Source organism: Nostoc sp. DedQUE12b (genome assembly GCF_034530835.1).
Taxonomy (GTDB): Bacteria; Cyanobacteriota; Cyanobacteriia; order Cyanobacteriales; family Nostocaceae; genus Nostoc.
The window spans coordinates 57,672-173,014 of record NZ_JAVRCI010000007.1 but is presented as its reverse complement, the minus strand read 5'-3'; the positions used below and the strand labels follow the sequence as shown (position 1 = coordinate 173,014).

General features: G+C 40.3%; 71 protein-coding genes and 1 tRNA gene (2 of these 72 cut by a window edge). 43 read left to right on the top strand and 29 right to left on the bottom strand.

Going from position 1 to position 115,343, the window contains the following annotated elements; translation table 11 throughout:
- The 5 genes from RMY16_RS05995 to RMY16_RS05975 all read right to left on the bottom strand — a co-directional run.
- A protein-coding gene (locus tag RMY16_RS05995; protein ID WP_194041464.1) for a phosphate ABC transporter permease crosses the window boundary here: on the bottom strand, positions 1 to 566 show its 5' portion. 121 nt of this gene lie to the left of the window's left edge; only the first 566 of its 687 coding nucleotides appear in the window; the start codon lies at positions 564 to 566; its stop codon lies beyond the left edge, outside the window.
- A 32-nt stretch (positions 567 to 598) separates the two neighbouring features.
- Complete coding sequence (gene dapB / locus RMY16_RS05990; RefSeq protein ID WP_194041462.1) at positions 599 to 1,435, bottom strand: 4-hydroxy-tetrahydrodipicolinate reductase; 837 nt, start codon at positions 1,433 to 1,435, stop codon at positions 599 to 601.
- 884 nt (positions 1,436 to 2,319) lie between these two features.
- Positions 2,320 to 2,937: a hypothetical protein gene (locus RMY16_RS05985; RefSeq protein WP_322735585.1), complete on the bottom strand. Its 618-nt coding sequence runs from the start codon at positions 2,935 to 2,937 to the stop codon at positions 2,320 to 2,322.
- Between the two features lie 14 nt (positions 2,938 to 2,951).
- Complete coding sequence (panB, locus tag RMY16_RS05980) at positions 2,952 to 3,722, bottom strand: 3-methyl-2-oxobutanoate hydroxymethyltransferase (RefSeq protein ID WP_322735584.1); 771 nt, start codon at positions 3,720 to 3,722, stop codon at positions 2,952 to 2,954.
- A 120-nt stretch (positions 3,723 to 3,842) separates the two neighbouring features.
- Positions 3,843 to 4,958 carry a ligand-binding sensor domain-containing protein gene (locus tag RMY16_RS05975; RefSeq protein WP_322735583.1) on the bottom strand — a complete coding sequence of 372 codons (1,116 nt, stop codon included), beginning with the start codon at positions 4,956 to 4,958 and terminating at the stop codon, positions 3,843 to 3,845.
- 907 nt (positions 4,959 to 5,865) lie between these two features.
- On the opposite strand from RMY16_RS05975, the gene RMY16_RS05970 reads away from it, so the two are divergent.
- The 5 genes from RMY16_RS05970 (at position 5,866) to RMY16_RS05950 (ending at position 9,830) form a co-directional block, all read left to right on the top strand.
- Positions 5,866 to 7,296 (top strand): form I ribulose bisphosphate carboxylase large subunit, encoded by a 1,431-nt coding sequence (locus RMY16_RS05970; protein ID WP_322683121.1) that lies wholly within the window; start codon positions 5,866 to 5,868, stop codon positions 7,294 to 7,296.
- A gap of 137 nt (positions 7,297 to 7,433) precedes the next feature.
- On the top strand, positions 7,434 to 7,844 hold the full coding sequence (gene rcbX / locus RMY16_RS05965; RefSeq protein WP_322659905.1) for a RuBisCO chaperone RbcX: 411 nt from the start codon (positions 7,434 to 7,436) through the stop codon (positions 7,842 to 7,844).
- A 45-nt stretch (positions 7,845 to 7,889) separates the two neighbouring features.
- Positions 7,890 to 8,228: a ribulose bisphosphate carboxylase small subunit gene (locus RMY16_RS05960; protein ID WP_322735582.1), complete on the top strand. Its 339-nt coding sequence runs from the start codon at positions 7,890 to 7,892 to the stop codon at positions 8,226 to 8,228.
- A gap of 322 nt (positions 8,229 to 8,550) precedes the next feature.
- Complete coding sequence (gene psbP, locus RMY16_RS05955) at positions 8,551 to 9,096, top strand: photosystem II reaction center PsbP (protein ID WP_292857689.1); 546 nt, start codon at positions 8,551 to 8,553, stop codon at positions 9,094 to 9,096.
- Between the two features lie 137 nt (positions 9,097 to 9,233).
- The gene (locus RMY16_RS05950; RefSeq protein WP_322735581.1) at positions 9,234 to 9,830 is read left to right on the top strand and encodes a nucleoside triphosphate pyrophosphatase; all 597 of its coding nucleotides are present in this window, start codon (positions 9,234 to 9,236) and stop codon (positions 9,828 to 9,830) included.
- Between the two features lie 73 nt (positions 9,831 to 9,903).
- Here the strand turns inward: RMY16_RS05950 and RMY16_RS05945 are convergent, their stop codons facing one another.
- Entirely contained in the window at positions 9,904 to 10,134 is a 231-nt protein-coding gene (locus RMY16_RS05945; protein WP_322735580.1) for a hypothetical protein, read from the bottom strand.
- A gap of 201 nt (positions 10,135 to 10,335) precedes the next feature.
- Between RMY16_RS05945 and RMY16_RS05940 the strand changes: the two genes are divergently transcribed.
- The 4 genes from RMY16_RS05940 to RMY16_RS05925 all read left to right on the top strand — a co-directional run bounded on the left by RMY16_RS05940 (position 10,336) and on the right by RMY16_RS05925 (position 15,551).
- Positions 10,336 to 11,073 carry a phycocyanobilin:ferredoxin oxidoreductase gene (locus RMY16_RS05940; RefSeq protein ID WP_322735579.1) on the top strand — a complete coding sequence of 246 codons (738 nt, stop codon included), beginning with the start codon at positions 10,336 to 10,338 and terminating at the stop codon, positions 11,071 to 11,073.
- An 894-nt stretch (positions 11,074 to 11,967) separates the two neighbouring features.
- The gene (locus RMY16_RS05935) at positions 11,968 to 13,392 is read left to right on the top strand and encodes an HlyD family efflux transporter periplasmic adaptor subunit (protein WP_322735578.1); all 1,425 of its coding nucleotides are present in this window, start codon (positions 11,968 to 11,970) and stop codon (positions 13,390 to 13,392) included.
- Between the two features lie 168 nt (positions 13,393 to 13,560).
- Positions 13,561 to 14,715 (top strand): ABC transporter permease DevC, encoded by a 1,155-nt coding sequence (gene devC, locus RMY16_RS05930; protein ID WP_322735577.1) that lies wholly within the window; start codon positions 13,561 to 13,563, stop codon positions 14,713 to 14,715.
- Positions 14,716 to 14,843: 128 nt separating this feature from the next.
- Complete coding sequence (locus RMY16_RS05925) at positions 14,844 to 15,551, top strand: DevA family ABC transporter ATP-binding protein (RefSeq protein WP_322660100.1); 708 nt, start codon at positions 14,844 to 14,846, stop codon at positions 15,549 to 15,551.
- Positions 15,552 to 15,700: 149 nt separating this feature from the next.
- Here the strand turns inward: RMY16_RS05925 and RMY16_RS05920 are convergent, their stop codons facing one another.
- Positions 15,701 to 16,927 (bottom strand): hypothetical protein, encoded by a 1,227-nt coding sequence (locus tag RMY16_RS05920; protein ID WP_322735576.1) that lies wholly within the window; start codon positions 16,925 to 16,927, stop codon positions 15,701 to 15,703.
- Between the two features lie 368 nt (positions 16,928 to 17,295).
- Here RMY16_RS05920 and RMY16_RS05915 point away from each other — a divergent pair, with 368 nt between their 5' ends.
- Together RMY16_RS05915 and RMY16_RS05910 are read left to right on the top strand one after the other, a co-directional pair.
- Positions 17,296 to 17,886 carry a chromophore lyase CpcT/CpeT gene (locus RMY16_RS05915; protein WP_322659922.1) on the top strand — a complete coding sequence of 197 codons (591 nt, stop codon included), beginning with the start codon at positions 17,296 to 17,298 and terminating at the stop codon, positions 17,884 to 17,886.
- Between the two features lie 233 nt (positions 17,887 to 18,119).
- Positions 18,120 to 18,190, top strand: a tRNA-Cys gene (locus RMY16_RS05910).
- 207 nt (positions 18,191 to 18,397) lie between these two features.
- Here RMY16_RS05910 and RMY16_RS05905 read toward each other — a convergent pair.
- The gene (locus tag RMY16_RS05905; protein WP_322735575.1) at positions 18,398 to 18,583 is read right to left on the bottom strand and encodes a hypothetical protein; all 186 of its coding nucleotides are present in this window, start codon (positions 18,581 to 18,583) and stop codon (positions 18,398 to 18,400) included.
- A gap of 137 nt (positions 18,584 to 18,720) precedes the next feature.
- On the opposite strand from RMY16_RS05905, the gene RMY16_RS05900 reads away from it, so the two are divergent.
- From RMY16_RS05900 to RMY16_RS05890, 3 genes are all read left to right on the top strand, one after another.
- The gene (locus RMY16_RS05900; RefSeq protein WP_322735574.1) at positions 18,721 to 19,581 is read left to right on the top strand and encodes a Tab2/Atab2 family RNA-binding protein; all 861 of its coding nucleotides are present in this window, start codon (positions 18,721 to 18,723) and stop codon (positions 19,579 to 19,581) included.
- A gap of 336 nt (positions 19,582 to 19,917) precedes the next feature.
- Positions 19,918 to 21,231 (top strand): TldD/PmbA family protein, encoded by a 1,314-nt coding sequence (locus RMY16_RS05895; RefSeq protein WP_322659927.1) that lies wholly within the window; start codon positions 19,918 to 19,920, stop codon positions 21,229 to 21,231.
- 252 nt (positions 21,232 to 21,483) lie between these two features.
- Positions 21,484 to 24,132, top strand: a complete 2,649-nt coding sequence (locus tag RMY16_RS05890; RefSeq protein ID WP_322735573.1) for a chloride channel protein — start codon at positions 21,484 to 21,486, stop codon at positions 24,130 to 24,132.
- Positions 24,133 to 24,156: 24 nt separating this feature from the next.
- Here the strand turns inward: RMY16_RS05890 and RMY16_RS05885 are convergent, their stop codons facing one another.
- From RMY16_RS05885 to RMY16_RS05870, 4 genes are all read right to left on the bottom strand, one after another.
- Entirely contained in the window at positions 24,157 to 24,348 is a 192-nt protein-coding gene (locus RMY16_RS05885) for a hypothetical protein (RefSeq protein ID WP_322730244.1), read from the bottom strand.
- Positions 24,349 to 24,377: 29 nt separating this feature from the next.
- Positions 24,378 to 25,523: a glycosyltransferase family 4 protein gene (locus RMY16_RS05880; RefSeq protein WP_322735572.1), complete on the bottom strand. Its 1,146-nt coding sequence runs from the start codon at positions 25,521 to 25,523 to the stop codon at positions 24,378 to 24,380.
- A gap of 14 nt (positions 25,524 to 25,537) precedes the next feature.
- Positions 25,538 to 26,782 (bottom strand): O-antigen ligase family protein, encoded by a 1,245-nt coding sequence (locus tag RMY16_RS05875; protein ID WP_322735571.1) that lies wholly within the window; start codon positions 26,780 to 26,782, stop codon positions 25,538 to 25,540.
- A 253-nt stretch (positions 26,783 to 27,035) separates the two neighbouring features.
- Positions 27,036 to 29,096, bottom strand: coding sequence for a serine/threonine-protein kinase (locus RMY16_RS05870; protein ID WP_322735570.1), 2,061 nt, complete (start codon positions 29,094 to 29,096; stop codon positions 27,036 to 27,038).
- 545 nt (positions 29,097 to 29,641) lie between these two features.
- Here RMY16_RS05870 and RMY16_RS05865 point away from each other — a divergent pair.
- The gene (locus tag RMY16_RS05865) at positions 29,642 to 30,886 is read left to right on the top strand and encodes a peptidase (RefSeq protein WP_322735569.1); all 1,245 of its coding nucleotides are present in this window, start codon (positions 29,642 to 29,644) and stop codon (positions 30,884 to 30,886) included.
- A 490-nt stretch (positions 30,887 to 31,376) separates the two neighbouring features.
- On the opposite strand, the gene RMY16_RS05860 is transcribed toward RMY16_RS05865, so the two are convergent.
- From RMY16_RS05860 to RMY16_RS05845, 4 genes are all read right to left on the bottom strand, one after another.
- Positions 31,377 to 32,564 carry a glycosyltransferase family protein gene (locus RMY16_RS05860; RefSeq protein WP_322735568.1) on the bottom strand — a complete coding sequence of 396 codons (1,188 nt, stop codon included), beginning with the start codon at positions 32,562 to 32,564 and terminating at the stop codon, positions 31,377 to 31,379.
- Positions 32,565 to 32,708: 144 nt separating this feature from the next.
- A complete protein-coding gene (locus RMY16_RS05855; protein WP_322735567.1) occupies positions 32,709 to 32,879 on the bottom strand; it encodes a hypothetical protein in 171 nt (56 codons plus the stop codon).
- A 43-nt stretch (positions 32,880 to 32,922) separates the two neighbouring features.
- Positions 32,923 to 33,405, bottom strand: coding sequence for a glycosyltransferase (locus tag RMY16_RS05850; RefSeq protein ID WP_322735566.1), 483 nt, complete (start codon positions 33,403 to 33,405; stop codon positions 32,923 to 32,925).
- A 98-nt stretch (positions 33,406 to 33,503) separates the two neighbouring features.
- Positions 33,504 to 33,839, bottom strand: a complete 336-nt coding sequence (locus RMY16_RS05845; protein WP_322735565.1) for a hypothetical protein — start codon at positions 33,837 to 33,839, stop codon at positions 33,504 to 33,506.
- A 362-nt stretch (positions 33,840 to 34,201) separates the two neighbouring features.
- Between RMY16_RS05845 and RMY16_RS05840 the strand changes: the two genes are divergently transcribed.
- Positions 34,202 to 34,825, top strand: a complete 624-nt coding sequence (locus RMY16_RS05840) for a 4Fe-4S single cluster domain-containing protein (RefSeq protein ID WP_322735564.1) — start codon at positions 34,202 to 34,204, stop codon at positions 34,823 to 34,825.
- A 68-nt stretch (positions 34,826 to 34,893) separates the two neighbouring features.
- Here RMY16_RS05840 and RMY16_RS05835 read toward each other — a convergent pair whose 3' ends face one another.
- Positions 34,894 to 35,094 (bottom strand): hypothetical protein, encoded by a 201-nt coding sequence (locus RMY16_RS05835; RefSeq protein ID WP_322735563.1) that lies wholly within the window; start codon positions 35,092 to 35,094, stop codon positions 34,894 to 34,896.
- A gap of 108 nt (positions 35,095 to 35,202) precedes the next feature.
- Between RMY16_RS05835 and RMY16_RS05830 the strand changes: the two genes are divergently transcribed.
- Positions 35,203 to 36,219 (top strand): iron ABC transporter permease, encoded by a 1,017-nt coding sequence (locus tag RMY16_RS05830; protein ID WP_322735562.1) that lies wholly within the window; start codon positions 35,203 to 35,205, stop codon positions 36,217 to 36,219.
- Positions 36,220 to 36,433: 214 nt separating this feature from the next.
- Entirely contained in the window at positions 36,434 to 37,831 is a 1,398-nt protein-coding gene (locus RMY16_RS05825) for an ATP-binding protein (protein ID WP_322735561.1), read from the top strand.
- 183 nt (positions 37,832 to 38,014) lie between these two features.
- On the opposite strand, the gene RMY16_RS05820 is transcribed toward RMY16_RS05825, so the two are convergent.
- Complete coding sequence (locus RMY16_RS05820) at positions 38,015 to 38,173, bottom strand: hypothetical protein (RefSeq protein ID WP_322735560.1); 159 nt, start codon at positions 38,171 to 38,173, stop codon at positions 38,015 to 38,017.
- Between the two features lie 258 nt (positions 38,174 to 38,431).
- Here RMY16_RS05820 and RMY16_RS05815 point away from each other — a divergent pair, with 258 nt between their 5' ends.
- A complete protein-coding gene (locus tag RMY16_RS05815; protein ID WP_322735559.1) occupies positions 38,432 to 38,647 on the top strand; it encodes a hypothetical protein in 216 nt (71 codons plus the stop codon).
- A gap of 19 nt (positions 38,648 to 38,666) precedes the next feature.
- On the opposite strand, the gene RMY16_RS05810 is transcribed toward RMY16_RS05815, so the two are convergent.
- From RMY16_RS05810 to RMY16_RS05795, 4 genes are all read right to left on the bottom strand, one after another.
- A complete protein-coding gene (locus tag RMY16_RS05810; protein ID WP_322735558.1) occupies positions 38,667 to 40,124 on the bottom strand; it encodes an alpha-amylase in 1,458 nt (485 codons plus the stop codon).
- Between the two features lie 284 nt (positions 40,125 to 40,408).
- A complete protein-coding gene (locus RMY16_RS05805; RefSeq protein WP_322735557.1) occupies positions 40,409 to 41,257 on the bottom strand; it encodes an alpha/beta hydrolase in 849 nt (282 codons plus the stop codon).
- A 395-nt stretch (positions 41,258 to 41,652) separates the two neighbouring features.
- Positions 41,653 to 42,474 carry an ABC transporter ATP-binding protein gene (locus tag RMY16_RS05800; protein ID WP_416211648.1) on the bottom strand — a complete coding sequence of 274 codons (822 nt, stop codon included), beginning with the start codon at positions 42,472 to 42,474 and terminating at the stop codon, positions 41,653 to 41,655.
- 1,001 nt (positions 42,475 to 43,475) lie between these two features.
- Complete coding sequence (locus RMY16_RS05795) at positions 43,476 to 43,703, bottom strand: MbtH family protein (RefSeq protein ID WP_322735556.1); 228 nt, start codon at positions 43,701 to 43,703, stop codon at positions 43,476 to 43,478.
- Between the two features lie 1,074 nt (positions 43,704 to 44,777).
- Between RMY16_RS05795 and RMY16_RS05790 the strand changes: the two genes are divergently transcribed.
- The 24 genes from RMY16_RS05790 (at position 44,778) to RMY16_RS05675 (ending at position 109,525) form a co-directional block, all read left to right on the top strand.
- Entirely contained in the window at positions 44,778 to 45,008 is a 231-nt protein-coding gene (locus RMY16_RS05790) for a hypothetical protein (protein WP_322735555.1), read from the top strand.
- Positions 45,009 to 45,232: 224 nt separating this feature from the next.
- Positions 45,233 to 46,093, top strand: coding sequence for an aspartyl/asparaginyl beta-hydroxylase domain-containing protein (locus tag RMY16_RS05785; RefSeq protein WP_322735554.1), 861 nt, complete (start codon positions 45,233 to 45,235; stop codon positions 46,091 to 46,093).
- A gap of 259 nt (positions 46,094 to 46,352) precedes the next feature.
- Positions 46,353 to 52,928, top strand: a complete 6,576-nt coding sequence (locus RMY16_RS05780; RefSeq protein WP_322735553.1) for a non-ribosomal peptide synthetase — start codon at positions 46,353 to 46,355, stop codon at positions 52,926 to 52,928.
- Between the two features lie 68 nt (positions 52,929 to 52,996).
- Entirely contained in the window at positions 52,997 to 58,870 is a 5,874-nt protein-coding gene (locus RMY16_RS05775) for a polyketide synthase (protein ID WP_322735552.1), read from the top strand.
- A 64-nt stretch (positions 58,871 to 58,934) separates the two neighbouring features.
- The gene (locus tag RMY16_RS05770; RefSeq protein WP_322735551.1) at positions 58,935 to 59,789 is read left to right on the top strand and encodes a 3-hydroxyacyl-CoA dehydrogenase family protein; all 855 of its coding nucleotides are present in this window, start codon (positions 58,935 to 58,937) and stop codon (positions 59,787 to 59,789) included.
- Between the two features lie 17 nt (positions 59,790 to 59,806).
- On the top strand, positions 59,807 to 60,058 hold the full coding sequence (locus tag RMY16_RS05765) for an acyl carrier protein (protein ID WP_322659974.1): 252 nt from the start codon (positions 59,807 to 59,809) through the stop codon (positions 60,056 to 60,058).
- Positions 60,055 to 61,239 carry an acyl-CoA dehydrogenase family protein gene (locus RMY16_RS05760; protein WP_322735550.1) on the top strand — a complete coding sequence of 395 codons (1,185 nt, stop codon included), beginning with the start codon at positions 60,055 to 60,057 and terminating at the stop codon, positions 61,237 to 61,239. The genes RMY16_RS05765 and RMY16_RS05760 overlap by 4 nt, the downstream gene beginning before the upstream one ends.
- 3 nt (positions 61,240 to 61,242) lie before the next feature.
- Entirely contained in the window at positions 61,243 to 62,313 is a 1,071-nt protein-coding gene (locus tag RMY16_RS05755; protein WP_322735549.1) for an HAD-IIIC family phosphatase, read from the top strand.
- A 36-nt stretch (positions 62,314 to 62,349) separates the two neighbouring features.
- Positions 62,350 to 67,140 carry a non-ribosomal peptide synthetase gene (locus RMY16_RS05750; RefSeq protein WP_322735548.1) on the top strand — a complete coding sequence of 1,597 codons (4,791 nt, stop codon included), beginning with the start codon at positions 62,350 to 62,352 and terminating at the stop codon, positions 67,138 to 67,140.
- A gap of 14 nt (positions 67,141 to 67,154) precedes the next feature.
- Positions 67,155 to 73,685, top strand: a complete 6,531-nt coding sequence (locus tag RMY16_RS05745) for a non-ribosomal peptide synthetase (RefSeq protein WP_322735547.1) — start codon at positions 67,155 to 67,157, stop codon at positions 73,683 to 73,685.
- A gap of 610 nt (positions 73,686 to 74,295) precedes the next feature.
- Positions 74,296 to 76,938 (top strand): TonB-dependent siderophore receptor, encoded by a 2,643-nt coding sequence (locus RMY16_RS05740; protein WP_322735546.1) that lies wholly within the window; start codon positions 74,296 to 74,298, stop codon positions 76,936 to 76,938.
- Between the two features lie 164 nt (positions 76,939 to 77,102).
- Positions 77,103 to 77,363 carry an ABC transporter substrate-binding protein gene (locus tag RMY16_RS05735; protein WP_322735545.1) on the top strand — a complete coding sequence of 87 codons (261 nt, stop codon included), beginning with the start codon at positions 77,103 to 77,105 and terminating at the stop codon, positions 77,361 to 77,363.
- A gap of 791 nt (positions 77,364 to 78,154) precedes the next feature.
- A complete protein-coding gene (locus tag RMY16_RS05730) occupies positions 78,155 to 84,229 on the top strand; it encodes a type I polyketide synthase (RefSeq protein WP_322735544.1) in 6,075 nt (2,024 codons plus the stop codon).
- A 17-nt stretch (positions 84,230 to 84,246) separates the two neighbouring features.
- Positions 84,247 to 87,546 (top strand): amino acid adenylation domain-containing protein, encoded by a 3,300-nt coding sequence (locus tag RMY16_RS05725; protein ID WP_322735543.1) that lies wholly within the window; start codon positions 84,247 to 84,249, stop codon positions 87,544 to 87,546.
- A 112-nt stretch (positions 87,547 to 87,658) separates the two neighbouring features.
- Positions 87,659 to 89,299 carry a pyridoxal-dependent aspartate 1-decarboxylase PanP gene (gene panP, locus RMY16_RS05720; protein WP_322735542.1) on the top strand — a complete coding sequence of 547 codons (1,641 nt, stop codon included), beginning with the start codon at positions 87,659 to 87,661 and terminating at the stop codon, positions 89,297 to 89,299.
- A 55-nt stretch (positions 89,300 to 89,354) separates the two neighbouring features.
- The gene (locus RMY16_RS05715) at positions 89,355 to 94,052 is read left to right on the top strand and encodes a type I polyketide synthase (protein WP_322735541.1); all 4,698 of its coding nucleotides are present in this window, start codon (positions 89,355 to 89,357) and stop codon (positions 94,050 to 94,052) included.
- Positions 94,045 to 98,652, top strand: coding sequence for a polyketide synthase (locus tag RMY16_RS05710; protein WP_322735540.1), 4,608 nt, complete (start codon positions 94,045 to 94,047; stop codon positions 98,650 to 98,652). Before RMY16_RS05715 ends, RMY16_RS05710 begins: the two co-directional genes overlap by 8 nt.
- A 44-nt stretch (positions 98,653 to 98,696) precedes the next feature.
- The gene (locus tag RMY16_RS05705; protein ID WP_322735539.1) at positions 98,697 to 99,452 is read left to right on the top strand and encodes a class I SAM-dependent methyltransferase; all 756 of its coding nucleotides are present in this window, start codon (positions 98,697 to 98,699) and stop codon (positions 99,450 to 99,452) included.
- Positions 99,453 to 99,603: 151 nt separating this feature from the next.
- Positions 99,604 to 103,716 (top strand): amino acid adenylation domain-containing protein, encoded by a 4,113-nt coding sequence (locus RMY16_RS05700; RefSeq protein WP_322735538.1) that lies wholly within the window; start codon positions 99,604 to 99,606, stop codon positions 103,714 to 103,716.
- On the top strand, positions 103,716 to 105,092 hold the full coding sequence (locus tag RMY16_RS05695) for a cytochrome P450 (RefSeq protein WP_322735537.1): 1,377 nt from the start codon (positions 103,716 to 103,718) through the stop codon (positions 105,090 to 105,092). Before RMY16_RS05700 ends, RMY16_RS05695 begins: the two co-directional genes overlap by 1 nt.
- A gap of 63 nt (positions 105,093 to 105,155) precedes the next feature.
- Positions 105,156 to 106,022, top strand: a complete 867-nt coding sequence (locus tag RMY16_RS05690; protein WP_322735536.1) for an SDR family NAD(P)-dependent oxidoreductase — start codon at positions 105,156 to 105,158, stop codon at positions 106,020 to 106,022.
- Positions 106,023 to 106,094: 72 nt separating this feature from the next.
- Entirely contained in the window at positions 106,095 to 107,120 is a 1,026-nt protein-coding gene (locus RMY16_RS05685; protein ID WP_322735535.1) for a sucrase ferredoxin, read from the top strand.
- Positions 107,121 to 107,124: 4 nt separating this feature from the next.
- Positions 107,125 to 108,489 carry an MATE family efflux transporter gene (locus RMY16_RS05680; RefSeq protein WP_322735534.1) on the top strand — a complete coding sequence of 455 codons (1,365 nt, stop codon included), beginning with the start codon at positions 107,125 to 107,127 and terminating at the stop codon, positions 108,487 to 108,489.
- A 151-nt stretch (positions 108,490 to 108,640) separates the two neighbouring features.
- Positions 108,641 to 109,525, top strand: a complete 885-nt coding sequence (locus tag RMY16_RS05675; RefSeq protein ID WP_322735533.1) for an oxidoreductase — start codon at positions 108,641 to 108,643, stop codon at positions 109,523 to 109,525.
- 476 nt (positions 109,526 to 110,001) lie between these two features.
- On the opposite strand, the gene RMY16_RS05670 is transcribed toward RMY16_RS05675, so the two are convergent.
- The 7 genes from RMY16_RS05670 to RMY16_RS05640 form a co-directional block, all read right to left on the bottom strand.
- Entirely contained in the window at positions 110,002 to 111,783 is a 1,782-nt protein-coding gene (locus RMY16_RS05670; protein ID WP_322660015.1) for an ABC transporter ATP-binding protein, read from the bottom strand.
- Between the two features lie 27 nt (positions 111,784 to 111,810).
- Positions 111,811 to 112,212, bottom strand: a complete 402-nt coding sequence (locus tag RMY16_RS05665; RefSeq protein ID WP_322735532.1) for a DUF1636 domain-containing protein — start codon at positions 112,210 to 112,212, stop codon at positions 111,811 to 111,813.
- A gap of 4 nt (positions 112,213 to 112,216) precedes the next feature.
- Positions 112,217 to 113,230: an iron-siderophore ABC transporter substrate-binding protein gene (locus RMY16_RS05660; RefSeq protein WP_322735531.1), complete on the bottom strand. Its 1,014-nt coding sequence runs from the start codon at positions 113,228 to 113,230 to the stop codon at positions 112,217 to 112,219.
- A 313-nt stretch (positions 113,231 to 113,543) separates the two neighbouring features.
- Positions 113,544 to 113,711 carry a helix-turn-helix domain-containing protein gene (locus RMY16_RS05655; protein ID WP_322735530.1) on the bottom strand — a complete coding sequence of 56 codons (168 nt, stop codon included), beginning with the start codon at positions 113,709 to 113,711 and terminating at the stop codon, positions 113,544 to 113,546.
- Between the two features lie 46 nt (positions 113,712 to 113,757).
- Complete coding sequence (locus RMY16_RS05650) at positions 113,758 to 113,934, bottom strand: hypothetical protein (RefSeq protein ID WP_322735529.1); 177 nt, start codon at positions 113,932 to 113,934, stop codon at positions 113,758 to 113,760.
- 141 nt (positions 113,935 to 114,075) lie between these two features.
- The gene (locus RMY16_RS05645; protein ID WP_322735528.1) at positions 114,076 to 115,128 is read right to left on the bottom strand and encodes an iron ABC transporter permease; all 1,053 of its coding nucleotides are present in this window, start codon (positions 115,126 to 115,128) and stop codon (positions 114,076 to 114,078) included.
- A protein-coding gene (locus RMY16_RS05640) for an iron ABC transporter permease (RefSeq protein ID WP_322735527.1) crosses the window boundary here: on the bottom strand, positions 115,125 to 115,343 show its final stretch. Its footprint extends 813 nt past the window's final position; the window shows 219 of its 1,032 coding nt (coding positions 814-1,032); its start codon lies off the right edge, out of view; it ends in the stop codon at positions 115,125 to 115,127. The genes RMY16_RS05645 and RMY16_RS05640 overlap by 4 nt, the downstream gene beginning before the upstream one ends.

Genomic DNA, 115,343 nt, shown 5'->3' with positions numbered 1-115,343 from the left:
CGATTGGGAAAGTATATATCGCTAAATTCTTCAATACTGCTCAAATCTGGACGATTTGACATCACTACCATTTCTGCAATTTGGCCGCGAGTAATAACTTTGTGGGCAGGACGTAATGGTGCTACAAACTCAATGGTAAATCCTGTGTCATCACCCACCTCTAAGTTTATCTGTTTTTCTCGGTTTTCTATAATCACCAATTCGCCTTTGTTGTTGACTGTTTCGGTTTTACCCATCAACTGGTCTGTAATCCACCAATCTAGGACTCGACCACGGAAAAAGCCGCCGTACTTGTAACGGCGGCATTGTAAATTCCGCATACTTGCTTGAAACACTGGATACCACAGCCAAAAAAAAGCGCTAATTACCCCTAGCACAAATACTATTGAAGCAAACTCAAGCTTGAAAATAACTGTTACAAGCAAAATAACAACTACCGCAACTACAGAAATTAACAGCCGTTGCAAAAAATTTGAGAACTTCCCCCAATAGTATTTGTACTGCAAACCAGTAGCAATTAAGGGGACAACTTGTTCAAATTTCTGGCGAGTCAGTGGTACTAACATGAGTGCTAAGTAATGAATGCCCAATTGTGTGTTTAAAGTATCTTTTCTAATCCATATACTAACGACTTTAGCGCTAAGACTTTGCGAATCGCTAGTAGCACTCCTGGCATATAACAAGCACGATCGCTCGTATCATGTCGTAAAGTATATATTTGTCCTGCTGCGCCAAAAATAACTTCCTGATGGGCAATCAATCCTGGCAAGCGCACGCTATGAATTCTAATCCCTTCATCTGCGATACTGCCCCTCGCCCCTGCTAATTTTTCCGTTTCTTCTACAAGAGCAGGGTTAAAAGTTTTACCCAACTCTCCTAGTAACTGCGCCGTTTGAATGGCAGTACCGCTGGGAGCATCAGCTTTTTGGTTGTGATGCAGTTCGATAATTTCTACATGGTCAAAATATTTGGAGGCGGCGATCGCGGCTTGTTGCAACAGTACCATGCCAATGGAAAAATTAGGAATAATTAGACAACCAGTGCTAGCTTTGTCGGCAAAGTCTGCCAAGTCTTGAATTTGTTCTGGACTTAACCCAGTGGTGCCAACTACAGGACGAATACCGTAAGCGATCGCACTGCGAATATTGTCATAAACTGAATCGGGATGGGTAAAGTCTACAATCACCCCTGGAGGAGACTGTCTATCTCCAGCCACATATCCCAACATCGGTTCTAATTGATTGGTAATTGGTACTTCCAGAGGTTCGCTTAAACCCGCTAACTCCCCAGCGTCTTTATCTTGATGTTCCAAACTGTAGTCAATTGCACCCACTAAGTTTAAGTCAGGCGCTTGCGCCACTGCCTTAACCACCTCACGGCCCATTTTGCCAGCAGCACCGTTGACAATAACCGGGATAGGAGCTTGATTCGTCATAGGTCGAGAAATACTTTTTGAGTCAACAAGGGAATTGTAAAGACTTTGGCGATCTAGTAGCTAGCTTCTCAAATCTCTGGCTTAATTCCACCTACCCTGAATTGTGCAGCTAATCGCTTAGTTTTTCTACTCCCCAAAACATCGGTTCTCGTTTTCATTGCACTATCCACCCAGTAACCCGTTTTATTTGCCGATCGTACTGTTTTGATAAGTATTCCTTATAAAATATATCAGCCTTTGTTTGTCAAGTCTAGTTGACCATTTGTAATATTATTGTTATATTTATTTACATAGCTTAGTAAAGCCCTAGAGTAAGCTGCATAGCTAAATTGCACCTTGTCTATTACCTATATAGTTTTGGTTGCATTGGGTGTTAACTAAGAAAAACAGACTTCGGTTTTGCAATATCCCATCGACATTTGGACTTCTCCCATTTACCTCGGCTATCAAGTCGGGGTTTTTTATTTTTTTCATTAGCTGCTTGTTTAGCATTTCTTTAGTAGTTATACCAATTCACGAAAATCCTGATACATATAGATTTATCGTAGGGGCATGGTAATCCCCATTGGTGTCAACTTCAGCTGGAAATAGCTTATCTGTTGGCTTACATCCCCGCCCGGAAATCAATTTTCCGGCTTTTAGCTTAACTCTACTTCAGTAGACTGGAGATTTTTGGCGATATTTAGTCATCTTCAGATGACTTTAGCGATGAGACGGGAATTTCAATTCCCGGCGGACAAGGGGTTTGGCGTTAAGTTGACATTAATGGGCAATGCCATGCCCTTACCAGCGTATTTGTATCATTATTAAAGTGAAATGGTATTACTGTTGATTTAGGTTGCAGTACTGCTTAAAGGATTTCCGAAAGACTCAATTAACATAGCTTAGGGCAATTTTTCCCAAAGTGAAATCCAAGTATTCAGTTCCTCGTTTGGAAGAAAATCTTTACTCTTAGATAAATATTTAATGATTGATAACCGATTCTTAATCAACCTTAATTTTCTGAAATCTTCCAGTTCGCTATCAAACTTTTTTTGAGTTTCTTCTGGATTATTGGCTGCTAAAGCTTTTCTCCAATCTGCTGCTTTAATTAATGCTTCTTCATAGGAAATGTGTAAATTATCAAAAAACCAATTAATAATCAGATGTATATCGAGAACTGGATTTCCTGGAATAGCACCAAATTTTAGGATCGTGTAAGCTCGTAATCCCATTAAAGAATGTAGATATCGTTCAGAAAAACTAGGATTATTTTCAGCTAAAAATTCGTAAACTGAAGTTGCTATCTCTGCCCAAGCAAGGCTTTCTGAATGAGATTCATTAGATTCTTCATTGGCTAGTTCTTGCGCTGTGAAAGTAGAGACTTCAGCTAAACCAAGCCAGTTAAATTTTTCTGGTACTTGCTGTTGCTTTGCCCAAACCATTCTCAACCAAGTTTGTACTTCTTCTGCATCTTGTTGAAGTAGAACTCTTAAAAAATTTGTTGCTTCAGTTTCAGTCATAGTTAATGATGAAATCAAGGAAACTTGCGCTCTCGCACTTCCTCGGCATAATCTTGCACAGCTTTGGTAATCGTCTCGCGTAAATTCGTGTAAACTTTGGCGAATGGTGGATGCTTTTGGGCCAGTCCCAGGACATCTGAGGTAACTAAAACTTGTCCATCGCAGTGAATTCCCGCACCGATACCAATTGTGGGAATACTTAATTTTTGTGAAATCTGCATTGCTAAATCTGCGGGTATATGTTCTAACACTAGAGAAAATACACCCGCTTGTTCGAGAGCGATCGCTTCTTGTAAAATCCTCTCACTGGCTTCTTGCGTTTTACCTTGTTGGCGCAAACCCAGTTGATGTATTGATTGCGGTGTCAAACCCACATGACCCATTACCGGAATTCCGGCTTCTACTAAACGAGCCACAGTTTGGGCGATCGCTGGATAGCCACCTTCTAACTTTACCGCTTGAGCGCCCGTTTCCTTTAGTACCCGCCCAGCTGAGTGCATCGCTTGTTGCAGACTTTCTTGATACGTCAAAAAAGGTAAATCTACTACTACTAATGCCCGTTTAACCCCACGGCGCACAGATTTGGCATGATAGATAATTTCATCTAAAGTAATTGGCAGTGTTGTTTCATACCCTAGAACTACTGCCATAGAATCACCCACGAGGATTAAGTCTACACCAGCTGCGTCGAGGAGTTGAGCGATCGCATAATCCCAGGCGGTCAACGCGACAATTGACCGTCCCTGTTGTTTCCATTGAATTAATTGCTGGGTAGTGATTGCCATTTTTTGAGTGCTGAGTGCTGAGTAGGGAGTGCTGAGTTAGAAGTTAAAAGTTAGGAGTGAGGAGTTTTGAATTTAAAAAATTTTTTAACTTATAATTCCTAACTCATAACTCTTAACTAATCATTTAACAGCGCGACTGAAAGCAATATGGGGTTTTGCACTGTCGGTTTTGGGCATTAACCAAGCTAGACCTTCACTAGTGCCAATCCATAATTTATTGCCGATATCAGGTGCAAGCGTAATAACCCGACTAGAAGGAAGTCCAGCAACTTCTCCGTCTAATACGGCACCTGTATTTGGATCTAATCGTAACAAACCATTATTAGTTCCGACCCAGACACTACCATCTTTAGCAAAACGTATCGCCGTTACATCACGCCCACGCAAGCGGGTTACAGACCGCAACACTGCACCAGTTTTTGGGTTAATAACTAGCAAATTATTCGGCATTCCTGCCCAAATTAACCCTTCTGGACTAATAGCTAAAGCTTGTACAGTTGTCCCTGGTAAATCGGCTATTCGCTTTATAATCGCAGCACTAGCAGTATTTACCCGCACCAATCCATCCAGAGTACCAACCCACAATTGACCTTCAGCATCTAAAGTCAAGGCATTAGCACTGACACCAGGCAGATTTTTTAATGTTGTCATAATCAAGCCTTGGTCGGGACTAATGAGAGCTAAACCGCTATCGGTTCCAGTCCATAAATAACCCCGTTTGTCAAGTAACAGTGACAGCACGCGTTTAGAAGGCAAAAATAAATTTTGGGCGGTGATTTCGTTAGTGCGGGGGTCAACTCGAACTAGTCCCTCATAACTTCCTACCCACAAACGTCCTACCTTGTCTTGGGCTAAAGCCCCAATGGCAACATTTGGTAAGCTCACACGAGAAATAATCTTCCCGGTTTTCGGATCGATCCGCGATAGTCCCCGCCAAGAACCTACCCAAAGATTACCTGTAACATCTCCCAATAAATTACCAACACGATAATCAGTTTTCGGTGAATTTTCTTCAACTCCCCGCTCATCAGGCAAAGATTGTACTCGCGGTGGCGGTGCGGAAGATGGGTAAGCGGGGGTTAGATCAGATGAATTAATGTCAGGGGTTTTTTGCGCCCATCCCATATTTGGCAAAGCTATCAACCCCAGCAAGATAGAAGTAATTAATAAACTAGTACGCTTAGTACGCTTGTAAAACAATACCACAGTGACATTTCCTTTGGAGACAGTACCCATAGCATTTACCTAAACTGGCTTTGGGTTAATTTCAGTGTTCCCCTTGCTGGGATTTTTTAAACATTGGGGATTGGGGACACAACTCTTGGAGAGGCTATGCCAACCACAAGCGGTAGTTGAATCTCGACTTACTTCGACGCCGCGGTAGTTGAGCGTAGTCGAAACTCAGTACAAGTCGCTCGATTACCGCGCGCTCGAAACTCAGTGTATTGGTGGGAACTGAGGATTTCTCCATCTCCCTAATCTTTTAAGTCCTTTACAGTTCTTAATGACATTTTGTAAACCTTTTGTAACAAAAAGTTTAAATCTTTATGTAATAACAAAATTAAATAGATAAGTTAAAAACTTTCAAAGAATAACTTATCGAATTCTTGATATATTGTGAAACAAGTTACAAATTACGTGGTGTGCAATTCTTTTATCTTTTGCTCACCACTCTGCTAAATCTCTGTCAAGTAAATTCTTTTCTGGTATCTTTTCCATCAAAGGGAAAGATATAAGGAGTGTAAAGGCGGGAATGTGTGCCAGCAAGGCCAATCCCCTGAATACCCTAATTTATGGGGGAATTATCTAAATCAAGCCGCAAAGCGCGGAAGTTTTGGTGAAATTGAGAAGGTTTAGTTGGGTGCGAAGAAGAAGTAAAAAAGAATTTTGATTTTTAGCAAGAGGAAACAGTAGAAGCGCTAGGTGGTGTACCCCTAGAAGGGGAAACACTGGTGAGGAGGGCTACCACCGCTATCCATTGTGTCAGCCGCAAAAAAACTGCTAACCTTTGCCAAAGGCAACTCCTAACATAAAATTTTTCTGATCTTCCCCTCGCTCAAGGGGGGCAAGAGCGGGGTGAGGGGAAGTTGCACAAAACGTGATTTGATAATTAAAAAGAGTGATTTCAGGGAAGGATAAAATTATGTCTTACGCTCAAACGAAGACTCAGAGCAAATCTGGGTATCAAGCCGGGGTTAAAGATTACAGACTAACTTATTACACACCGGATTACACACCAAAAGATACCGATCTTCTAGCTGCGTTCCGTATGACACCTCAGCCCGGTGTTCCTCCCGAAGAAGCAGGTGCGGCTGTTGCGGCTGAATCCTCCACAGGTACTTGGACAACTGTGTGGACAGATTTGCTCACCGACCTCGATCGCTACAAAGGTCGTTGCTATGATATCGAACCAGTTCCCGGTGAAGACAACCAATATATTGCCTACGTTGCCTATCCTTTGGACTTGTTTGAAGAAGGTTCTGTAACCAACGTATTGACCTCAATTGTCGGTAACGTATTTGGTTTCAAAGCTTTACGGGCGCTGCGTCTAGAAGACATCCGTTTCCCAGTAGCTTACATCAAGACCTTCCAAGGGCCTCCTCACGGTATCCAAGTTGAGCGCGACAAGTTAAACAAATACGGTCGTCCTTTACTGGGTTGTACCATTAAGCCCAAATTGGGTCTTTCTGCTAAGAACTACGGACGTGCTGTATACGAGTGCTTACGCGGTGGTTTGGACTTCACCAAAGACGACGAAAACATCAACTCCGCACCATTCCAAAGATGGCGCGATCGCTTCTTGTTCGTAGCTGAAGCTATCAACAAAGCTCAAGCAGAAACCGGTGAAATTAAAGGTCACTACCTAAACGTTACCGCTCCTACCTGTGAAGAAATGCTGAAGCGGGCTGAGTACGCTAAAGAACTTAAACAGCCCATCATCATGCATGATTACCTCACCGCAGGTTTCACCGCTAACACCACATTGGCTCGTTGGTGTCGTGATAATGGTATCTTGCTGCACATTCACCGTGCGATGCACGCTGTAATTGACCGTCAAAAGAACCACGGTATCCACTTCCGTGTATTGGCTAAAGCCCTACGTTTGTCTGGTGGCGACCACATCCACACTGGTACAGTAGTTGGTAAGTTGGAAGGTGAGCGCGGCATCACAATGGGCTTCGTTGACCTGTTGCGTGAAAACTACATTGAGCAAGACAAGTCTCGTGGTATCTACTTTACCCAAGACTGGGCTTCTCTACCTGGTGTAATGGCAGTTGCTTCTGGTGGTATCCACGTATGGCACATGCCCGCACTGGTAGAAATCTTTGGTGATGACTCCGTACTACAATTCGGTGGTGGTACTCTGGGACACCCTTGGGGTAACGCTCCTGGTGCAACCGCTAACCGCGTCGCCTTGGAAGCCGTTGTTCAAGCTCGTAACGAAGGCCGCAACTTGGCTCGTGAAGGTAACGATATCATCCGCGAAGCTGCCAAGTGGTCTCCTGAACTGGCTGTTGCTTGCGAACTGTGGAAAGAAATCAAGTTCGAGTTTGAAGCAATGGATACCGTCTGATCTGGGTTAACAGTTAAGAGTTAAGAGTTAGAAGTAGAGACGCGATTCATCGCGTCTGTACAAGAGTTAGGATTTGCTTTGCATTAATTCATAACTCGTAACTCATAACTCATAACTCTTCACGGCTGGGGTCAAGCATGAATCTTAAGCAAATTGCGAAGGACACAGCCAAAACTCTCCAAAGCTATCTGACTTATCAGGCTCTAAGGACAGTATTGGCACAGCTAGGCGAAACAAATCCGCCATTAGAACTTTGGCTGCGTAACTTTTCGTCTGGCAAAATTCAAAATGGTGAGTCATTAATTGAGCAATTGTTGCGGGAAAAACCAGATTTGGCTTTGCGAATCATGACTGTCAGAGAACATATTGCGGAAGAAATTGCAGAATTTTTACCGGAAATGGTGCGCACTGGCATTCAGCAAGCCAACATGGAGCAACGTCGCCAGCATTTAGAACGCATCACACAAGTAGTAGACACATCTAACCCCAGTCTGCAACCAGAACAGCAAACAACTTCAGATCAGAATTTGGATAACTTATCCAATTAGTTCGGTCAATCTACTAGTAAAAATCGCAACCCATTATCAAAAGCTATGCAAACTTTACCAAAAGAGCGTCGTTACGAAACCCTTTCTTATCTTCCCCCTCTGTCTGATGCTCAAATTGCTAAACAAGTTCAGTACATCTTGAATCAAGGTTACATTCCTGCGATCGAGTTTAACGAAACTTCTGAGCCAACAGAATTATATTGGACACTGTGGAAACTACCTTTGTTCGGTGCGAAATCTACTCAAGAAGTATTGAGCGAAGTTCAAGGATGCCGTTCTCAATTTAACGGCAGCTATATTCGTGTTGTGGGTTTTGACAACATCAAGCAGTGCCAAGTTCTTAGCTTTATTGTTCACAAACCCAACAAAGGCAATAGATACTAAGTCTAGTTAGTTGGAATTAATCATGGGATAGTTGAAGTAATTTGTCTATCCCTGTATAGGAGGGGTAGAATTATCTGCCTCTCCTTTTTTATAATTAGGCGTTACAGAACATAGAGCTTCATGATGATAAAACTCATTATGAAGCTCTATGTTTGCTTTCCACTATCAGCAAACTGGAAAGACTAATATGATTGGGAACTTTAAGCACTGATACCTCACCATCTAATGTATTTATTATCCGAAGCGTCCCGGTTGGTGGGAGAATAAAGACGAGAAATGATGCAAGCCTTGTGTTATCTCCAGCCCAAAGGAATCTGTAGAAATGTGGAAACGAATTGTATTAATTTTGCTATTGGTGTTGAGCTTTAGTCTGAGTAATTCGGATGTTGCGGCTGCGGCTGGACTCAAAAGCTTTGTAGATAGTAGTGATGGCTATCAGTTTTTATATCCTAACGGCTGGCTGCCAGTTAAAGTTGCCGATGGGCCAGATGTGGTTTTCCACGATTTGATTGAGGTGTCTGAAAATGTTTCGGTTGTGATTAGCCCAGTTCCTGAAGGCAAAACTTTGTCAGAATTGGGAACCCCAACAGAAGTAGGATACAAATTAGGAAAAGCGGCTCTCGCGCCTCCTGATTCTGGTCGTTCGGCTGAATTAGTCAATGCCGCACAGCGAGAAGTAGATGGTAAAACATACTACCTTTTAGAGTATGAGGTTAAACTCCCCAATCAACAGCAACGTCACAACATCGCCAGTGTCGCTGTTAGCCGTGGTAAACTTTTTACCTTCAACGCCTCAATTCCTGAAAAACGCTGGCAGAAAGTTAAACGAATGATAGATGAGGTTGTTAATTCTTTTTCTGTTTATTAATTGGGGAGTAGGGAGACATCAATTAAAAATTAAAAAAAGACTGCGGGAAAAGGGGAACAAGGGAAATAAGCCATACTTCGACTTCGCTCAGTACAAGTGCCCAGTACCCCATCCCCAATTACCAAGTTGGTCAGATCATGAAAATTCCACCTTTTGTACTTGCTTCAGCTTCTCCAGCCCGACGCCGCTTATTGCAAACTGTTGGTATTGAACCGATAGTTCAACCTAGTGACTTTGACGAATCGCAAATTGAACTAAGTGAACCAGGAGAATTGGTCAAAACTCTTGCCCAGTATAAAGCGGAAACTGTAGCCCCACAGTTTGAATCAGCTTTGATTATGGGTTGTGATTCAGTTTTGTCCATCAATGGTGAAATTTACGGCAAACCAGCAGACTTCTCTGAAGCGATCGCACGTTGGCAGATAATGCAAGGTAACTTTGGCGACTTGTACACAGGTCACGCCTTAATTGACCATGACCAAAACCGTACTTTAGTCAAGTCACAAATCACAAGAGTTTACTTTGCTCAAATGAGCGAAAAAGCAATTAAAGCTTATGTTGCCACTGGTGAACCACTCAAGTGTGCTGGGGCCTTTGCCATTGAAGGTTTTGGAAGTTTCTTCGTAGAAAAAATTGAAGGCTGTCACACCAATGTAATTGGACTCAGTTTACCCCTGCTGCGCCAGATGTTAAGTGAATTGGGATACGATGTCACTGATTTCTGGCAGCAATAGTCCCTTGTCTAAAGTTATTAACCAATGACAAATACTTCGGCTTCGCTCAGTACAAGTGACAAATGACAAATGACTAATAACTAAATTCCCTGATATTGAGTATTGCCTCTCCATGATCTGGAATCCAGGCTAGCCACTCATCTGCTGAAACCGGACACAATAAAAGTGCTTCGTCAAAACTAAAGGGGTTGGGAAGTTGCAAAAGCTTTACCCAAGTAGAAGCTCTGAACCTCTGTAAGCCTTCCAGATTATTGTGCCTTCTTGTTTGTATAGCAAAATCCGGTTTATAAGAATCTAGTTTCATAGCTTTCTATTAGCCTTCACAAATGGACTAATCTAAAATTATTTCTGTAACCTAGACTACAAAAAAAAGAATCCTTGTGAAAAGTATCTGTCTTATAAATTTACGTTGGCTGGGTGTAAGTGTTTGCTTATATTGCAGACCACAACAGGTATGACACGACAAGTTGTAGACTGGCCACTAGATCGCATTCCCAACTAGAATATGTCATTTACTTCTATGCCCTCGCTGCGCGAGCAACAACATCCCCTAATTCGTCAGCTAGCTGATTGTATTGAGGCAGCTTGGCATCAGCACCTGGATTTATCCCCTTACCATTTGCCTAATGAGTTGGGGTATGTGGAAGGTAGATTAGAAGGCGAAAAACTGACGATTGAAAACCGTTGCTATCAAACGCCCCAGTTTCGGAAAATGCACTTGGAACTGGCAAAAATCGGCAATATGCTGGATATTTTGCACTGTGTCATGTTTCCCCGCCCAGAATACAACCTGCCGATGTTTGGTTGTGATTTAGTTGGGGGTAGAGGTCAAATTAGTGCAGCGATCGCAGACCTTTCTCCAATTCACGTAGAGCGCACCTTACCAGAATCTTATACTTCTGCACTGACACAGCTAACGGTACTTAACTTTTCCCAACCCCGTGAATTACCAGAATGGGGAAATATTTTTTCAGATTTTTGTATCTTTGTGCGCCCCAGTTCCCCTGAAGAAGAAACAATGTTTCTCTTGCGGGTGCGAGAATTTTTAGATATTCATTGCATCCAAGCGATCGCCTCGCATCCTGTTTCAGTTGAACAAGTCAGCCAAAATCTCGCCGGACAACACAACTACTGCACCAAACAGCAGCAAAACGATAAAACCCGCCGCGTCCTAGAAAAAGCCTTTGGCCCAGCTTGGGCAGAAAATTACATGACCACAGTTTTATTCGATCTGCCAACTTAATCATCTCCTCTATCACCCTCATCTCCCCCATCTGTAGGCTCTGCTACGTTTTCAGCAAACGGATAAATGTAGAATTCATTCAACGAGAGTTTTATGGAGTTCCAAAACAGCAACAGGGAGAATAGTAAGGTCTTTGAAGCAAATATTACAAAATGGTTTGTTGTCTTGGTAGGTGCAAACAACTAGAGACAGCTAACTCATTGACCAGAAAGTTAAGGAAACTCTGATGTTAGGAATGTTCAAATTGACCCTTCTCTACGAGAGGCTGCACTTCGACTACGCTCATTGACCACGCCAACGACTTCGCTCAGGGTGAACGGATATTTTTTAGTTAGTTAATCGTTGATTGACTTAAGGAAGACTAACTTTTGTAGCAAGATTGTGTCTAACAAAGGCAACAGTCTATTTTTGATGTTTCTTTTCAATTTTGAAACTAACTCTCGCTGTCGTAAATGTAGCAGTAAAGTACCGCATCATACCAATTGAGAATTTTTTATAGAGATGCGATATATCGCGTCTCTATATCTAGATTCATACTGCTTGTGAATTCTGCTAACTCCCATTGCACTGATGTCTCAATATAGCGGTTATCAGTTGAGTGCAATACAGACCTAACCCCCAGCCCCTTCCCTATAAGGGAAGGGGAGTAAGATTCAAAGCCTCTCTCCTAAAAGGAGAGGTTTGGAGAGAGGTAAGAGTGTATTGCATACATAATATGCGGCTATAGAAAACACAATTTTGTAAAGCCATAGTGTTGAACGTTCATCACACAATGGATTTTTAAGCCATACCCAGCTTGAAACCACTGTTGTTTGTCCTAACAGCTGGCAGTTGATTAAAAACCTTTTTATTTTTACTTCCATCAGCACAATTCAGGTAAATGGGCAACATACTATGTCAAGGGTGACTGAAAAGCCGAAGCCAAGTGAACAGACACTAAATCATGAACAACCTAAGATTTGGTGGGGTATCGCTGTAGCCGTGCCAGTAGTAATCGCCGCTGGGATACTAGGTACGGCCAAAATCGAGCAGTTAAAAAAACTAGCTACATCCGCACCCGTAATGCCATCTACCAATAGCATTAGTGCTGTAGGGCGTTTGGAACCGCGAGGCGAAGTTGTTAAATTGTCCGCCCCATCATCAGGATTAGCGCCATCGTCACGAATTCAGCAACTTCTGGTGAAAGAGGGTGAACAGGTAAAGCAAGGTCAAATTGTGGCAATTTTGGACAACCGCGATACCCAAATAGCCGGACTACAAGAGGCAAAAGCGAAAGTCCAAGAAGCCCGTGCGAATTTAGCGCAAGTCAAGGCTGGCTCTCCCAGAGATATTCAAGCTCAAAGAGCAGTTATTGCTCGCCTACAAGCGCAGTTAATTGGCGAAAGGAATGCAGGGCAAGCAACGATCGCGCGGATTGCAGCTCAATTAAGTGGTGATAAACTTGTCCAACAAGCAACCGTTAATCGCCTAGAAGCTGAACTTAGTGGGCAAAGAGATGCTCTTAGAGCAACGGTTGTGCGTATTCAAGCCGAACAGCGCAATGCTCAAGTCGATGCCGGACGGTATGATTATTTATACAAAGAAGGTGCTATTTCTCAGCAAGAGCGAGATAGAAGACGCTTGAGTGCAATAACTGCTAATCAGCAGGTGGCTGAAAGCCAAGCTACCCTAAAACAGACATTGGCAACCTTGCGACAGCAACTTGCTGAGGCTAGAGCCAACCAAATACAAAATTTAGCAACTTTGCAACAGCAGTTAATCGAAGCTAAAGTTAACCGTGATAAAACTGTCGCAACTTTGCAAAGACAAATTGATGAAGAAAAAGCCAAACTAAGCAGAATTTTAGATGTTAGTCCTACCGATGTACAAGTAGCACAAGCCCAAGTTAGTAATGCGATCGCAAATGTCAGAAAAGCCGAAGCAGAACTAAGATTAAGCTACGTTCAAGCACCAATCGCTGGAGAAATTTTAAAGGTTTATACCAAATCGGGTGAAGCGATCGGCGCAAATGGCATTGCTGAAATTGGACAAACTAACCAAATGTTTGTAATTGCTGAAGTCGCCGAAGACAGCATTGGTAAAGTCCGTCTTGGCCAAAATGCTATTATCACCAGTGATAACGGTGCATTTGGCGGAGAATTAAAGGGAACTGTCACTGAAATTGGCAGAAAAATTGGTAAAAAAGATGTGCTGAATACAGATCCAGCAGCAGATGTGGATGCCAGAGTTGTAGAAGTTAAAATTGCTCTGTCTCCAGAAGATAGCCAGAAAGTTTCTGGTTTAACTTACGCCAAAGTTATTGTCGATATTAATAATTAATTAAGTTGTCGGTGAGCAGTAATCCTAATCCATAATTTGATATTTTGGATTAAAAATCTTGTTTAATAGTCTGTTTAATCAATTTTAAACATTCTATCAATCCGGTACGGGTGTCACCATCATGGGTTGAAAATTTAAAATCGCTACACTTGTTGAGACGCCTATAAAATGAATCAAAAAATACCTCTGTCGTGGCTACAACTGACAAGGGAAAAAACTCGTCTAGCTGTGGCTTTAGCAGGAATTGCTTTTGCCGATATTTTAATGTTTATGCAACTTGGCTTTCGGGATGCTCTGTATTATAGTAACGTTCGGTTCCATAACAGCTTGCAAGGCGATATTGTTTTAATTAATAGTCAATCTAACGCTATATTGGCCATGAGAAGCTTTTCTCAACGACGGTTATATAAAGCTTTAGAATTACCCGCAGTTCAATCAGTACATCCAATATATTTGGACTTTACAATCTGGAAAAATCCTGTAACAGGCCGTCCTCGGAGTATCCTAATCTTTGGAATGAACCCAGAAACTAACCTAGTTAACTTACCTGGAGTTCAGGAAAATTTAGATAAACTTAAACTACCTGATGTAGTTCTATTTGACCGTTCTTCTAGAGTAGAGTATGGGCCGATCGCTGCTAATTATGACCAAGGAAAGCCTGTGACCGCAGAAGTACGAAGGCGGCGAATTAAAGTAGAAGGACTCTTTACATTAGGTGCATCATTTGGTGCAGATGGTAATTTAATTACGAGTGATATCAACTTTCTGCGAATATTTAGCAATCGTCAAAAAGGATTAATTGATATTGGGTTAATTAGATTAAAGCCGGGAGCAGATGCTAATCTTGTTGCCCAACAATTAAGAAAGTATTTACCTAATGAAGTAAATGTTTTAACTAAAAAAGAATTTATTGATTTTGAGCGGAGTTACTGGGCAAATAGTACAGCTATTGGCTTTATTTTCACATTAGGGACTGTCATGGGTTTCATTGTGGGTACTGTGATTGTTTATCAAATTCTTTATACAGAAGTTGCAGATCACTTAGCCGAGTACGCTACCCTCAAAGCCATAGGTTACACACAAAACTATTTATTGACAGTCATTCTTCAAGAAGCTTTATTATTAGCAGTTTTAGGCTATTTCCCTGGAATAGTTTTTGCCTTATTTATGTATGACAGCGCCAGAAATGCAACACTATTACCAGTTTTTATGAGTTTTGAACGAGCGGCAATGGTATTGATTTTGACTATGCTGATGTGCATTGTTTCTGGTGCAATCGCAGTTAGAAAATTACGCTCTGCCGATCCAGCAGATATCTTTTAATTAATATTATATTAATTAAAAGATAGTAAAAATAAGTTTAGCTTATAATAAAAAATAAGCAAATTTAGTCTCTGAAAGCCACTACAGTTAAATTTTGAAACTACTAATTTATAACTAACAAAAATATGATGGAAAAAGAACCTGTAATCGCCATTAAAAATCTTAATCACTTCTATGGCAAAGGCGCACTGAGAAAACAGATATTATTTGATATCAATCTAGACATTTATCCAGGTGAAATTGTGATTATGACCGGGCCATCAGGTTCAGGTAAAACAACCTTACTGAGCTTAATTGGCGGTTTGCGGTCTGTACAAGAAGGAAGTTTAAAATTTTTAGGTGAAGAACTTATTGGCGTCAGTCAAAACAAATTAGTGCAGATGCGACGCAACATTGGTTATATTTTTCAAGCTCACAATTTGCTAGGGTTCTTGACAGCCAAGCAAAATGTGCAAATGGCGGTAGAATTGAACGATAATATTTCTCAAACAGAAGCAGTGGCTAAATCAAAAGCTATGCTGGGGTCTGTTGGTCTAGAAGAACGAGTTGATTACTACCCAGACAATCTTTCTGGTGGACAAAAACAAAGAATTGCGATCGCTCGCGCCTTAGTAAATCGTCCCCCGTTGGTGCTAGCAGACGAACCAACAGCAGCATTAGACAAACAATCAGGACGCGATGTTGTGGAAATAATGCAGAGTCTAGCCAAAAATCAGGGCACTACTATCTTATTGGTGACACACGACAACCGTATTTTAGACATAGCTGATCGCATCGTCGAAATGGAAGATGGTCTTTTAACCCGTAATTCCCCCAATACAGTTATTCAGTCATGATTTTAGTCATTTGTCATTTGTCCTTTGTGAATGACCAATACACTCTTGGAGAGGCTGCGCCAAGGACTATGCTACTTCGGCTGCGCTCAGTACAAGTCAGTACAAGTGACAAATGACCAATGACTATTAAGCGATCGCAGAAATTTCAGTTAATTTGCTTTCGACAGTTTTTTAATTTGTCCAGTAAAGTATGCTTCTTCATGTTTGAGTTGTTGCGCCAGTTTTAACCCTTGTTGAAAAGCTGTTAATGCTTGAGGAAATTCTTTGCGTTCTAGATACAATTGCCCTATTTGGTCATAAGCTTGCATCATTCCGTAAAAGTTGGCAGCTTGCGCCTGTATCTGCACCAGAATTTCGCTAGCCTGCAAAGCCTCTTCTGTTTGTCCTTGGGAACGATACAGCGCAATTAACTTCTGCAAAGCATCACCAGCTCGAACATACTGCTTTAATTGCCAAGCAGTAGTATAAGCTTCTTGATAATTATTAAAAGCTTCTAGCAATAAGTTAGGATCTTTCTTAGCTAGAGATTCGTAATCTGAAGCGATCGCTATCTTTAATTCTGGTATTTCCGTAAGCTTATTTTCATTGACATAAATTTCTGCTAGTTTGTTAAGTACATTCAATGACTGCTGTGGTTGGCTTGTCTGCTCGTAAATGTAAGCCAGTTGTTGCAGATATGTTACCTCGTTTACACGATCGCCAACAGATGTAGCTAAACTCAACAATTCCTCGTAGATTGGCGCAGCTTTGCGATAATCAAACCAACTCAAATGCAGTTCTCCAATTGTTTTGAGGGTTTCTAATAGCGCTGCTCGATCATTTTGTTGTCGCACTACTAGCAAAACTTGGTCGTAAGCTTCTATAGCCAGTTTAGACGATCGTACATTTTTGTAAGCTTCACCTAGCGATCGCCACAATTCTAGATCGATTGGGACGTTTTTTTTCTGAGATTGGGCTTGCTTTTGAATTGCTTGCAATCGTTCCGTTATATATTGTACTTCTTGTCCGTCGTTTAGCTTCCAAGCGATCGCCCCAACTCGTGATAATGCTTGCACCTCTGCTAATGAACCTAGAAAGCGCCGCAAACGCAGTTCTCGGTTCCAAATTTCAAACGCCGCAACCTGTTCACCTGCTTGCAGTTTCGCAGCCGCTTCTTGATTTAACGCATCCAACGCTGGTTCTAACTTTTGTCGTTCTTGGAGAGTTAAGGGTTGTTTATCCTTGGGCGAACGTGGTGACAGTGGATCGGGTGTGGTAATCTCTAGAGGGCTAGGAGGAAATTGATCAGGTGGTTTCGGCGGTTTAGTCTGTGCCAGTGTTAAGGAATTGCTAAAGAGTATAGTGGCAGTAGCGATCGCAATTAAGTGCCTGAGCATGAGTACTTTACTTTGCCTTGAGTGAGTTACATGAGATAATTAGCAATTATCCCCATGCCTATTATTGACTAACTATTCTCCAGCTTTTCTCCAGCTTTACAAGAAAAGCCTACGTGAGAGCTATGTGGCTTCAGCATACAGATAAAAGAAATTGTGCGGGTTTTGTATAAATAAATGCTTAATGAGTTCTAGTTATTATGTACAAGATGTCAGCAGTTTAACTTATAGTAAAGCAGCCTAATTTTCTTCAGTCACAGAATCTATCCTAGATATAATTTAAAAATTGCGATCGCAGCTAAGATTTTTGAGTCAGGGGAGTGTCAAAATAATCCTAGATAATTTTTAAGCAACTAGTTGATAGTTTTGTAATGACTCATTCTACTGATATCGCCACCTTAGCCCGCTGGATGGCAGCTGACTTTAGCAATCAAGAACAAGCTTTTGAAAATCCACCTTTTTATGCCCATATCCGCGTGTGTATCCGTCCCCTTCCCTTAGAGTTGTTCTCAGGGGTAAGTTTGTTTCTCGAACAAGCTTATGATTTTTTGCTCAATCAACCCTACCGAATGCGGGTAATGAAGCTGATTCCGGCAGAAAACCATATTGCTATTGAACACTACACCGTTAAAGAAGAAGAAAAATTTTACGGTGCATCTCGTGAACCCGAACGCCTCAAAGAGTTGTCTGTTGATCAATTGGAAAAAATGTCAGGCTGCAACATGATTGTAGAGTGGACAGGTAAGAGCTTCAAAGGCAGAGTTGAACCTGGTAAAGGCTGCATAGTGGTTCGTGACGGCAAAAATACTTATTTGGATAACGAATTTGAGATTGATGCTAAAGAATTTTTCAGCCTCGACAGGGGAAGGGATTTAGACACCGATGAACGTCTCTGGGGTTCTATCGCCGGCCCATTTCACTTTGTGCGTTGGAGTAATTTTGCTGATGAAGTAAAGGTGTAACAAGCCAGCAGTCAGGAAGTTACAACCTAAAACTCTCTTTAATCTGCTAAGAGTGGTCTGTGGTGTGGTCAACTTGTAATCGCCACTTTTTAGCGATCGCCCAAAGACTACCAAAAACATCCAGTTAACCTACTATCTCTACCTCAGAATCCTATGCTATCATGATTTAACTAGCGCCCTCTGGCTACTAAGATACCTTAGCAACATTAAAGTAGTTCAGAGAATGTTGCTGTGGCGGCATAGCCAAGTGGTAAGGCAGAGGTCTGCAAAACCTTCACCCCCGGTTCAAATCCGGGTGCCGCCTTTAAAGAAATATAAATTACAGAGACAGGAACATAGCCTGTCTCTTGTTTTTTGGGGTAAAACTGGGGTAATTTTGATCTGCCTATCAACTGCTTACTGCCTTGCCATTTTTAGCCCTATCATGTCGAAAGTAGTCACAAAAATCGCTAGATTTTGGCATGAACGAATCCAACAATTCCTCCACTTGTTCTATCAGTTCGGAGATAAGCTAATCGTCATTCATTTTTCCAGAATGATTCGCTTGTAGAATCATATCCAGCAGACCAATATAACCCCCTGTTGCTTCATCCAAAGTCTTCAAGATTTTCTTACTGGAGAGATTAGAAGCCACCGACAGTTGCAAAACTTTCTTCTCTGAGATATCCACAGTCCGCTTAAAATCTTCTCTTGACATCTTGCCAAAGCGATGACAAGCCCGAAAACGACACCCTTTGCCCCCGCCCCCTGCCTCTTTTCAATGCCCAATGCGCCCCAACACTCGTATGATCAACATATCAGGAAAACATAACAGCCAGATTTTTACCGCAAAACATGGGCAGTATTTGGGAAATCGATTTTTACTCCCGTCCGATTTTGGACGATAATCAAAAAAAAGTTTGGGAAGTCTTAGTCTGCGAAAGCCCTTTGGATATCGGCACAAAACCAGACTCTTTGTTTCGCTATGCTCAATATTGTCCCAGTACCCAGGTAAATTCGGGCTGGTTGCGGACAGCATTGCAGGAGGCTATTGAGCAAGCTGGAAAAGCACCAATTAAAATCCGCTTTTTCCGCCGCCAAATGAACAATATGATTACTAAAGCTTGCCAAGATTTAGGTATTCCCGCCCAGCCTAGCCGCCGCACTTTGGTTCTCAACCAATGGTTAGAACAGCGGATGGAAGAAGTGTATCCTCAAGAGGCAGGGTATCAAGGGGGGACTAATCCCTCAGTCCGCTTGGAGAAACCTTTGCCGCAACGTTTACCAGATGCTTTGGAAGGACAGCAGTGGGTATTTGTTACCTTAGATGCTGCGGATTTTGCTGATATGCCAGAGTGGGAAATTGGCTTTGGTGAGGCTTTCCCTTTAGAGTTGGCGAAAGTTTCACCTGAAGCCCGTATTCCTGGTATTTTGATTTTCTCATCGAGAGCGTTGCCCTTGGCTGGCTGGATGTCTGGTTTGGAGTTGGCTTTCCTAAAATTTGACGCCAGCCAAGAGGCGAGATTGCTTTTAGAAACTGGCGTAACTGAAAGTTGGATTGTGGCAAATATTAAAAAACCTCAAATCTTAGCAGAAGCCAAAGGTTTTGAAGCAGCCAAGCAAAAAGCTAATGGAGTACATTTTATCGGCGTACAGTCCGATCCCAAAGCTGAATCTTTTGCTGGTTTTTGGCTGTTGCAAGAGGTTAATCTGTGAAAATGGGCATGGGGAATGGAGCAGGGGAGAAGTTGCAGTAAGTTTTTCCCCTCCGCACCTCTGCCTCTCTGCCTCTTGTACCCACCGACAAATGACAAATGACAAATGACAAATGACTAGATCCGTTGAGACATGACAATGATTTGGGATAATTAACTGCGTCCATCAGTGTCGATCTGCGGTTTTAAATCGTAACTGTAAAGAAACATTGATGATTTTTGGATAGTTATCTGCGTTCATCACTGGAAAGTGCGTAGGCGTAGCCCGTCGTAGACATCGCACTTCTCTTGAGACAGCGTTGATATGCGGTTCAAAATCCACAATTCACTAAGGGTCATGGGTTCTGAAAATTTGTCACAAGATACACTAGCCGAACAGTTGCTGGAACTAGCTATAAAATCTGGAGCAGAAGCTGCTGAGGTGTATCAGTCGCGATCGCTTTCTCGCCCAGTGTTTTTTGAGGCAAACCGACTCAAACAGCTAGAAACTAACCAATCTGAAGGCACAGCGCTACGGCTTTGGCGAAACGGGCGTCCGGGACTGACGGTAGCTTACGGTTCTGTCTTAGCCGAAGTAATGGTGGAAAAAGCTCTGGCTCTGAGTCAACTAAATCAACCGGAAACTGTAGAATTAGGCTCTAACTTTCAGCCCTCCTACCCCGATTTAGGAGAAAGTTTACCGATAGAGGTTTTGGTGGACTGGGGCAAAGAAGCGATCGCACTCATCCGTGATGCCTATCCCGATGTTGTATGCAATGGTGACTGGGAATGTGATATTGAAACCACCAGACTAGTCAACACCAAAGGTTTAGATTGTCACTATACTGACACTACCCTCAGCTGCTATATATCAGCAGAATGGGTGCGTGGTGATGATTTTTTAAGTGTTGCTGATGGTCAAACCAAGCGCGGGGAACTCGATCCAGAGAGATTAGCTAATCAAATTTTACAACGGTTAATTTGGTCGAGTGAAAATATCTCACCTCCTACTGGTCGAGTCCCAATTTTATTCACTTCTAAAGCCGCCGATATGCTTTGGGGTACTGTACAAGCCGCTTTGAATGGCAAGCGAGTTTTAGAAGCAGCTTCACCTTGGGCAGAACGTTTGGGTAAGGAAGTAGTTGCACCTAGTCTCACCATCTACCAAGATCCAGAAGCTGGCCCTTACAGTTGCCCTTTTGATGATGAAGGCACTCCTACTCAATCTCTAGTATTTATCCAAAACGGAACCTTACAGCATTTCTATAGCGATCGCACCACCGGCTCCCAACTGGGTACAAACACCACTGGAAATGGTTTTCGCCCTGGTTTAGGTAGCTATCCTACCCCTGGTTTATTTAATTTTCTCATCCAGCCAGGTTCGGCATCGCTACCAGATTTGATTCAACAACTAGATGATGGCTTGATTGTCGATCAAATGTTGGGTGGTGGCGGCAGTATTTCTGGAGATTTTTCGATTAACGTCGATTTAGGCTACCGCGTCCAAAATGGTCAAGTAATTGGGCGCGTTAAAGATACGATGGTTGCAGGTAATGTTTACACAGCCCTAAAGCAATTGGTTACACTAGGCAACGATGTTGATTGGAATGGTTCTTGTTATACTCCGTCTCTGATAGTAGAAGGGCTATCCACCACGGGAAGAAGCAATTAAATAATTCGTAATTCGTAATTCGTAATTCGTAAGTGGGGACAGTGCTTGTGTAGTAGCAAATTATAGTTTGCCAACGACTTTTAAAATATCCTCTAAAGATTCCATTGAACAGCTTTTTTGTCAAGATTTGTAATAAAAAATTGTTTAACTGAGCGTTCGCAAGTGCTTCTCCTAGATAAGTCGTACCCTTACGGGGAAGCAAGCTACGCGTAGCGTTCCGCAGGAAAGTCCAAAATCTAAAATCCAAAAGGTATGAATCAGCGTTTTCGCACCTGGTGGCAGCCTAGAAGAGGTTTAGCGATCGCCGAAGCCTGTATTATCGGTCTGGTTGCTGCCCTCTCTGCGGTATTCCTGAAAGTAGGATCGGGATGGCTGGGGACATGGCGAGTGCATACTACCCACCTTTTGCCGGCATGGCTGGTACTACCTGCAATTGGTCTTGTTCTGGGATTTTTGGCTGGATGGTTGGTGGATAGATTAGCACCAGAGGCTTCTGGTAGCGGTATTCCGCAAGTCAAAGCTTCTCTTGCCAATGTGCCTGTGACATTATCTTGGCGGGTAGCAGGTGTGAAGTTATTCAGTGCCATCATCGCCATTGGTTCCGGCATGACTCTGGGACGGCAAGGCCCTACTGTCCAAGTGGGGGCTGGTTTGGCAGCAGGAATGAGTCGTTGGGTTCCCACTTCTCCAGATCATCGACGGCAGATGATTGCAGCTGGCGCGGGTGCGGGTTTGGCTGCTGCTTTCAATGCCCCGATCGCAGGTGTATTATTTATCGTTGAAGAGTTACTCCAAGATTTATCAGGATTGACTCTCGGAACTGCCATTATCGCCTCTTTTATTGGTGGTGTGATATCCCGACTTTTGGGTGGTGGCTCTCTTGACCTTAACTTGCAATTAGTAAAATCTTCCAGCCAATTTTCCATCCCAGAAATTCCCTTTTTCATCCTATTAGGTATTTTGGCAGGCTTGTTTGGTGCATTGTTTAATCACGGTTTAATATTTAGTATTAAATTTTATAAAAGATTACATATTAGCTTACCGTTGCAGGTAGCTTTAGCTGGATTTATCTCCGGTATTGTCGTGGCCATGCTCCCTCCATCCTTCCGTGATAATACGGGACTACGGGAGTCATTAATTACTGGAAGTTCCCATCCTAGCGTCGCCGCGATCGCCTTTGCAGCCCAGTTCATCCTCACACTGATTGCATTTGGTTCGGGAGCGCCGGGGGGATTATTCGCTCCCAGTCTGATTTTGGGTTCTTGTTTAGGACACATCATCGGTGTATCTGAGTTATATATCACCGGAGTTGGTTCTCCTACGACTTACGCCCTAGCGGGTATGGGTGGATTTTTTAGCGCCGTTTCCAAAGTGCCAATCACAGCAATTGTGATTGTCTTTGAAATGACTACAGATTTCAACCTGGTGCTACCTTTAATGATTGTTTCTGTCGCAGCTTACCTGGTTGCGGATAAGGTAGTGCCTGGTTCGCTTTATGAGAAACTTTTGGAGTTAAAAGGGATTACTCTTACCAAAGAAGTTGCGATGGAAGGGGCATTAACCAAGTTGACTGCAAAAGATGTGATGCAAGAACGGGTAGAAACTCTAGATGCAGAGATGAGCTTGGAAGAAGCAATGCAAGCTTTTGCTCGTTCCCATCATCGCGGTTTCCCTGTGGTAGAAGATAGCAAGTTAGTGGGGATTGTAACGCAATCAGATTTGTTAAAAATCCGCGAGAGTACAAACCACACATTTCGCGATCGCAATCTAGCCGATATTTTCTTAAAAGAAATTATGACATCTGTCCCCATGACAGTATCACCAATTCACACCCTCAGTAATGTACTATATTTACTCGATCGCTACCAAATCAGTCGCTTACCGGTGGTAGATAGGCGAAAACTGATTGGGATTATTACTCGTGCAGATATTATTCGGGCGGAAGCAGATCATCTCAATGGTGAAAATGCGACACCGAAACTGCGACCAGAACCTTCATACATAGTTTACCAGACGCGATCGCCCAGCACTGGTAGAGGTAGATTATTAGTACCCGTAGCAAATCCCGAAACAGCAGGTGTTTTATTACTGATGGCAGCAGCTATTGCCCGCGATCGCCATTATGAAATAGATTGCGTGCAAGTGATGCTGATACCCCGCCACAGTTCCCCATCAGAAACACAGGTAAGAACCGCAAAAAGTCGCCGCTTGCTACGACAGGCAGAAGTCTTAGCAAAAAAGTGGAAAATTCCCTTACACACACAGATTCGAGTTACCCACGATGTGGCGCAGGCAATTTTGGAGACAATCAACGAACAACACATCGACCTAATTTTAATGGGATGGAAAGGTAACACATCTACCCCTGGCCGCATTTTTGGCAACGTTGTTGACACCATAATTCGCCAAGCCACCTGCGAAGTCGTATTAGTAAAATTAGGCACTACTCCCCGCTCCCCACTCCCCACTCCCCACTCAGCACTCAGCACTCAGCACTCCTTTAACCGTTGGCTAGTTCCAGTGGCTGGTGGCCCCAATTCCCCACTGGCAATTAAATTGCTACCGGCTTTAATTACATTGGGAAACGATCCAAAAATTCGCTTGACACAGGTGTTTAAGCCATCTGAACTCAAGCCAGATATGTCAATTTCAGAACAAGCCATCCGCCATTTGATGCGTCGTCGCAAATTGTCGAGTACTGTAGTTGCTCTCCCCATACAAGCTAATTCAGTCGCTGAAGGTGTGATTAACCTAGTGGAAACCGAAGGTTACGACGTTGTAGTTTTGGGAGCTTCCCGCGAGGGATTGCTACAGCAAGCGATTCAAGGTAATATTCCCGAAGCGATCGCCTCTGGTGTAGAAAGTACAGTGATTTTGGTCAGGGGTGCAATTCAAAAGTAAAAAACATAGATTTTAGTGAGTTTTTTAATGATAAAATACACCAATAATCAGAGTAACAATTATTGGTATTAAGATTGGAATAGCAACTATAAGTCCCCACTTACCAAACTTAATTTCCTCACCCTCAGATTTTAGAAATGCAATCCAACCTACAACTCCCATCAAAACCCAAAGAAATCCAAAGGCAAGAAATATAACAAATACTGAGTCGTCCATTATTTTTACCAAATTTTATTAAATTGTAGCTAATTCCCACTAATTAACTTTGCTAAACTTTCCCGAAACTGGCTAAAATCAAAAGCTTCAATAGTTTTTTGTTGTAAGTATTCTGGTTGGTAAATTACTGGATTAGAGCAATCACCTTGCAGGATTTGAATTAGATTATCGGCAATTTCTTCAACGTTATCAGGATCGACCAAACATCCCAACTTCCCGTCAGCCAAGGGATCTATAGAACCATCTTGATTACCCGCCAAGACAGGTTTACCACAAGCTAAAGCTTCTAGAAAAACAATCCCAAATCCTTCTCCTTTACTAGGCAGAGCAAAAACATCGCAGAGATTGTAATGATCGCACAATTCTTTATCTGGAACAAATCCGGCAATTGTCACACAATCTTGTAGATTTAAGTTGGTAACTAAAGCTTTAATTCGAGGTATATCATCTCCTTTCCCTGCAAGAATAAAGTGAACACTAGGGAGATGCGATCGCACTTTAATTAAAGCATGAAGAATTTGGTCATAACCCTTATATTTTGCCGTGCTTCCTAGCCGCGTCACTGTTAAAATTACAGGCTGTTCATCTGTTAAATTATATCGCTTGAGTAAGTAGGTAGGTTTAGAATTTATTGGAAACTTACTAGCATCAAATGTATTAGGTAAAATAACTATTCTTTCTGAATCAATATTTGGATCTTGAAGCAAACGCTGGCGAGTGTAATTACTAACACTAATGATTTTATCTGCTTTTTCTAAAGCAAATTTTGTTGCTTTATTTTCGATATCCCAAACTTCTAAGCCATGAGCAACGACCCAGTAAGGAGTTCCAGTGAAAAATTTGAGAATGTAACAAACAATCCCATAGTTAACATGAGTGGAAATGACTATAACGGGATGTTGAAGAATAGCTAAAATAATTATTTTTGCGGCAAATAAAATTGGTTGCAATAATTTTGGTAAATCTCCAAAATAATGAAATCTTGTTGAACTTAAAAACTCCAATTTATCTGGCTGTTTTAAACCATACTTATCATATTTGAGAAATACATCATAATCAGCTTCAGGATATATATCTTGTAAAGCTTTCAGCAAAAATTTTGAGTAAACTTGAATACCCCCCTTGAAATCAAAGATATTCGGAAATATTAAGTAAAGACGAGGTTTAGCGCTCATAGTTTTTTGAGATTTTAAATAATTTCAGGTTTTAATTGCGTGACAACATCTTTTCGAGAATTGATAGCAGCTGCTATAAAATAAAACTCAAGAGTTGTAAAAGTGTAGTCTTCAGCAAAAAAATCTGGAATTTGAGACACTAAAAACATAATAATCGGAACAATAATTAAAGGATTAGCATATTTAACTTTCAATGCTATTCTCGCTAAAAAATTAGTAAATAGCAATAATCCAGGAATTCCTTGTTCTGCTGACACATTTAAAAATATATTATGTGCATGATAACTTTTCTTTCCCCAAACTTTCACTCCTATCTGGTCTGGAAAAACTCCTATACCTATACCAGTAAATGGTCTTTTAATAGTTTCATTAATAGCTGCCTGCCACATTTGAAACCTTGAAAAACCTGTTCCTACAAGAGTAGGAATTTTTTTTTGATTTGGATTTACTGAACTTGAATTTTCTAAAAATATATTAGTTAATGGAAATATTTTACTATCTGCCAAACCAATTCTTCGTGTGGAAACTGGTGCAGTTACAATGAATAAAAACAACAAGCTGATTAGATAAATCATTTTTCTAAAACTAATAATTTTATATAATAACAAAAGAAACATCCCAATCATAAAAATTACCCAACCATTCCCGCTGGCAGATAAAGCCAAGGGAATTATAAAAATTAATTCGCTTATATGTAATTCAATTTTAGAAATTTTATTCTGTTTTTCTAAAATCAGGCTTAAACATAATCCAATGGCGACTATGACCCCAAACTGATTAGGGTTTTGCATAATTGAACCAATCTCAGGATAAAAGCTGGGGAACTTTAATAATTTAAAAATCCAGTTATTAGGAAGTAAAACCTCTAAAAAACCCAAACCTGCAATTATCTGTAACAAGTACAATATGCAACGATAATAAAATGTTAAAGATGATGCGGTTATATTCTTAAAGGTTAATACTAAAAAAGCAAAAAATAATATATAATAAGTTGAGTATTTTAGACTATAAGTAATCGCAATATTTGGAAATTCGCTCATTAATGAGGAAAGCCACATCCACAAATACATGAGGCTTATAGATATCACAATTATTTTATGCTTCTTAACAACTTCTGGTATGGATTTTAAAGATAAACTAATGATTCCAAAACTAAATGCAGGAAGTAATAAATAATGAATACCAATATTTATTCCTGGAAATTTAATTCGCCCTAAAAGTGAAGAAAATAGTATGAGTAGAAAAAATATATTAATCATAACCTTTTATTTAAAAATATTTTTTGGCAGAATAACATCTATATAAACTAATTTTTGCCGATTTAGAGATAGATTTTGATATTTTTTTCCAGCTATAATCCTGAACACGTAGAGGATATTACCATAATATAGTATTCGCCAATATTATCTTTTGAAGCTATTTAATTTGATATTTTTGCACAGCTAAATGTTCTTTCTGAGGTATAACCCAAAAAAGTCACAATTTATTCCGAATGTATACTATCAGATATTTTTAATTAATCATTTGCCAAATTTTGAGAATGTTCTCACCACTTCCACCACCGGCAATAGTTTGTCCATCTGGGCTAATTGCAACGGCATAAATATATCCAGAACCTGTCTCCAAAGTGCGGATTTCCTTTCCTGTAACTGGGTTCCAAACTTTGATTGTCTTGTCACTACTGCCACTTACAAGGGTGATACCATTTGAACTTTCGCTTGGCAAAAAGGCGACAGAATTAACTTTATCATTATGCCCTTTTAAGGTGTGGATTAACTTTCCTGTTTTCAGATTCCACAATTTAATTGTTTTGTCTTTACTGCCACTGGCAAGAATGACGCCATCGGGAGCAAAAGCGACTGAAAGAATCGACTCTGGATTTCCCTCTAAGGTGCGGATTAACTTTCCTGTTCCTAGACTCCACAATTTAATTGTTTTATCCCAGCTACCACTGGCAAGGGTTTTACCATCAGGACTGAAAACTACAGATGCAACACCATTGGTATGTCCCTCTAAGGTGCGGATTAACTTTCCTGTCTCCAGATTCCATATTTTAATTTTCATATCCTTACTAGCACAGCCACTCGCAATGGTTTTGCCATCAGGACTGAAAGCTACGGAAGTAACTCCGTCGCTATTTCCCTCCAAGGTGCGGACTAACTTTCCTGTTTCCAGATTCCATAGTTTGATTGTCTTGTCCGCACTACCACTAGCGAGGATTTTGCTATCAGGACTGAAAGCTATAGTCCAAATCCAATTGGAATGTCCTTCTAAAGTGCGGATTTCCTGTCCACCTGTCAGATTCCATAGCTTGATTGTCTTATCATCACTGGCACTACCAAGGGTTGTACCATCAGGACTAAAAGCTACAGAATTCACGTCACTAGAATGCCCCTTGAAGGGTTTGGGTAGATAAGAATTTTCTGAGACGTTTTTTTGGGACTGAATAGGCTGAGAAATAGGTTCAGTAACCTCGCTGACTGTCTGGGGACGAGACTGAAAATACCAAACTCCCCCTAATCCCAAGACCAAAATGCTAGAACCTAACAGCAGTTGACTTTTCAGATTGTTATTTGATTTTGGTGAAACTGGCACCTTGTTTGCTGAGTTAGCTGCAAATGTTGGTGTAAGTATAGTTGGGGGCACTGATAACAATGGTGGTATTTGAAGTGTCAAGTCATTGATGACTTCATCAGCCGATTGATAGCGCTTTTGGATGTCTAGTTGCAACAGTTTATCCAAAACTTCACCCAACTCTAGAGATATAGAAATTCCGTCTCTACCTGAACTGGTTAAATGTTGCCGCCAAGATGCAACCCAACCATAACCCTGATGTATCCACAGTTGAGATGGGCGAACTCCAGTCAGGAGATGAAAACAAGTAGCCCCCAAACTGAATAAATCACTGGCTGGGTAAGCTTTTCCATCTTGCATCTGTTCAAGTGCAGTGTAACCGTGTGAGCCAATAACAGTGCCCATTCTAGTCTGCACTGTTGCTGTCAGCAGTTTGGAAGCTCCAAAATCAATGAGGATTAATTGCCCGTCACTTTGACGGCGAATAATATTCTGTGGCTTGATATCCCGATGAATTACTCCCCGCTGATGGATAAATTTCAGTACTGGCAGTAAATCTAGCAAAAGTTGGCGAATCTCCGTTTCGTTATAATTTGCCCGCGTTTCCGATTCTTTGAGCAAGTTTTGCCCATTGATAAACTGCTGCACCAAAAATAGATAGTTATTTTGCTCAAAATAAGCTAATAAAGTTGGAATTTGCGGATGTTCTGCCAGTTCTTGCAGTCGGCTCGCTTCTTGTTTAAATAATTCAACGGCCTTGGTTAGCGGCCCAGTTCCCTGAAGTTTTGGCGCGAATTGCTTAACAACACAGCATTCATTCAGTTTGTGTACATCTTTGGCTAGATAGGTTCTACCAAATCCGCCTTCGTCTGATAAAACCTGAGTGGGGCGATAGCGACCTCCTAGCAAGGGTATCAATTCCGCTCTACAACTGTGGCAATAGTTGTTTTTATCAGGATTTAAGGGTTTTTGGCAATCGGGATTCACACAACAGAGCATACTGGGAATCCATTTCAGTTGGGGTATATATTCATCTTAAGTCATGCAGTATAATCTCTGTTGTTAGTAAATATCACTGAGACAGCACACAAATCCCCAATTTCCTTACCTCATCAGGTATTGAACAATTTAGATAAATGGAAAAAATTGTGTTTGAGCGATGCCTTTTGACGAATTGATGGGCATCAGGTCTGCTTGTGTATTACATCTGTGTGAGCAATTTAGTCAGGTTTACAAAAATATCTGGGCAAAATTCCGAAAAGCAACAATTTAAGTTTGTAGCTCAGTATATACCTACGAGATTGAGATTTCCTCTAGTAGTCTAAATTGAAAATATAATTTTTCTGATTTGATTGTGACAAACATTTGGGTATGTAGGATATACGAATTCATTTGATTACAGGCCATGCCTTTAGCAAGCCGCTAAGGTATATACGCTAAATTCCCCTTTCAATTTAAATCACTGCTGCGGTTAAAACAGCAACTAGTATTAATTTTGTCTTTCAGGAAGAGACAAAATTATCAGCAAAATTAGGAGCGTAATTATGCTATTAGATAACACAAACTATCGTCGCAAATTAAGTCATATTTTAATTGGTTGCATGAGTAGTAGTTTGTTAATTACAAGTAATGTGCTGCCTATAAGTGCTTTGGTTAAATCTCACAGTTCTCAAGATTTCATAATTGCTAAATCACCAGATGAGAGACAACCAGAAGCAGTAAAAAAAGGAATTGAGCAAATTCCTGCTTCTCAGGCACCAATATCTCCAAGACGGATGATTTCTATTGAGTCACCAATACAGCAGACTCCTCGTGCATCGTCTCATAGAGAAAGTTCTCAGCGAAGAACTTCCAGGGTTTCAGATAATAGCTCTGCTCCTAGAGCATCTAGACGTAGGACTTCTAACTCAAATTCTAATCGTTCCAATGGTGGTAGCTCTGCATCTAGATCGTCTAGAGCTAGAATTGCTAACTCAAACGCCAATCGTTCTAATGGTGGCTCTGGGAGAGTTCGCAAGCCAAGTTATAATGTAGCTACAACTAGGAACCAAAATCTCGATAATTCAGCGATTTATTCACCTGTAACACCAACTTACAAAGAGATTAACTTTGTAGATGTTGCATTAGGTATTCTGAGTAAAGGTGACTTTCAATCTGAAGGTAGATATTTTCATTTCTATGAGTTTGAGGGCAGAGAAAATCAATTAGTTCAAATTAGATTGATTGGCAGTAATGATACACGTAGATCGAATAACTTGAGTTTAAAACCCTTGTTGTTTCTGCACGATCCTGATAACAATATTATTGTCAAAAAAGGTGCTTTGGATAAAAGCAGTGGTGGCGATGATGCATTCATTTTTGCGCGACTGCCTAAGAATGGCATTTATAAGATTGCTGTTACTAGTCAAGATCCTGGAGATACAGGGCGCTATAGTTTGGCTCTCAGGAATGATAGAGCTAGCTATACTTTAGATGAATCAGACCAACTAACTGCCAAAAGTTCAACCCTGAAACAAAATGGAGGCGCTTACAATGTTTCTAATTTTCAAGGTAGAAAAAATCAGCTGATAAGTATTCGTGTTGATAGCGTTGATGAAGAGTTTTCTCCTTATGTAGCTTTGCTAAATTCTCAAGGACAGACGATCGCGATCGATAAAGACAAAGACAAAAGTGGTGTTTACAGTGCTTTAATTGACCGAGCTAGATTGCCTGAAGATGATACATACTATATAGTTATTACTTCCAAAAATCCACAGGAACGCGGTAAATATAGATTGACTATTTTCTGAAGTAATTACCAATTCTGGTGTCGAGACTATTGTAAGAGTCTGTCCTAGCGAATGGAATTCGTCGCTATACAAACAAAACCCACCTGCGTGGGTTTCAAATTCTTCGAGTCCGCGTAGGCGGCCTACCCTCTGGGTTCCCCAATGGGGTACGTTTGTGTAGCCGCGATTGCTAATTACCTGGTATATTTGCTCCCTTCTCATTAAATTTCAACTGCATATACATCATTCTCATAGGAAGTTCTCGCAGATTTCAAGGCATACACTGCACTGTAACGTCCACTTAAGTCCAGTAATTCTTTATGCGTACCTTGTTCTAAAATCTGTCCGTCTTCGATGTAGAGAATTAAATCAACTTGTTCAACGGCTCTAAGATTATGAGAAACTACAAAGGTAGTGCATTTTTGGCCCTTCTAATGGGTCATAAAGTCGCAACAGCAAACTTAGTTCTAAACCAGCTGCTAGTTTTTGCGCCTTGGCACTTTCTTTTAAACTAGGCAATTTTTTGCTTGACTGCTAAAGCTTTTAAAATGTTTGCAGTTTTTTCAACTCCCCCAGAATCAAAGCTAATTTTATTAGGCTGCTCTTTGAGATAATTAATAATATTAATAGCCAGGTAATCAGGTTGCAAATAATTATGATTTATAAATTTTACAACTCCTAACTTGCTTAACTTTTCGGCTCTTATTGTTTGTTCTCGATCCTGATTACCTGTAAAGGGAAGAATCATCGCTCGTACACCTGTGGTTAAAATATTCATTATGGTGTTATAGCCAGACATATTTATCGAAAGGTCTGCTTTTTTCATGTAATTTAGCAAGTAAGGAGTATAGCGTCGAACATAGATGTTTTTACTAAATTTTGCCATTTCTTGCAATTCCTTAAACTTTGAATTGGGGATGAATGGCCCAGTAAAAACCTGAATATGATGTGGCAATACTTTCTCTAAAAAAGGAGCTGTATTAACTACACATTCAAGCAACTCATGACCAAACCTACCACCTCCTACACTGGCTAAAATCAGGGGTTTGTCTGATTTAATAATTTCCCGATCTTCATCAGTTAAAACAGGGTTTGTTGGTGGCTCTTGCACTACATATCCGGTGTAATCTACTTGACATTTAAGGTCATTGACTCTCGAAAACGTTGCTTCTAGTGGGACTAATTCTGGGTCGCTGTGAACCAACAGTATATCGAAATATTTGTTAATTAAGTTACATACTTTTTCTTCGTGTTTTACTTGTTTTTCAGGTTTAACAACTACAATATCTCGCAAGCTAGAAACTATTTTAGTCAATCCTTTATTTGATTTGGCTAATTCTAATAATGGAATTAATTCAAAAGAAAAACGTCTTCTTCCAAAAGGAAATAACTCAACGATCAAAATATCAGGCTGGAATTGCTGAAAGATTTCCAGAAGTCGATTTTTTCTGATTTCTTTGGCTTCATTAAGGCTTAGGGCATCATCTACTACTTGTAGTTCAGCAAATTCTGGGTCAGTTTTAATTGCAGGCAGATTGATAACTTCCACACCAGCAGGAATTTCAAATCCTTGAATTATTTCACCACCATTAATAAAACAAATTTGGAAGTCTTTGGTTAAACCTCGGACAATTTCGCGGCTGCGAACCAGATGCCCCATACCTAAAATATGTTGGCAGTAAAACATAATACGTTTCATGAAAATTTTACCTCTGTCAGTTTGGATGGTTGGAATAAGGCAAACGAAAGATAAAATAAATATTTTTATTACTTTTTACTTAAACAATTTTGACAATCATCGCTAATTCCGGTAATTGTACAGCTGAGTTATAGCAAAATGGAATCACACTCTTTTTTTTGCTAGTAAGGTAGAGATGTATTGGCTAATTTTGGGCAAACCATTGAGATTAATTGTCGGTTGGGAAACCTGCGGAGTTTGGAGTTGTTGTAACAGCGATCGCAGTAATATATCTGGAATCAGATCATTTGGATGAATCGCTGCTAAAACCCCCAAATTTGCTAAATGTTCTGCACGAATGCACTGTTCTCGTTATGGCTTAATTCTTGGTACTACTACTGCTGGCTTGCTTACCCACTGAGAGAATCTCCCAAGTTGTATTGTAGCCACTCATTGCGACTACGGCATCTGCGACGGCGATGTAACTCATTAAATCATCGGTAAATTCGTCTATCTGCACTTGGGGATATACAGCAGCTTTCAGTTTCAGCGCAGCTTGGTGTTCTAGGGGCATTTCTGGGCTACATATAATTAAACTTCGTAATTTATGGGACGCTGGTAACAATACCAAACTCGATAAATATGTGTCAATTAACCTGTAACCATCTTCCCCACCACCCAGCGTAACTAAAATGAGTTGTTTTTCTGGATTTAATCGCAACTTACTACGGATGAAATTTTGACTTTTACGCCCTAGTTGTTTGCGGATGTAGCTACAAAACTGTACCTTCTGGGCAACCCTTGGCGGTAGTTGATATTCTTGGCGAATGTCGAAAATTTCGGGATTACCAACAACAAGCACGCGCTCGTAAAATTTTTATATTGCTTCGTAGTAACTATGCTTTTGCCATTCTGGGATTGTCACATCTGGATGATCCAAAATGTCGCGTAGCAAGAGAATTAAAGAAGTTTCCGGTAAGTTTTTTTGAGATATTCGATAGCTGCTTTTAATTCATTACGGATATTGTAAGGCTTTTTATCTACTAGAAATATATCAGGTTTAAAATTAGCGATCGCAGATAAAATTAACTCTAAGCGTAATTTCACTGTTTCATTAATTCCTGTCTCTAGATACTTGACAGGCATTTCACCTGATGAGTCCCGATTTAAGCAGGGTAATTTAATATAATCTCGTCTTTTCGGGAGACGAAAGTTGTGCAGCATCGGCGAACCAGGAACAACTAAAATAGAAAGTTTTGGAATCGAATCAAGTAAGTGAGTGCAGATTGCCAGCATTCTGCGAATATTACCAAGACCGAAGCCATTGTGGAATATACCATCAGTCTCATAGTTAAATGTCTCTAAGTTATTCAGTGAATGGATGCCATATTAACTTAAGTAGCTTCCCAAAGTTATATGAGTCTTTTATGAAACTTTGATGAGAAAATTCTCATTCTTATGTTTGTAGCAATTGTGTCATAAATTTGATAAAAATCCTACAAGATTCAGTCTAGTAAGTTAAAGCGGACTTTTCCAAAACGCCAAAAATTTTTGAGAGATTGCTTATCAATTAAATCCTAGTTATATAACTATTGTCACGATTATATAAGTGGAGATTCGCTATATTTAATAGTTAACGGCTAAAAGGAGTTAAAGAGATGGAAATTAAGCCAACTGACCCATCGCTAGCACTCATAGAAATTCCCCCAGGCTATCTCAATATTATGGGTTACGTCGATCAATCAGAAGTTAATGGCCCTGGTTGTCGTGCAGTCGTCTGGGTACAAGGTTGTCTGCGTGAGTGTCCTGGCTGCTTTAATACTAACTCCTGGTCTTTTGAACCTAACCAATTGATTGCTGTTGATGCTCTTGCCGAAAATATTCTCAGCAATCCCCGCAACACGGGTGTAACATTTTCTGGAGGAGAACCCTTTTGGCAAGCAACGGCACTAGCGTCTTTAGCCCGGAAGGTAAAAGCTGCTGGTTTAAATGTCATGTCTTTTTCTGGGTTCACTCTTAAGCAGTTACAGTCCCAATCTGCACCGCCAGGTTCCCAAGCATTGTTAGAACAACTCGATATTTTGATTGACGGGCCTTTTTTACAATCTCTGGCAATTAATTCTCCAAATTCTCCAGTCTCTTCTAGCAATCAACGGGTTCGGGTGTTAAACCCAGCTTTCCAAGACCAGATTACTTGGGCTAGCGACCAGATAGAAATCCACATCCTCAAAGATGGTGGTCGCATTGTCACTGGCTATCAAGGTGGACTAGAACTAACGTAAGGGCAGGGGAGCAGGGGAGCAGGGGAGCAGAGGAGCAGAGGAGCAGGGAAAGAAAAGGGAGTTAAAACTTAAAAATTGAGCTTTTGAGGGTCAACGTTGAGCTTCTGAGGGTCAAAGTTCACCTTCTGAGGGTCAACTTTCACCTTCTGAGGGTCAACTTTCACCTTCTGAGGGTCAACATTGAGCTTCTGAGGGTCAACATTGAGCTTCCGAGGGTCAACATTGAGCTTCCGAGGGTCAACATTGAGCTTCCGAGGGTCAACTTCCATCTTCTGAGGGTCAAATTTTTAGATTTCTCTTCCCTTATCGAGAAGCTATCTTTAAAGTGCAGCTTTGTTTGGGACAGATTATATTAAAAAAAAATACATATCATAAATTTGACTAGACCATTTCAGAAAATTTTTACTGAACACCGCGTATTTTGGGCTGTTTTACTTTTTGGTACAGCACTGGTGGTAACGCTAGCGCTGTCGCTTTCTCAAGGAGCAGTACCTTTAAATATGTCGGAATTTTGGCAAGCCATTCTCCACAAAGGCGATCCGGTTAAACAGACAATTCTTTGGGATTTACGTCTCCCACGCATTACTGCTGCGATTATTGTCGGCGCAGCTTTGGGAATGTCAGGAGCGTTGCTGCAAGGAATGTTACGTAATAGTCTCGCCGATCCATTTATTTTGGGTATTTCAGCAGGTGCGGGACTACTTGTAATTCTGATGATTGTGTGCCAAATATTCCCGATCGCAATTCCTTTAGCAGCATGGATAGGAGCAATTTTAACTGCCGCGATCGTTATTTTACTCGGTCGTTCAGGTTCGGGAATTTCTGTTGAGCGGTTGATTTTAGGCGGAGTAGCGGTAAGTTCTTTATTTGGTGCTGTACAAAGTACATTGCTGCTTTTAGCTGAAGATGGGCAAATTCAAGTTGCGCTCAGTTTCCTTGTTGGTAGTCTTAATGGACGGGGTTGGCAAGAAATTGCTACGACTGGCCCTTACATTATTGTTGCATTGATTGGGGGATGCTTGCTGGCGCGATCGCTAAACATACTGGCTTTGGGAGATGATTTAGCTGTGAGTTTAGGGCTTTCGTTGACGCGATCGCGCCTGTTAATTGGTGGTGTCGCCACTCTATTAGCCGCAAGTGCAGTCAGCATCAGTGGCTTGGTTGGATTTGTTGGGCTTGTTGTCCCTCACGGTGTCCGCCTCCTTGTTGGTACAGATCATCGTTTTGTTTTACCACTTTCCGCCCTTGCCGGTGCATGGTTACTCACTTTTGCAGATTTACTCTCTAGACTAGGAGCAGTAGAACTACCAGTAGGTTCCGTCACTGCCTTGCTGGGTTCACCCCTGTTTATCTGGTTACTTTATCGTCGTTCTGCTGGTTTTAATAAATTTTGAGCAACCAGACCGCCATTCATCCCCACCGTATATACGGATCGGGTTTTTTGCGCATTCTGATAAACTCATACAAAGCCTTCTTCAACTATTTAAGCCAAAATTCTCCATAGAGAAACCCAGATAGATCTATAACCTTAGTTTCTTATCCCCCCTGCTCCCCTGCTCCCCTGCTCCCATGCCCCCCTGCCCCCTGCCCTCTCAAGGAGGTTAATTGATGTTGTGTGTTGAGGAATTAATCAACTTAGACCCATTTCAACAGCTACCGGAAGAGCGATTGCAGTGGGTTTGCGATCGCGCTCAAACAGTTGAACTTTCCCCCGGAGAAGTGTTGTCCCATGAGGGAGACCCTGTATGTCGCTTATTTATCTTAGTCAAAGGTAAAATTAACATGACCCGCCGCAGTGAAGGAGCGGAAATCCCCATCGGGCAGCACGAAGCCCCATCCTTTTTTGGTGAAATTCCAGTACTCACAGATGAACCTGCACCTGTGACAATGCGGGCATTTTCAAATTGCCACCTCTATGAAATGAAGGGAGAAGACTTCCGCAAACTGCTGCATGAGTGTCGTGATTTTGAGCGGATGGTCTTCCGAATTATGCAACGTCGTGTCCGGGGGCTAGAGTCTTTCATTCGTGGGCGGGAAAAGATGGCAGCTTTAGGAACACTTGCCGCCGGTCTAGCTCATGAACTCAACAACCCAGCCGCAGCCCTGGTTCGGACTTTAGGAGAAATGCCAGCCGCCATCTTAGAGTTACAACGAATGAACTTAGTTTATGGGCAACGCAATGTTGACGAAGCCCATACTCAGCACTGGTTGAGAGTACGCGATCAAGGCTATGATGCGATTTTGAAGAATCGCCTAGATCCGGTAACACTAAGCGATCGCGAAGACATATTGCTGGAATGGTTAGAAGACTATGGTGTAAACCAAGCCTGGAAATTAGCAGAACCTTTAGCGGAGGGTGGTGTTGAGGTTGAAACCCTAGAACAACTCATGGAACGTTGGCGCAACGACGCCACAGAATTGCGAGAAATGGGATTGCACTGGCTAGCGCTTTCCTTTGAAGTCATGTCGATGATTAAACATGGTTTGCGAGGATCTGAGAGGATTTCCGAACTTGTGCAAGCGATGAAGTCTTATTCTTACCTCGATCAAGGCACTCAGCAAGAAGTAGATATACATCAAGGCTTGGAAGATACCTTGCGATTGTTTGCTCATAAACTTAAGTGCGGTGTCCAAGTGCAACGCAATTATGATCGAAGTCTTCCAAAAATCCTCGCCTATGGCAGCGAACTGAATCAGGTGTGGACAAACTTAATTGACAACGCCATTGATGCAATGGATGGTAAGGGATTGCTAGAAATTACAACACATCATTGCGATCGCTATGCCCATATTGACATCATCGATTCTGGCAGTGGAATTCCACCTGAAATTAAAACCCGCATTTTTGAACCTTTCTTCACCACCAAATCAGTGGGGCATGGTTCAGGACTTGGTTTAGAAGCCGTTCGCCGGATTGTAGAAAATCGCCATCACGGTATGCTTTCATTTGAGTCGCAGTCAGGCAGAACTTGTTTCACCATTTGCCTACCCTTATCAAATCAATGAATCAATAAGCAATGGGATTAAAAATGAAATAGGAACCACTGGTTCCCAAAATCTAGCAGCAAATGAATATTTTCGTCAGACTTCTAGTTTCTTATTAGCTCCTACACTAGAATTCGTTTTGTAGTTATAAAGAAAATATTGGGGTAGAAGAGCTTTTTGGAGGTAAGGGTTGGGGATTAAGTGCTACCAATCAAAAGAAAATAACAAAAATCTACCATTACTAGGTGGTGGCAGTGGTAAAGTCGGTGAACCACCATTAATAGATTGAGCTTCAGTGCCTGTCAGTTCGCTCTCTTGAAGATAGATATCTTGAATGACTATTTTTTTTGAGGTTTGCATCATAAGTTTAAGCTAAAATTTATATTCAGCTACCAAATAAATTGAGAAAAGTTGCCTTGAGTTATTTCATGACAACCTTCTAATTTCCTCGCAGAAATTTATGCATGGATTAATTAGGGATTACTCCTGCTCAATTAATATCTGATAATTTTTGTGTTTTAGGCTGTTGTTCCGAGTTAATTAATTCAGTCTTAGCGGGTTTTTTTATTGTTTTAGGAGGTTGTGGTTTATTATTCTCGCTCATCTTAATTTATCTCCTTAATGGCTTTAATTATTTGGCTGGTTTCAGATTTTTTGCTTGGAGTTAGTCAAGCAAAAAATTTAGTGAACGCAGCCAGTTTGCGTTCTGATGATTATGACTTCAAGCTATGTCATCGCCATTCCGTAATCCTGTTGAAAATTTTGCTGCCTTCTATGTTGAATGCTATTGTCAAAGAAGTAGATAGGGGAAAAATTCCTTACCATCTACCTCTTTAACCTTAGTTTTCTACTCAAACTATTTTTGCAGCCAGACCGATATTGAACCACCAGGACATGGGAAATTTCCCCATCCGTCGTTATTGGTGTAAATGATATCGTTTATATGTCCCGTGGCATCGTAAAATGCCTGATTGGGTCGGAACACATTCATCCACTTGTTCCCTGGTGAGCTATTGGTCAGCACTACAGCCATTGCACCCGGATGTTCCCTATTACCCAAGCGCGTCCAACCGATAGTATTGGGATGGTCAAAATAATCATGCTGGTCGCCAAAACCGTATTCTCTACGCGCCTTCAAGAACTTGTCAATCAAAAAACGGTGGGAGTAAAGGGTAGTATCGCGTCCTTTATCTTGATATTGTGCCCCGTAATAATCTGCATAGAAAACACAAGGATAGCCTTCGCGGCGCAATAAGATTAGTGCATAGGCTAAGGGCTTAAACCAAGGTTCAACAGGCGACTCTAGGGATTGACAAGGTTGGGTATCATGGTTTTCGACAAAGGTAACAGCTAGAGCAGGTTGTTCTTTTACTAAGGTTCTATCAAAAATCGATCGCAAATCGAAATTACTACCCTGGCGACTAGCTTGGTGAAATTTGAAATGTAGAGGCACATCAAATAACGACAAACCCCCATCACTAGAGGCAATATAAGCGTGTAAGGCATTGATATCTTGAGACCAGTACTCGCCAACGCTAAACAGTTCCCGCCCACCAAAATGAACTCGCAGGTGATTTAACCAATCACGGAAAAAAGTAGAGCGGATATGTTTAACAGCGTCAATGCGAAAGCCATCTACACCTGTGGTGTCAACAAACCAACGTCCCCAATACATCAACTCACCCCGCACGAGGTTATTACCTGTATCCAGGTCGTTGGCCATTAAATAATCGTAGTTGCCGTGTTCGTGGCTAACTTCCGTCTCAAAATATTTATCTTTAAGGCGGTAGAGCTTGTCTGCATTTTTGGTATCTGCGTTATATGATAATGAATCAAAGCACCACCAATACCATTTCATACTGGAGTATTTATCTCCACGTCCAGAAAAATTGAACTTTGTATAAGCTCCAATTTCGTACCAATCGCTGACTGGGCGGTTGCGGTCATTCCAATCCATTTCTTGGGCCGAGATGCGTTCTATTTCATCCCCACCATCTTTGTGGTTGAAAACCACATCGGCATAGATTTGAATACCTGCACGTTGTGCCGTTTTGATAGCTCTCAAGTATTGCTCGCGTGTTCCATATTTTGTCCGAACAGTATTTTTTTGATCGAACTCACCTAGATCAAACAAATCATAGACTGCGTATCCAACATCCCATGTTCCACCACTGCCCTTATAAGCTGGCGGCAGCCATAAGGCAGTGAAGCCTGAATCAGCTAGCTCATTGGCTGTTTTATCCAGCTTGTCCCATAACGTACCATCATTGGAGATGTACCAATGGTAATACTGCATTATTACGCCATTAGTCATGCGATCGCCTTTGTAGAATCTTTGATTTTACAGATTTCGGTCAGAAATCTCTGATGCTAGGATATGTTACTTTTGTCACACATCATAACTTCATCCGAATTTATTTAGGTTTCAATGACGACTTCACAAAGGACAAATGGCAAAGGTGTTAAACCTAAACCGCCAGGATTCACTATTTGAGCAAATTCTTAGAAAAGCCGATTTGACCTCCTCCTTTGCTAGCTGGTGATATCGGAGGTTATCGCGTGTAGTACTACTGTTCGCACAGAGGTAGCTCTGAGCAATTACGAATTACTGGGACGGGATAATTGCTGATTTGCCTTGACAAGGTTAGTAAACTCCTGCAAAGTTTGACGATACTTTTCTTCAGCTATCGAGAATAAATCGTTATGATTTGCCTCTTCAACCCACAAATAAAGTTTTGGAGATTTTGCAGCATTAAACAACTTTTCTCCATGAGTAAAAGGAATTATGTTATCTGCTTTTCCATGAATCACCAATATCGGACATTTGACTTTTTTGATATTCTTCAGATTGGGAAACTTATCAAAAGGTAAAATCCGAAAAGGTACTACTACTTGAAAAGCGGAAATAAACGAACTTTCAATAATTAAACCAGCTACTGGTTTCTGCATTGCTAAATTTACCGCAGAACCACCGCCAACCGAACGCCCTAAAACTATAATTTTTTCAGATGGAATTTTTAAATTGTGTGTCAAATAATTGTAAGCGCTATTGATGTCTTCGTATGCATGACTTTCTGTCGCTTTTCCTTGACTTGTACCATAACCGCGATAATCAAAAGCAAAGACACTAAAACCCCATGCGTATAATTTTTCTAGGATCTGTTTGATATCTCCTAAATCTTCGGAATTACCATGAGAATAAAGAATAGTATATTTAGCTTGATTGTTCAACAAATATGTAGCTGAGATACTTGTATTTTCCCCACTCCTTAACTTCAGAATTGTTGGGTCATCCCGATAGCTAGAAGGTTGAGACAGAAAAATCATGCTATCTGCCCGAAAATATACAAATGCAGCAAAAAATAGATAGATAAAGATTAAAGATTTAACCAGCCGTTGCCAAGTCAAATCACCAATTAGCAGTTTTATAATTTGCTGTTTATCCATTAGTTTTTATTTATCGGGTAAAACTTTATTTCCAGGTTTCCCAATTTCTAATGTTTTATAACTACAACTAATACAACTTCATCAAACTTTATGCTTTTGTCACAAATGAGTATCTGGAATGAAGCAACTGAGTAATTTACTGACACCAGTCAACTAAGACGGGGACTAGGGAGTGGTGTAGTCAATTACTTGAAAACTGCTGTAATATTTTGGATCTATTCACAATCTAGATAAAGGCGATCGCTCTCCACTGTATTAGATATCTGCAATAAATATAGCAATTTAATTTCAGAAGAGAGCATTGCATATTTGCAAGATGTTTTTTCATCACTGCTAGTAAAAAAACTTATTCCCTACTCTGCAAGACCAGAAGGAAGAAATGTTTTTATTTATTTCTATTTTCTCCCCTTTCTTCCCACTGGTATACACATCGGTGTACCTGAAACTGGGTCTGGGATAATCCGACATTCCAATCCAAACACCTCCCTTACCATCTTCTCAGTGATCACCAAATTAGGTTCGCCAACAGCAAAAACTTCACCTTCTTTCACCGCTACCAAATAATCAGCATAACGACAGGCGTGATTCAAATCATGTAACACCATCACAATCGTTCGTCGCTGGTTTTGGTTCAAATCATACAATAAATCTAAAACTTCTATTTGGTGCGCCAAATCTAAAAAAGTAGTTGGTTCATCTAACAATAAAATATCCGTATCTTGAGCTAATGCCATTGCAATCCAAGCACGTTGTCGCTGTCCGCCCGAAAGAGTATCTAACTCACGTTCTGCCAGGTATTTAATCCCAGTAATTTCTAACGCTAGTTCTACTAATCTTTCATCTTCTTTTGTCCACTGCTGCAACCAGCTTTGATAAGGAAACCTTCCACAAGCTACCAAATCTCGAACGGTTAATCCTTCTGGTGCAACTGGCCCTTGGGTAAGAATTCCTAACTTTTTAGCAACATCTTTTGTTGATAGCTTAAATACATCTGTTGTATCTAAATAAATTGTGCCAACACGAGGTTTTAATAATCTTGCTAAACCCCGTAATAAAGTTGATTTTCCACAACCATTTGCACCAACTAAAGCAGTTATTTTTCCTGGTGGTATATCTAAATCTAAATGCTTAATAATATTTATATTATCATAACCCAAAGTCAAATTTTTTGCTGACATTTGGGAATGCATATTATCGTGCAATAATGATATTGACATAATTCAACTTAAGATAATCTTTGATAATTTTGTAAGTATGTAATATCATATCCGCTTAATTACTTAATTAAACCAAAAGAACCCCACCCCGCTAAATCAGCACTTTGTTTCCCCTTCCCGCAGGTAGATAGGAGATTAAGGGGAGCCAGCGAGGTCATGGCATGAGCAACTGACGCATAGGGTGCAAGTACTATGGGAATCATCACTAATTTCCCGGACATGATATAATATCACACTATTTGCTTTTATTAATGCTACACCTAAACTAGATTTTTTCTCTACCTACTGAATATTAAGTATACTGAATTAGGTCTTAATTTTTCAATTTTTAATTAATAAATAAAATATGGAGCAGCAATCACAGCAGTAAAAATTCCGCAAGTAATTTAGATAGGAGCAAAAATAATTCTGCCGAAAAAATTAGATGAAACCACAATTATTGCTCCTGTGATTCCAGCTATTGGAATCAAAACTTGATGATTTTCACCTACTAATCCAAGTCTGGAATGTGGTTTTAAAAATTGCTAATACTTTCTTAAATACTGCTTGCTGTTTTGCCAAATTGCTTGATCTTAACTTACCTAATGATTCAAAATATATAGGATGCTTCCCAAGAATAAAATGATTTAAGGAGTGTTAACTAGGTATTCAAATAAGTCATCAATTATTGTATTGATTAATAAGATATCAATTTCATCCCAGCGCAACCTGTCTAAAAAATAAACTTGATTTTGTTAAACCGCTTTAAGTTGTCGACACAAAGGTTTTTGTTGGAGCTTTTATAAAGTCTCTTTACCCGGATTTCTAACTTGTGAGAAAAAATCATTAACTTGAGCAAAATTTTAGAGTATTTAATTGATACATTCCACCTTGCATTGTCCCAGAGCCTTAACAGTTGTAGTGCTTATAGTGCATAGCTTAGAGCTTTTATTAATCTCTTGGGTTAGTCTTGGTAGCCGCTTATACTTATTTTGACTACCCCGACTTATTGAGCCGATACGTTATGATTTACCTCCAGCAGCTTCTTCCATTTTCTTGCGAAGACTAAGTGGTCTCATATCAGTCCAAACTTCTTTGATGTAATCTAGACATTCTTGTTTCAAACCACTTTTGCCAGCATCTTTCCAGCCGAGTGCGTTTTCTCGGTCAGCAGGACAAATGGAATACTGTTCTTCATGATTGACTACAACTTTGTAAATTGCTGTGTCTTCTTTGTTGTCTTGGTACATAATTTATCTCCTGCTATTTAATTAGCTATGCTTTGGTGTTGCACCACTAGTTAGGAATATTACTTAAGTCAAAGTATGCATAATTTTGGTATTAGAAACTAAAGAAGAATCCGGGTTTGTGCCGATGTTTGGGAAACTGGCAATCATCAGTGGTTGCTATGGCGCAAAGCACCTGCAATATGCGCATAACAAGGTTAATCCAAAAGTTAGACTATAAGCTGCTTTTAGAGAATTGTATTTTTCATCTCAAGTAAAGGACTAGTAAGACTTTTGGAAACTTTTTGAACTACTGAATTTATTTAATAATAAAGATTATCATTAATTGGGTAACAAATCAAGCTACTCTCTTGACTTAACTCTTGGACTTCAACAGCAGTAACGGTAATTGTTACTGAAGCTAGATTTTTTTGTTGAGCAGTATCTTTATTTGCAGAGTGTTCTGATGCTTCTGAATCGCTAGAGCCGTAGAGGTGGCTCTTTGGCGCTAAATAGGTGAGCGTTTGCGGTAGATCCCACTATTGAGCGTTGTCGTCAGGCGAGCGCACGCTCCCAATTAACAACTGAGCCATTAGTTAGACTATCTTTAGACTACGGAATTTCATCGTCAGCTAAAATCAGGTTGTTGAAAGTGATGGGCTTTTTCCATGCGTTGACATCTATCAAAAGATATAGAATATTTAGTAATAGTCTCAAACGGCACATATTTTCAATATTGATAATTATTCGCTATTAATACAGGATTGCCAAAAGCCACAATCCCTAGTAATGTAAGAAAGTCTAAATGAAAATAACTAGCAATACAGAAGCTTGCATGGCTGACTTACTAATTTCGCCCTGTCTTACCTAAAGCAACATTCAGGTCTATTCAAGAGTTTCCCAATAAAATTAAATAATCCTGTAAAGGCAGTACTTTGAGTCAGAAAAAGGTATGTATGTTTAAGGTTTGCTCTATTTAGGCGGATTTTTAAACTAAGATACCTACACAACTGACTCCAACCCTTGTTCAGCCAGGAGGAAGTGTGGATTAATTTTGCTACTATTGTTTGCCTGTATCTGATTAACTAAGGCATAATAATGAATCAAATTGTCAATAAATTCCCAGAAATTCCCTCTCAATGTGCGACTATCCTGGATATTCTGCGCGATCGCAGCTGTAATATACTGCATAAACAAGCTTTGACTCTCCTTGAAGATAGAGAAACTCAGGAATTAACACTGACTTCCGATGAATTGGAAAACTTCTGCACAATAAATTCTCTTGCCAATTTAATTGAACGTAAAACTACTATTCTCGTGCAGTATTAAAACAGAATTTTCCATTCATCTTGAGGAGTATCTTAAACGATACTCAAGCATTTGTTTACTAATTTCAGTAGCATTAAAAGTCAAAATACGGAATTTATGCGCATTTTTCACAAGTTAAGCGTTCGCAGTCGTAAAACATGGTTAAGGATAATCCTTAATTTTTCAAAAAAATAAAATGTTTTTATCACTAGATAAAAGCAAAGTCGTAATGGAGGAAAATAAAAATGACTAATTTGCAAGAAAATCAAGAATATAAGGAATCTTTCCACAATGAGAAAATATTGCCTGATTCGGATAATATAAAGATAAAAATATTTTTTTTGCTCCTTAAATTATTAATTTTTTTGTTTCCTAAAGGTAATGTTCAGAGATTTGAAAGGTCTCTAAAATTTTATTTGGGTCTGACAAATATTAATGATTCTAATCAACAACAAAAACCAACATTGTTTTTATATCTTGGCCTTCCTTCTAAACCTTGGTATGAGCCTGATGATTACGAAGTTTTCACAATAGTGACAAATACACTTGAAGAAGGTGCTAAAGATATAAAAAGTGAGTTATTAATGAATATCCATAATAAAAATAATTTCACTCCAGTCATTGATCCAAGTGATGCTTCAATGTATCAGCATTTAACTGACATTGAGCTACCTCCATCTCACAAAAAAGATGACTGGTCACTATTTAGATTGTGGTTAGATGGTAAATTTACTCAAGAAGCTAAATATTTATTTCCAAAAACTGTAAATATTTTGTCTAAGTTGAAATCCTTTATAGATCCTTTTGAAGATGTTTACTTTCTTGTTTTAAAACCAGGAGTTGTCTTACCTCCACACCATGATACTTCAAATACTTATATTACCTGTCAGTTGGGATTAATAATTCCAGAAAATTGTGGAATTAGAGTTGGAAGTGAAACGCGGAGTTGGACTGAAGGAAAAACTTTATTTTTTGACCAGAGTTTTGAGCATGAAGCCTGGAATAAAAGTCAGAAAGAACGAGTAGTTCTGTTAGTGCATTTACGTCACCCAGAATTGTCAAAGTTGGAAAATTTTTTATATGAGTTTGTTTATAAGTTATTATAACTTTGACTTCCTAATTTCGCCCTATCTTCTCTAGAGCAATTTAGGTCTGTTTAAGAGTTTTTCCAACCAATTGAATTAAATAATTCTGTAAAGACATCACCTTGAGCAGGAAAAAGGTATGTGTGTTTAAGCTTTGCTGTATTAAGTGGATTTTGAAACTAAGATACCCACAGCTGACTTAAACGATTGTTCAGCCAGGAGTGAGTGTGAGATTAATTTTGCCACTATTTGCCTGCATCTGATTAACTAAAGCGTAATAATGAATCAAATTCTCAATAAATTCCCCGAAATTCCCTCTCAATGTGCGACTATCGTTGATATTCTGCGCGATCGCAGCTGCAATATACCCGGCACACAAGCTTTTACTTTCCTTGAAGATGGAGAAACTCAGGAATTAACACTGACTTACCATGAATTGGATCGGCGTAGTCGGGCTGTAGCAGCTCAACTCCAAGCTCTTGGTTTGAGTGGAGAACGTGCCATATTACTGTATCCTCCTGGATTGGATTATCTAATCGCATTTTTTGGTTGTCTATATGCTGGGGTAGTGGCGATTCCAGCTTATCCGCCTTCCAATCAACGTAAAACGCCCAGAATACAGGCTATTAGCATAGATGCACAGGCAAGTATTGCTCTCACCACAACAGCAATGCTCCCCACATTACAATCAATACTCACACTCCTAACAAAACAGGGAAATTTTCACTGGCTGACAACAGACAACATCGCACAGGGTATAGAAGATTCTTGGCAACAACCTGCAATAAATGCCGATACCCTAGCCTTTCTACAATACACATCGGGTTCTACAGGGACACCAAAGGGAGTCATGCTTAGTCATGGCAATCTGCTGCACAATGCCGCCGTAACCTACCAACTGATGGAACATTCACCCAGCAGTAAGTTTGTATCCTGGCTGCCTGTTTACCATGATATGGGGTTGATTGGCGGGATTTTACAACCTTTATACGGTGGTTTTCCTTGCATCTTAATGTCGCCAGCATCTTTTTTACAACGACCTTATCGCTGGTTACAGGCTATATCTCACTACAAAGGCACTACCAGTGGTGGTCCCAACTTTGCTTATGAACTATGTGTTCAAAGGATTACTCAAGAGCAAAAAGAAACTCTTGACTTAAGTAGTTGGAGTGTTGCGTTTAACGGTGCCGAACCAGTCCGACGAGATACTCTTGAGCAGTTTGCAACTACCTTTGCTGAGTGTGGCTTTCGTGCAGAAGCATTCTATCCTTGTTATGGTATGGCGGAAGCAACTTTAATAGTTTCTGGCGGGATCAAAACAGCTTTAGCTCAAGTAAAAACTGTAGACAAATCTGCACTTTCACAGAACCAGATAGTTGAAAAAACTAGCCAAAGTCAAGATATTCAAAGCTTTGTCAGTTGTGGTGAAACTATTCCTCAACAGCAGATTGTTATTGTTAATCCTGAAACATTAACACGTTGTTCATCAGATGAAGTTGGCGAAATCTGGATATCTGGACTGAGTGTTGGTAAGGGTTATTGGAATCGAACACAAGAAACAGAGCAAACATTCCATGCCTATCTGAAAGACACAAAAGAAGGGCCGTTTTTACGGACTAGTGACTTAGGCTTTTTGGACAATGATGAGCTTTTCATTACAGGTAGGGCAAAAGATTTAATTATTATTCGCGGTCGTAATCTTTACCCGCAAGATATCGAATTAAGCGCAGAACGCAGCCATCCATCCTTACGTTTCGGTGCTAATGCAGCATTTACAGTAGAGATTAACAACGAAGAAAGGCTAGTAGTTGTACAAGAATTAGAGTTTCGCGCCAAGCCAAATTTAGCAGAAGTAGCTAGTGCAATTCGGCAAGCGATCGCCCAAGAACATGAAGTACAAGTTTATGCTGTGGTTTTAATTAAACCAGGTAGTATACCCAAAACTTCTAGCGGTAAGATTCAACGTCGTGCAACTCGTACTCAGTTTGAAAATGGCGAACTGAGTGTAATTGAAAGTGACATTCTCAAGATTAGTGATATTATTGCCAGAAAGGAAACTCAATTACAGCGTTCTGAACTTTTGGCGCTTTCCCCAAGAGAATGTCAACCGATTCTAGAATCATATCTGATTGAACTTTTGGCGGGAGTACTTTCAATTGCAACAGATGATATTAATCCACAAGAAGCATTAAGCACTCTGGGACTTGATTCCTTAAAAGTATTTGAGTTGAAAAACCGGATTGAGGTTGATTTAGAAGTAGAAGTATCCGTAGCAGACTTTTTTGAAGGGATGAGTACGCGATCGCTCATCACCAAAATACTGGCTCAAATGACAAAAGAAGCTTTCATCCCCTCAAAGTCTCTTAGCCAAGTTCAGCCAGCCGAAGTATATCCCCTATCTTTTGCCCAGCAGCGATTATGGTTCCTTGACCGATTAGAACCAGGCAATCCAGCTTACAATATTTCCTTAGCTGTGAATCTCCAAGGTGAGCTTGAGGTTACTCTACTAGAACGAAGCCTAAATGAAATTATCCGGCGGCATGAGACTTTAAGAACCACATTTACAACAGTCAATGGACAGCCAGTACAAATTATTGCTTCTTCCCTAAAATTATCTTTATCAGTAATAAATATAGAATCACAGAGTGATGTCACAGTCCAACAATTCTTGACTCAAGAAAGTCAACGACCTTTTGAGCTAACCCAAGGGCCATTGTTACGTGCTAAACTTTTGCGCCTAGCACAGCAAGAGCATATTCTTTTGCTAGAGATGCACCACATCATCTCTGATGGCTGGTCTACTGAAGTCTTTTTACAAGAGATTGGATTACTTTACAAAGCATTTTTAACCAGAAATACTTCACCTTTAACAGAAATCTCGATCCAATACAAAGACTTTGCACATTGGCAGCGGCAATGGCTACAAGGGGAAATCCTGCAAAGTCAACTCTCTTATTGGAAGCAACAACTTGAGGGTATACCAGTGGCATTAAAATTACCTACTGACCGGCCACGACCGACGGTGCAAACTTCACACGGCGCTCAACAATCTATCGAGTTGTCCGAAGCAGTCATTAAGCAACTGAAGGCGATCGCTCGTCAAGAAGGTGTAACTGTATTCATGTTGCTATTAGCAGCATTTCAGACTTTTCTTTATCGTTATACCGGACAAGATGATATTGCTGTCGGAACACCCGTCGCCAACCGTAATCGTGATGAAGTTAAAGGGTTAATTGGCTTTTTTGTCAATACCTTAGTGCTACGTACAGATATGAGCGGCAACCCGACTTTTGATGAGTTGCTGACGCGCGTAAAAAAGGTAGCTTTAGGGGCTTACACACACCAGGATTTGCCCTTTGACCAACTGGTAGAAGCAGTGCAACCAGAGCGGGATACAAGTCGGACACCGCTGTTTCAAGTGATGTTCAATGTCCAAGATTACTCGCAGTTACCAGAAATGCCTGGTTTGGCTTTGAGCTTGTTAAAAATAGAAACAGAAACAGCGCAGTTTGATTTGAGCTTGTCTATTGAAATTACAGAGCAAGAAGTGGCGGCATCCTTCTATTACAATACTGACCTATTTGATACTGCCACCATCAACCGAATGCTGAGGCATTTCCAGAATTTGCTCTCAGGCATTGTTGCTAATTCTCAAGCTCGGCTATCTGACTTACCACTATTGAGCGCGGCAGATTGTCAGGAGTTACTACAACTTAGTAGGAATCAATCTCCAATTCCAAATTCCTCCGAACAATTCATTCATCAACTGTTTGAGGCACAAGTAGAGCGGACACCAGATGCGATCGCGGTGGTATTTCAAAACCAGCATTTAACTTACAGAGAATTGAACCAACGTGCTAATCAAGTAGCACATCATCTGCGATCGCTAGGAGTTGGGCCAGAGGTGCTAGTTGGTATCTGTATACAGCGCTCTTTAGAAATGGCGATCGGACTCTTGGCGATTCTCAAAGCCGGAGGAGCCTATGTACCTCTAGATCCTGCTTATCCAAAAGAACGCCTCGCTCTGATCTTAAGAGATTCTCAGGTGTCAGTCCTTCTTACCCAGCAATCACTGGTAGCTACTCTACCTGCACTTGATTCACAAGTCGTGTGCCTTGATACAAACAAGAGCGTTATAGCCGAAGAAAGTCAGGAAAATCTTATTAATCAGACCCAACCAGAAAACCTTGTCTATATTATTTACACTTCTGGCTCCACAGGAACTCCCAAGGGCGTGACTATTCAGCATCGCTCTTTGGCGAGTTATGCCGAAATTGCCTGTTTAGAATACGGACTAGAAGCAAGCGATAGAGTGCTGCAATTTGCTTCCATCAGCTTTGATGCTGCTGCGGAAGAAATCTTTCCCTGTCTGATCTGCGGTGCTACTCTTATACTGCGTACAGATGAGATGTTAAGTTCGACGCCTCAATTTTTACAGCATTGTCGTGATTGGGGGATAACAGTCCTAGATTTGCCTACCGCCTTTTGGCATCAAGTTACAGCTGAATTAGCAACAGCCAATTTGGTACTTCCCGATTCTCTGCGATTAGCGATCATTGGTGGCGAAAGAGCCAATAGAAAACACCTCACTACTTGGCAGCAGCAGGTTGGTCAACGAGTACGCCTTGTCAACACTTACGGGCCTACAGAAACAACAATTGTAGCTACACTGTGTGACTTATCAGTATCGACAGCGGACGAAGTGCCGATTGGCAAAGCTATTCCCCAAGTCCAAACTTACGTCCTCGATCCTGATCTACAACTCGTCCCTGTAGGCACTCCTGGCGAATTGTACATTGGAGGTGTCGGTGTTGCTAGGGGCTACTTCAAGCGATCAGACTTAACAGCAGCAAAGTTTATTCCTAACCCTTACAGTTCAAAACCTGGTGAGCGTCTTTATCAGACAGGCGACTTAGTTCGCTACCTTCCTGATGGCAACCTGGAATTTCTCGGACGCATCGATCATCAAGTTAAAATTCGGGGTTTCCGGATTGAATTAGGCGAAATAGAAGCTTTACTCAATCAACACCCAGGCGTTCAAGAAGCGGTGGTCGTTGCTCACAATGACGACTTAGATCATCAGCGCTTGATTGCTTATGTTGTCGGACAGTATCAACTGGAAACGGTAGAAACGTTAGACACTCAGCAAACCTTGCAGTGGCAAACGGTCTTTGATAGCCTCTACAAAAAGTTTGATGCCACTCAAAACTCCGGCTTCTATATCAAAGGTTGGGAAAGTAGCTACACAGGGGCATCGATCGCAGACGAAGAAGTGCGCGAATGGATGGAGCAAACCATCGGGCGCATTTTAGCTTTGCAACCCAACCGGGTTTTAGAAATAGGTTGTGGGGGTAGCGGCCTAATGCTTTTGAACATTGCCCCTCATTGCCAGCAGTACTGGGCAACAGATCCCTCAGAAAATGCCCTGCAAATTCTCCAACAGCAGTTGGATACTTTAGAGCAGCCATTAGCAGGAGTTACACTCAGCCAGAGAAGCGCTTTAGATTTTGAAGATGTGCCAGAGAATAGCTTTGATGCGGTGTTAATTGTCTCTGTGGCTCAGTACTTCCCAAGCATTGACTATTTGCTCCAGGTTCTGGAAAAGGCAGTCAATGTTGTAGAACCAGGTGGCTTCATTTTTCTAGGAGATGTTCGCAGTCTGCCCTTATTAGAAGCATTCCATGCCTCAGTTCAACTTTATCGGGCAGCAGATACTCTTTCGAGAGAAACATTACAACAGCGCGTGCAGAAACAGTTGTTTGAGGAAAAACAATTAGTTATTGATCCTGCTTTCTTTACTGCTCTCAAACAGCATCTACCTAAAATTAGTCATGTTGATATATTGCTAGAGCGTGGTTCTTGCCAAAATGAATTAACCAAATTCCGTTACGATGTCGTTCTCCATCTGGACGATAAAGCAGTTCCGACGATGGAGATCCCCTGGCTGGATTGGAACAAACAAGAGGTAAGCCTCTGTTATGTCCGCCAAATGCTCGAAGAAACTGCACCCCAATTTTTAGGTCTTAGCGGTGTGCCGAATGCCCGTGCGATCGCAGATATTCAGCTCGTACAGTGGTTGAAAAATAGTGAAACGCCAGAAACTGTCGGTGAGATGAAGCAGGTTTTAAGCTCCTTTGAAGATCAAGGGGTAGAACCGGAAGTATTCTGGGCATTAGAAAAAGACTTTCCTTACTTAGTCCAAATTACTTGGTCAGGTAATGGTGCAGGCGATCGCTATGACGTGATCTTTAAACGCTCTACACCCAATCCTGCTCGGTGTTTCTGTTTACCTGCTGCTGTGCCTCCTTTGTCTCGTCCTTGGCAAGATTACGCTAATACTCCTTGGCAAGGAAGTTTAGCACGTGAACGAGTACCTCAACTCCGAGATTTCCTCAGAGAAAAATTACCTGAATACATGGTGCCAACGGCTTTTATATTCTTAGACGCACTCCCTTTAACCCCCAATGGCAAAGTCAATCGTCGCGCCTTACCCTTGCCAGAAAGTTACTCTACCCAAAACCAGCTTTATGTTGCTCCCAAAACAGAGCTACAGCAGACAATTGCTAATACGTGGCAAACAGTACTCGGTATCGAGAAAGTTAGTATTAACGATAACTTTTTTGATTTGGGCGGTCATTCTTTGCTGATCTCTCAGGTCAACGCGCAACTACGAGAAAAATTACAACGTGATATCTCAGTAGTAGAAATGTTTCAATATCCTAGTATTAGTTTGTTAGCTAAACATCTGAGTCAAGAACAGCAAGAACAACATTCCTTTAAAGAGATTCATAACCGTTCTGAAAAACAGAAATTGGCTCTCAACAGACAAAAGCAAACTCGTAATCCACGCAAATAAGTAGAGTTGTAGCGGCTAGCCGTTTGCTCTAAAAAAATGTGTAATTTAATGAGGTAATATAGATAGTAATGAATAGTTATGACTCAATACAAGCGATCGCAATTATTGGCATATCAGGACGTTTCCCCGGCGCTAATGATATTAAAGCTTTTTGGAAAAATTTAAGTTCTGGAGTAGAATCAATATCTACTTTTACAGATGTCGAATTAATTGACGCTGGAATTGATCCAGAATTACTGCATAATCCTAGTTATGTGAAAAGCCTTGCTATATTAAAAAATATAGATTTATTTGATGCTTCATTCTTCGGCTTTAATCCTAGAGAAGCAGAAATTACAGATCCCCAGCATCGCTTATTTTTGGAGTGTGCATGGGAAGCATTAGAAAATGCTGGCTATGATTCCCAACGTTGTGAAAGTCGGGTTGGAGTTTATGCTGGTGCTAGTGCAAATAATTATTTATCATTGGATTTAAAGAGCGATGCCTGCGGCAGGCTGCGCCAACGCAATGGATTAGCTAGCATTTTCCAAAGGGGAATTGGTAACGATAAAGATTTCCTAGCGACTCGCGTTTCCTATAAATTAAATCTTACTGGCCCAAGTCTGACAATACAAACCGCTTGTTCTACTTCCTTAGTTGCAACTTCTCTCGCTTGCCAAAGTCTATTAAATTACCAATGCGATATGGCTTTAGCAGGTGGAGTATCTATTAATATTCTCCAAAAAACTGGGTATTTGTATGAAGAAGGCGGTGTTCTATCACCTGACGGGCACTGTCGCGCCTTTGATGCCAAAGCCAAGGGAACAATTATTGGCAATGGCGTAGGAATTGTAGTTTTAAAGCGGTTATCTGAGGCGATCGCCGATGGTGATCATATCTATGCTGTGATTAAAGGTAGCGCCATTAATAACGATGGTTCTGGTAAAATCGGTTACACAGCACCAAGCGTTAACGGACAAGCAGATGTAGTCGCAGAAGCACTGGCTTTGGCTGGAGTGGAACCTGAAACCATTAGTTATATAGAAGCTCACGGTTCGGGCACTGTCTTAGGCGATCCCATTGAAATTTCTGCTTTAACTAACGTTTTTCGTGAAAGTACCGATAAAAAAGGCTTCTGTGCCATTGGTTCAGTCAAAACAAATATTGGTCATTTAGACGCAGCCGCAGGTGTTACAAGCTTAATTAAGGCAACTCTGGCTCTCAAACATCAGCAAATACCCCCCAGCTTAAACTTTGAACAACCCAATCCTGACATTGATTTTGCCAACAGTCCTTTTTACGTCAACACCAAGCTGAGAGAATGGAAAACTACTCATACCCCTCGCCGTGCTGGTGTGAGTTCTTTGGGTATAGGTGGAACTAATGCTCACGTAATTTTGGAAGAAGCCCCGACACTTCCAGAATCTAGCCCTTCTCGTCCGTGGCAATTATTAGTACTTTCAGCCAAAACAGACTCAGCATTAAAAAGTGCTACTGTCAATCTGATAGATTACTTAAAACAGCATCCTGATTTAAAGTTCGCGGATGTTGCTTACACCTTACAGTGTGGACGACAAGCTTTTGAGCATCGGCAGACAGTTGTTTGTCAAGATATTGCAGATGCGATCGCTGCACTTGAAGATCCAAAGCGCTTACTTACCAGTGTTCAAGAAACTGAAGAACATCCTCTAGCCTTTATGTTTCCAGGGCTTGGTACTCAATATGTCAACATGGCTGGTGAACTTTACCACGTTGAACCGACATTTCGGCAACAAATTGACTACTGTTGTGAATTTCTCAAACCGCTTCTTGGTCAAGATTTGCGAGATGTCATATATCCCAGTAGAAACAGTGAGAATGACACTCAGCAAAAACAAAACACTGTTGCTGCTGGGTTAGATTTGCGAAAAATGTTAGGTCGTGGGGCAGAACAAGCAGATGTAGCTACTGAAAAACTCAATCAAACTTATCTCACTCAGCCAGCTATTTTTGTGATTGAGTACGCCTTGGCTCAGTTGTGGATGTCATGGGGAATTCGTCCGGCGGCAATGATTGGCTACAGCATTGGTGAATATGTCGCGGCTACGCTAGCAGGGGTGTTGTCTATTGAAGACGCTCTGACTCTCGTCGCCAAAAGAGCGCAAATGATTCAGGAATTACCAATTGGGGCAATGTTGGCTGTCCCCCTTTCAGAAGAAGAGGTGCGTCCGCTATTAAATGAGAATCTTTCATTGTCAGCAATCAATGGTTCGCAACAGTGCGTGATTGCTGGAGCCATAGATGCTGTAGATGAATTAGAAAGCAAGTTAACTCAAAGGGGATTAGCCTGTCGGCGTTTGCAAACTTCCCATGCCTTTCATTCAAAAATGATGGATGCGATCGCACAACCCTTCACTGACTTGGTAAAAACTGTCAGCCTCCAGCCACCCAAAATTCCATATTTATCTAATGTCACGGGAACTTGGATTACAGCAGCCGAAGCTACAGATCCCACATACTGGACAAGGCATCTATGCCAAACCGTGCGTTTTGCAGATGGAGTTCAACAATTGTGGAAAAAACAAAATCCGATTCTGTTAGAGGTGGGATCGGGACAGACATTGAGCAGTTTAGCTTTACAGTGTTTGGATAACGGCTCCTCTACAGATCGAGTTGTACTACCCTCACTCCGGCATTCCTACGAGCGACAGTCAGATTTGGCTTTCTTGCTTAAGACATTAGGTCAGTTGTGGCTCTCAGGAGTCCAAATTGATTGGTCAGGCTTTTATGCTGCGGAGCGCCGTCACCGCCTTCCCTTACCAACTTATCCCTTTGAGCGCCAACGTTACTGGATTGAAGCACAAAAACCATCACCCTCACCCAGACAATTCCACCCAAAACCAACAGCATCAGAGCTTTGGAAATCTCTGGTAGACGCTGCTCAGATGCAAGCGATTCAAGGCAGCTTAGAATTTGACGATCAAGCTTATCGAGCCAACGAACAATGGTTAGATCGTTTATGTACTGCTTACATGAGCCTTGCCCTGAAGCATTTAGGTGCATTTAGCGATCTAGCCAAAAAGTATTCTATTGAGGAATTATTTGAGCAATGTTCTATCATTCCTAAATACCGTGAATTGTTGTGTAGATGGCTGAAAGTACTGGTAGAGGAAGGTCAGTTACAGCAAGAGGAAGGCCTATTTACAAACTTTTTGCCATCGTCAACAGACGAGATCGACACTCTTCTAGAAGAAGTCAGAGTCAGATGGGCAGATACACCTCAAAATATAAACCTGATCCAGCTCTTTGGTGAAAATCTGGTAGCTGTGCTGACTGGTCAAAAAGAACCGTTGGAATTGTCTGTTGCTACATTAGTCCAGCAAGGAGAAATTTCTCGACAATACTTACCCTCTGAGGTTTACTTCAGAGGCATTATGCGGGCAATGGTGGAAAAGCTGGCAATGACTTTACCACCAGACGTAAACCTCAGAATTTTAGAAATCGGTGGTGGAACTGGGATTGCTACGGCGGAATTACTACCTGTGTTCTCATCCCAGCCAACAAACTATACTTTTACCGATGTGGGCGGTTTTTTTATCAAAGAAGCCAAAAATAAGTTTAGTGCCTATCCTTTTGTCCAATATGGCTTACTAGACATTGAGCGATCGCCGCAAAAGCAAGGGTACAATAGCCACAGTTTTGACGTAGTGGTAGCTGTCAATGTATTGCACACAATCCGCAACATCAAAGAAACTCTTCAGTATGTTCACTCTTTATTAGCTCCAGGAGGCTTCTTACTGCTCTGGGAGATCACTCAACCTAAACGAGAGTTTGACATGATTGATGGTCTGCTTATGAATCCCATAGAAGATGAAAAAGGCAGCCGCAATATGGGTAATCCATTTTTATCAAAACAGCAGTGGCAGGAAGCATTAAATTCCTGTGGTTTTGTTGAGGTGGCGGCTTTATCTGAATTTGAAGCCTTTGGGGAACATGTCTTTATTGCTCAGGCTTCTTGGTCAGCAGCATTATCAGCACCAGCAGCATTTACAGCTTTAGTCGATCAAAAAGATGTTGACAAGATGCCTCAAGTCTTGTCAGATAAAAAGCGGGACATTGCTGACTGGTTTTATATTCCATCCTGGAAACGCTCAATGCCGCCCCAGCCTTTGAAATTGACTCAGGAAAGTTGTTGGTTAGTCTTTATCGATGAATGCGGCTTGGGTTCCCAAGTAGTGAAGCGACTCAAACTTGAGAACCAGAATGTTATTACTGTCAAGATGGGAGAGCAATTTCATAGTGAGAACAAATCTTCTATAGATGGACTCGATCAACACGTATACACGATCAACCCTCAACAAAGGGATGACTACCACACCCTGCTTAAAGAACTTTGCAACCTGGACTTGACCCCAAAAACAATTGTTTATTTATGGAGCGTGACACCACCCGATCGCACAGAATTAGGACTTGAATCGTTAGACTCTCAAGATTTAGACTTTTACAGTCTGCTGTTTCTAGCTCAGGCAATTGGAGAACAAAATCTTGCAGATTCCCTTGAAATTGGCATTGTTTCAAATAATATGCAGGAATTAACAGGCGAAGAGGTGCTGTCTCCAGACAAAGCACTAGTTCTTGGGCCCTGTAAAACTATTCCGCTAGAGTACCCAAATATAAACTGTCGTAGTATTGATGTTGTTATTCCCGAACTAGAAAGTTGGCAAGGGGATAAACTAGTAGACCAGTTACTGACAGAACTCACTACTGAATCATCCGATCAGATTATCGCCTACCGTGGCAATCATCGGTGGGTACAGACTTTTGAACCAGTCCGACTGCATGAAACTGTTGAAGGAAAACCACGCTTAAGGGAAGGGGGAGTCTATCTGATTACAGGTGGATTAGGAGGCGTTGGTCTAGTGCTGGCTGAATATCTGGCACAGACCGTAAAAGCAAAACTGGTACTGACTGGGCGTTCAGCTTTTCCCGATCGCAACGAATGGTTACAATGGCTATCCACTCATGATGAATCCGACAGCATCAGCTGTAAAATCCGAAAATTACAAGCGATCGAGACGTTGGGTGCAGAGGTATTGATAGTCAGCGCCGATGTTACCAAGCTTGAACAAATGTCAGCAGCGATCGCTCAGGCAAATAATCGATTTGGTCAGATTCATGGCGTGATTCATGCCGCATTAGTTCTAGAGGGAGGTCTTATTCAACTAAAAACAAAACAAGCAGCAGCCAGTGGTCTTGCGCCGAAAGTAAAAGGAACACGAATCCTTGATATTCTCTTTAAAAATGCCAAACTAGATTTCTTCGTACTTTGTTCATCAAGTAGTGTATTTAAACCTGTAGTGGGTATGGTAGACTACATTGCTGCAAATGCCTTTATTGACACGTTTGCTCATTACAGTGTCTCTAAACATGGCAGATTTACCAGAGCCATTAACTGGGATAGATGGAGCGATATAGGGAGAGCAATAGGTGTTGACTTACTATATAAAGCGAAAACAGGAGAAGAAATTGCGCCAGGAATGACATCAGAAGAAGGCATTGAGGCATTTAGACGGATTCTGTTCAGTAGTACAGTGCCTCAAATAGTTGTATCAACGCAGGATTTACTAACTGAGGTTGAGCAGAAATTTTCCTTAGAAGTCCTAGAGAAGGCCAACATATCTAAATCGGTATACCAAAGACCCCAACTGAAAAATGCTTATGTTGCTCCTACCAATGAGAGCGAGTCTAGGATTGCTGATATCTATCAAGAATTACTAGGGATTGAGCAGGTAGGCATTCATGACAACTTCTTTGAGTTAGGAGGAGACTCCTTAATAGGAACTGTACTAATTTCTCAGCTTCGTAAAAACTTCCAGGTAGAACTATCTGTTCGTTCCCTCTTTGAAGCACCTTCTGTATCTGAATTGGCTGTAGTTATTGAAGAAACCATCATAGAGGAATTAGAAAAATTATCTGAAGCTTAAGCTAATTTTAATTTTGAAAAGCTTAACGTAAAACCAGAAAAAATATTCGCTTTCAGGATTATTTATGAACATTCAAACAGTAGGCGTAGTTGGAGCAGGAGTTATGGGAGTAGGGGTTGCACAAAACCTCGCTCAAACAGGTCATCAAGTCATTCTAGTAGATATTTCTGAAGATATCCTGGACAAGGCTAAACATGAAATCAGGAATAATATCCGCTTTCAGGGTTTTTTCAAAAAAAGTGACACTACAGAAACTCCAGATAGTGTCCTCAACCGAATTGAGTTTTCGACAAACTATAAATTTCTAGAAAAAGCAGATTTTGTAGTTGAAAATGTCACTGAAAAGTGGGATATTAAAAAGCAGGTGTACTCACTGCTAGATTCTATTTGTCCAGCAAATAGTGTATTTGCGGCTAACACATCAGCAATTCCTATCACCCGTATTGCTTCAGTCACTAAACGTGCCGATAGAGTTATCGGTATGCATTTTATGAATCCTGTCCCCATGAAGTCAATGGTGGAGATGATTCGCGGTTTTCATACTTCTGAGCAAACAATTGAAATAGGCAAAAAATTTCTGGCTCAGATTGGAAAAGAATGCATAATCGTCAATGATTCACCGGGTTTTGTTTCTAATCGCGTGTTGATGTTAACCATTAATGAAGCTGTTTTTCTGTTGCAAGACCAAGTTTCTACAGCAGAAGATATAGACAAAATATTTAAAACTTGCTTCGGGCACAAAATGGGGCCTTTAGAAACAGCAGATTTGATTGGACTAGATACCATTTTATTTTCCATTGAAGTTTTGTATGAAAGCTTTAATGATAGTAAGTACAGACCATGTACTTTACTGAAGAAAATGGTAGATGCCGGATTGCATGGTAGAAAAAGTGGGAAAGGATTTTACGTTTATCAATAAATAGGATTTGTGCAAAAATGAACGAAATAAAAACTAAAACCAAAGCATTCTTGTCACGATTTTTCGGTAATCATGACTTACAGCCAGACGAAGACATTTTTGCACTAGGTTTTGTAAATTCTATGTTTGCTATGCAACTTGTTTTGTTTGTAGAACAAGAGTTTCAAATTACTATTGAGAATGAAGACTTAGAGTTTGAAAATTTTAGAACTATCAATTCTATTAGTAACTTAGTTGAACGAAAAAATACTGTATTAGCGCCGAGATGAAACTAGAATTATCTGCTCAACAAAAAAATTATCAAGCTGAATTTAGAACATTTGTCAATGAGGAAATATGTCCTCATGCGAGTGAATGCGATCGCAATGAATTTACCCCGCCAGAAATCATTAAAAAATTAGCGGAACATGGCTTTTTAGGTGCCATATTACCCGAAGCATTTGGTGGTCAAGCAATGGACATGATCACCTATGGCATTCTCAACGAAGAAATTGGCCGGGGATGTTCTTCTGTACGGAGTTTGCTGACAGTTCATAACATGGTTGCTCATGCTTTATGTAAATGGGGTAGTAAGTCTCAAAAAGAATATTGGCTTCCCAAGTTAGCATCTGGTGAAATCATAGCCGCTTTTGCATTAAGTGAACCGAGTGTAGGTAGCGATGCTAAAAGTGTAGAAACAACAGCTACACATGCTGGAGATACTTATATCTTAAATGGGCAAAAGAAATGGATTACCTATGGACAAATAGCAGATGTATTCTTGGTATTTGCCAAATGTGAAGATAAACCCACCGCCTTTTTAGTTGAAAAAAATAGCCCAGGATTTTCAGTTAAACCAATGTCTGGCATTTTAGGTGTTAGAGCTTCAATGTCAGCAGAATTGCAGTTTAATAATTGTCAAATTCCTCAAGAAAATTTAGTGGGAAAATTAGGCTTTGGATTTTCTTACGTTGCTGCTACTGCGCTTGATTACGGTAGATATAGCGTGGCCTGGGGTTGTGTCGGTATTACCCAAGCTTGTCTAGAAGCTTGTATTAAGTATACAAGCGAGCGAAAACAGTTTGGTGTTTATCTCAAAGAGCATCAATTAATTCGGCAAATGATTACTCAGATGATAGCCAATGTGAAAGCAGCAAGATTGCTATGTTATCAAGCTGGTTATCTCAAAGATATTAACGATCCCAACTCTATTATAGAGACTTCAATTGCTAAATACTTTGCTTCCATAACAGCTACAAAAGTAGCAAATGATGCTGTTCAAATTCATGGTGGTAATGGGTGTAGTAGTGACTACCCGGTTGAAAGGTATCTACGAGATTCTAAAATTATGGAAATAATCGAAGGTAGCACTCAAATTCAAGAAATTACTATCGCTGATTCGGGTTATCAAGAGTATTTTTTCTCAACTGTACCTAATGTTATGGTCAAGAAATTGGCAGAGAGGATTTAAAATATGATTAGTAGTACAAGCCAACTTACAAATCTCCAACAAGAAGATAAAAAAATTATCAAATGTGTAGTTTGGGATCTAGATAATACATTATGGGATGGAGTTTTATTGGAGGATGATAAAGTTTGTTTGCGAGAAGGGATAGCAAATATTATTCATAGTTTGGATAGTCGCGGTATTTTACAATCTATCGCCAGTAAAAATGACGAGTTTACAGCTATAGCTAAACTAGAAGAATTGGGTTTAAAAGAGTATTTTTTATATCCCCAGATTCATTGGAATTCTAAAGTTAGTTCTTTGCAAGAAATTGCTAAGTCACTTAATATTGGTATTGATGCGATCGCCTTTATTGACGATCAGAGATTTGAACTAGAAGAAGTCGAGTTTTCTTTGCCAGATATTCTTTGTATCAACGCAGATAAAATAGCACATATTTTAGATATGCCAGTGATGAATCCCCGTTTTATTACGGAAGATTCTAGCATGAGAAGGTTGATGTATATTAGCGATATCAATCGCCAGCAAGCAGAAAAAGACTTTGTAGGAACAACAGAGGAATTTTTAGCTACTCTCAATATGAATTTCACTATATCTTCTGCAAAAGAAGAGGATTTGCAGCGAGCAGAAGAATTAACTCTCCGAACTAATCAATTAAACACAACTGGTTACACTTACTCTTATGACGAACTAAGTCATTTTTGTCAGTCGGAAAACCACAAACTGCTAATTGCAAGTCTAGAAGATAAATATGGAAGCTATGGTCAAATAGGACTAGTTCTGATTGAGCGCCAAACAAACCTATGGACAATAAAACTCTTATTGATGTCTTGTCGCGTCATGTCTAGAGGAGTCGGCACAATCATGTTGAACTATGTTATGAGTCTGGCGCAAAACAACAATGTCCGCCTTCTAGCAGAGTTTGTGCCAAATAATCGCAATCGGATGATGTACATTGCTTATAAATTTGCAAATTTTAAGGAAATTGAAAAGAGTGATAATTTAGTAATTTTTGAAAACGATTTAACTCGAATTCAATCAGTACCTTTATATGTGAAATTTCAGGCAATTGATTAAGTAAGTTATTTCTAAAAATTTTTAATTTCAATTTTTATGAATATCAAAAAAGATGATATATCTAAACGACGTTCTCAGCTTTCACCAGCTAAACAAGCAATTTTAGAAAAGCGTTTACGGGGTGAATCTGATACTCCACAAATAGTTATTCCTCAACGTTCTCAACAGAGTCCTGTTCCTCTCTCCTTTGCCCAACAAAGGTTATGGCTTTTCCAGCAGCTAGAACCCGAAAGTTCTGCTTATAACGAATTAGTAAATATACACCTAAAAGGTGTGTTGAATTTGGTGGCACTCAGGAAGAGTCTCAATGAGATTGTTAAACGGCATGAATCTCTGCGTACCACCTTTGAGTTGTGCGAGGGGCAACCAGTTCAAGTGATTAATTCGATGACTGTAGCCCTGCCACTGGTGAACTTAAGTGAACTACCGACAGCATTGCAATCATCTGAAGTTGAAAGATTGATTGCTGATATAGTCAAAAAACCCTTTGATTTAGCATCTGGCCCTTTACTGCGAGGGGCATTATTGCAGACAAGCGAAGAGGAACATCTACTTTTATTCGTCATCCACCATATTGTCTGTGATGGTTGGTCAGTACAAATTTTTACCCAGGAATTAACAGCATTATACGCAGCTTTTTCAGCCGGAAAACCCTCCCCACTCTCAGAATTGCCCATCCAATATGTAGACTTTTCTATTTGGCAGCGTGAGTGGCTGCAAGGTGAGCGAGAAAAAACTCAACTTTCCTATTGGAAGCAGCAACTTGCAAATGTTCCAAGCACTTTGTCCCTTCCTACAGAACGTCCTCGATCGCCAGTACAAAGCTTTAGAGGAGCGATCGCTTCTTTTCAGCTATCAGCACCCTTGACTAGTATGCTTAAGTCTTTAAGCAACCAGCAAGGTGTCACCCTGTTTATGACCCTATTAACGGCATTTCAGGCACAATTATACCGCTATACAAACCAAGAAGACATTTGCATTGGCTCCCCAATAGCTAACCGCAACTATCCTGATATTGAAGGATTAATTGGTTTTTTTGTCAATACCCTTGTACTGCGTACTGACCTTTCTGGGAACCCAAGTTTTCTAGAATTACTTGGTCGAGTGCGCGAAGTATGTGTGGGTGCTTATGCTCATAGTGATATACCTTTTGAGCGAGTAGTAGGAGAACTGCATCCTGAGCGGAATCTTAGTCATACACCCCTGTTTCAAGTCATGTTTGCTTTGCAGGAAGATAGCAAAAAAGATTTGGTACTGCCTGGTTTGACTCTGAAATGGCTTCACAACCACAGTGAAACAGCGAAGTTTGATTTAACGCTGTCTGTGGTGGATGCCAAGTCAGAACTTTGGGGGTTTTGGGAGTATAATACCGACCTGTTTGATGCTGCCACTATTGACCGAATGAGCGGGCATTTTACTAATTTGCTAGAAGGTATTGTTACCAATCCAGATCAGCGCTTATCAGATTTGCCATTGTTGACAATTGCAGAGCAGCAGACTCTATTAGTTAAATGGAATGATACCGCCACAAATTACTCTGAAGATAAATGCATTCATGAATTGTTTGAAGCGCAGGTAGAAAGAACACCGAACGACGTAGCGGTGGTTTTTGAAGATGAGCAATTAACCTATTCTGAACTTAACAAGAGAGCCAATCAGCTAGCTCACTACTTACGCACTTTGGGAGTAAAACCAGAAGTATTAGTAGGGATTTGCATAGAGCGATCGCTTTCGATGGTCATTGGACTGTTAGCCATCCTGAAAGCAGGTGGCGCATACATACCATTAGATCCAAGCTACCCCCAAGAACGCTTGGCTTTCATGTTACAAGACTCTCAACCAAAAGTCTTGTTAACACAACAGCAACTAGTAGAAAGTCTACCAACTCACACAGCTAAAGTAGTTTGCTTAGACAGCAACTGGGAAATCATTACCCAACACAGTAAAGAAAATCCAGTTTGTAATCTCACCTTAGATAACCTAGCTTACGTCATCTACACCTCCGGCTCTACAGGTCAACCCAAGGGGGCGATGAATAGTCATAGGGGAATCTGCAATCGCCTACTGTGGATGCAATCCACATACCAATTAACAGCAAGCGATCGGATTTTACAGAAAACACCATTCAGCTTTGATGTTTCAGTCTGGGAATTTTTCTGGCCATTAATCACAGGTGCGCGTTTAGTAGTCGCGCAACCAGAGGGACATCGAGACACGAACTACTTAGTGAATGTAATTAGAGAACAACAAATATCCACTATCCATTTTGTGCCTTCGATGCTTTCAGTGTTCCTAGAAGCAAAAGGATTGGAAAATTGTCAATGTCTCAAGCGGGTGATAGTCAGTGGCGAAGCCTTACCTCTTCAACTTCAACAACGCTTCTTTCATCGACTTGATGCCCAACTGCACAATCTCTATGGACCCACGGAAGCCGCCGTTGATGTCACCTTTTGGGCGTGCAGGCAGCAAAGCAGTCTGGAAGACAATAATATCAGCCAGCAAAAGACAGTTCCCATTGGTCGCCCAATTGATAATATCCAGATTTATCTGTTGGATAAGCATCTTAACCCTGTGGCTGTAGGCGTCACAGGAGAATTATATATCGGTGGTGTGGGAGTAGGTCGGGGGTATTTAAACCGCCCGCAATTGACTGCTGAGAAATTTATCCCTAACCCTTTCCAAACAGGCAGGAGAGCAGCACTTCGGCTACGCTCAGTGACCGAGGAGCAGGGGAGCAGGGGAGGGAAACAAGACCAATCCTCAAATTCCGAACGTTTGTATAAAACTGGCGATTTAGCCCGCTATTTACCCAATGGAGAAATTGAGTATATTGGTCGGATTGACTACCAGGTGAAGATTCGTGGCTTCCGCATTGAACTTGGAGAAATTGAAGCAGTCATTAGCCAACATCCAGCAGTGCGCGAAACTGTAGTTGTAGCGGATGCTCAACGAATAGTTGCCTATGTCGTCCCACACGCAGAAGAAACGCTGACGATTTCTCAATTGCGTAACTCCCTGGAGTCCAAGTTACCAAATTACATGGTGCCAGCAGCTTTTGTGATCTTAGATCAACTCCCTCTGACTCCTAATGGTAAGGTTGATCGTAAGTCATTGCCAGAGCCTGACCGTATCCGCCCAGAATTTGAAGAAAGCTATATTGCACCTCAGACAACTGTTGAAAAACAATTGGCTGCGATCTGGGCGCAAGTACTTGGCTTAGAAAAGGTAGGTATAAATGACAAATTCTTTGAATTGGGTGGAGATTCTATCCTCAGTCTTCAAGTCATATCCAAAGCAAACCTTGCAGGACTAAAGCTCACACCCAAACAATTGTTCCAGCACCAAACCATTGCCCAACTAGCAACAGTTGCTAGCACCAACATCTCAATTTCAGCCGAACAAGGTTTAGTAACTGGCTCATTCCCTTTAACACCCATCCAGCGCTGGTTCTTTGAGGAAAATTTTTCCAATTATCATCACTACAATCAGGCTATTCTACTAGAGGTACAACAAGCACTCAATCCAGTACTTCTGGAGCAAGTAATACATTATTTGCTACAACACCACGATATGTTGCGATCGCAATTTATCCAACAATCATCAAAATGGCAGGCAAAGATTGCGGAATTTGAGCAGGTAGCACCAATTACAGTCATCGATTTATCGACATTACCTCCAGAAAGCCAAAGTGCCGCCATTACTGCAACTTGCAGTGAACTCCAAGCCAGCCTTAACCTATTTTCTGGACAATTATTACGAGTCGCTTTATTTAATCTTGGTGTCAATCAGCACAGCCGCCTGTTTATCGTGATTCATCACCTGGTTGTAGATGGAGTCTCTTGGCGGATTTTATTGGAAGACTTGCAGACAGCTTATGCACAGCTAACTCGGGGTGAGGATATCAAATTATCACCAAAAACTACTTCTTTCAAACAATGGGCTGACCAACTGCAACAATATGCTCAATCAGCAGCAGTACAAGCAGAAATGGATTATTGGTTGCAAATACTGCGTCAACCCTGTTCCTCCCTACCTCTAGATTATCCAGGTGGAGATAATACAATCAGTTCTGTTGCTAATGTCACAGTTACCTTGAGTGCGCAAGAAACCCAAGCCCTGTTGCAAGATGTACCAGCCGCTTACCGGACTCAAATAAATGATGTGTTGCTTGTAGCACTCATACAAGCTTTTGCCAAATGGACTAGACAAACCACACTGTTATTGGACTTGGAGGGACATGGCAGGGAAGAAATCTTAACAGACGCAGACATCTCGCGGACAATAGGTTGGTTTACCAGCATATTTCCGATTGTGTTGAGTGTAGAAGAGACTAACAACCTTGGAGAATCGCTAAAGATAGTAAAAGAGCAACTGCGACAGATACCAAATCGGGGTATCGGCTACGGAGTGCTGTGCTACCTCAATGAAGATAGGAGAATGACTGAAGTATTGCGTTCTCGACCCAAAGCAGAAGTGATTTTTAATTACCTGGGTCAACTAGACCAAGTATTAAATACATCTTCAATGTTTAAATTTGCTAGTGAATCTGAGGGTAGTAACCAAAGCGATCGCAATCATCGGTCATACTTGCTAGAAATTGACGGCAGTATTATTTCAGGTCAGTTGAAATTGCAGTGGCGTTACAGTCAGAACTTGCATAAACAATCTACAGTGGAAACTCTAGCACAGAGGTTTATCGAGGCATTGCGCTCTATAATCGCCCACTGTCAATCTCCCGAAGGAGTTGGTTTTACGCCTTCTGACTTCCCTTTGGTGCAGTTAAACCAAATGGAACTCGATTTAGCTTTGCAACAAATTTCATTTTAAGGCAGAGAAACAAGATGAGCTTAAAAAATATTGAAGATGCTTATCCCTTATCTCCGATGCAACAGGGGATGCTGTTCCACAGTATTTATGCTCCCAACTCTGGTGTTTACGTAGAACAGAGATGCTTTGAGTTACATGGAGCATTCAACATTACTGCCTTTAGTCAAGCTTGGCAGCAAGTGATAACTCGTCATCCCGTGTTAAGAACCGCCTATGTGTGGGAAAACTTAGAAAAACCTCTTCAGGTAGTCTGTCGGGAGGTCAAATTCCCTTGGCAACAGCTAGATTGGTGGGAAATATCTCGAACTGAGCAACAACAACGCTTAGAAACCCTTTTGCAAGCAGAGCGCCAACATGGTTTCTTACTCTCTCAAGCCCCACTGATGCGCTTCACACTAATTCGCTTGGCAGAGCAAGTTTATCAGTTCTGTTGGAGCCACCACCATCTCTTACTTGACGGATGGTCGGGGTCTAATGTATACGAAGAAGTTATTGCTTACTACAGAGCTTTTTGTGAAGGTGAAAATCTTTACTTACCTGTACCCCGTCCCTATCGGGATTATATCGCTTGGTTGCAACAGCAGGATATTTTTCAAGCAGAAGCTTTTTGGCGCAAGACACTTTCAGGTTTGACATCTCCCACTCAACTGGGGATTAATCCACTGATTGGATACCAACCCAATCAAGAACAGGATTATAAGGAACAAGAATTGAAATTGTCTCCTACGACAACTGCTGCTCTTAATTCCTTTGTCAAACAGTATCAACTCACACTCAATACCTTGGTGCAGGCAGCTTGGGCACTGCTACTGAGCCGTTACAGCGGTGAAGAAGATATACTTTTTGGAGCTACAGTTTCTGGCCGTCCTCCTGCCTTAGCCAATGCAGAATCTATGATTGGGCTATTTATCAACACTTTGCCAGTCAGGGTGCAAGTAAGTCCCAAGCAAGAATTGCTCTCTTGGCTGCAACAACTGTTTGCTCAACAAGTTGAGGCGCGTCAGTATGAGTACGCGCCGTTAGTGGATATACAAAAGTGGAGCGAGATTTCGTCTAATCTGTCCTTATTTGACAGTATTGTGGTGTTTGAAAATTACCCTCTAGATGAAACATTGGCACAGCCGGATTTAAACTTCAAAATTCAAAATATACAGGTATTTGAAAAGACTAATTATCCGATAACTCTAAGTGTTATTCCAGGCAGAGAGTTGTTATTTAAAATTGCCTATCAAGAGAACGATCGCTTTGATGCTGAAAGCATCAAGCAGATGTTGGGACACCTGCAAACACTGCTGGAAGGCATGATTGCTAACCCGTATCAGCGCTTAGAAAAATTATCACTGTTAACTTCAGCAGAACAACAGCAATTAGGAGAGTGGAACAACACACAAACCGAATATCCGCAAGAAAGATGCATCCACGAGTTGTTTGAGGCACAAGTAAAAGAAACACCTGATGCAGTAGCAGTAGTATTTGAGAATGAGCAGTTGACTTATTGTGAACTCAACAAGAGAGCCAACCAGCTAGCCCACTACTTACGCACTCTGGGAGTAAAACCAGAGGTATTGGTGGGGATTTGCATAGAGCGATCGCTTTCGATGCTCATCGGACTATTAGCGATCCTCAAAGCTGGTGGTGCATACATCCCACTAGATCCAGCATATCCCAAAGAACGATTAGCTTTCATTCTAGAAGACGCTCAAGTGCCGTTATTGCTGACTCAAGCCTCGCTCTTGTCAGCAATGCCCCAACACCAAGCTCAAGTCATTTGCTTAGATACTGATTGGCAAGCAAATAGCTACAAAACAGCTTTAGCGATCGCCCAACAAAGCCAAGAAAATTTATTCTGTGAGCTAACTCCTGAAAACCTAGCTTACATTATCTATACCTCCGGTTCCACAGGCAAACCAAAAGGCGTACAAATTCCCCACAGCGCTTTGAGCAACTTCTTGTTTGCGATGAAGCAAAAGCCAGGGTTAACTGGGGAAGACACTTTACTAGCAGTCACTACTTATTCATTCGATATTGCCGCATTAGAACTATTCCTGCCAATCATAGTCGGTGGTCGGTTAGTAATTGTCAGTCGGGAAGTGGCCTCAGACGGAATGCAGTTGTCAGCAACACTGGCTAATTCAAAAGCTACAGTTATGCAAGCCACACCAGCGACATGGCAGTTACTTCTAGTTACAGGCTGGGGTGGCAATGATCAATTAAAAATCCTCTGTGGTGGCGAAGCCTTACCTGTACACATAGCCAATCAATTACGGCAACGATGTCACTCTCTATGGAATATGTATGGTCCCACCGAAACCACCATTTGGTCAGCAGTATCTCAAATAGAAACTGATCGCAAAGTTGTACCCATTGGTCATGCGATCGCTAACACGCAATTTTACATTTTAGACCAATACAGCCGATTAGTTCCTGTCGGTGTAGCAGGCGAATTGCATATAGGTGGCAAAGGATTGGCACGAGGCTATTTAAACCGCCCGGAACTGACCGCTGAGAAATTTATCCCTAACCCTTTCCAAACAGGCAGGAGAGCAGGGGAGCAGGGGAACAGGGGAGGGAAAGAAGACCAATCCTCAAATTCCGAACGTTTGTATAAAACTGGCGATTTAGCACGCTATTTACCCAATGGAGAGATTGAGTATATTGGTCGGATTGACTACCAGGTGAAGATTCGTGGCTTCCGCATTGAACTTGGAGAAATTGAAGCAGTCATTAGCCAACATCCAGCAGTGCGCGAAACTGTAGTTGTAGCGGATGCTCAACGAATAGTTGCCTATGTCGTCCCACACGCAGAAGAAACGCTGACGATTTCTCAATTGCGTAACTCCCTGGAGTCCAAGTTACCAAATTACATGGTGCCAGCAGCTTTTGTGATCTTAGATCAACTCCCTCTGACTCCTAATGGTAAGGTTGATCGTAAGTCATTGCCCGTGATTGGTCTGACACAGCTAGTACCTGAATCATCTTTTGTACCTCCTTCCACACCAATTGAGGAGATGCTAGTTAGTATTTGGCTTCGGGTACTTGGTATTGAGAAAATTAGCATTGATGATAACTTCTTTGAAGTAGGCGGACACTCCCTATTAGCAACCCGTCTAATTTCCCAGATCCGGCAGGTTTTTCAGGTAGAGCTTCCTTTACATTGCGTATTTGAAAAACCAACAATAGCTGGGCTGGCTAAAGACATTGAAAAAGCCACCAAGATAGGCTTAGGAATTGATACACCAGACATTGAGCGAATTTCACGTTCGCAAGAGTTACCCCTGTCTTTTGCCCAGCAGCGGTTATGGTTTCTTGCCAAGCTAGATCCAAACAGTTCCTTTTACAATATTCCTGCTGCTGTTCGGCTACAGGGGCAATTGAACATCAAAGCACTACAACAAAGTTTCAACGAAATTCTCTGCCGTCATGAAGCTTTGCGAGCGAACTTTCAGACAATCAAAGGCCAACCTGTAGCAATCATCTCATCGGTAACGTCACTACCATTGTCCGTATTTGACATCAGTGAATTACCTGCAAATCAACAAGAAGCTCAAGTCAAACAGCAAGCATTAGCAGAAGCACAACAACCCTTTGACCTGAAAAGCGACCTCCTGCTGCGGGTGAAACTACTACGGCTAAGTGAACAAGAGCATGTAGTGTTATTCACGATGCACCACATTGTCTCTGACGGTTGGTCGATAGGTGTGCTGGTGCGTGAATTGGTAGCACTTTATCAAGCCTTCTGTGATGAACAATTTTCTCTGCAAGACGCTACGCGAACGCCCTTAGCTGAACTACCTGTTCAATATATAGACTTTGCAGCTTGGCAACGAGAATGGCTACAAAAAGAGGCGCTACAATCTCAACTATCTTACTGGGTTCAGCAGTTACAAGGGGCACCCAGAGTACTAGAATTACCCACAGACCACCCACGTTCCCCCGTTCAGACCTTCCGGGGTGCAACCTATTCATTTGAGCTATCTAATGAGTTATCCGTAGCCTTAAATAAACTCAGCCAGCAGCAAGGAACCACTTTATTTATGACCTTGCTGGCAGCTTTCCAGACTCTGTTATGGCGCTACACTAGCAGTGAAGATATTGTGGTTGGTTCACCCATCGCTAACCGCAATCGCGCAGAAGTAGAAGGGTTAATTGGACTTTTTGTCAATACTTTGGTACTGCGAACTAATTTGGCAGGTAATCCTACCTTTGAAGAAGTACTCACTCGTGTGCGGGAAGTGGCATTAGGAGCCTATGTACATCAAGACTTGCCTTTTGAACTGTTGGTAGAAGAACTACAACCACAGCGAGACTTGAGCCATGCACCACTATTTCAAGTGATGTTTGTGCTTCAAAATGCACCAATGTCAGATTTAAAGTTGCCTGGTATGACTTTAAGTACTCTGGCAATTGAGAGTGGTAGTACCAAATTTGATTTGACCCTAGAGATGGCAGAAACAACACAGGGACTATTTGCCACTTTGGAGTATAGTACCGATTTATTTGAGGAAAGCACTATTAGCCGGATGGCAGGACATTTGCAGTCCTTGCTTCAAGGTATTGTGACAAATCCCCAAGGGAGGCTTTCGGAGTTACCACTGTTAACAGAAGCTGAAAAACACCAGTTATTAGTGGAATGGAATGATACTAAGAGTGAATATCCGCAAGAAAAATGCATCCACGAATTGTTTGAGTCTCAGGTAGAGGAAACACCAGACGCGATCGCAGTAGTATTTGAAGATGAACAGTTGACCTATTCTGAACTCAACAAGAGAGCCAATCAGCTAGCCCACTACTTAGGCACTTTGGGAGTAAAATCAGAAGTATTAGTAGGTATTTGTGTAGAGCGATCGCTCTCAATGGTCATCGGACTGTTAGCCATCCTGAAAGCAGGTGGCGCATACGTACCTCTTGACCCAGCGTATCCACCAGAACGTTTAGCTTTTATATTGCAGGACGCTCAGGTGTCAGTGTTACTAACGCAGCAGCACCTAAAAGAGAATTTGCCGCAACATCAGACTAATATTGTCTGTTTAGATACAGATTGGGGAATTATAGCTCAGGAAAGTCAACAAAACCCAATCAGTGAGTGTACAACTGATAACTTGGCTTATATCATCTATACATCAGGCTCAACAGGTCAACCCAAAGGGGTGTTAGTCAATCACAGCAATGTTGTTCGTTTATTGGCAGCAACTGAATCCTGGTATCACTTTAACCAACATGATGTCTGGACGTTATTCCATTCCATAGCCTTTGATTTTTCAGTTTGGGAACTTTGGGGTGCCCTACTGTATGGAGGGAAATTAGTCGTAGTCCCGTACTGGGTGAGTCGTTCACCAGAAGACTTCTACAAATTGTTGTTAACACAACAAGTGACAATACTCAACCAGACACCTTCAGCTTTCTCCCAACTCATACAAGCAGAAAAATCCTTCGGAAATACCAACAAATTAAACCTGCGAAAAGTCATTTTCGGTGGAGAAGCATTGCAACTTGAGAGTTTAAGACCTTGGTTTGAACGTCATGGCGACCAGTTTCCCCAGTTAGTCAATATGTACGGAATTACGGAAACAACCGTGCATGTTACATATCGTCCGCTAACGATGAAAGATTTAGAAGTAACATCAGCAAGTGTGATTGGGCGTCCCATTGGTGACTTACAAGTTTACTTATTAGATAAATTTCGACAGCCAGTACCTATTGGTGTACCAGGTGAAATGTATATTGGTGGTGCTGGTGTGGTACGGGGTTATTTAAATCGACCAGAACTAACACCTCTTAGATTTATTCCCAATCCCTTTAGTAATAAACCAAATGCACGTCTTTATAAATCCGGTGATTTAGGTCGATATTTACCGAATGGAGATATTGAATATTTGGGTCGTATTGACCACCAAGTCAAAGTTCGTGGTTTCCGCATTGAACTCGGAGAAATTGAAGCACTCATTAGCCAATACCCAGCAGTTCGAGAAACTGTAGTTATAGCAGTAGATACTCAAAGTTTAGTAGCTTATGTCGTTCCACAAAAAGAACAAACACTGACAATTACAGAACTGCGTCACTTCTTAGGATCAAAACTACCAAACTATATGGTGCCAACAGCTTTTGTGATGTTGTCAGCACTACCACTCACGCCCAATGGGAAAATTGACCGCAAAGCTTTACCAGCATCTGATACAGCACGTCCCCAATTAGAGGCAATTTATCAGCCACCCGAAACTGATGTAGAAAAAACTATTGCCGATATTTGGCAAGAAGTACTGAATATTGAGAACGTAGGAATCTATGATAATTTCTTTGAATTAGGTGGTCATTCGCTGCTTTTGGTTCAGGTTCATAGCAAATTGCGTGAAGTAATTCAGAGTGATTTATCTATGCTTGACCTGTTTAGATATCCGACTATAAACTCTTTAGTAGATTATTTTAATCAAGTCAAAAATGGAAACTCATCTTTTCGTGTAACAGATATTATCAGTGAAAAAATTGAAGCTGGTAAAGCTCAACAGAAAAAGCGTCTGCAAAAAATGAAATCTATTGAAAATATTTAAGGATGGATCGAATGGTCTAGTCAAAAACATCCGAAAACCTGTACCTAAACTAGAATTATTACCTTTTCCTGACGTGAATTCGACAGATCGTGTAGTGTCCAAATTAGCTCATTCAAAAAACCTCTTCCTGGTATTATTATGCAAAACCGCCCCTCTTTGAGTCGGAGAGGGAGCAATACGGTTCGGATAAGCATTTTGAACTCAGAATTACCTTTGGGGAAAAGGTTAAAGGTTAAGGGTTAAAAGTTTTTTCCCCTTTCCCTTTCCCCTTTAACCGAACCGTATTGGGAGAGGTTCGTGGAACTCACGCTTTCCTGAAAGTCATCTGCCAACAGAAAATTTTCATGTTTCCAGCCTCTTGACAAACTGCTCATCATCTGACAATTCACGAATCATGACGAATAAAAATATCTAAACAATCGTGATATTCAGAGATTGTTTGCTCGGCACTCTTTGTGAAGAAAAGCTGATAAATACTTGCAATTAATTATCGATTAGTTGTAATATTTCTTTTCAACTTGATAGTAATTTATCTCAATAATTCAGCTATTTGCTGCCTTATTGACGTTATTTTCAGTCAGATGATGGTGACGGGTGTGTGGAGTAGTAAATGAAGCCAAAGCAGTTATCGAAAATTTTCTTAGTAGCAAGTTCTGTTTCGTTTTGGGGTGCAATGAGCGCCACTGCTCAAGAAATACCCAGGCAAGAGGTACAAAGTAAATCTGTCGCATCGGTACTACGCAATTCCAAGTCAATTAGAGAGATTCGCCAGATTAGTGAGATAGAGCATCCCCAGACTAGTGCCCAAATGCTAGTGCAGTCGCCAGCACCCTCATCAGAAATTGTGCAGATTACGGGAGTTAAAGCTACTCCCACTGAAAAAGGTGTAGAGGTAATTTTACAGACATCCATTGGGGCGCAACTGCAAATCACAAATCGCAGTACTGGGAATAACTTTATTGCTGATATACCTAACTCACAACTCCGTTTACCCAATGGTGATGCTTTCACATTTCGTTCCGAAAAACCACTTCCGGAAATTACTGAGATCACAGTTACGAATCTCGATGCAAATACTATCCGGGTGACAGTGACAGGTGCAGCAGCATTACCAACTGTTGAATTATTTGATGATGATGCAGGTTTGGTTTTTGGGGTAGTATCTGCTGCAACTGCGATGCAGCCACCGGAGAAGCCGACGACTGAGACGAAACCGGAGGAACCCACAACACAGCAGGAACCCACAGCACAGCAAGATGAACCGATTGAGTTGGTGGTGACGGGTGAACAGGATGGGTATCGCGTTCCCGATACCTCATCTGCCACGAGAACCAATACGCCGTTGCGTGATATTCCCCAGTCGATTCAGGTCATACCGCAACAGGTCATTAAAGACCAGCAAGCAACTCGCTTAACAGACGTGTTAAAAAATGCACCAGGTGTAGTGGTAGGAGGTAGAAGCCCCCGCGATCCTCTCAATGTCATCAAAATTCGGGGCTTTGATGCTTTTGGAGAGACTCTACTCAATGGCATACAAGACCGTTCAATCAGTGAGGTCGGATTTGGCTCAAATATTGAGCGGGTTGAAGTCCTCAAAGGGCCCGCTTCGGTTCTATTCGGTCAAGGCGGACTAGGTGGCAAGGTCAACTTAGTCACGAAGCAACCATTGAGCGATCCGTTCTACTTTGTGGAAACTTCTGTTGGTAACTACAATACCTATAGCGGTGCAATTGATTTATCTGGCCCGTTGAATGATAGTAAAACGGTGTTGTATCGCCTGAATGCTTCTGCTGGAACAAACGAAAGCTTTGTTGATTTCTTTGAGCAACAGCAATATCTAATTGCACCTACTTTAAGCTGGCAAATTAGTGACAGAACAAAGCTGACTCTAGAAGCAAGCTATTCTCTTGCAGAGGGACCGTATGATTTTGGGATACCCGCACAGGGAAGCATCCTGCCTAACCCCAATGGCAGAATTCCTCGTAATCGTTCTGTGAGTGAGCCTAATCTTAATGATGCATCTAACAGTGCATTTCGGATTGGCTATAATTTTGAACATCGCTTTAGCGAGAACTGGCAAGCGCGGAGCGTTTTTCAGACTTCTTTGTTTCGCCTAAAACGAAATCTTGTGTTTCCTTTCGGATTACAAGAAGATGATTTGCGTATCTTGGAAAGAGGCGTTGAGAATTTTGACTATGATCAAAATAATTATAATCTAGACAATTATGTGGTCGCTAAGTTGACAACAGGTAGTATCAAGCATGAGCTAGTCGCTGGATTTAACCTGAGTAAAACAGACACTAATTCCAAAGCTCTTTTCAATGACACTACTACTCTCAATGTTTTCAATCCTGTGTATGGAACTGCTACAGGAGCTAGTGTTCCAGATTTTGATATCAAAAATACGGCGCAACAATTAGGCTTTTACCTTCAGGATCAAATTACCCTAACAGAGAACTTCAAAGTACTTTTGGGTGGACGCTTTGATATTGCTAATCAAGAGGCTGAGGATTTATTGAACCAGACAACCGACTTTGAGCAGACAGAAGCTTTTAGCCCTCGTCTTGGCATTGTTTATCAGCCCATTAAACCAATCTCACTCTACGCTAGCTATAGCCGTTCATTCAATCAGGCGGTAGATCTATTCGGTCCAGCTTTGCCGGAACCGGAGCGAGGAACGCAGTATGAAATCGGGGTGAAAGCAGATTTGACTGACCGATTAAGTACAACCTTGGCATTTTATGATTTGACTCGCACCAATCTCTCAGCCGAAGATCCAAATGATCCACAACGAACTATTCAAGTTGGGGAACAGCGCAGTCGTGGGATTGAGTTTGATATTTCTGGCGAAATCTCGCCAGGGTGGAACATCATTGCTGGTTATGCCTACACTGATACAGAAATCACAAGAGACAACATATTGACACAGGGTAATCAACTGAATAATGTGCCGAGACACGCGCTCAATCTATGGACAACTTACGAAATTCAATCTGGCAGTTTAAAAGGATTAGGCTTCGGTTTAGGAGCTTTTTACTACGGAGATCGGCAAGCCGACTTAGCCAACACGGTTGAGTTACCTAGTTATGTACGCACAGATGCAGCTATTTATTACAAGCGGGACAATTACCGAGCTGCGATCAATATCAAGAATTTGTTCGACACTGATTATTTTGTTTCTGCACAAAATGTAAATCGGATTATACCTGGCGATCCCCTGACAATACAGGGCACAATTTCCTGGCAGTTTTGAGCAAACCCACTGGTATCCTACGCTTCTATCCTCACGGATAGAAGCGTAGATAATTCACTTTTTCTATTGTGTGAAGTAGGTATTCGTGAAAATATCTTTACGTCACCTTACTTATTTATTATTGGCAGTTTTAACCTTTACACTCGCTTCGGCTTGTAGTTTAAATGGATATTGGATTACAAGGCCCATCAGGACAAAGGGGAGATTTTTACTATACAAACTCTATTTCTGAAGAACAGTTGTCTAATATTGATGATGATGTTCTCTTCTTTTTAGTTCGGGGACAGAAGGGTGCTAATGAGTTTTTAGAGAAACTCCAACAAAAACCTTTGTGGCAACAACTCAAGGTAGTTGAAAAAAATCAGGTTTATTTTGTAGATGGGGGAAACTGGGGCGGTTTTGATATTTTAGCAAGAATGCAGTAATCGATGACTTATGTAAATATCTAGTCAACACACCTTGAACTCATGCCTAAATACATCATATTCGTCTGCGAATCCTACAAATTTAATATGCGTTATCCAGAACCCTTGTAGAGACGTAGCACTGCTACGTCTCTACATTCTTGTTCGGAGATGTCTAATGTATATATATGACACACTTTTGAAGGCAGAATGAGAATAGGTCTCATCACCTTGAAAAGGATAGTCCTATGTCTAAATATAATATACCTTCTTATAAGTAACGCTGATAAATATCAATTTTTTCATATTTAATCACGATGGTTCCTCTGTTGCTAATGCCACTAATTATCGTTAATATATTTGAGACTAATTAAAAAATACTTGCAATAAAAATCATAAACAAGAAGGGGAAAGGGAAAATGGATGAACACAGGTTGTCCCTCCTCCTATTGGCTCGGTTTTTACCTTCTCTATCCTATAATGATGCAGATCATTTCCCCCACCAAGAGCGAGGTTTTTAGCTTTATCCCCTTACCCTTATTAATAAATTAGCTCTACAAATCACTAGTAATTAGCATTAAAGAATCACGTTTTCTGCCAGAGGCTTCCGCGATCGCCTAGCGTCTTGTAGAGAAGAAAGAAAAGCTTTTACATAAAATTTAGGATTGTCATCTCATATCTTTAGCTGGTTATTTTAATAAAGTTAAAGTCAAAAATAACCTTTTTGTACGACAAATAGTGTCAAATGAAAAAGATATTCTCGTAAAAATAAACAAAAAATGTCTTTCAAAAATTAAGGATTAACCGAAACTATGAGTATTTCGACAGTGCCAAATTCTAGAAATGGTTCAGAAATAGCAATTATTGGCTTAACAGGGCGTTTTCCTGGGGCCAAAAATATTGATGAATTCTGGAGAAATATTCAAAATGGAGTAGAATCAATATCTTTTTTCAGCGATGAAGAATTATTGTCATCAGGTATAAGTTCATCTATATTAAATGACCCTAACTATGTCAAAGCACACGCTATATTAGAAGACGCAGAATTATTTGACGCTTCATTCTTTGGCTTTAATCCCAGAGAAGCAGAAATTACCGATCCGCAACATCGGCTTTTTCTAGAGTGTGCTTGGTCAGCTATGGAAAGTGCTGGATACGATTCCCAAAATTATAAAGGTGCTGTTGGTGTTTATGCTGGATCTAGTTTGAACACCTATTTACTTAATATTTATTTAAATCAAAATATTATCAACTCTGTTGATCCTCAGCAACTCGTAATTGCAGGTAATAAAGATTTCCTAACCACGCGCGTCTCTTACAAACTCAACTTAGAAGGCCCCAGTTATGCCGTTCAAACTGCCTGCTCAACTTCATTAGTTGCTGTTCACTTGGCTATCATGAGCTTGCTAAATGGTGAATGTGATATCGCTTTAGCTGGTGGGGTAGCCATAAGCGCGACAAGAAAAGCTGGATACCTCTACACAGAAGGGGGAATAGCATCTCCTGATGGACATTGCCGTGCATTTGATGCTGGGGCAAAGGGATCTGTGGGCGGTGAGGGTGTGGGCATTGTCGTGTTGAAGCGATTAGAAGATGCTCTTAGCGATCGCGATACGATTCATGCTGTAATCAAAGGATCGGCAATCAATAATGATGGTTCATTCAAAGTAAGCTACACAGCACCCCGTATCGATACCCAAGCAAAAGTAATTAGAACAGCCCAAGTAGTTGCCGAAGTAGAACCGGAGACAATTACTTACATTGAGGCTCACGGTACTGGAACAGTCTTAGGAGATCCCATTGAAATTGCTGCCTTGACACAAGCTTTTCGCTCTAGTACCCAGAAGAAAGGATTCTGCGCCATTGGTTCCGTCAAAACCAATATTGGGCATTTGGACACTGCGGCTGGGGTGACGGGATTAATCAAAACCGTCTTAGCCCTCAAGCACAAACAGATACCACCCAGCTTACACTTCACTTCGCCTAATCCAGAAATTGACTTTGCTAACAGTCCTTTCTACGTCAATACCACACTTTCGGAATGGCAGACTCATGGCACTCCTCGACGTGCAGGAGTTAGTTCCTTTGGACTTGGAGGAACCAATGCCCATCTGATTCTTGAAGAAGCTCCAGTTCTCGAAGCTTCTAGTTCCTCTCGTCCTTGGCAGTTGTTGATGCTATCTGCCAAAACCGATTCAGCACTGGAAACGGCTACCACAAATCTAGCTAATTACTTCCAAGAGCATCCCGATTTAAACCTTGCCGATGTGGCTTACACATTGCAGGTTGGGCGTAGATCTTTCGAGCATCGGCGCACAGTTGTCTGTCGGGATATTCAAGATGCTATCAATGCACTTCAAGAGCCAAAACGAGTTCTCACCAGTACTGAAAAAACGCAACAACGTCCTGTTGCCTTCATGTTTTCTGGGCTAGGAACTCACTACGTTAATATGGCTCTTGAACTTTACCAAACTGAGCCAACATTTCGCACCTGTGTTGACCAATGTTGCGAACTCCTCAAACCCCACCTTGGTAATGATTTGCGAGATGTTCTGTATCCCAATAGAAACAGTGAGAATGGAAATAAACCAAGCACTTTCTCTGCTGGGCTAGATTTGCGAAAAATGTTAGGTCGGGGAACAGAACAGGCAGATCTACGCACTCAAAAGCTGAATCAAACCTTTCTCACTCAACCAGCTATTTTTGTTATTGAATACGCTTTAGCTCAATTGTGGATATCGTGGGGGATTCGTCCGACGGCAATGATTGGCTATAGCATTGGTGAATATGTAGCAGCGTGTCTGTCCGAGGTTTTGTCTTTGGAAGACGCTTTAACTTTGGTAGCTAAAAGAGCGCAAATGATTCAAGAGTTGCCAGAAGGAGCAATGTTGGCAATTGGGCTTTCTGAAGAGGAAATACAGCCCTTCTTGAATGAGAAGATTTCTCTATCTGCAATCAACGGCTCATCGTTGTGTGTGATTGCAGGTGCTACAGATGCTATCGAAGAAGTAGAACGACAATTGAGTGAAAGAGGTTTAGTTGGTAAGCGTTTACAGAGTTCTCATGCTTTTCATTCGGTGATGATGGAGGCGATCGCACCTACCTTTCACAATTTAGTGCAAACATTCAGCCTCAAACCACCGAAAATTCCCTATTTATCCAACGTCACCGGAACTTGGATTACAGCAGACCAAGCAACAGATCCCAGTTATTGGGTGAAGCACCTCTGCCAAGCAGTACGCTTTGCTTCGGGGGTGCAAGAGCTGTGGAAAAAAGATCATCCGATTTTATTGGAGGTTGGCCCTGGTCAAGCATTGAGTAGTTTCGCACTACAATGTCTAGAAAGTGATGATAGAGCCAAATCAGTGATGTTGCCTTCTCTGCGGCATTCCTATGAGCAACAGTCAGATGTCGCCTTTTTAATGAATACATTGGGTCGCCTTTGGCTGGCAGGGGTAAAGGTAGATTGGTCTGGTTTTTATGCTGATCAACAACGCGATCGCCTGCCCTTACCTACATATCCTTTTGAACGTCAGCGTTACTGGATTGATGCTAATCCTGAAACTAATTTGGCAACGTCATCGCCGCAAGCATTACAGAAAAAACCGGATATTGCTGACTGGTTTTATATCCCTTCCTGGAAACGTTCTCCACAGATAGGAGCGAAATCAGCACACAAATTAAATTATTTAGTCTTTATTGATACTACTGGAGTAGGTTTACAAGTTGCCAAACAGTTGGAATTAGAAGGACATGATGTGATTAGGGTGACTGTTGGAGAGCAGTTTACACAACTAGGTGATCGCTCTTACGCAATTAATCCCCAAGCAGGTAGTGACTATGATGCCTTGCTGAAGGAAGTATGGGATTTAAAATCAAATGCGATCGCGGAGCGTGCCGGATGGCATTTCGCTCATTTTTGGAGTCTCATCCCCAACACACAACCAGAATCATCCCATCACTTCTTTGAAGAATGTCAAAATAATGGTTTTTATAGTTTACTTTTCTTAGCACAAGCGTTGGGAAGACAAGAAATTACTGATACTATCCAAATTTCAGTTGTTACTAACAATGTGCAAGAGGTAAACGGCGACGAAAACTTGTGCCCGGAAAAGGCTACTGTCATGGGAATCTGTAAGGTGATTCCCCAAGAGTATCCCAACATCACCTGTCGTAATATTGATGTAGTCATTCCTGAATCAAGAATATCCCAAAACAGTCAACTCATAGACCAGCTGGTAACAGAACTGACTCAAACAACATCTGAGAATATGATTGCCTACCGTGGCAAACATCGTTGGGTGCAAACTTTTGAACCAATACAACTTGAAGAGCCAAATAAAGAAACAATTCCCATCAAAGATGAAGGAGTATACTTAATTATTGGTGGTTTGGGAGATATTGGCTTGCTGCTGGCAGAATATCTCGCCCAAACAGCACACACCAAACTAATTCTCACAGGGCGTTCCAATTTTCCGGCAAAACAAGATTGGTCGCAATGGCTAGCAAATCATGATGATAACGATCATATCAGTCGCAAAATTCAGAAAGTGCAAGCATTAGAAGCATTAGGTGCTGAGGTTCTAATTTGCCGCGCCGATGTTGCGAATCTCGAACAAATGCAAGCAGTAATGATTCAGGCATCAAACCGCTTTGGTGAAATTCATGGTGTCATTCATGCAGCAGGCATAAAGTTGTTTAGCAATATTCAACAGATAACTAAAACTGAGTGTGAAAGCCAATTAAGCTCAACAGGCTATGGATTATTTGTATTAGAAAATATCCTAAAAGGAAAAGAGCTTGATTTCTGTGTAGTAATATCCTCATTAGCATCTGTTTTGGGGGTAATGGGCATAGCTGCTTATCCAGCAGCGCATATATTCACTGATGCTTTTGTATATAAACATAATCAAACAAGCCTTTTCCCCTGGCTGAGTATCAATTATGGCGATTGGATTACTCAAGAATCTTCGGAATCAGTAACCTTAACCAAAGGTGCAGATTCGGTGATGACAAGCCAAGAAGGACTGGAGGTTTTTAAACGTGCCTTATCTGTAAATAAATTCCCTCAAGTAGTCATATCAACGGTAGATTTGCAAACTAGCATCAGCAGATGGATAAAACTTGAATTTAGTCAAAATTCTCAACTAACATCAAAAACCACTTCCGCTTCATCTTATTTAAGACCTAATTTAGATAATGACTATGTTGCTCCTAGAAATGAGGTAGAGCAAACCATTGCCAATATCTGGCAAGAACTTTTGGGAATTGAGCAAGTAGGTATTGACGATAACTTTTTTGAGTTAGGGGGAGATTCTGTACTTGGCATTCAAGTTAGCGCCAGAGCTGCGAAAGCAGGTTATCGGCTTGCCCCTCAACAATTGTTTGAGCATCAGACAATTGCTGAACTGGCAGAGGTGACAAGTACAAAGCAAATTGTCCAGACTGAGCAGGGTTTAGTAACTGGTTCGCTACCTCTGACGCCTATCCAGCACTGGTTCTTTGAACAGAATTTATCAAAACCGGATCACTGGAACATGGCATTTTTTGTAGAGGTAATGCAAGCTATCAATCCAGTTTTGTTTGAACAAGCATGGCAGCATTTATTCATCCACCATGATGCACTTCGCCTCCGGTTTATCCCCTCTGAATCTGGCTGGCAACAAGTGAATAATGGCTTGGAAAAACAGGTGAATTTGATACATAGAGATTTATCAGCATTGTCACCTGATGTTCAAAAATCTTTGATGGAAGCAACCGCCACGGAACTACAAGCTAGTTTAAACTTATCAGATGGGCCAATTGTGCGGGGTGTTCTTTTTGATTTGGGTGTCAATAAATCAAGCCGCTTGCTAATTATCATCCACCACTTGGCAGTGGATTTCGGCTCTTGGCGAATCTTACTAGAGGATCTTGAGACTGCTTATCAACAGCTTCGCCAAGGTAAAGCCATTCAACTGCCCCAGAAAACAACCTCTTTCAAACAGTGGTCTGAACGACTAAAGGAATACGCTCAATCAGCAGAGTTACAAAAAAGGCTAAATTCCTGCCTCAGTGAACGTTACAAACAGGTTTATCGCTTACCAATCGATTATCCAGGAGGCATTAACACTGTAGCATCAGGTGAAAGTGTCTCAGTAGCGTTAACCGAAACAGAAACTCAGGCATTACTTCAGGAGGTTCTAGCAGTTTATCGAACTAATACACAAGAAGTTCTGCTGACTACTCTTGTACAAGCTTTTAAACAATGGACAGGCATAAAATGGCTACTGTTTAATACCGAAGAAGATGCACGGGACGGAAATACCATTATAGAAAATGTGGATGTATCACGGACAGTAGGTTGGCTGACTACTCTTTATCCTGTGCTGTTGGATTTAGAAGGGGCTGAGAATCCAGGGGATGCATTGAAAGCCGTTAAAGAGCAGTTTCGTAACATTTCTAGTAGAACCATTGATCATGGAGTATTACGCTATTTGAGCGAGGATACAACACTTACAGAGAAAATGCGATCGCTTCCCCAAGCAGAAGTATTTTTTCTCTACCTTGGTCAATTTGGTAAAAGCTTTGATCAATCTTCTATGCTCAGACCGACTGAAGAATCCACCGGATCAGCGTATAGTCTCCAAGGAACTAGTCCTCATTTGCTAGGCGTGACCGCATGGGTTAATGAAGAAGGTCAGTTAAGACTGGAATTTAGCTATAGCACAAATGTGCATAGACGCGAGACTATAGAGAAACTATCTCATAATTTTGTCGAAGCCCTCAAATCTCTTATCACCCATTCTCGCTCCCTAGAAGCAGTAGAGTATACCCCTTCAGACTTTTCGGCAGCAAACATCAATCAAGAAAATTTGAGTAACTTGCTGGCTCAGATTGGTCAGTGATCTAGGAGTAATTTTCCATGAACCAAAACAATATTGAAGATATATACGAACTTTCACCTTTACAGCAGGGTATGCTTTTTCACACACTGGTTACACCTAATTCGGGGATGTACTTTGAGCAGTTTTGCTACGCCTTACAAACTCAAGTTGATGTTCCAGCTTTCCAAAAAGCATGGCAGCGAGTTTTAGATCGGCATCCAATTTTGCGTACCTCTTTCTACTGGGAAAATCTTGATAAGCCATATCAAGTGGTATATCGACAAGTAGATTTGCCTTGGGATTTTCAAGACTGGCGCGAACTTTCTTCGCAGGAACAAGAAAAGCACTTAGAAGCTTTTTTAGCAGCAGATTGCAAACAAGGCTTTACACTTTCCCAGGTTCCACTAATCCGTCTGGCATTAATTCAGGTAGCTGATAAAGCTTATCAATTTGTCTTTAGCTATCACCATATATTGATGGAAGGGTGGTCTTTAACATGGCTATGGAAAGAATTCTATGAATTCTATAATGCCTTTTACAAAGGTCAGGATTTATATCTAGAACGCCCTCGTCCTTTTAGAGAATACATTTCTTGGCTACAGCAGCAAGATATATCAAAGGCTGAAGTTTACTGGCGCGAGACGCTTAGAGGATTTACGGTACCGACACCACTAATGATGGACAAAGCTACCGATACTTTGTCTAAGGAAAACGAAGACCATGATTGTCAAAAAATTCTACTCTCGGTAACAACTACAGATGCCTTAAATTCCCTGACGCGAAAGTATCACCTGACTTTAAATATCCTACTAAAAGGAGCCTGGGCTATACTTTTAAGCCGCTATAGTGGTGAGTCAGATATAGTTTTTGGTGCCACATCTTCAGGCAGACCTACTGAATTGGCAGAAGCAGAGTCCATGATGGGACTTTTCGCCAACACATTGCCGCTACGAGTACAAGTAGAGAGTGATGCTTTACTTATACCTTGGTTAAAAAAGCTGCAAGTTCAAGAAGTGGAAATGCGTCAGTATGAGTATAGTCCACTGTTACAGATTCAACAGTGGAGTGAAATTCCTCGTGGTTTGCCACTATTTGAAAGCATTTTAAGTTTTAATAATTACTTAATAGATAGTACTAAAGAAAAGCTAGCTGAAAGTCTGGCACTTGGTGAAGCTCGGATATTTGAAAAGACGAATTATCCTCTGACTATACAAGTATATCCAGGTTCAAATTTATTACTGTCGATTGGGTATGATACCCGTTGTTTTGATAGTGCCACGATTAACAGAATATTAGGACATTTAAAAACTTTACTGGAAGGTATAGTTGCTAATCCCGAACAACAACTTCGAGACTTGCCGCTACTGACTGCACAAGAAAAATATCAATTGCTGTTGGAGTGGAATGATACAGAAGTTAAGTATCCTCAAGAACAGTGCATCCATCAGTTATTTGAAGCGCAAGTAGAACGCACACCTGATGCAGTAGCAGTAGTGTTTGAATCGGAGCAGTTAACTTATCGCCAACTAAACACGAAAGCTAACCAATTGGCGCATTACTTGCGTTCATTGGGAGTAAAACCAGAGGTATTGGTGGGAATTTGTGTAGAGCGATCGCTCTCTATGGTCATCGGGTTATTAGCCATCCTCAAAGCAGGTGGTGCATATATACCATTAGACCCTAGCTATCCCAAAGAACGCTTGGCTTATATGTTAGAAGACTCTTGTCCAGGCGTATTGTTAACACAACAAAACTTAGTAAAAAATCTACTCCCTAATCAAGCTCAAGTAATTTGCATTGATAGCGACTGGGAACTAATTGCCGATGAAAACACAGAAAATCCTGGATGCAACATCACAGTCGATAACCTTGCTTACGTCATTTACACCTCCGGTTCTACAGGTCAACCAAAAGGTGCGATGAACACTCATCGAGGAATCTGCAATCGCTTACTTTGGATGCAAGACGCTTACCAATTAACAGCAGCAGATAGTGTGTTGCAGAAAACTCCTTTCAGTTTCGATGTTTCAGTCTGGGAGTTTTTTTGGACGTTGATCGTGGGTGCGCGCTTAGTAGTAGCTCAACCAGAAGGACATAAAGATCCCAACTATCTAGTTAATTTAATTTTACAGGAGAAAATTACAACTTTACATTTTGTCCCGTCAATGATGCAAGTATTTCTATCAGCAGATGGATTAGAAAGATGTCAGTCTCTAGTAAAAGTGATGGTGAGTGGTGAGGCGTTGCCAGTTGAACTTCAACAGCGCTTTTTTAATCGACTTGATGCCCAATTGCATAATCTCTATGGTCCAACAGAAACTGCTGTAGATGTGACTTTTTGGCAATGTCAAGATAGTTTTAGCAATCAAAAGATAGTTCCCATCGGTCGCCCAATTGCAAACATCCAGATTTATTTGCTGGATCAATATCTTAACCCTGTCCCTGTTGGTATACTGGGTGAAGTTTATATTGGTGGTGTGGGAATCGGTAGAGGCTACTTAAATCGTCCAGATTTGACCGCAGAGAAATTCATTCCCAATCCCTTTCACGACAAAGCAGGGCGTCTTTATAAAACCGGGGACATAGCGCGCTATTTACCCAGTGGAGAAATAGAATACATTGGTCGTATTGACCACCAAGTAAAAGTGCGTGGTTTCCGCATTGAACTGGGAGAAATTGAAGCACTCATCACACAACACCCAGCAGTACGAGAAACTGTAGTTGTAGTACGTGAAGATTCAATAGATTCTAAAAATTTAGTAGCCTATATAGTTGCTCAAAGAGAGCAAACACTAATAATTTCTGAACTACGTAACTTCTTAGAGTCAAAGTTACCAAACTACATGATGCCAACAGCTTTTATCACACTGGAGGCGCTACCACTAACACCAAATGGAAAGGTCGATCGTTTTGCACTACCAGCACCTGATACAGCACGCCCCGAATTGGAAGCAGTTTACCAGCCACCCCAAACTGAGGTTGAAAAAACTATTACCGATATTTGGCAAGAAGTACTTAATGTTGAGAACATAGGAATCCATGATAACTTCTTTGAACTCGGTGGTCATTCGCTGCTTTTAGTTCAGATTCATAGTAAATTGCAAAAAATATTTCCGAGAGATTTTCTGTTGGTAGAAATGTTTCAATATCCAACCATTAGTCACCTAGCTAGATATTTTAATCAGGAATCAAAGGAAGAAACATCTTTTATCAAACATTCTCATGTTTCTGAAGGTAGGACAGCTTCATTACAGCGTCGAAAACAAGCCAGAAAAGAACATCGAACAGCAATCAAGGAAAGCGGTGTTTCGTCTCAATCAGGTGAACAAAATTTATAAAATTCAAGAAAATAATCATAGACGACGTAGAGAACAAGGATCAGAGGTTTTTGCTTAAGTCCTAAAGACGAGCGATCGTGCAGCACAAAATTTACCTATTGTAGGAGACAAAATGACATTAAGTGAAAGAAGTTTATTATCTACAAATAGCTTTTCTCAAACTGAGCGGATATTAAATTCGGAAATTGGTGAGTATGTAAAAGAAATGTTTGTACCTACTCTAGGGAAATCTACTGAAACCCAGATAGATGAGATAGTTAATGATTTCACTGAAGATTTTTTAATTACAAAAAATGTAAATACTAATATTGAAATTGACTTGATAATTAACAATTTCACAGAAAGTAAAATACCTTTAGAACCTACTGATTTTGAAAGCTATTTCCAGTACTTAGGCGATAACGTTATTTCCCACTCTATACATACATCTTCGCCACAATTTATCGGTCACATGACCTCAGCACTTCCTTCTTTTGTACGACCTATAGCTAAACTAATGACAGCAATGAATCAAAACGCTGTCAAAATAGAGACTGCTAAAGCTTTGAGCTTTTATGAGCGTGAAGCTTTAGCAATGATGCATCGACAAATTTATAGTTTTTCTGATAATTTTTATACTCAGCATATTCAAAATAATCAGAGTACATTAGGAATTTTAACTTCTGGTGGTACAACAGCTAATATCACAGCACTGTGGTGCGCCCGAAATAAATCTTTGGGAGCAAAAAATGACTTTTTAGGCGTAGAAAAAGAAGGTTTAACAGCAGCTTTAAATTTTTATGGCTACAAAGGAGCAGTTGTGATTGGCTCCGAACTGATGCATTTTTCCTTTGATAAAGTTGCAGATTTGATGGGAATTAGTACCCAAAATTTGATTAGAGTAAGCGTTGACCCTAACAATCGAGTTAACATACAAGCACTACGTCAAGCTGTTGCAGAATGCCGTGAACAAAACTTACATATTATAGCCATTGTTGGCATTGCTGGAACTACAGATTCTGGTAGTGTCGATCCCTTAGAAGATATTGCGGAGATCGCTCAAGAAAATAATATACATTTTCATGTAGATGCTGCTTGGGGTGGACCAGTTATCTTTTCTAGAAAACATCAACATAAGCTTGCTGGTATTGAAAAAGCTGATTCAGTAACCATTGATGGACATAAACAATTGTATTTACCAATGGGTATTGGTATGGTCTTTTTCCGCGATCCTTATCTAGCTTCTTCAATAGAAAAACAGGCTAGTTATACCATGCGTAAGGGATCGTTTGATTTAGGTAAACGTGCTTTGGAAGGTTCTCGACCTGGCATGGCTTTATTTTTACACGCTGGTTTAAAGCTAATTGGGCTTAAGGGATATGAGTTTTTAATTGATGAAGGAATCAGAAAAACTCAATACATGGCTGCTCGTATTTCAGCTATGCCTGAATTTGAATTGTTGGCAGAGCCTGATACCAATTTGTTGATTTATCGGTATGTCCCAGAGAAATTTAGAGAAGCTATTGCCAATAAGCAGTTAACAGAAAAAGATAATGAAATTGTTAATAATTTTAATGAGCATTTACAAAAAATGCAGCGTCATATTGGTCGCACTTTTATCTCACGAACTACAAAAAATAGTATAAAGTTTGATAAAGAAATTACTGTGATTGCCATGCGTGCTGTCATTGCCAATCCATTAACTACTGAAGAAGATATTGACGCAGTTTTAAACGATCAGGTTCAGATTGCTTCTGAAATTTCAATTAAATAATTTTCATTCAATACTTTGATGTTGACCAAAAATATTTAGGTTCGGGCTTTTACTTATGGATATAGCAGATAAAGACGAAATTGCTATTATTGGTATTGCAGGTCGTTTTCCTGGAGCAAATAAAGTTGATAGATTTTGGGAAAACCTACGCAATGGTGTAGAGTCAATTTCTTTTTTCACAGATGAGGAACTAATATCTACTGGGGTAGATCCGTCATTGCTTAACGATCCAAATTATGTGAAAGCAAGCGGTATATTAGAAAATATAGATTTATTTGATGCTGCATTTTTTGGCTTTTCTCCCAGAGAAGCTGAGATTACAGATCCACAGCATCGGCTTTTTCTAGAATGTGTTTGGGAAGCTTTAGAAAATGCTGGCTATAACTCAGAAACTTATAGCGGTCAAATAGGTGTTTTCGCCGGTGTCGCTGCAAGTACATACCTACTTTCAAACTTATATTCAAATCGAGATTTGATGGAATCGGTAGACAGCCACCAAATTTTGATTGGAAACGACAAAGACTTTTTACCTACGCAAGTTTCTTACAAATTGAACTTGAGAGGGCCAAGTATCAACGTTCAAACTGCCTGTTCTACATCATTGGTTGCTGTGCATTTAGCTTGCCAAAGTTTGCTCAATGGTGAAAGTGATATTGTTTTAGCAGGGGGTGTTACTGTTGGAGCGTTGCAAAAAACTGGTTATCACTATCAGCAAGGAGGAATTCACTCTCCTGATGGTCATTGCCGAGCTTTTGACGCTCAAGCCAAAGGAACTAATGGTGGCAATGGTTTAGGTGTAGTGGTATTGAAAAGATTAGAAGATGCTATTGCTGATGGTGATTTTATTCATGCAGTAATCAAGGGTTCATCTGTCAATAACGATGGTTCTTTAAAAGTTGGATATACAGCCCCTAGTGTTGATGGTCAAAGGGAAGTAATTTTAGAAGCTTTAGCCTTAGCTGGAGTTGAGCCTGAGACTATTACTTATGTAGAAGCGCATGGTACAGGAACTATTTTAGGAGACCCGATTGAAATTAAGGCTCTCACACAAGCTTTTCGTGCTAGCACAAATAAAAAAGGTTTTTGTGCTATTGGTTCAGTTAAGACTAATATTGGGCATTTGGATACAGCAGCAGGTGTGACAGGATTAATTAAAACAGTCCTGGCATTAAAACATCAACAAATACCTCCTAGCTTGCACTTTCAGGAGCCAAATCCACAAATAGACTTTACTAACAGCCCGTTTTACGTCAACACCAAATTATCAAAGTGGCAAACTAATGATACACCTCGCAGAGCAGGTGTAAGTTCTTTTGGTATTGGCGGGACTAATGCCCATGTGATTTTAGAAGAAGCTCCAGTAATTCCTGCTTCGAGTTCCTCGCGTCCTTGGCAGTTGTTAGTTCTCTCAGCCAAAACCAGCACGGCTTTAGAAACTGCAACAGCACAACTGAGTGCCCATTTGCAGCAAAATTCTGAGATTAAGCTACCTGATGTTGCATACACCCTACAAGTGGGTCGTCAAGCTTTTAATCATCGTCGCATAGTCCTTTGTCGCGATCTTGAAGATGCAGTTAAAGCGCTAGCTGACCTCGACCCACAACGTGTTTTTACTAACTATTACAAGCCTAGTCACTGCCCAGTCGTCTTCATGTTTTCAGGGCAAGGGGCGCAATATGTAAATATGGCAAAGGAATTATACGAAAGGGAAGCAACATTTAAACAACATATAGATAATTGCGCTGTTATATTGCAACCTTACCTTGGTGTTGATATTCGTCGCCTACTTTATCCCAGGGAACAAGATGTTGAAAGTGCTTCTTTTCAAATACAACAAACAGCTTTTACCCAAAGTGCATTATTTGTCATTGAATATGCCCTCGCTCAATTATTCATGGAATGGGGGATACGTCCAGAAGCAATGATTGGTCACAGCATTGGGGAATATGTTGCAGCAACTGTAGCAGGTGTATTCTCTTTAGAAGATGCCCTAGCAATTATGGCAAAAAGAGGACTAATGATGCAACAATTATCCACAGGAAGTATGCTGGCAATTAGACTTCCAGAAAAAGACGTACAGTTACTCTTAAAAACAGAGGCATTGTATAAAGATTCTCTAGAACTAGCAGTTATTAATAGCCCATCTTCATGTGTTGTTTCTGGAACAAACGAGGCAGTTACTACACTACAAAAACAATTATCCTCTCAAGAAGTTGAATGTCGTCTGTTGCATACATCTCATGCGTTCCATTCTGCGATGATGTCACCAATATTAGAGGAGTTTGTGCAGTGGGTAAGTAAATTTCAACTGAATCCACCTCAGATACGCTTTATTTCTAATGTAACTGGTAGTTGGATTACCAATGAACAAGCTACAAATCCCAGTTATTGGGGGCAGCATTTACGACAAACTGTGAGATTTTCAGATGGTATATGCCAATTGATACAGCAGTTTGAAGGGATTTTTCTGGAGGTTGGGCCGGGACATACTTTAAGTACACTCACAAAACAACATTTAGATAGAAGTGCTAAACAGGTGGTGCTGACTTCTTTACGCCATGTTAAAGAACAAGTATCAGATAGTAACTTGTTGTTGCAAACATTAAGTCGGTTGTGGCTTTCTGGTGTAGATATCGATTGGTCAAGATTTTATACTCACGAATTCCGTCATCGTCTACCTTTACCCACCTACCCCTTTGAACGACAAAGATATTGGATTGAGCCTCAAAAGCCAGAACAAAATAGCGATGCCTACGACCGACGACGCTTACGCGCTCCAGTATCACTGACTAAAAAAGCTGATATAGCTGACTGGTTTTATATTCCTTTTTGGAAGCCTTCTTTAGCTCCACTACCACTCCAACATCAAGAATCCTTATCTCAGAAATCCAGCGTTTTGGTGTTTGTGGATGAATGTGGATTTGGTATCAAATTAGTAAACGAATTAGAAAAACAAAACCAGGATGTAATTACTGTAAAGATTGGTGATAATTTTACTAAGAAAAGTGAATTTAAATATACTATAAATCCTCAAATTAATCATGATTATGATATTCTCATACAGGAAATATTTAAACAAGAAAAATTACCAAAAAGAATTATACATTTATGGAATGTCACACCGAGCAATAACCACAAATTAGAAATTGAAAAAGTTAATCAAGCTCAAACGATAGGATTTTATAGTCTCCTATTTCTTGCCCAAGCTCTGGGAAGACAAGACAATACTGAAGGTTTTGAAATCACGGTTATTTCTAACGATCTACAGGCAGTGACAGGAAATGAAGTTATTTCTCCAGAGAAAGCCACTTTACTTGGCCCAATTAAAGTTATCTCTCAAGAATATTCAAATATAAACTGTCGGAGTATTGATGTTATACTTCCAGAATACGGAAGTTGGCAAGAAGAAAAACTTCTAGAACAATTGCTGGCAGAATTGAAAGTTACCGATTCTGAAAAATTCATTGCTTATAGAAGTTTGAATCGTTGGGTGCAAACTTTTGAGCCAGTGCGCCTTGAGAAAACTAAAATCGAAAAGCCTCGACTCAGAGAAAAAGGAGTCTATTTAATTACAGGCGGACTCGGTAGTATTGGACTTGTTTTGGCAGAATACTTGGCTCGAACTGTACAAGCAAAGTTACTGTTGACGGGACGTTCTGCTTTACCTAAAAAAGACGAATGGGAACAATGGCTTAATACTCATGATGAAACTGATAGTACTAGTTATAAAATTCGTAAAGTTCAGGAACTAGAACATTTAGGTGCAGAAGTTTTAGTGGTGAGTGCTGATGTGAGCAAGATACAACAAATGCAAAATGCTATTGATCAAGCTCAACAGCAATTTGGTCAACTAAATGGTGTTATTCATGCGGCTGGAGTTGTTCAAGGTAAATCTTTTGAATCAATTGAAAATATCAGTCAGCTTGATTGCGAACATCAATTTAAACCCAAAATATATGGACTTTTAACCTTAGAAAAGCTTTTAGAAAATATAGAGATTGATTTTTGTTTACTGCTATCTTCATTATCCTCGGTTTTAGGAGGATTAAGATTTGTTGCCTACTCAGCAGCTAATAACTTTATGGATACTTTTGTACAGCAGCATAATCAAAATTATCCTCTTTCATGGAGTAGCATAAGTTGGGATGGCTGGCAAATAGAAAACATAAATGAAAATGAGCAAAATACAGATTTAGATGCAAATTTGACTGAATTGACGATTAAATCGGAAGAAGGGGTCAAAGCTTTTGAAAGAATTTTAAATTGTGCTGCACTTAATCACATAGTTGTTTCCACTGGAGAACTTCAAGCTAGAATTAAACAATGGGTAAAGCTCGAATCATTGCAACAAGAAAGCGAGAGCAAGCAAAACAATTTTTTACTATATTCGAGACCGGATTTACAGAATCCTTACATTGTTCCTAGCAATGAGATTGAACAAAAAATTGCCAATATTTGGCAAGAGATTCTGGGAATAAAAAATGTAGGTCTTCATGATAATTTTTTTGAATTAGGAGGAGATTCTTTATTAATAATTCAGGTTCGCAGTAAAATCATAAAAACATTAAACAAAAATTTATCAATTGCTGATTTATTTGAATATTCGACAGTAAGTACTTTAGCTGAATATATCGGTGGAAAGCAGATTGAAGAAACGATATTTCAACAAGCTGATAACCGTGCTAGCAGAAAAGAAGCAGCTATGCAGGAAAAGCGACAATTAATGAAGCAAAGGAGAAAAATAGATGTCTAATCAACAAATAGACGATTCTACTAAAGGCATAGCTGTCATCGGTATAGTTGGTCGTTTTCCAGGAGCCAAAAATGTTGATGAATTTTGGCAAAATTTGTGCGAGGGACGAGAGTCAATTTCTTTCTTTAGTGATGAGGAATTAGAGGCTTCAGGCATAGATCCAACATGGCTGAGTAATCCTCAATATGTAAAAGCTGGTGCTATTTTGTCAGATATTGAGATGTTTGACGCTTCTTTTTTTGATTTATCGCCAAGGGAAGCTGAAACTATAGATCCTCAGCATCGTATTCTTATCGAATGTGCTTGGGAAGCATTGGAAAATGCTGGTTATGAACCTGCTTCAGGCAAAGGCTTGACTGGTGTTTATGTGGGAACCAATATGAGTTCTTACTTTCTGAGAAATTTAAGTTCCCACCCTGACCTAATTGAATCGATGGGTCTTCCGATTATATATGGCAATAGTCAGGATTTCGCCGCTACACGAGTTTCATATAAATTGAACCTTAAAGGGCCAAGTATCAATATTCAAACTTCTTGTTCTACATCATTGGTAGCCGTTCACTCAGCGTGTCAAGGATTGCTAAATTATGAGTGCGACATGGCTTTAGCTGGTGGTATTTGTATTGAATCTCTGCAAAAAGAAGGTTATTTTTATCAAGAAGGAGGTATCACTTCTCCCGATGGTCACTGTCGAGCCTTTGATGCTAGTTCCCAAGGAACTATTTTCGGGAATGGAGTCGGTCTTGTTGTTCTCAAAAGATTAGAAGATGCTTTAGCAGATGGTGATTGCATTCATGCAGTAATTAAAGGTTCAGCCATTAATAATGATGGTGCAGCAAAAGTGGGATATACGGCTCCTAGTGTGAGTGGTCAAGCTGAGGTGATTGCTGAGGCTCAGGCGATCGCCGGCGTTACTCCTGAAACAATCACTTACATCGAAACTCATGGAACTGGTACGCAATTGGGAGATCCGATTGAAATTAGTGCCTTGAAAAAAGTATTTGCACGGACTCAAGAAAAGGGATTTTGCGCGATTGCATCAGTAAAAACCAATGTTGGACATTTAAATACAGCATCGGGTGTGGCAGGATTAATCAAAACGGTCTTGGCGTTAAAGTATAAAAAAATACCTCCTAGTTTACACTTTCAACAACCCAACCCAGAGATAGACTTTGCCAATAGCCCTTTTTACGTCAACACGAAATTATCAGACTGGCAAACCAATTCTACACCCAAAAGAGCAGGTGTAAGTTCTTTCGGCATTGGCGGGACTAATGCCCATGTAATTTTAGAAGAAGCTCCAGTAATTGAAGCTTCTAGCGCTTCCCGTCCTTGGCAATTGTTACTGCTTTCAGCCAAAACCAGCACGGCTCTGGAAACTGCAACAGCCCAACTATATACTTACTTGGAGCAAAATCCAAATATTAGCTTACCTGATGTTGCTTACACCCTACAAGTAGGTCGTCGGGGTTTTGACTATCGCCGCATACTAGTTTGTCAAGGTGTGGGTGATGCAGTAAAAACGCTAACTTCTTTCGATCCACAACGTATTTTTACTTATCAGCGCCAGTCAAATCATTGTCCAGTCATCTTCATGTTTTCTGGACAAGGGGCGCAATATGCAAACATGGGAAGGGAATTATACGAAACTGAACCGACATTTAAAAAATATATAGATACTTGCGCTGTTATTTTGCAACCCCAACTCAATCTTGATATCCGTCATCTACTCTTTCCACAACAAGAACAAATTGAAGCAGCTACCCAACAACTACAACAAACAGCGCTCACCCAACCAGCATTATTTGTCATTGAGTACGCCTTAGCTCAGTTATTCATGTCTTGGGGTGTGCTACCTGCGGCGATGATTGGTCACAGCATTGGGGAATATGTAGCAGCCACAATTGCAGGTGTTTTTTCTCTAGAAGATGCGTTAGTAATTGTGGCAAAAAGAGGACAAATGATGCAACGGTTAGCATCAGGAAGTATGCTGGCAATTAAACTTCCAGAAAAAGATTTACGGTTGTTGTTGGAATCAGAGAAGTTGGATAATAATTCTCTACAAATCGCAGCGATTAACAGCCCATCTTCCTGTGTTGTTTCTGGAACTAACGAAGCAATTTCTGCCTTAAAAAACCAATTATATTCTCAAGGAGTTGAATGTCGGCTGTTGCATACATCTCATGCGTTTCATTCTGCGATGATGTCACCAATATTAGAAGCATTTATCCAAACTTTAAAACAAGTGAAGCTTAGTCCACCTCGGATACGCTTTATTTCCAATGTAACTGGTAGTTGGATTACCAATGAACAAGCTACAAATCCCAGTTATTGGAGCCAACATCTACGACAAACTGTGAGATTTTCTGATGGTATATCTCTACTGTTAAACCAGTTTGAAGGTGTTTTTCTAGAGGTGGGACCAGGACGAACTTTAAGTACATTAACGACACAGCATTTAGATAAAAATGCTAAACAGCAAGTAGTGAGTTCATTACGTCATATCAAAGAAGAACAATCCGACGTTGCTTGGTTGTTGCAAACATTAGGTAGGTTATGGCTTTCTGGTGTAGAAATAGATTGGTCAGAATTTTATACTCACGAACGGCGTCATCGTTTACCCTTGCCCACTTACCCTTTTGAACGACAAAGATACTGGATTGATGCTAAATCTTCATCACCTTCTTTAAGTAGCCAGTTAGGAATATTAGATAATAAACAAGATATTGCTAACTGGTTTTATATTCCTTCATGGAAACGCTCTTTGCGGCCTCATTCATCCTCTTATGAAATAGAAAGTACACAGAACCAATGGCTGTTTTTTGTTGATGAGTGTGATGTTGGTGATAAACTAATTAATGCATTCAAAAATGCTATTTTGGTTAAAATAGGGGACAAATTTAGTAAAATAAGTCAGGCTGTTTATACAATTAACCCATATATAAATGAAGACTACAATACTCTTTTTAAAGAATTAATATTAATAGGAAAAAACCCTCAAAATATTGCTTATTTATGGAGCATCAGTAATCTTGAAAATAGGCAAAAAGAGGATTATTTAGAATTTAACAGTTTGTTGTTTTTAATGCAGACTCTTAGTAAACTAGAAATTAGCGATCAATTACAACTTTATGTCATATCAAACAATATTCAAGAGGTAAATGGGCATGAAAAACTAAACCCAGAAAAGTCTACAATATTAGGTTTGTGTAAAGTGATTACTCAAGAATATCCTAATATTAACTGTAAGTGTATTGATATTGCCTTCAAAAACCAACAATATGGAGAAGAAAAAAATGATAAAAGTATTATTGACCAACTTTTATGTGAGTTAACAAATGTATCTTCAGATTTAGTTATTGCTTATCGTGGTTCCTACCGTTGGGTACAAACATTTGAGCCAGTTTGCTTAGAGTCAGTAGTTGAAGAAAAAATACCGTTGAGGAAACAGGGTGTTTACCTTTTTCCTGGTGGGTTAGAAACTATTGAAGTTGTACTTGCAGAATATTTAGCAAAATCTCTACAAGCCAAACTGATATTTATCGAAGATTTTGCTTTTCCAGAAAAAGATGAATATTTACAATGGCTGGAAACTCACACGCCAGAAGATGAAGTTAGCTGCAAAATCCAAAAAGTGCAAGCATTGGCTGAGTTGGGTGCAGAAATTTTGGTCTTGGGTGCAGATAAAACTAACTATGAACAAATGCAGGATAGTCTTGCACCTGAGAGTATTGGTAAAATTCACGGGGTTATTTATTCGACTGGAATAAAGCGTGAAAATATATTTAGTTCAATTCCAGAAATTGGTAAGATAGAATTAGGAAATTTATTTGACTCTCAACATCGCCAAATTACTGTATTAGAACAAGTCTTAAAGAATAAAGAATTAGATTTCTGTATTGCATTCTCTTCTTTATCTTCTATTTTAGGAGGATTTGGGTTAAGTTTATATTCAGCAGCTAATCATTTCATAGATACCTTTACCAGCCGACACAACCGAAATCATTCTTTGCCGTGGTACGTTGTAAACTGCGACAAAATACAACTCAATACACCTCAAGACCAAAAAACACTTGAACAAGCATTCGGAGTAGAATTAGCCATTACTCCAACAGAAGTTGTCGAAGTATTTAAACGAATATTATCTCTAGATAAAGGAACTCAGGTTGTTGTTTCTACGATAGATATAAAAGCTAGGTGGGAGCGCACATTTAATTTAGATTCTGTACCAGATTTACAATCTTCCTCTCAAGTAGACTTATCCTCACACTACGCCAGACCTAATCTTAGTAATTCATATATCGCTCCAATAAATGAGTTGGAAAAACAAGTTACCCAAATATGGCAAGAGGTACTCGGAATTGCACAAGTGGGTATTTACGACAACTTTTATGAGTTAGGAGGAGACTCTATTATTGCAACTCAACTAGTTTCTCGATTGCGAGCAAAGTTTCCTGTAGATTTACCACTACGTAACCTTTTATTGGAAGCAATGATACCAGTTAAGCAAGCAGAAATGATTGAGCAACTTCTGTTGGAAAAAATTGAGGAGTTATCTGACAAAGAAGTAGAATCTTTTTTAGCTAATCTGCCACAATAATTATTCAATTTTCAACCTTTATTTGCAAATAGGAAAAATAGTTTATGTCTCTACTCAGCCCTATCCCAGATTATGAAGCTTTTGCTCGGATGCAGAACGAATTAAAGAGTACAGATGAAGAAATACTAGCAGGTATAATACCTATTTTAGAAAACTTAATGCTACAACATATTCCTAAAGAAGCAGATATTCTCGACCTTGGTTGTGGTTCAGGAAAATTGGTACAACAACTTCATCTTAAAGGGTATCAAATAACTGGACTTGATGCTTCTAAGGAACTGTTGCGTTATGCCAGAATCAACGCACCTAAGAGTAATTTTATCCTTAATGACATACGTCAATTTGAACTACCACCTACTTTTGATGCCGTTTTATCGCATGTTGTTCTACTATTTATCTTAAACATTGAAGAATTAACATCTGTTTTCAAAAACGTCTATGCAGCACTGCGAGATAATGGATTATTTGTATTTACTATACCCATAACAGATTGGTTCCATGAAATTGCTCCACCAATTTTTGACCATGTTAATGTTAATCAGGAATGTGCGCTGATTGAAATATTCCACTATAAACCAGAAGAAAGAATTTGGGAAATTAAGGTTACTGGATTTGAGTTAATAGAAAATATTTGGAACCGTTCAGATACTACTTGGTTCAGAAAAGATTTCTTTTTAGCAGACGTGCAATCAAGCCTAGAAAAAGCTGGTTTTAAAGATATTAGTCATTACAAACTCAAAGATTTTGGTTCTGACGATAATAGTATGGCTTGCTTTGTTTGTCAAAAGAAAGCAATATAAAGTGCAATTATAAATGTAGAGATGAGATATATGTCTTCAGATAAATCATAAGGTTACACACATCTAAAATTAGATATGTTATGAATTGGACTGTTATATAGTTCATACACAATTTAATACGAAAGATTTAGGATGCCTATAGGTGCAAATCATGGATAAAAAATACTTGAATTTATCACCCGCTAAAAAAGCCCTTTTAGAAAAATGGAAGGGAGGAAAGTTTCAAGCCGATACTATTCCCAAGCGTCAACTTTCTGAGACTATTCCTTTATCTTTCTCCCAACAAAGACTATGGTTTATTGACCAACTTTATCACGGGAGTTCTTTCTATAATATTCCTATTGCTTTTCATATTAAAGGACAGCTAAATATTACAGTCTTTCAACAAAGTTTGAATGAAATCCTCAACCGTCACGAAGTTTGGCGTACAAATTTTACACTTGTAAATGGAGAGCCAGTACAGGAGATTGTACCCCAATTAAATTGGGATTTACCTATTATTAATTTTGAGCATTTTTCTGGTAAAAATTGGGAATCAGAGGTTAAACAAATTGCAGTAGAGGAAGCAAGAAAAGCTTTTAATTTAGCAAAAGGACTTTTAGTCAGAGCAACTTTAGTACGCTTGAGTGAAGAGGAACACGTTTTGCTTGTTACCATGCACCACATTATCACGGATGGATGGTCTTGTGGTGTGTTCCTGCGGGAGTTGTCAACACTGTACGCTGCTTTCTCTACAAATCAGCCCTCTCCCTTACCTGAACTCCCCATTCAGTATGCAGATTTTACCATTTGGCAGCGCGATCGCATCCAAGGTGAATTCCTCACAACCCAATTAAATTATTGGAAACAACAACTCAAGGGTGAGTTACCTGTACTCCAATTACCCACAGACCGTCCGCGGCCTAACGTTACTACTTTCACTGGTGCAAAACAATACTTTACATTTTCCACCGTTTTAACTAATGCACTCAGACAATTAAGCCAGCAAACAGATACCACTTTATTTATGAGTTTGCTGGCAGCATTTAACATATTATTATATCGTTACACAGACCAAGAAGACATCTTAATTGGTTCTCCAATTGCCAACCGCAACCGTGCAGAATTAGAAGGGATGTTAGGTTTATTTGTTAATACTTTAGTGTTACGTAATAACCTCAGTGGTAATCCCAGTTTTCGCGAATTTTTACATCGAGTGCGTGAAGTGACTCTCAATGCTTATGCACATCAGGATTTGCCTTTTGAGATGCTTGTAGAAGAATTACAACCCGAACGCGACTTAAGTCGAAATCCACTTTATGAGGTTATGTTTGTCCTGCAAAATACTCCAACGTCTGGGGAAGAAGTGTCTGGATTAACCTTGCGTGCTTTAGACTTTGACAGCGGTACTGCTCAACTAGATATTTTCCTATCTATGTCTGAATCCGAGGAGGGATTAACAGGATGTTTGGAGTACAATACGGATATTTTTGATTCAACAACAATTACCCAACTTATCAGCAACTTCGAGACTCTGCTGGAAAATATCGTTGTAAATCCAGAGCAGCATCTCAGTGAATTGTCCCTACTAAATGCTTCTGAGCAAGAGCAACTATTATTTAAGTTTAATCAAACTCGTGCAAATTATCCCCAAGATACATCTCTGCATAAATTATTTGAGCAGCAAGTTGAACTTACACCTGACTCTTTAGCACTAATTAGCGAGTCCGAAGAATTAACTTATCGTCAACTTAACCATAGAGTTAATCAACTTGTACATTATTTACAAAAACAGGGTGTAAAAAAAGACACTCTGGTTGCTTTATGTCTAGAACGCTCCATAGATATGGTAGTGGGAATTATAGCTATTCTAAAAACTGGCGGTGCATATATTCCTCTTGACCCAAGTTATCCAGTAGAGCGTCTGAATTTTATGCTCTCTGATTCTCAAGCATCACTGTTAATTAGCAACCAAGAGATATTAGAAAAACTATCATTGTCTTCGGGTAAAATCGTTTGTTTAGATATCCACAAAGACGAAATTGCTCAAGAAAGTTTGGAAAATCCTATCCACATCTCTCCATTTGATAATCTCGCCTATATTATCTACACTTCTGGTTCAACTGGAATACCTAAAGGTGTTCTTGGCACTCATCGCGGTACAGTCAACGGCTTACACTGGTTATGGAAAACCTATCCTTTTAGCGAAGGAGAAGTTTGTTGTCAGAAAACAGCCATTAGTTTTGTAGATTCTGTATGGGAAATTTTTGCTCCTTTACTTCAAGGAATTCCTACAGTAATTATTAGCAATACAACTATACTAGACCCACAATTATTTATAGAAACTCTAGCGCATCACAAAGTCACTCGGATCATACTTGTACCTTCATTCCTACGCTTGCTTCTTGATAATTATAGCCAACTAGCCAAGAAGTTATCACAGCTAAAACTTTGGATAAGTAGCGGAGAAGCACTTTCTGTTAAGTTAGTTAAAACTTTCCAAGAATTGATACCATTTGCGAAACTCATCAATCTTTACGGGTCATCGGAAGTTTCCGCCAATGCCACTTACTACGACACTAGTTTATTGCAACAAGCAAACAGTGTACCCATTGGTCGTCCGATTGATAATACCCAGGTTTATGTGCTGAATCGTGATTTACAACCAACACCGATAGGAGTTGCTGGTGAACTTTATATTGGTGGTGACGGATTGGCAAAAGGTTATTTACATCGTTCAGAATTAGCTGAAGAAAGATTTATTAATAATCCCTTTATTCCAGGAAGCAAACTTTACAAAACTGGCGATTTAGTCCGATATATAAAAAATGGCAATCTTGAATATTTAGGTCGAGATGATGAACAAGTAAAAATCAGAGGCTTTCGAGTAGAATTAGGTGAAGTTGCGGCTGTTATTGCGCAACATCCAGATGTACAACAATCGGTTGTAATTGCCAGGAACGATGCTCAACAAAATCAGCGTTTGATTGCATATCTGGTGACAGATAAACTAGAGATAACTACACAATTGTTGCCAGAATTACAACAAAAATTGCCTAACTATATGCTACCGTCTACTTTTGTTGTAGTAGATACACTTGCACTTACACCTAATGGTAAAGTAGACAAACTTGCACTACAAAATAACGAAATTACACAATACAATAGTCATAAATCATTTGTTCATCCCAGAAATTTTACGGAATTAGCTTTAGTAAAACTTTGGGAAAACCTTCTCAATACTAGCCCTATCGGGGTGATAGACAACTTTTTTGACTTGGGCGGTCATTCATTTTTGGCTGTCCGCTTGATGGCTCAGATTCAAGACAAATTTGGACATAATCTACCCCTGTCTACTCTTTTTGAAAATCCTACAATTGAAAAACTAGCGACTATTCTTAGTCAACCATTCCGTCAGGCTTCTAATTCTCATTTAGTAGCAATTAACTCTTCTGGTAATAAAATACCTTTCTTCTGTATACATGGCGCTGGTGGAAATATTAGCCCATACTTTAATTTATCCAAGAGGCTTGGTGAAGATTATCCACTTTATGCTTTAGAAGATACTCTAGAAAAAGAAAAACCAGAAGTCATTTCCGTAGAAGAAACAGCAACTCGCTACCTACAAGAAATCCGTAAAATACAGCCAAATGGCCCTTATCTTTTAGGTGGTCATTGTTACGGCGGTGTACTAGCTTTTGAAATAGCGCAACAATTACAAAAACAAGGTCAAACAGTAGGTTTATTGGTTGTTATCGATGCCATATTATCAGAAACACGCATTGAAACTACAGACGATGATGATGCCAAATTTTTACTTCGCATAGCTGAATCCATAAAAACTGATAATGATATAGATTTTTCAGTACCTTTTGAAGAACTTCGAGATTTGCCATTAACTGAGCAACTTAATTTAATTAATCAAAAAGGCAATTTCATCTTTAGTGATGCAGAAATTGAAGATTTTCTCCGTTATTACAAACTTTTTAAAGCGCATGTTCAAGCTATGCGGAATTATATGCCTCAACTGTATCCTCAGTCTATAACTTTATTTCGAGCTAACAAAGAAATAATTCATGATTTTGATAATCCCGAATGGTATACTAATGACCCCTTGCTAGGTTGGGGTAAATGTTCTAGTCAACCTATTCAAGTTATTGAAGTTCCCGGAGATCATTTTTCGATTTTCGTTGAACCTCATATTCAAGAATTAGCTAAATATCTAAAAGATTGTATCGATAATGCTGTATACCTTCTAAATAATAATGGGAGTAAAAGAAGCTGATGAAACTACCCCCAGGGCCGAAAACTCCTGCTTGGTTAATAGCTCTGAAATTTGAGAGCAATCCCTTTAACTATATGGATGCTATTTCCAAACATTATGGTGATATAGTTACTCTAATGTTTGGTTCCACGCCAACAATTTATGTCAGTAATCCTTTAGCAATAAAGGAGATTTTCACAAACACTAAAGAAATTACAGCTAGGGGCGAATTGAACTTGGGTTTCGCCTTGATGACAGGAAATCAAGGAGTTCTCCAACTTGATGGTTTAATTCACAAAAATCGACGCAAATTGTTAATGCAAGCTTTTCATGGAGCGCGGATGCAAGCCTGTGGGCGACGTATCTGCGAACTCACAGAAAAGATTATCGGTAAACAGACATTTGGAAAGCCTTTTGTTGCATACCCAACAATTGAAGATATTACCTTACGAGTGGGTATAGAAGTTGTAATGGGTTTAACTGAAGGAAAGCTTTCTGAGAAAATCAAGCATTTGTTTATTTCTATTCTGAGATATGGACAATCACCAATAGATAAAATTCTGAGGAATATTTTTGGAGAAAAAGATTTAGGTCGATGGAGTCCACAAGGATATCTCCTTCACCTTCGACAAGAGCTTTTTCAATTGCTATTGACTGAGGTTGAAGAACGTCGTAAGCAAGCAGATTTTTCACACGCTGATATGATTACCGATCTGATCTTTGCTGAAGATGAGACAGGTCAACCATTAAGCAATGAAGAAGTACGCGATCTCTTATTATCCCCCATATTTGCAGCTGGTGATGCTTCGGGAACTGCGATCGCTTGGTCTTTGTATTGGATTCATCGTTTACCTGCTGTGCGATCGCGCCTACTATCAGAACTCGACAGTCTTGGTGAAAACCCAGATCCCATGAGCATTTTTGCCTTACCATACTTAAGTGCTGTTTGTAATGAAGCTTTGCGAATTTACCCAACTCAGTTATTTGCCTTTCCTAGATTGGTAGAGTCTCCAGTCAAGGTAATGGGCTACGAGTTGAACCCCGGAACAATACTGCTTGCTAATATTTATTCGACACATCAGCGTGAAGATTTATATTCACAACCAAAAGAATTTCAGCCAGAGCGCTTTTTAGAAAAACAATATTCTCCCTACGAATTTCTGCCATTTGGTGGTGGTTCTCGTGTGTGTATTGGCGGAACTTTTGCCCTATTTGAAATGAAATTGATATTAGCAACCATTCTTTCACGTTACGAGTTAGAGCTAGTAAGTCAGCGTCCAGAACGCCCCAAATTTGGAGGTTTGATTTGTTACCCGGCTAGCGGCGTGAAAATGGTCGTGCATGGTCTGCGTCAAAATAAAGGACACCTACAACCACTTGTTTCTGGATCGTTTTAGCCATCAGATTTATAACCCTTTTTTTTCAAGCTAAAAATATATTTCATTATCGAGGAAGTAGATATGACAAAGAATAATAAAGGTGCTGTCGTTATAACTGGAGCATCCACAGGTCTCGGTCGAGCAACCGCGCTTTTACTAGATAAGCAAGGATATCGAGTTTTTGCGGGAGTCCGCACAGAAAAAGATGGTGAATCTTTAAAGCAGGCTGCATCTGGAAATTTAACACCCATTATTATAGACATCACAAAAGCCCAAGAAATCAAATCAGCTTCAGAATTTGTCTCATTGGCGCTCGGTAATGAAGGATTATTTGCATTAATTAATAATGCATATACTGGGGTAGATGGGCCATTAGAATGTATTCCAATAGACGATATCAGATGGAATTTTGAAGTAAATGTTATCGGTCAAATTGCAGTCACACAAGCTTTTTTACCAATGCTCCGACAAGTGAAAGGTAGAATAATTAATATCAGTGCAATTTGTGGTAGATTAGCGATACCATACAGAGGGCTTTTATCTACTTCTAAAATTGCACTTGAGGCAATTACAGATACTCTACGAATTGAATTGCGTTCCAGTGGGATTGAAGTACTATCCATATTACCAGCGGGAATAATTACCCCAGAACAGGCTGACAAAGTAGAAGCTGATTGCCAGAAAGTTTTAGGTAATATGTCAACCGAAATGAAAGCTATATATGGCAAAAATTTCAAAAAATGTATGGAAGATTCCGTAAAAGGAAATCGCAGTGGAGGTTTACCAGTTGAAAAAGTTACAGCAGTAATATTGCAGGCTCTCCAAGCTCCGAAACCCAAAAGAGAATATTTTGTTGTCCAATCACCGTGGGAGCTGAAGCTGTATGCATTGTACAAAAGATTAGTACCGCACCAGTATTTTTATGACAATCTTTATAAGGATATATGAAAAATATAGAGATTAGCATTTTGTCGCTATTTCATGATTTTTTAATAACATCTGTAGCAGAGTAGAGTAAATATGCAAACTCAACATACTCATGAATTACTCATAACAGACTGTCGTTTTTGCTCCTTAGTTTCTAAAACTAATGGAGAAGATCCAATTGGTACAGCAGGTACTTGCGATCATTGGTTAATAATGGAAATTCCCCAACCTTGGTCGCAAGAAATATTTGAGGAGAATCCAACTCTTAGAGGGTTGATGGGTTTATTCCATGAATTAAGTTTTAATCATGGGGTCAAATTAAAACCGATACTAATTGCTCCTGACCGTGAGTATTCTTATCCGGGCTTTACCCGTGTCTTGTACTACTATCGCCCTGCAAAGCTATTTTCTCAGTTTGAGAAACAAGAATTTATTATTCCAGAAACAAAATCTGCTGCTTTAGTAACGGCAATATTCCAGCAGTTAATGCAACAACCCAATGATTTATCAGAGTTTCAGCAATATCAACAACAAACAAGTGACATTCGCGAACTTATGGTTTGCACCCATGCTCAAGTAGACCTTGCCTGTGGCAGATTTGGCAATCCTATATACCGACAATTACGTAAAGAATATGCTCCTGCTTCTAAAGGAAAGTTAAGAGTCTGGCAAACAACTCATTTTGGCGGACATCAGTTTGCTCCTACTCTAATTGATTTACCTCAAGGATGTTTGTGGGGACATTTAGAGGCAGATGTATTAGATTTGCTAGTGCAGCGAAACGGTTCAGTTTCTGGATTGCGTCAATACTACCGAGGATGGACTGGTTTAAGCGAATTTGAGCAAATTGCCGAGCGCGAAATTTGGATGCAGTCTGGGTGGAGTTGGTTAGATTATTTGAAAGCTGGTAAAGTACTGACGATGGAAGAAGTTACGCAAGGAAATAATCCTGACTGGGCAGAAGTTCGGATTGATTTTGTTGATGGCGACAAAACAAGTGCCTATGAAGCCAGAATTGAAGTTTGTAGTGAGGTGATGAGTGCATTAAACTCATCCAAAGAAATGGAATTAAAAGCAGTAAAGCAGTATTGTGTTAGCCATTTGGTTAAGATTAACTAAACAAATGACTTTACAAAAACAATCTCAAATCACGAATGAAATTCTTCAAGGTAATCTTATTAAATTGATGTTTAAATTATCAATACCCAGTATTTTGGGGATATTGATGCTTAGTTTAAACACTTTTATCGATGCTTTATTTGCAGGAAGATTCATTGGTGAAACTGCTTTAGCTGGTATATCAATTGCACTACCACTTACAAGTGTGGTCAATGGATTTGCTGGTTTGATTGGGGTAGGTTCTGCTTCTGTTCTCAGTCGAGTTATTGGGTCTGGAGATATTAAAACTCAGTCCAAAATTTTTGGCAACCTCATAATTATGAGTATTGTCATTTCTTTTTTTATTACAATTATTGGCTATAATTTTAGTCGCCAATTGATTTCATTCATGGGAGTAAGTGGTGAAATTGCTTCCGAAGGAACGAAATATTTTAAGACTTTGATACTAGGTTCTATCTTTTTGATATTAGGAGAAGCTTGTAATACAGTTATAAATTCAGAGGGACAAGTTAAATTCGCTACAATATTTAACTTGATATTTGTGGCTGTTAACATTTTATTAAATTATATATTTATTACTGTATATCATTGGGGAACCCAAGGTATTGCTCTTGCTACAGTTCTGGCAATGGTTATTTATAGTATTATGAACTTAGCCTACTTTTTGGCTGGTAAAAGTTCTATTCCATTTAATCCCAAAAAGTTAGCGATCGCAATAGATTTACTACCTGGGATCTTATCAGTGGGAATCTCAGCACTATTTTATCCAGCTATGATATTGGTTCAAGAAGTTGTGATGTTTAATTTAATTTCCTACTACGGGAAAAATAATGATATTGCTTTTTTTGGAGCAACAATGAAAGTTATTTCATTGGTCTTTATTCCTATCGGTGGTTTTGCACAAGCATTACAACCTGTAATTGGTATGAATTATGGCTCAAAAAATTATAGTAGGCTCAAAAAAGCATATTTAATTTTTGCAATAATTGGAGCTATCATATTACTACCGATTTGGCTGGTTTTACAATTATCTCCTAGTACATTCTTGGGCATAATTTTGCCAGGAATTAATTTTACCAAAGATGATATGATCAATTTTAGAATTCTCAATATGTTAACGCCACTATGGCCTTTAGCATATTGTAGCAATACTCTATTTTTATCTATGGGTAAAGGTAAAATTGTATTATTAGCTATATTTTTCAAAAGTATAGTTTTCAACGTGCCAATAATGCTTTTTTTATCAAGGTTGATAGGTTTAAGAGGTATATATATTGGCTCAATTTTTGCAGATATTTTATTTATGTTATTAACCTTTGTTTTAACATTTGTAGAATTTAAGAATTTATCTAAACTAAATTTTACTTAATAAATTTATTAATTTGTATTGATATTATGTTAATACTCAACACGAAGCCTTAAGGTCTTACTTTACTGAGTAAACTTGGATTTACCTGTCATTATTGAGTAACAGTAATCCATCTATTTCACAATTTTTTATTACTCAATGGAGAGTTTTCATGGTGACATCTTCTATTTCTCAAGAACGGGTGTGGTTTATTACTGGTAGCTCAAGCGGTCTTGGTCGAGCTTTAGCAGAAGCAGTACTAGAAAAAGGTGAAGCAGTAGTTTTAACAGCACGAAAAGCTGAGAAAGTTGAAGATTTAGCTTCAAAGTTTCCAGGTCGTGCTATCGTGGCGCAACTTGATGTGACCAAACCCGAAGAGGTAAGGGAAGCAGTAAAGCAGGCAATTGCTTACTTTGGACGTATTGATGTACTTGTTAACAATGCTGGGGTTTCCACTATTGGGACAATTGAGGAAGTCAGCAATGAAGAAGTTCGTCGTCTATTTGAAACAAACTTTTTTGGTATTTTAGAAACGCTACGGCTAGTGTTACCTTATATGCGACAACAACGTAGCGGACACATCCTTAATGTTTCATCAATAGGTTGCTTTTCTAGTGCTACTGCCTGGGGATTCTACAACAGTAGTAAACTTGCGCTAGAAGGAATTTCTGGAACATTGCTAAGTGAAGTTGCTCCATTCGGCATTAAAGTGACAATTGTTGAACCTGGTGCTTTCCGTACAGATTTTATTAAACGTTCTGTTGTGGTAATTGATACTCAAATAGAAGACTATGAAATATCAATTGGAAATATACGTCAGAATATGTTGAATCACGATTTAAATGCACTTGGAGATCCGAAAAAAGCAGCTTTGGCAATGATTAAAGCTGTTGATAGTGATAACCCACCACTTAGATTGGCATTGGGAGCAGATAGCATAAAAACTATTAATGCTGCATTGGAATTTATAAAAGAAGAGTTGGATGCTTGGAAGGAAGTATCTTTGAGTACTGATGTTGATGAAGTGGTAGCAGAGAAAACTGGCGTTGTTAAATAAGGAGAGCAATTTTTTTGAGACTGGGAATACGGTAAGATGACCCAATGTCCGATTCTGAGCAACTTGTAATCTACCAGCTTTATATTTTTATTCTAGATCATGTCCGCATAATTTAGTTATGCTAACCACAGTCATTACACCCCACCCCCAACCCCCCCACTCTTCGGGAGGGGAGACAAGGCATAGCTTTGGCGGGGTGGGGTTCTTCGGGTTTAACAAGCAATCAAGCGGACATGATATTATCCATAATCACAGCTATCATCCAGAAAATCTTTTAGTGCTGGTAAAACTTGTGTAAGATAACTTGTTTTCACACACAATGGTTAAAGACCAATACGGTTCGGTTAAAGGGTAAGGGGGAAAGGGGAAAGGTTTTGAATACATCCTTTACCCTTTACCCGCAAACCCATTCCCCAGACCACAAGGAAAGTGAAAAATGCTTATCCGAACCGTATTGGGTTAAAGGCAAGTATTAATTAATGAATCCCAGACTGTACGCGCCACAGACTGGCGTAAATCCCATCCATCGCCAGTAACTCCTCGTGCTTACCTTGCTCAACAATTTGACCATAATCCATCACATATATGCAGTGACTGTGGCGAATTGTGGAAAGACGATGAGCGATCGCTATCGTAGTCCGATTTTGAGTAATCATCGCCAATGACTTCTGAATAGCTGCTTCCGTTTCATTATCCACCGCAGAGGTCGCCTCATCCAAAATCAATATTGGTGGGTCTTTGAGAATAGCACGGGCGATCGCAATTCGTTGTCTTTGACCACCAGAAAGTTTCTGGCCTCTTTCACCGACGATAGTATCGTACTGGAGGGGTAGTTGCAGGATAAATTCATGAGCCTGGGCTAATTTGGCAGCATGGATGATTTCTTCATTACTTGCATCAAAACTGCCATAAGCAATATTTTCCGCCACCGTACCGTGAAATAAAAACACATCCTGACTCACCCAACCAATACAGCGCCGCAGTTCTAAGAGTTGTAACTCCCGAATATCGATGCCATCAACCAGGATTTGTCCGCTTTGGACTTCGTAAAAGCGTAGTAGTAGTTTGACTAAGGTACTTTTACCAGAACCCGTTGCCCCAACAATGCCAATATTTGCACCTGGGAGAATATGCAACGATAAATCTTGCAGTACCTTGGTGCGACCATTGTATGCAAAGGTGATGTTGTCAAGATGCACTTCACCGCGTACTGTTTTTAACGGTAAAGGATGCTTCCCAGTGGGAATAGCAATGGGAGTATCTAACAATCCCATAACTCGTCGCGTAGAAGCCATCGCTCGTTGATACTGATCCATGATGGAACTCAACGTTGCAAACGGCCACAGTAACTGCTGGACAATAAACACCATGAAACCGTAAGTTCCCACAGTTAACTGATTATTCGCCACTGCAACCCCACCAAAAAACAACGTGGCGATGAAACCGATTACAATCACTAATCGAATCGCTGGATAAAAAGCAGCAGAAAGAGCGATCGCTTGACGGTTACTGCGGCGATAGGCTTCACTTTCAGAAAGGACACGATCTCTCTCGTAGGCTTCAGCTGTAAAGCTTTTAATTGTGGCAATCCCTGAGAGATTATTAGCTAAACGGCTATTGATAAATCCAGCTTTGTCGCGGACATCTGCATAACGGGGTGCGAGTCGTTTCTGGAATGCTAATGAACCCCAGAATATGAAGGGTGTGGGTAGGATTGTTAAAAGAGCGACATTGGGGGCTATGAGAAGAAATGAGCCGCCTACAGCTAAAATTGTGGTGATAAATTGCAGAATAGATGCAGCACCAGAATCGAGAAATCTTTCTAATTGATTGATATCATCGTTTAAAATTGACAGGAGTGTGCCCGTAGAGCTTTCTTCAAAGTAGCTCAGTTCTAGTTTTTGTAAATGGCTGTAGGCATCAAGGCGTAACTCATGCTGCATAGTTTGGGCAAGGTTACGCCACTGGCGATCGTAGATAAATTCAGATAGTGATTCTAAAGTCCAAATAAGTAAAGTTAATAATGATAGAATTGCCAGTTGTCCAATGATGTTAGTGATGCCAATTTGGACAATAATGGAATTTTCTTTTTCCACCACAATATCTACAGCGACACCTATTAAATATGATGGTGCGAGGTCGAAGACTTTATTGATAATGGTAAAGATTACAGCAGTCCACACTTGAGGGCGGTAGTTTTTAGCATAGTGTAATAAACGTAAGAGGGGATGGTTTTTGGTTAATGGAAAAGAGGTCATAGTAAATGCTCAATTTAGAGAAAATAATTAATCCGAATTACCTGGAGTTTCATTACTTACTACAGAAGGTATTTGGGCGAAAAGAGCAGATTGCAACAGTTCAGGAATCTGTTTCCAAACTACAGTTCCTTTAGCACTTTTGATATACAGTTGCATAAAATCTAGTAACGCGGCAGCACTTTCTCCAGGGGTGAGATTGACGAACAGATAGGTGGGTTTGTCTAAACTAGCAACGGATACAACACAGCCATTATTGCACGACCATAAGCATCCCACCGGGTGAATTTCTACTTCATTATTTAAGAATTTTTCAGTGCATAAAGTATTTAGTTGTTCAAGCAAAATAGTGCTATCAAAAGGTGGATTTTCTGGTAGTTCTGCGGAGGAAGAATGGCAGGACTTGCAGACGAAAATCATGTTTTTAGGCATAGGTTCAAGGTGTATTGACTAGGTATTTAAATAAATCATCAATGACGGCATTCATTGCCAAAACATCAAAACCGTACCAATGGTCATAATCTACAAGATAAACTCGATTTTGTTGAACCACCTTCAGTTTTTGCCATAAAGGAGATTGTTCCAGCTTTTCTAAAGCCTTTTTACCAGTTTTCTCGGCATAGGAAAGGAATAAAACATCACCATCAATATCAGATAAACGCTCGTAGGAAATGTTATTTTTTGTAAAAAAATCTCCACTCTGTGCGGATGGGCGTTGTAGTCCAATATCATCTAGAACTACCCCAACGGGAGACTTTTTCCCATAGGTGTACACTGCTCCAAATCGTGGGTCTACAGTAGCAACAGATACCTGAAGTTGATGGCGGCGATTCTCCTTTGGAGAAGCTACGCCAACGCCTAACGCTTGTTTAAGTTGTTCAATTCGCTGCCAATAGTCATTAATTAACTGTTTACTCTCCTGTTCTTTATCGAGAATCTTGGCGATATCTTCTAAAGTTTTCTGCCAAGAAGCAGGTGGAGATGGATGATCTAATGCAACTGTGGGGGCAATATTGGTTAGCTGCGTGTAGATATTCTGCAACCGAGTATTTGACAAAATTAAATCGGGTTTCAGTAGCAGAAGCCTTTCTAGATTTGGCTCAAATCCAATATTTTCAATTCCATCTGCTTTGTCTCCCAGATGTTTCGGGAAAGGTTCACCTGGAATCCATGCGGATGCAATGGGTTTGATACCCAATGCTAAAGCACTACTGAAAGTACCTCCCCACAGAGTCACAACTCGCTGAGGATTCTGAGGAATGCATGTTTCACCCATTGCATGTTGCACAACTCGGCAATTTTCTGTTAACTGTTTTGAGTTTGTAACATTCTGGTTAATATTGCTGCTACAAGAAGCAACAATGAAAAGACTAAAGATTCCCAGGAGAAACAAACAGACAATTCGCCGCAGCATCACGATTGCTGTTGATTTCCCTCTCACAATTCCCATGAAATCGTCCCTACTCAAGTATCCCAATAGATTCAGTCAAAACCACAGTCGCACACTACTAGACAAACACCAACGCTTCATCACAACTCCTGATACAACAACTTCTTGTAGAATTTGACTGAATTAATCAGCTTTGCAGTAATATCGTTCCCCAACCCCCTCTTCCTGGTAAGGGAAAACGCGCGATCGCGCCGGTGGGGTGCTTCAAGAGTTTTAGGTGTTAGACCAGAACTGGGTTACTGCAAATAGTTGCTAATTCAATCAAGCTGATTATAGAGAATTAGTGGCAACTGAGTCTATACCAAAAACCGCATCATCTGTCTGAAACCGACTTTCTAGCAAATAAACATCCACTCGGCATGATACCAAACCTGCACTTAAAGGCTCCAGCAAAGCGTCTTGGCTCGGAATAACCAACTCGGTGAGCAACCTCAACAATAGTTATGTTTCCTTGATGTAATAACTGCTCTGCCGATTCCATACGCTTTTCTGTCAGGTAACTAAATGCTGTTTTGCCAAACAGTTCCTTAAATCCACGTCGTCAGCCAGAGATGAGGATGTACCTCAATATCCCGGTTATAGCCTTTACCCAGTTGCTTGGGCATTTGACGGAGGATTTCAAATGGTTCCGGTTGTTGTAAGCTGTTGCAGTTAGCTTCTGCCCACAGTTCCCAATCCTCTTTCATCGTCAGGGTGATGGTCATGACTGGATGATATTTAAAAATTAATGATAGTAATTATCAATAATTTTACTATGAAGTGGAAGGATAAAATTGAGATATAAATCAAGTATCAGAATCCTAACCCTACTCTTTGCACTTGTGTGTACACGGTAGTGGGCTGAATTAGGTTTTATTTTTTCGATTTTGAATTAGTAAATAAACAAAATATGGGGCACCAATCACAGCAGTAACAATCCCGCAAGGAATTTCGATAGGGGCAAAAGTAATTCTGCCAATAAAATCAGATAAAACCACAATCATTGCTCCTGTCATTCCCGCCACTGGAATCAAACCTTGATGGTTGCTACCTACTAACTGACGGGCAATATGGGGAGCAATTAATCCCACAAATCCAATTGTTCCCGCAGTTGCTACTGCTGTACCGGAAAGCGCTGCACTAATTAATAATAAGAAACTGCGCTGCCATTCAACTCTACGGCCTAAACCTTTGGCGATATCATCTCCTAAATTTAAAGCATTTAATTCTGGTGCTTTAATTAAAGCCAAAGGCATAAATATAACTAGCCAAGGTAAAAAAGCAAAAACCTGTTCCCAAGTCCTACCGTAAACGCTACCAGCTAACCAGACTAAAGCCTGACTAACATCGTCAATTTGACCAAATGTCACCATTAAACTAGTAAAAGCACCCGTGACAGCGGAAATTCCCACACCAATTAAAATTAAGCGAACGGGATGGAGTCCCCTATCCCAAGCTAAGAAGTAAATTAATAAAGATGCAACGAATGCACCAACAAAAGCTGATAAAGGTAAAAATCCTGCTGGAACATTTGGTAATAATACAATTACACTCACAGCTGCAAGGCTCGCACCAGAATTAATCCCAATAATTCCTGGATCAGCTAAAGAATTTCGAGTTAAACTTTGCATAATTGTGCCAGAAATTGCTAAAGCTATCCCTACTAAACAAGCAGTTAAAATTCTTGGCAAACGTAGAGTATTAATCACAAAAGCATAATCTGGATTTCCTGTATCTATTCCCAGTACAGTTTTAATTACGATTAGCGGTGGTGTTGGGTATTCTCCTACAGAAGTGTTAATTACCATCGTTAGTAATGTGATAATTGTCAGGATAAATAATATCTTCGGAACTTGATTTTGCAGACGAAATGAGAATCCTAATTTTGTAGAACGGAAAATCAGTGAGCTGTTCTTCATTTTTTCACCTGAGATTTCGCTAAATAAACGAAGAAGGGCGCACCAACTAAAGCTGTCATAATTCCCACAGGTATTTCTTGCGGTCGAATTAATAATCGCCCTAAAATATCGGCAACTAAAAGTAATATTGCCCCAAAAATTGCACTGTAAGGCAAAATCCAACGGTAATCGACCCCAACGGCAAATCTAACTATATGGGGAATAACTAAACCAAT

Excerpts from the sequence above, each read along its gene's own strand:
- RMY16_RS05755 (WP_322735549.1), top strand. The coding sequence starts at position 61,243 with ATGATTAGTAGTACAAGCCAACTTACAAATCTCCAACAAGAAGATAAA.
- RMY16_RS05735 (WP_322735545.1), top strand. The coding sequence starts at position 77,103 with ATGGATATTGGATTACAAGGCCCATCAGGACAAAGGGGAGATTTTTAC.
- RMY16_RS05835 (WP_322735563.1), bottom strand. The coding sequence starts at position 35,094 with ATGGAAGTTGACCCTCGGAAGCTCAATGTTGACCCTCGGAAGCTCAAT.
- RMY16_RS05780 (WP_322735553.1), top strand. The coding sequence starts at position 46,353 with ATGAATCAAATTCTCAATAAATTCCCCGAAATTCCCTCTCAATGTGCG.
- RMY16_RS05860 (WP_322735568.1), bottom strand. The coding sequence starts at position 32,564 with ATGAAACGTATTATGTTTTACTGCCAACATATTTTAGGTATGGGGCAT.
- RMY16_RS05820 (WP_322735560.1), bottom strand. The coding sequence starts at position 38,173 with ATGATGCAAACCTCAAAAAAAATAGTCATTCAAGATATCTATCTTCAA.
- RMY16_RS05870 (WP_322735570.1), bottom strand. The coding sequence starts at position 29,096 with ATGCTCTGTTGTGTGAATCCCGATTGCCAAAAACCCTTAAATCCTGAT.
- RMY16_RS05700 (WP_322735538.1), top strand. The coding sequence starts at position 99,604 with ATGGATAAAAAATACTTGAATTTATCACCCGCTAAAAAAGCCCTTTTA.
- RMY16_RS05865 (WP_322735569.1), top strand. The coding sequence starts at position 29,642 with ATGCTATTAGATAACACAAACTATCGTCGCAAATTAAGTCATATTTTA.
- RMY16_RS05680 (WP_322735534.1), top strand. The coding sequence starts at position 107,125 with ATGACTTTACAAAAACAATCTCAAATCACGAATGAAATTCTTCAAGGT.
- RMY16_RS05650 (WP_322735529.1), bottom strand. The coding sequence starts at position 113,934 with ATGACCATCACCCTGACGATGAAAGAGGATTGGGAACTGTGGGCAGAA.
- RMY16_RS05665 (WP_322735532.1), bottom strand. The coding sequence starts at position 112,212 with ATGCCTAAAAACATGATTTTCGTCTGCAAGTCCTGCCATTCTTCCTCC.
- RMY16_RS05875 (WP_322735571.1), bottom strand. The coding sequence starts at position 26,782 with ATGATTAATATATTTTTTCTACTCATACTATTTTCTTCACTTTTAGGG.
- RMY16_RS05805 (WP_322735557.1), bottom strand. The coding sequence starts at position 41,257 with ATGGATAAACAGCAAATTATAAAACTGCTAATTGGTGATTTGACTTGG.
- RMY16_RS05705 (WP_322735539.1), top strand. The coding sequence starts at position 98,697 with ATGTCTCTACTCAGCCCTATCCCAGATTATGAAGCTTTTGCTCGGATG.
- RMY16_RS05845 (WP_322735565.1), bottom strand. The coding sequence starts at position 33,839 with ATGCTGGCAATCTGCACTCACTTACTTGATTCGATTCCAAAACTTTCT.
- RMY16_RS05815 (WP_322735559.1), top strand. The coding sequence starts at position 38,432 with ATGGCTTTAATTATTTGGCTGGTTTCAGATTTTTTGCTTGGAGTTAGT.
- RMY16_RS05660 (WP_322735531.1), bottom strand. The coding sequence starts at position 113,230 with ATGGGAATTGTGAGAGGGAAATCAACAGCAATCGTGATGCTGCGGCGA.
- RMY16_RS05645 (WP_322735528.1), bottom strand. The coding sequence starts at position 115,128 with ATGAAGAACAGCTCACTGATTTTCCGTTCTACAAAATTAGGATTCTCA.
- RMY16_RS05760 (WP_322735550.1), top strand. The coding sequence starts at position 60,055 with ATGAAACTAGAATTATCTGCTCAACAAAAAAATTATCAAGCTGAATTT.
- RMY16_RS05690 (WP_322735536.1), top strand. The coding sequence starts at position 105,156 with ATGACAAAGAATAATAAAGGTGCTGTCGTTATAACTGGAGCATCCACA.
- RMY16_RS05715 (WP_322735541.1), top strand. The coding sequence starts at position 89,355 with ATGGATATAGCAGATAAAGACGAAATTGCTATTATTGGTATTGCAGGT.
- RMY16_RS05800 (WP_416211648.1), bottom strand. The coding sequence starts at position 42,474 with ATGTCAATATCATTATTGCACGATAATATGCATTCCCAAATGTCAGCA.
- RMY16_RS05795 (WP_322735556.1), bottom strand. The coding sequence starts at position 43,703 with ATGTACCAAGACAACAAAGAAGACACAGCAATTTACAAAGTTGTAGTC.
- RMY16_RS05945 (WP_322735580.1), bottom strand. The coding sequence starts at position 10,134 with ATGAAACTAGATTCTTATAAACCGGATTTTGCTATACAAACAAGAAGG.
- RMY16_RS05725 (WP_322735543.1), top strand. The coding sequence starts at position 84,247 with ATGAACCAAAACAATATTGAAGATATATACGAACTTTCACCTTTACAG.
- RMY16_RS05880 (WP_322735572.1), bottom strand. The coding sequence starts at position 25,523 with ATGAGCGCTAAACCTCGTCTTTACTTAATATTTCCGAATATCTTTGAT.
- RMY16_RS05825 (WP_322735561.1), top strand. The coding sequence starts at position 36,434 with ATGTTGTGTGTTGAGGAATTAATCAACTTAGACCCATTTCAACAGCTA.
- RMY16_RS05685 (WP_322735535.1), top strand. The coding sequence starts at position 106,095 with ATGCAAACTCAACATACTCATGAATTACTCATAACAGACTGTCGTTTT.
- RMY16_RS05785 (WP_322735554.1), top strand. The coding sequence starts at position 45,233 with ATGACTAATTTGCAAGAAAATCAAGAATATAAGGAATCTTTCCACAAT.
- RMY16_RS05905 (WP_322735575.1), bottom strand. The coding sequence starts at position 18,583 with ATGTCAAGAGAAGATTTTAAGCGGACTGTGGATATCTCAGAGAAGAAA.
- RMY16_RS05950 (WP_322735581.1), top strand. The coding sequence starts at position 9,234 with ATGAAAATTCCACCTTTTGTACTTGCTTCAGCTTCTCCAGCCCGACGC.
- RMY16_RS05740 (WP_322735546.1), top strand. The coding sequence starts at position 74,296 with ATGAAGCCAAAGCAGTTATCGAAAATTTTCTTAGTAGCAAGTTCTGTT.
- dapB (WP_194041462.1), bottom strand. The coding sequence starts at position 1,435 with ATGACGAATCAAGCTCCTATCCCGGTTATTGTCAACGGTGCTGCTGGC.
- RMY16_RS05710 (WP_322735540.1), top strand. The coding sequence starts at position 94,045 with ATGTCTAATCAACAAATAGACGATTCTACTAAAGGCATAGCTGTCATC.
- devC (WP_322735577.1), top strand. The coding sequence starts at position 13,561 with ATGAATCAAAAAATACCTCTGTCGTGGCTACAACTGACAAGGGAAAAA.
- panB (WP_322735584.1), bottom strand. The coding sequence starts at position 3,722 with ATGGCAATCACTACCCAGCAATTAATTCAATGGAAACAACAGGGACGG.
- RMY16_RS05840 (WP_322735564.1), top strand. The coding sequence starts at position 34,202 with ATGGAAATTAAGCCAACTGACCCATCGCTAGCACTCATAGAAATTCCC.
- RMY16_RS05810 (WP_322735558.1), bottom strand. The coding sequence starts at position 40,124 with ATGACTAATGGCGTAATAATGCAGTATTACCATTGGTACATCTCCAAT.
- RMY16_RS05920 (WP_322735576.1), bottom strand. The coding sequence starts at position 16,927 with ATGCTCAGGCACTTAATTGCGATCGCTACTGCCACTATACTCTTTAGC.
- RMY16_RS05970 (WP_322683121.1), top strand. The coding sequence starts at position 5,866 with ATGTCTTACGCTCAAACGAAGACTCAGAGCAAATCTGGGTATCAAGCC.
- RMY16_RS05670 (WP_322660015.1), bottom strand. The coding sequence starts at position 111,783 with ATGACCTCTTTTCCATTAACCAAAAACCATCCCCTCTTACGTTTATTA.
- RMY16_RS05750 (WP_322735548.1), top strand. The coding sequence starts at position 62,350 with ATGAATATCAAAAAAGATGATATATCTAAACGACGTTCTCAGCTTTCA.
- psbP (WP_292857689.1), top strand. The coding sequence starts at position 8,551 with ATGTGGAAACGAATTGTATTAATTTTGCTATTGGTGTTGAGCTTTAGT.
- RMY16_RS05935 (WP_322735578.1), top strand. The coding sequence starts at position 11,968 with ATGTCAAGGGTGACTGAAAAGCCGAAGCCAAGTGAACAGACACTAAAT.
- RMY16_RS05895 (WP_322659927.1), top strand. The coding sequence starts at position 19,918 with ATGGGTTCTGAAAATTTGTCACAAGATACACTAGCCGAACAGTTGCTG.
- RMY16_RS05960 (WP_322735582.1), top strand. The coding sequence starts at position 7,890 with ATGCAAACTTTACCAAAAGAGCGTCGTTACGAAACCCTTTCTTATCTT.
- RMY16_RS05765 (WP_322659974.1), top strand. The coding sequence starts at position 59,807 with ATGAACGAAATAAAAACTAAAACCAAAGCATTCTTGTCACGATTTTTC.
- rcbX (WP_322659905.1), top strand. The coding sequence starts at position 7,434 with ATGAATCTTAAGCAAATTGCGAAGGACACAGCCAAAACTCTCCAAAGC.
- panP (WP_322735542.1), top strand. The coding sequence starts at position 87,659 with ATGACATTAAGTGAAAGAAGTTTATTATCTACAAATAGCTTTTCTCAA.
- RMY16_RS05975 (WP_322735583.1), bottom strand. The coding sequence starts at position 4,958 with ATGGGTACTGTCTCCAAAGGAAATGTCACTGTGGTATTGTTTTACAAG.
- RMY16_RS05775 (WP_322735552.1), top strand. The coding sequence starts at position 52,997 with ATGAATAGTTATGACTCAATACAAGCGATCGCAATTATTGGCATATCA.
- RMY16_RS05655 (WP_322735530.1), bottom strand. The coding sequence starts at position 113,711 with ATGGAATCGGCAGAGCAGTTATTACATCAAGGAAACATAACTATTGTT.
- RMY16_RS05940 (WP_322735579.1), top strand. The coding sequence starts at position 10,336 with ATGTCATTTACTTCTATGCCCTCGCTGCGCGAGCAACAACATCCCCTA.
- RMY16_RS05745 (WP_322735547.1), top strand. The coding sequence starts at position 67,155 with ATGAGCTTAAAAAATATTGAAGATGCTTATCCCTTATCTCCGATGCAA.
- RMY16_RS05985 (WP_322735585.1), bottom strand. The coding sequence starts at position 2,937 with ATGACTGAAACTGAAGCAACAAATTTTTTAAGAGTTCTACTTCAACAA.
- RMY16_RS05675 (WP_322735533.1), top strand. The coding sequence starts at position 108,641 with ATGGTGACATCTTCTATTTCTCAAGAACGGGTGTGGTTTATTACTGGT.
- RMY16_RS05885 (WP_322730244.1), bottom strand. The coding sequence starts at position 24,348 with ATGGACGACTCAGTATTTGTTATATTTCTTGCCTTTGGATTTCTTTGG.
- RMY16_RS05770 (WP_322735551.1), top strand. The coding sequence starts at position 58,935 with ATGAACATTCAAACAGTAGGCGTAGTTGGAGCAGGAGTTATGGGAGTA.
- RMY16_RS05915 (WP_322659922.1), top strand. The coding sequence starts at position 17,296 with ATGACTCATTCTACTGATATCGCCACCTTAGCCCGCTGGATGGCAGCT.
- RMY16_RS05790 (WP_322735555.1), top strand. The coding sequence starts at position 44,778 with ATGAATCAAATTGTCAATAAATTCCCAGAAATTCCCTCTCAATGTGCG.
- RMY16_RS05900 (WP_322735574.1), top strand. The coding sequence starts at position 18,721 with ATGGGCAGTATTTGGGAAATCGATTTTTACTCCCGTCCGATTTTGGAC.
- RMY16_RS05695 (WP_322735537.1), top strand. The coding sequence starts at position 103,716 with ATGAAACTACCCCCAGGGCCGAAAACTCCTGCTTGGTTAATAGCTCTG.
- RMY16_RS05925 (WP_322660100.1), top strand. The coding sequence starts at position 14,844 with ATGGAAAAAGAACCTGTAATCGCCATTAAAAATCTTAATCACTTCTAT.
- RMY16_RS05890 (WP_322735573.1), top strand. The coding sequence starts at position 21,484 with ATGAATCAGCGTTTTCGCACCTGGTGGCAGCCTAGAAGAGGTTTAGCG.
- RMY16_RS05730 (WP_322735544.1), top strand. The coding sequence starts at position 78,155 with ATGAGTATTTCGACAGTGCCAAATTCTAGAAATGGTTCAGAAATAGCA.